91 protein-coding genes, 1 tRNA gene and 1 pseudogene (1 of these 93 running past the window's edge) are annotated in these 115,343 nt (G+C 72.9%); 32 read left to right on the forward strand and 61 right to left on the reverse strand.

The annotated features are described in order from the left end of the window. Positions 1-261: 261 nt before the first annotated feature. The 8 genes from K7G61_RS04105 to K7G61_RS04140 form a co-directional block, all read right to left on the reverse strand. Positions 262-885 carry a hypothetical protein gene (locus K7G61_RS04105; protein ID WP_225845209.1) on the reverse strand — a complete coding sequence of 208 codons (624 nt, stop codon included), beginning with the start codon at positions 883-885 and terminating at the stop codon, positions 262-264. 90 nt (positions 886-975) lie between these two features. After that, the gene (gene ahcY / locus K7G61_RS04110) at positions 976-2,427 is read right to left on the reverse strand and encodes an adenosylhomocysteinase (protein ID WP_225845210.1); all 1,452 of its coding nucleotides are present in this window, start codon (positions 2,425-2,427) and stop codon (positions 976-978) included. 235 nt (positions 2,428-2,662) lie between these two features. Beyond that, positions 2,663-3,622: a cation diffusion facilitator family transporter gene (locus K7G61_RS04115; RefSeq protein WP_225845211.1), complete on the reverse strand. Its 960-nt coding sequence runs from the start codon at positions 3,620-3,622 to the stop codon at positions 2,663-2,665. A gap of 97 nt (positions 3,623-3,719) precedes the next feature. After that, on the reverse strand, positions 3,720-4,940 hold the full coding sequence (gene manA, locus K7G61_RS04120) for a mannose-6-phosphate isomerase, class I (protein ID WP_225845548.1): 1,221 nt from the start codon (positions 4,938-4,940) through the stop codon (positions 3,720-3,722). A gap of 5 nt (positions 4,941-4,945) precedes the next feature. Continuing rightward, the gene (locus K7G61_RS04125) at positions 4,946-6,139 is read right to left on the reverse strand and encodes an SIS domain-containing protein (protein ID WP_225845549.1); all 1,194 of its coding nucleotides are present in this window, start codon (positions 6,137-6,139) and stop codon (positions 4,946-4,948) included. Between the two features lie 70 nt (positions 6,140-6,209). Further along, positions 6,210-6,389, reverse strand: coding sequence for a Trm112 family protein (locus tag K7G61_RS04130; RefSeq protein ID WP_225845212.1), 180 nt, complete (start codon positions 6,387-6,389; stop codon positions 6,210-6,212). A 370-nt stretch (positions 6,390-6,759) separates the two neighbouring features. Continuing rightward, positions 6,760-8,118, reverse strand: coding sequence for a phosphomannomutase/phosphoglucomutase (locus tag K7G61_RS04135; RefSeq protein ID WP_225845213.1), 1,359 nt, complete (start codon positions 8,116-8,118; stop codon positions 6,760-6,762). 89 nt (positions 8,119-8,207) lie between these two features. Continuing rightward, positions 8,208-8,624 (reverse strand): DUF3499 domain-containing protein, encoded by a 417-nt coding sequence (locus K7G61_RS04140; protein ID WP_225845550.1) that lies wholly within the window; start codon positions 8,622-8,624, stop codon positions 8,208-8,210. A gap of 302 nt (positions 8,625-8,926) precedes the next feature. On the opposite strand from K7G61_RS04140, the gene K7G61_RS04145 reads away from it, so the two are divergent. Next, positions 8,927-9,370, forward strand: a complete 444-nt coding sequence (locus K7G61_RS04145) for a metallopeptidase family protein (RefSeq protein ID WP_225845214.1) — start codon at positions 8,927-8,929, stop codon at positions 9,368-9,370. 104 nt (positions 9,371-9,474) lie between these two features. On the opposite strand, the gene K7G61_RS04150 is transcribed toward K7G61_RS04145, so the two are convergent. From K7G61_RS04150 to K7G61_RS04160, 3 genes are all read right to left on the reverse strand, one after another. Continuing rightward, positions 9,475-10,956 (reverse strand): DUF5719 family protein, encoded by a 1,482-nt coding sequence (locus K7G61_RS04150; protein ID WP_225845215.1) that lies wholly within the window; start codon positions 10,954-10,956, stop codon positions 9,475-9,477. Continuing rightward, positions 10,953-14,807 carry a glycosyltransferase family 2 protein gene (locus K7G61_RS04155; RefSeq protein WP_225845216.1) on the reverse strand — a complete coding sequence of 1,285 codons (3,855 nt, stop codon included), beginning with the start codon at positions 14,805-14,807 and terminating at the stop codon, positions 10,953-10,955. The genes K7G61_RS04150 and K7G61_RS04155 overlap by 4 nt, the downstream gene beginning before the upstream one ends. 325 nt (positions 14,808-15,132) lie before the next feature. Continuing rightward, positions 15,133-15,396, reverse strand: coding sequence for a WhiB family transcriptional regulator (locus K7G61_RS04160; protein WP_031519519.1), 264 nt, complete (start codon positions 15,394-15,396; stop codon positions 15,133-15,135). Positions 15,397-16,070: 674 nt separating this feature from the next. Here K7G61_RS04160 and K7G61_RS04165 point away from each other — a divergent pair. The 3 genes from K7G61_RS04165 to K7G61_RS04175 are packed head-to-tail and all read left to right on the forward strand — an operon-like array spanning position 16,071 to position 18,976. Then, positions 16,071-16,619 carry a cysteine dioxygenase family protein gene (locus K7G61_RS04165; protein ID WP_225845217.1) on the forward strand — a complete coding sequence of 183 codons (549 nt, stop codon included), beginning with the start codon at positions 16,071-16,073 and terminating at the stop codon, positions 16,617-16,619. Between the two features lie 39 nt (positions 16,620-16,658). Next, complete coding sequence (gene cofD / locus K7G61_RS04170) at positions 16,659-17,615, forward strand: 2-phospho-L-lactate transferase (protein WP_225845218.1); 957 nt, start codon at positions 16,659-16,661, stop codon at positions 17,613-17,615. Then, the gene (locus K7G61_RS04175; protein WP_225845219.1) at positions 17,612-18,976 is read left to right on the forward strand and encodes a coenzyme F420-0:L-glutamate ligase; all 1,365 of its coding nucleotides are present in this window, start codon (positions 17,612-17,614) and stop codon (positions 18,974-18,976) included. The genes cofD and K7G61_RS04175 overlap by 4 nt, the downstream gene beginning before the upstream one ends. Positions 18,977-19,006: 30 nt before the next feature. On the opposite strand, the gene K7G61_RS04180 is transcribed toward K7G61_RS04175, so the two are convergent. Together K7G61_RS04180 and K7G61_RS04185 are read right to left on the reverse strand one after the other, a co-directional pair. Beyond that, positions 19,007-19,954 (reverse strand): DNA-3-methyladenine glycosylase, encoded by a 948-nt coding sequence (locus tag K7G61_RS04180; RefSeq protein ID WP_225845220.1) that lies wholly within the window; start codon positions 19,952-19,954, stop codon positions 19,007-19,009. 58 nt (positions 19,955-20,012) lie between these two features. Beyond that, positions 20,013-21,248, reverse strand: a complete 1,236-nt coding sequence (locus tag K7G61_RS04185) for a sugar phosphate nucleotidyltransferase (protein ID WP_225845221.1) — start codon at positions 21,246-21,248, stop codon at positions 20,013-20,015. A gap of 216 nt (positions 21,249-21,464) precedes the next feature. On the opposite strand from K7G61_RS04185, the gene K7G61_RS04190 reads away from it, so the two are divergent. From K7G61_RS04190 to K7G61_RS04205, 4 genes are all read left to right on the forward strand, one after another. Then, the gene (locus K7G61_RS04190) at positions 21,465-22,214 is read left to right on the forward strand and encodes a TIGR03089 family protein (RefSeq protein WP_225845222.1); all 750 of its coding nucleotides are present in this window, start codon (positions 21,465-21,467) and stop codon (positions 22,212-22,214) included. A 326-nt stretch (positions 22,215-22,540) separates the two neighbouring features. Beyond that, a complete protein-coding gene (locus K7G61_RS04195; protein WP_225845223.1) occupies positions 22,541-23,827 on the forward strand; it encodes an LCP family protein in 1,287 nt (428 codons plus the stop codon). Positions 23,828-23,879: 52 nt separating this feature from the next. Then, positions 23,880-25,718: an LCP family protein gene (locus K7G61_RS04200; protein ID WP_225845224.1), complete on the forward strand. Its 1,839-nt coding sequence runs from the start codon at positions 23,880-23,882 to the stop codon at positions 25,716-25,718. A gap of 204 nt (positions 25,719-25,922) precedes the next feature. Then, a complete protein-coding gene (locus K7G61_RS04205) occupies positions 25,923-27,728 on the forward strand; it encodes an LCP family protein (protein WP_225845225.1) in 1,806 nt (601 codons plus the stop codon). Positions 27,729-27,799: 71 nt separating this feature from the next. Here K7G61_RS04205 and K7G61_RS04210 read toward each other — a convergent pair whose 3' ends face one another. Beyond that, positions 27,800-28,867 carry a glycosyltransferase family 2 protein gene (locus tag K7G61_RS04210; RefSeq protein ID WP_225845226.1) on the reverse strand — a complete coding sequence of 356 codons (1,068 nt, stop codon included), beginning with the start codon at positions 28,865-28,867 and terminating at the stop codon, positions 27,800-27,802. A gap of 272 nt (positions 28,868-29,139) precedes the next feature. On the opposite strand from K7G61_RS04210, the gene K7G61_RS04215 reads away from it, so the two are divergent. Continuing rightward, complete coding sequence (locus tag K7G61_RS04215; protein ID WP_225845227.1) at positions 29,140-30,915, forward strand: LCP family protein; 1,776 nt, start codon at positions 29,140-29,142, stop codon at positions 30,913-30,915. A gap of 141 nt (positions 30,916-31,056) precedes the next feature. On the opposite strand, the gene K7G61_RS04220 is transcribed toward K7G61_RS04215, so the two are convergent. Further along, positions 31,057-31,524 (reverse strand): acyl-CoA thioesterase, encoded by a 468-nt coding sequence (locus tag K7G61_RS04220; protein WP_225845551.1) that lies wholly within the window; start codon positions 31,522-31,524, stop codon positions 31,057-31,059. A gap of 240 nt (positions 31,525-31,764) precedes the next feature. Here K7G61_RS04220 and K7G61_RS04225 point away from each other — a divergent pair, with 240 nt between their 5' ends. Next, entirely contained in the window at positions 31,765-33,003 is a 1,239-nt protein-coding gene (locus K7G61_RS04225; protein WP_225845228.1) for an LCP family protein, read from the forward strand. A 213-nt stretch (positions 33,004-33,216) separates the two neighbouring features. On the opposite strand, the gene K7G61_RS04230 is transcribed toward K7G61_RS04225, so the two are convergent. The 3 genes from K7G61_RS04230 to K7G61_RS04240 all read right to left on the reverse strand — a co-directional run bounded on the left by K7G61_RS04230 (position 33,217) and on the right by K7G61_RS04240 (position 36,103). Then, a complete protein-coding gene (locus tag K7G61_RS04230) occupies positions 33,217-33,639 on the reverse strand; it encodes a hypothetical protein (protein WP_225845229.1) in 423 nt (140 codons plus the stop codon). Between the two features lie 172 nt (positions 33,640-33,811). Beyond that, a complete protein-coding gene (locus K7G61_RS04235; protein WP_308190586.1) occupies positions 33,812-34,510 on the reverse strand; it encodes an LAETG motif-containing sortase-dependent surface protein in 699 nt (232 codons plus the stop codon). Positions 34,511-34,705: 195 nt separating this feature from the next. Then, a complete protein-coding gene (locus K7G61_RS04240; RefSeq protein WP_225845231.1) occupies positions 34,706-36,103 on the reverse strand; it encodes an LCP family protein in 1,398 nt (465 codons plus the stop codon). 98 nt (positions 36,104-36,201) lie between these two features. On the opposite strand from K7G61_RS04240, the gene K7G61_RS04245 reads away from it, so the two are divergent. Then, complete coding sequence (locus K7G61_RS04245; RefSeq protein ID WP_225845232.1) at positions 36,202-37,542, forward strand: UDP-glucose/GDP-mannose dehydrogenase family protein; 1,341 nt, start codon at positions 36,202-36,204, stop codon at positions 37,540-37,542. A 300-nt stretch (positions 37,543-37,842) separates the two neighbouring features. Then, a complete protein-coding gene (locus K7G61_RS04250; protein WP_225845233.1) occupies positions 37,843-38,706 on the forward strand; it encodes a hypothetical protein in 864 nt (287 codons plus the stop codon). A 2-nt stretch (positions 38,707-38,708) separates the two neighbouring features. On the opposite strand, the gene K7G61_RS04255 is transcribed toward K7G61_RS04250, so the two are convergent. Beyond that, positions 38,709-39,284 (reverse strand): CGNR zinc finger domain-containing protein, encoded by a 576-nt coding sequence (locus K7G61_RS04255; RefSeq protein ID WP_225845234.1) that lies wholly within the window; start codon positions 39,282-39,284, stop codon positions 38,709-38,711. Positions 39,285-39,403: 119 nt separating this feature from the next. Here K7G61_RS04255 and K7G61_RS04260 point away from each other — a divergent pair, with 119 nt between their 5' ends. Further along, a complete protein-coding gene (locus K7G61_RS04260) occupies positions 39,404-39,769 on the forward strand; it encodes a VOC family protein (RefSeq protein WP_225845235.1) in 366 nt (121 codons plus the stop codon). 5 nt (positions 39,770-39,774) lie between these two features. Here the strand turns inward: K7G61_RS04260 and K7G61_RS04265 are convergent, their stop codons facing one another. The 3 genes from K7G61_RS04265 to K7G61_RS04275 all read right to left on the reverse strand — a co-directional run bounded on the left by K7G61_RS04265 (position 39,775) and on the right by K7G61_RS04275 (position 42,753). Beyond that, the gene (locus tag K7G61_RS04265; protein WP_225845236.1) at positions 39,775-40,968 is read right to left on the reverse strand and encodes a dipeptidase; all 1,194 of its coding nucleotides are present in this window, start codon (positions 40,966-40,968) and stop codon (positions 39,775-39,777) included. 119 nt (positions 40,969-41,087) lie between these two features. Beyond that, positions 41,088-41,621: a 5-(carboxyamino)imidazole ribonucleotide mutase gene (gene purE, locus K7G61_RS04270; RefSeq protein WP_225845237.1), complete on the reverse strand. Its 534-nt coding sequence runs from the start codon at positions 41,619-41,621 to the stop codon at positions 41,088-41,090. After that, on the reverse strand, positions 41,614-42,753 hold the full coding sequence (locus tag K7G61_RS04275) for a 5-(carboxyamino)imidazole ribonucleotide synthase (RefSeq protein WP_225845238.1): 1,140 nt from the start codon (positions 42,751-42,753) through the stop codon (positions 41,614-41,616). The genes purE and K7G61_RS04275 overlap by 8 nt, the downstream gene beginning before the upstream one ends. A gap of 238 nt (positions 42,754-42,991) precedes the next feature. Here K7G61_RS04275 and K7G61_RS04280 point away from each other — a divergent pair, with 238 nt between their 5' ends. After that, entirely contained in the window at positions 42,992-43,528 is a 537-nt protein-coding gene (locus tag K7G61_RS04280; RefSeq protein ID WP_225845239.1) for a GtrA family protein, read from the forward strand. A 23-nt stretch (positions 43,529-43,551) separates the two neighbouring features. Here the strand turns inward: K7G61_RS04280 and K7G61_RS04285 are convergent, their stop codons facing one another. Both K7G61_RS04285 and K7G61_RS04290 read right to left on the reverse strand, forming a co-directional pair. Continuing rightward, positions 43,552-44,820, reverse strand: coding sequence for an ATP-binding protein (locus K7G61_RS04285; protein ID WP_225845240.1), 1,269 nt, complete (start codon positions 44,818-44,820; stop codon positions 43,552-43,554). A 12-nt stretch (positions 44,821-44,832) separates the two neighbouring features. Further along, the gene (locus K7G61_RS04290) at positions 44,833-45,507 is read right to left on the reverse strand and encodes a response regulator transcription factor (RefSeq protein ID WP_225845241.1); all 675 of its coding nucleotides are present in this window, start codon (positions 45,505-45,507) and stop codon (positions 44,833-44,835) included. A gap of 178 nt (positions 45,508-45,685) precedes the next feature. On the opposite strand from K7G61_RS04290, the gene K7G61_RS04295 reads away from it, so the two are divergent. Continuing rightward, positions 45,686-47,218: a peptide MFS transporter gene (locus K7G61_RS04295; protein WP_225845242.1), complete on the forward strand. Its 1,533-nt coding sequence runs from the start codon at positions 45,686-45,688 to the stop codon at positions 47,216-47,218. A 60-nt stretch (positions 47,219-47,278) separates the two neighbouring features. On the opposite strand, the gene K7G61_RS04300 is transcribed toward K7G61_RS04295, so the two are convergent. Further along, positions 47,279-47,818 (reverse strand): carboxymuconolactone decarboxylase family protein, encoded by a 540-nt coding sequence (locus K7G61_RS04300; protein ID WP_263983888.1) that lies wholly within the window; start codon positions 47,816-47,818, stop codon positions 47,279-47,281. Between the two features lie 47 nt (positions 47,819-47,865). Here K7G61_RS04300 and K7G61_RS04305 point away from each other — a divergent pair, with 47 nt between their 5' ends. Beyond that, entirely contained in the window at positions 47,866-49,386 is a 1,521-nt protein-coding gene (locus K7G61_RS04305) for a PLP-dependent aminotransferase family protein (RefSeq protein ID WP_225845243.1), read from the forward strand. Between the two features lie 37 nt (positions 49,387-49,423). Here K7G61_RS04305 and K7G61_RS04310 read toward each other — a convergent pair whose 3' ends face one another. Next, complete coding sequence (locus K7G61_RS04310) at positions 49,424-49,921, reverse strand: ATP-binding protein (RefSeq protein ID WP_225845244.1); 498 nt, start codon at positions 49,919-49,921, stop codon at positions 49,424-49,426. A 185-nt stretch (positions 49,922-50,106) separates the two neighbouring features. Beyond that, positions 50,107-50,475: an STAS domain-containing protein gene (locus K7G61_RS04315; RefSeq protein ID WP_225845245.1), complete on the reverse strand. Its 369-nt coding sequence runs from the start codon at positions 50,473-50,475 to the stop codon at positions 50,107-50,109. Positions 50,476-50,643: 168 nt separating this feature from the next. Between K7G61_RS04315 and K7G61_RS04320 the strand changes: the two genes are divergently transcribed. After that, positions 50,644-51,495 (forward strand): RNA polymerase sigma factor SigF, encoded by an 852-nt coding sequence (locus K7G61_RS04320; RefSeq protein WP_225845246.1) that lies wholly within the window; start codon positions 50,644-50,646, stop codon positions 51,493-51,495. Between the two features lie 48 nt (positions 51,496-51,543). Here K7G61_RS04320 and hutI read toward each other — a convergent pair whose 3' ends face one another. From hutI to hutU, 4 genes are all read right to left on the reverse strand, one after another. After that, positions 51,544-52,755 (reverse strand): imidazolonepropionase, encoded by a 1,212-nt coding sequence (hutI, locus tag K7G61_RS04325; protein ID WP_225845247.1) that lies wholly within the window; start codon positions 52,753-52,755, stop codon positions 51,544-51,546. An 83-nt stretch (positions 52,756-52,838) separates the two neighbouring features. Beyond that, the gene (locus tag K7G61_RS04330; protein WP_225845248.1) at positions 52,839-54,182 is read right to left on the reverse strand and encodes a formimidoylglutamate deiminase; all 1,344 of its coding nucleotides are present in this window, start codon (positions 54,180-54,182) and stop codon (positions 52,839-52,841) included. After that, positions 54,173-55,369, reverse strand: coding sequence for an allantoate amidohydrolase (locus tag K7G61_RS04335; protein ID WP_225845249.1), 1,197 nt, complete (start codon positions 55,367-55,369; stop codon positions 54,173-54,175). Before K7G61_RS04335 ends, K7G61_RS04330 begins: the two co-directional genes overlap by 10 nt. 281 nt (positions 55,370-55,650) lie before the next feature. Then, a complete protein-coding gene (hutU, locus tag K7G61_RS04340) occupies positions 55,651-57,414 on the reverse strand; it encodes a urocanate hydratase (protein ID WP_225845250.1) in 1,764 nt (587 codons plus the stop codon). 162 nt (positions 57,415-57,576) lie between these two features. On the opposite strand from hutU, the gene K7G61_RS04345 reads away from it, so the two are divergent. Further along, positions 57,577-58,986, forward strand: a complete 1,410-nt coding sequence (locus K7G61_RS04345) for a diaminopimelate decarboxylase (RefSeq protein WP_225845251.1) — start codon at positions 57,577-57,579, stop codon at positions 58,984-58,986. Positions 58,987-59,085: 99 nt separating this feature from the next. On the opposite strand, the gene K7G61_RS04350 is transcribed toward K7G61_RS04345, so the two are convergent. Then, positions 59,086-60,306, reverse strand: coding sequence for an NAD(P)/FAD-dependent oxidoreductase (locus tag K7G61_RS04350; RefSeq protein WP_225845252.1), 1,221 nt, complete (start codon positions 60,304-60,306; stop codon positions 59,086-59,088). Positions 60,307-60,682: 376 nt separating this feature from the next. Between K7G61_RS04350 and K7G61_RS04355 the strand changes: the two genes are divergently transcribed. Continuing rightward, a complete protein-coding gene (locus K7G61_RS04355; RefSeq protein ID WP_225845253.1) occupies positions 60,683-61,228 on the forward strand; it encodes a hypothetical protein in 546 nt (181 codons plus the stop codon). A 202-nt stretch (positions 61,229-61,430) separates the two neighbouring features. Here K7G61_RS04355 and K7G61_RS04360 read toward each other — a convergent pair whose 3' ends face one another. From K7G61_RS04360 to K7G61_RS04370, 3 genes are all read right to left on the reverse strand, one after another. Further along, positions 61,431-62,348, reverse strand: a complete 918-nt coding sequence (locus K7G61_RS04360; RefSeq protein WP_225845554.1) for a MurR/RpiR family transcriptional regulator — start codon at positions 62,346-62,348, stop codon at positions 61,431-61,433. Between the two features lie 332 nt (positions 62,349-62,680). Further along, positions 62,681-64,864, reverse strand: coding sequence for an MMPL family transporter (locus K7G61_RS04365; protein WP_225845254.1), 2,184 nt, complete (start codon positions 64,862-64,864; stop codon positions 62,681-62,683). A gap of 185 nt (positions 64,865-65,049) precedes the next feature. Continuing rightward, on the reverse strand, positions 65,050-66,384 hold the full coding sequence (locus tag K7G61_RS04370; protein ID WP_225845255.1) for an acyl-CoA synthetase: 1,335 nt from the start codon (positions 66,382-66,384) through the stop codon (positions 65,050-65,052). A gap of 126 nt (positions 66,385-66,510) precedes the next feature. Between K7G61_RS04370 and K7G61_RS04375 the strand changes: the two genes are divergently transcribed. Further along, a complete protein-coding gene (locus tag K7G61_RS04375) occupies positions 66,511-66,936 on the forward strand; it encodes a hypothetical protein (protein ID WP_225845256.1) in 426 nt (141 codons plus the stop codon). 428 nt (positions 66,937-67,364) lie between these two features. On the opposite strand, the gene K7G61_RS04380 is transcribed toward K7G61_RS04375, so the two are convergent. Then, on the reverse strand, positions 67,365-68,753 hold the full coding sequence (locus K7G61_RS04380; RefSeq protein ID WP_225845257.1) for a cystathionine beta-synthase: 1,389 nt from the start codon (positions 68,751-68,753) through the stop codon (positions 67,365-67,367). Between the two features lie 370 nt (positions 68,754-69,123). Between K7G61_RS04380 and K7G61_RS04385 the strand changes: the two genes are divergently transcribed. The 3 genes from K7G61_RS04385 (at position 69,124) to K7G61_RS04395 (ending at position 72,727) form a co-directional block, all read left to right on the forward strand. Continuing rightward, entirely contained in the window at positions 69,124-70,170 is a 1,047-nt protein-coding gene (locus tag K7G61_RS04385; protein ID WP_225845258.1) for an SGNH/GDSL hydrolase family protein, read from the forward strand. A gap of 213 nt (positions 70,171-70,383) precedes the next feature. Then, the gene (locus K7G61_RS04390; RefSeq protein WP_225845259.1) at positions 70,384-71,604 is read left to right on the forward strand and encodes an acetyl-CoA C-acetyltransferase; all 1,221 of its coding nucleotides are present in this window, start codon (positions 70,384-70,386) and stop codon (positions 71,602-71,604) included. 337 nt (positions 71,605-71,941) lie between these two features. Further along, positions 71,942-72,727: a hypothetical protein gene (locus K7G61_RS04395; protein ID WP_225845260.1), complete on the forward strand. Its 786-nt coding sequence runs from the start codon at positions 71,942-71,944 to the stop codon at positions 72,725-72,727. Positions 72,728-72,773: 46 nt separating this feature from the next. Here K7G61_RS04395 and K7G61_RS04400 read toward each other — a convergent pair whose 3' ends face one another. Beyond that, positions 72,774-73,097, reverse strand: coding sequence for a hypothetical protein (locus tag K7G61_RS04400; RefSeq protein WP_225845261.1), 324 nt, complete (start codon positions 73,095-73,097; stop codon positions 72,774-72,776). A gap of 154 nt (positions 73,098-73,251) precedes the next feature. Between K7G61_RS04400 and K7G61_RS04405 the strand changes: the two genes are divergently transcribed. Further along, on the forward strand, positions 73,252-73,485 hold the full coding sequence (locus tag K7G61_RS04405; RefSeq protein ID WP_225845262.1) for a DUF4287 domain-containing protein: 234 nt from the start codon (positions 73,252-73,254) through the stop codon (positions 73,483-73,485). 236 nt (positions 73,486-73,721) lie between these two features. On the opposite strand, the gene K7G61_RS04410 is transcribed toward K7G61_RS04405, so the two are convergent. After that, positions 73,722-74,603: a Bax inhibitor-1/YccA family protein gene (locus K7G61_RS04410; RefSeq protein ID WP_225845263.1), complete on the reverse strand. Its 882-nt coding sequence runs from the start codon at positions 74,601-74,603 to the stop codon at positions 73,722-73,724. Positions 74,604-75,065: 462 nt separating this feature from the next. Here K7G61_RS04410 and K7G61_RS04415 point away from each other — a divergent pair, with 462 nt between their 5' ends. Further along, positions 75,066-75,932, forward strand: coding sequence for a bifunctional DNA primase/polymerase (locus tag K7G61_RS04415; RefSeq protein WP_225845556.1), 867 nt, complete (start codon positions 75,066-75,068; stop codon positions 75,930-75,932). Positions 75,933-75,935: 3 nt separating this feature from the next. On the opposite strand, the gene K7G61_RS04420 is transcribed toward K7G61_RS04415, so the two are convergent. From K7G61_RS04420 to K7G61_RS04505, 17 genes and pseudogenes are all read right to left on the reverse strand, one after another. Then, positions 75,936-76,018: transfer RNA gene (locus K7G61_RS04420), tRNA-Leu, on the reverse strand. A 413-nt stretch (positions 76,019-76,431) separates the two neighbouring features. After that, positions 76,432-77,748, reverse strand: a complete 1,317-nt coding sequence (locus tag K7G61_RS04425; protein ID WP_225845264.1) for a cyclopropane-fatty-acyl-phospholipid synthase family protein — start codon at positions 77,746-77,748, stop codon at positions 76,432-76,434. Between the two features lie 212 nt (positions 77,749-77,960). Beyond that, entirely contained in the window at positions 77,961-79,382 is a 1,422-nt protein-coding gene (locus K7G61_RS04430) for an NAD(P)/FAD-dependent oxidoreductase (protein ID WP_225845265.1), read from the reverse strand. Between the two features lie 454 nt (positions 79,383-79,836). Next, entirely contained in the window at positions 79,837-80,790 is a 954-nt protein-coding gene (locus K7G61_RS04435; protein WP_225845557.1) for a Ppx/GppA phosphatase family protein, read from the reverse strand. 2 nt (positions 80,791-80,792) lie between these two features. Continuing rightward, the gene (locus K7G61_RS04440; RefSeq protein ID WP_225845266.1) at positions 80,793-81,407 is read right to left on the reverse strand and encodes a DUF501 domain-containing protein; all 615 of its coding nucleotides are present in this window, start codon (positions 81,405-81,407) and stop codon (positions 80,793-80,795) included. Between the two features lie 136 nt (positions 81,408-81,543). Beyond that, a complete protein-coding gene (locus K7G61_RS04445) occupies positions 81,544-82,083 on the reverse strand; it encodes a septum formation initiator family protein (protein ID WP_225845267.1) in 540 nt (179 codons plus the stop codon). 197 nt (positions 82,084-82,280) lie between these two features. Beyond that, on the reverse strand, positions 82,281-83,561 hold the full coding sequence (gene eno, locus K7G61_RS04450; protein WP_225845268.1) for a phosphopyruvate hydratase: 1,281 nt from the start codon (positions 83,559-83,561) through the stop codon (positions 82,281-82,283). A gap of 210 nt (positions 83,562-83,771) precedes the next feature. Then, the gene (locus K7G61_RS04455) at positions 83,772-84,458 is read right to left on the reverse strand and encodes a transglycosylase family protein (RefSeq protein WP_225845269.1); all 687 of its coding nucleotides are present in this window, start codon (positions 84,456-84,458) and stop codon (positions 83,772-83,774) included. Positions 84,459-84,979: 521 nt separating this feature from the next. Further along, the gene (locus K7G61_RS36845; RefSeq protein ID WP_308190587.1) at positions 84,980-86,095 is read right to left on the reverse strand and encodes a transglycosylase family protein; all 1,116 of its coding nucleotides are present in this window, start codon (positions 86,093-86,095) and stop codon (positions 84,980-84,982) included. Positions 86,096-86,289: 194 nt separating this feature from the next. Further along, positions 86,290-87,756, reverse strand: coding sequence for a cytochrome P450 (locus K7G61_RS04470; RefSeq protein ID WP_225845270.1), 1,467 nt, complete (start codon positions 87,754-87,756; stop codon positions 86,290-86,292). Beyond that, positions 87,753-88,490, reverse strand: coding sequence for an endonuclease V (locus K7G61_RS04475; protein ID WP_225845271.1), 738 nt, complete (start codon positions 88,488-88,490; stop codon positions 87,753-87,755). Before K7G61_RS04475 ends, K7G61_RS04470 begins: the two co-directional genes overlap by 4 nt. Positions 88,491-88,708: 218 nt before the next feature. Then, positions 88,709-89,707: pseudogene (locus K7G61_RS04480) on the reverse strand (nucleoside triphosphate pyrophosphohydrolase); the annotation flags it as partial. A gap of 136 nt (positions 89,708-89,843) precedes the next feature. After that, a complete protein-coding gene (locus K7G61_RS04485; RefSeq protein ID WP_225845272.1) occupies positions 89,844-90,506 on the reverse strand; it encodes a SurA N-terminal domain-containing protein in 663 nt (220 codons plus the stop codon). A gap of 136 nt (positions 90,507-90,642) precedes the next feature. Further along, positions 90,643-91,431 (reverse strand): HNH endonuclease family protein, encoded by a 789-nt coding sequence (locus K7G61_RS04490; RefSeq protein WP_225845273.1) that lies wholly within the window; start codon positions 91,429-91,431, stop codon positions 90,643-90,645. Between the two features lie 178 nt (positions 91,432-91,609). Continuing rightward, positions 91,610-93,112 (reverse strand): protein kinase, encoded by a 1,503-nt coding sequence (locus tag K7G61_RS04495; protein WP_374204067.1) that lies wholly within the window; start codon positions 93,110-93,112, stop codon positions 91,610-91,612. Between the two features lie 56 nt (positions 93,113-93,168). Further along, positions 93,169-93,888, reverse strand: coding sequence for a hypothetical protein (locus K7G61_RS04500; RefSeq protein ID WP_225845275.1), 720 nt, complete (start codon positions 93,886-93,888; stop codon positions 93,169-93,171). A 97-nt stretch (positions 93,889-93,985) separates the two neighbouring features. After that, positions 93,986-96,034, reverse strand: a complete 2,049-nt coding sequence (locus tag K7G61_RS04505) for an N-6 DNA methylase (protein WP_225845276.1) — start codon at positions 96,032-96,034, stop codon at positions 93,986-93,988. A gap of 252 nt (positions 96,035-96,286) precedes the next feature. Here K7G61_RS04505 and K7G61_RS04510 point away from each other — a divergent pair, with 252 nt between their 5' ends. The 3 genes from K7G61_RS04510 (at position 96,287) to K7G61_RS04520 (ending at position 99,854) form a co-directional block, all read left to right on the forward strand. After that, positions 96,287-96,997 carry a hypothetical protein gene (locus K7G61_RS04510; RefSeq protein WP_225845277.1) on the forward strand — a complete coding sequence of 237 codons (711 nt, stop codon included), beginning with the start codon at positions 96,287-96,289 and terminating at the stop codon, positions 96,995-96,997. Between the two features lie 72 nt (positions 96,998-97,069). Beyond that, positions 97,070-97,891: a hypothetical protein gene (locus K7G61_RS04515; RefSeq protein WP_225845278.1), complete on the forward strand. Its 822-nt coding sequence runs from the start codon at positions 97,070-97,072 to the stop codon at positions 97,889-97,891. 352 nt (positions 97,892-98,243) lie between these two features. Next, positions 98,244-99,854 (forward strand): DUF2079 domain-containing protein, encoded by a 1,611-nt coding sequence (locus tag K7G61_RS04520; RefSeq protein ID WP_374204052.1) that lies wholly within the window; start codon positions 98,244-98,246, stop codon positions 99,852-99,854. A 27-nt stretch (positions 99,855-99,881) separates the two neighbouring features. On the opposite strand, the gene K7G61_RS04525 is transcribed toward K7G61_RS04520, so the two are convergent. The 6 genes from K7G61_RS04525 to K7G61_RS04550 all read right to left on the reverse strand — a co-directional run bounded on the left by K7G61_RS04525 (position 99,882) and on the right by K7G61_RS04550 (position 109,824). Then, a complete protein-coding gene (locus K7G61_RS04525; protein ID WP_225845279.1) occupies positions 99,882-100,970 on the reverse strand; it encodes a hypothetical protein in 1,089 nt (362 codons plus the stop codon). Positions 100,971-101,053: 83 nt separating this feature from the next. After that, positions 101,054-104,632, reverse strand: a complete 3,579-nt coding sequence (gene mfd / locus K7G61_RS04530) for a transcription-repair coupling factor (protein ID WP_225845280.1) — start codon at positions 104,630-104,632, stop codon at positions 101,054-101,056. A 381-nt stretch (positions 104,633-105,013) separates the two neighbouring features. Further along, entirely contained in the window at positions 105,014-107,590 is a 2,577-nt protein-coding gene (locus K7G61_RS04535; protein ID WP_225845281.1) for an ABC transporter permease, read from the reverse strand. Continuing rightward, entirely contained in the window at positions 107,587-108,357 is a 771-nt protein-coding gene (locus tag K7G61_RS04540) for an ABC transporter ATP-binding protein (protein ID WP_374204068.1), read from the reverse strand. The genes K7G61_RS04535 and K7G61_RS04540 overlap by 4 nt, the downstream gene beginning before the upstream one ends. A 457-nt stretch (positions 108,358-108,814) precedes the next feature. Further along, positions 108,815-109,315 (reverse strand): SUKH-3 domain-containing protein, encoded by a 501-nt coding sequence (locus K7G61_RS04545; RefSeq protein ID WP_225845283.1) that lies wholly within the window; start codon positions 109,313-109,315, stop codon positions 108,815-108,817. Then, the gene (locus K7G61_RS04550) at positions 109,312-109,824 is read right to left on the reverse strand and encodes a YwqJ-related putative deaminase (RefSeq protein WP_225845284.1); all 513 of its coding nucleotides are present in this window, start codon (positions 109,822-109,824) and stop codon (positions 109,312-109,314) included. Before K7G61_RS04550 ends, K7G61_RS04545 begins: the two co-directional genes overlap by 4 nt. 337 nt (positions 109,825-110,161) lie before the next feature. On the opposite strand from K7G61_RS04550, the gene K7G61_RS04555 reads away from it, so the two are divergent. The 4 genes from K7G61_RS04555 to K7G61_RS04570 form a co-directional block, all read left to right on the forward strand. Further along, a complete protein-coding gene (locus K7G61_RS04555) occupies positions 110,162-110,914 on the forward strand; it encodes a sensor domain-containing protein (protein ID WP_225845285.1) in 753 nt (250 codons plus the stop codon). A 207-nt stretch (positions 110,915-111,121) separates the two neighbouring features. Continuing rightward, positions 111,122-111,871, forward strand: a complete 750-nt coding sequence (locus K7G61_RS04560; RefSeq protein WP_225845286.1) for a hypothetical protein — start codon at positions 111,122-111,124, stop codon at positions 111,869-111,871. 281 nt (positions 111,872-112,152) lie between these two features. After that, a complete protein-coding gene (locus K7G61_RS04565) occupies positions 112,153-113,169 on the forward strand; it encodes an SMI1/KNR4 family protein (protein WP_225845287.1) in 1,017 nt (338 codons plus the stop codon). A gap of 7 nt (positions 113,170-113,176) precedes the next feature. Next, on the forward strand, positions 113,177-115,343 hold the 5' portion of the coding sequence (locus tag K7G61_RS04570; RefSeq protein ID WP_225845288.1) for an SUKH-4 family immunity protein. The gene runs 428 nt beyond the window's last position; only the first 2,167 of its 2,595 coding nucleotides appear in the window; it begins with the start codon at positions 113,177-113,179; the stop codon falls past the right edge of the window.

Below are 115,343 nucleotides of genomic sequence, written 5' to 3' on the forward strand. Positions count from 1 at the left end.
CTTAGCAGAAGCCAACCGGTCGGAATTACCACGTCGTGTTTCGGAGACACTGAAGCCCGCCTGAGATTTCTCTCGGCTGACTGGTATGCGCTCGGAAGACGATGTGGTGATTCGTATGGTTGCTCACGTCCAGGCACCGCCCGGTTCCGCGACAACCGTTTGAATCTACCTCCCCGCTCGTCCCGTGTCAACGGTCCTTGCGAAGCGACCTGAAGACTAGCAGGCGCTGGGTCCTGCGCGCACACCTGCCCGTCCGGCGTGTCAGGAGGGTGCCGGGAACGCGGACGGCGGGGTGTCCAGGTCTTCCAGTTCGATGCCCGGGGCGGACAGGACCACGTCCCCGGCGATGTGGATGTCGTGCTGTTCGCCGGTGGAGAGGTCGGCGATCCGGAAGTTATCCACAGGCAGCTCACCGCTGTCCGTGGAGTGTGCTGTTCTTGTGATCAAGGACCACGACTGGTCCATGGTCAGTGGAGCGAGCACGGGGGGCTGGAATGAGACGAGACGGACGCGGGTGGCCGGGCCGCCGGGGGCGAGGTGGAGGAGGCGTGCGGTGGCGATCAAGAAGGCCGGCGACGCTCCGCTGAACGTGTGTGCGCGGGCATTGCCTTCTTGGGCGTGTTCGCCGGTGGGGTCGGTGCGGACCCAGGTGAGGCCCTCCAGGGCCGCTGCGCGCACCCGCCAGGCGGCCGCGTGCAGTTCGAGGCGGATCGGCCGGCCGAGGTCGTCGATGGTGAGGTCGATCGATCCCGCGTGGTCACCGGCGGGAGTGGTGGTCTGCGCCGTGTAGCGCCAGCCGGAGGGTCCGGTGGCGCAGTGGAAGTGTTCTTCACCCAGGGGGGTGCGGTCATGAGTGTCGTGGAACGAGTAGCGACCGCGGGGCATTGCGGAGTCTCCGTGTCCGGCGGGGCCCCCGCCTCGCGGAGGAGACGGGGGCCGGTTCGCTCCGGTCGGTGGCGCCGGAGAGGCCGCGGGTCAGTAGCGGTAGTGGTCGGGCTTGTACGGGCCGTCCACCGTCACGCCGATGTAGGAGGCCTGTTCCGGACGCAGCGTGGTGAGTTTGACGCCGAGAGCGTCCAGGTGGAGGCGGGCTACCTTTTCGTCGAGGTGCTTGGGGAGCACGTAGACGCCGATCGGGTACTCCTCGGGCTTGGTGAACAGCTCGATCTGGGCCAGCGTCTGGTCCGTGAAGGAGTTGGACATCACGAAGGAGGGGTGTCCGGTCGCGTTGCCGAGGTTGAGCAGCCGGCCCTCGGACAGCACGATGATCGACTTGCCCTCGGGGAAGGTCCAGGTGTGGACCTGCGGCTTGACCTCGTCCTTGACGATGCCCGGGACCTTGGCGAGCCCGGCCATGTCGATCTCGTTGTCGAAGTGGCCGATGTTGCCGACGATCGCCTGGTGCTTCATCCGGGCCATGTCGGAAGCCATGATGATGTCGCGGTTGCCGGTGCAGGTGACGAAGATGTCGGCCGTCTCCACGACGTCGTCCAGGGTGACGACCTGGTAGCCGTCCATGGCGGCCTGCAGGGCGCAGATGGGGTCGATCTCGGTGATCACGACCCGGGCGCCCTGGCCGCGCAGGGACTCCGCGCAGCCCTTGCCGACGTCGCCGTAGCCGCAGATCACCGCGACCTTGCCGCCGATCAGGACGTCGGTGGCTCGGTTGATCCCGTCGACGAGGGAGTGCCGGCAACCGTATTTGTTGTCGAACTTGGACTTGGTGACCGCGTCGTTGACGTTGATCGCCGGGAACAGGAGGGTTCCCTCCTGCCGCATCTCGTAGAGGCGGTGGACACCGGTGGTGGTCTCCTCGGTGACACCGCGGATCTCCGAGGCGAGCTGGGTCCACTTGCGCGGGTTCTCGGCGAGGGTGCGGCCGAGCAGCCGGAGGATGTGGCCGTACTCCTCGCTGTCGGCGGTGGCCGGGTCCGGGACGGCTCCGGCTTTCTCGAACTCGACACCCTTGTGGACCAGGAGAGTGGCGTCGCCGCCGTCGTCCAGGATCATGTTCGGGCCGCCGGTGGTGGTGCCGGGCCAGGTCAGCGCCTGCTCGGTGCACCACCAGTACTCTTCGAGCGTCTCGCCCTTCCAGGCGAAGACGGGGACGCCCCGCGGGTCGTCCGGGGTGCCGTCGGGGCCGACGGCGATGGCCGCGGCGGCGTGGTCCTGGGTGGAGAAGATGTTGCAGGACGCCCAGCGGACCTGTGCGCCGAGGGCGACGAGGGTCTCGATGAGGACGGCGGTCTGCACGGTCATGTGCAGGGACCCGGTGATGCGCGCGCCGGCCAGCGGCTGGGCGGCGCCGTATTCCTTGCGGAGGGCCATCAGGCCGGGCATCTCGTGCTCGGCGAGGGTGATCTCCTTGCGGCCGAAGGCGGCCAGGGAGAGGTCCGCGACCTTGAAGTCGGTGGCGGTGGTGGTCATACGAGCTGCTCCTCGCGGTTGAGGTCGAGGTGGACGGGGACAGAGCGCGGCCGGGAGACGGCATGGGGTGCGACGTCGTACGGGCGCACCTGTCCCCTTGCGGCAGCGCAAACCGTCGGAGGCCCTCTCTCCCTCGGCCGGCCACCGTGCGGTGACCGCCCGACCGCCATCAGCAGCGACGTCTGGCTAAGGACGAATCTACACCGGAGGGCTCATCGGCCCCAGTGCGCCGAGCTCATCGGCCGCCGGGGGTCTGGGCGGGGTCGGGGCCCGCCGCGGCCGCTGCCGCGCTGTAGATGTCCGGTTCGAGGTAGATCACCCGGGCGAAGGGCTCGGCGGCCCGGATGCGTTCCTCGGCGGCGTCGATGGCGCGGGCGATCTCGGCCGCGGTGTCCTCGTGCCGGACCGAGATCTTGGCGGCCACGAGGAGTTCCTCGGGGCCGAGGTGGAGGGTGCGCATGTGGATGACGCCGGTGACCGTGTCCCCGTCGACGATGGCGGCGCGGATGCGGGCGAGCGGTTCGGGTCCGGCTCCCTCGCCGATGAGCAGGGATTTCGTCTCGGCGGCCAGGACGAGGGCGATGCAGATGAGGAGGGTGCCGATGCAGAGGGTGCCGATCCCGTCCCAGATGCCGTCACCGGTGGCCAGGGCGATGCCGACACCGGCCAGGGCGAGGGTGAGGCCGATCAAAGCTCCGAAGTCCTCCAGGAGGACGACGGGGAGTTCGGGCGCCTTGGCGCGGCGGATGTACTCGGTCCAGGACAGTGTGCCGCGGCTGTGGTTGGACTCCTTGATCGCGGTGCGGAAGGAGGAGCCCTCCGCAATGACGGCGAAGACGAGGACTCCGACGGGCCAGTACCAGTGCTCGACGGCGTGCGGGTGCCGGATCTTCTCGTAGCCCTCGTACAGGGCGAACATGCCGCCGACGGAGAACAGGACGATCGAGACGAGGAAGGCGTACACGTAGCGTTCTCGGCCGTAGCCGAAGGGGTGCTCCTCGTCGGCGGCCTGCTTGGCCTTCTTGCCGCCGATGAGGAGAAGGGCCTGGTTGCCGGAGTCGGCCAGGGAGTGGACGCCTTCGGCGAGCATCGACGAGGAGCCGCTGAAGGCGAAGGCCACGAACTTGGACGCTGCGATGGCGAGGTTGGCGCTCAAGGCCGCGATGATCGCCCTGGTTCCGCCTGACGCGCTCATGAGTGCTGGGTGTCCCTTCCGTCGGCCCCGGTTTTGCCCCGCCTTTACGGGTGTCGCGGACGGTCATTCTTGCAGCCGTGCCGGCGAGCGGGCCGGTTCAGGCGGCGACGGTGGCCCGGAAGACGGTTCCTTCGCCGGTGAGTTCGGTGCGCTCCCCCGCCGGGATGTACGCGGATTCGCCACGGACCAGGGTGAGGGCGGGTTCGGTGGCGGTGGCGGCTGGGCCGAGGGTGCGCAGCTGGGCCCGGCCGGCGGTGCACAGAAGGATCTGCGGGGTGCCCTGGTCGAGTGTGCGCGGGCCCGAGCCCGGGGCGAGCACGTACCGGGAGAGGCGGAACTCCTCGATGGGGGCGGCGTAGACCTCTTCGCCGTCGGGGCCGGCCTCGGGGCGGAGCACTCCGGGGTCGCCGGCCTCGAAGCGGACGATGCGCAGGAGTTCGGGGATGTCGATGTGTTTGGGGGTGAGGCCGCAGCGGAGGACGTTGTCGGAGTTGGCCATGATCTCGACGCCGAGGCCGTCGAGATATGCGTGGGGTACACCCGCGCCGAGATAGAGGGCCTCGCCGGGCTGGAGCCGCACGTAGTTGAGCAGCATGGCGGCGATGAGGCCGCGGTCGCCGGGGAAGTCGCGGGCGGCCTTGGCGTAGGCGGCGTAGTCGGCGGCATGGGGGGCGCCCGGGGTGGCCGCGAGGCGGGTGGCGGCCTCGGTGGCGGCGTGCACGGTGCCGGCCGTCTCCTCGGGGTCCGCGCCGAGGACGGCGGCGAGGACTTCGCGCAGCGCCCGGTCCTCGGGGTGGGCGCGAAGGATGTCGGCGTAAGGGGCCAGGGCGCCGACGCCTAGGGCGTCGAGCAGGTCGGCGGCCTCCGTGGGGCGCCGGAATCCGCACAGGCCGTCGAACTCGGACAGGGCCACGAGCATCTCGGGCTTGTGGTTGGCGTCCTTGTAGTTGCGGTGGGGGGCGTCCAGCGGGATGCCGCGCGTCTCCTCGTCGGCGAAGCCGGCCCTGGCCTGGGCGAGGTCGGGGTGGACCTGGAGGGACAGCGGGGTGGCGGCGGCGAGCACTTTGAACAGGAAGGGCAGGCGGGGCCCGAAGCGTTTGACGGTGGCCTCGCCCAGTTCGGCGACGGGGTCCGCCTCGATGACGGCGTCGAGCGGGACCAGGCCCGAGCCGCGGTCGACGCGCGAGGGTGCGCCGGGGTGGGCACCCATCCACAGTTCCGCCTGGGGCTCGCCGGTCGGCCGGGTGCCGAGGAGGTCGGGGATGGCCGTGGTGGAGCCCCAGGCGTAGGGGCGGACGGTGTTGGTGAGGCGGTTCATGCCGGTCATGGTCTCTCGTTCGAGGCAACGGCCAGGTACGTGGCGGTGAAATCAGTGAGGGCGAGGAGTTCGGCCGCGACCTCCAAGGGGGACCCGCCAGGTGCGGTGATCTCGCTGAGCGGGGTGCCGTGGGCGTAGGCCTGTTCGCGGGCGGCGGGTGCGGCGGAGTCCGGCTGGTCGGGTGCCTCGCGTATGAGGACGACGCGCAGCCTCGGCGGGCCGGGGTCCTCGACCCGGTCGCGGAAGAAGTCCTCGGGGTCGGCGGCCCGGGCGGCGGCGCCGGCCTGGAGGGCGCCGTGGACGGTCAGGGCGGCCGGGAGTTCGGCGGTCAGCGCCGCGCGGCCGGCCCGGGTGGCGAGGACGGTCGCGAAGCGTCGGGCGCCGGCGGCGGCGACGCGCCCCTGACTCCACAGCAGCGGCACGGAGTCGTCGAGTTCGGCGGCGAGGGTCTTGGCCGGGTTGGTGTACGTGGGGACGGCGGGGCCGCAGCGCGTGGCGAGGACGTCCAGGCGGTCGGCGACGCCCTGGAGGGCGCCCTGCGGGGCGTTCAGCAGGCCGATCCGGTCCGCGAAAGCGAGAACGGGGGTGAGCAGGGCCCAGAAGGCGCCCGTGTCGGCGTCGGGGCCGGCCGCGACACCGGCACGGGCGTTGCCGGCGTCGTGCTCCCCGTACGTCCCGTAATCGCGGTCGCCGCCATGGCCGCCATGGCCGCCGGGGGACGCGAAAGGCAGCGTCATACCGCGTACCTGCTCGACGGCTTCGGCCAGGGGGGCCTTCGCCTGGGTGACGGCCACGGCGGTGCAGCCGCGGCGGTAGGCCTGCTCGACGAGCTCGGTCAGGCCCTGCTCGGTGCCGTGGGCGCTGAGCAGCAGGAGCAGGTCCAGCGGCCCGGTCCAGCCGGGAAGGGTCCACCGGGAACGCTGGGCGGTGGGCCCGGTCGACGTCAGGACCTGGACGGGGCAGGCGCCGCCGCACAGCGCGGCCAGCAGGTCCGCGACGGCCGCCGCCTCCGTACCGGCGCCGGCCACCAGGACGGTACGGGGACGCCCGTCCGGGCGCAGGGCGGTGAGGCCGGCCTCCTCCGCGAGCCGGAGCGCGTTGCGCACCCGCGCCCCGGCGGCCGCGACGCCCAGCAGCAGTCCCTGGGCGTCGGCACGCGCCAGCGCCTCCGGGTCGTCCAGCAGCGACTCGTCGAACAACACGACCTCCCGGTCGGACGTGGCTCAGGTGCGGCCTGGTCTGGGCGTACCGCTGCGGCCGGACGGCCGGTCAGGAGGGGCGGCGGGCCTCGTCGACGAGCAGGACGGGGATCTCGTCCCGTACCGGGTAGGCCAGTCCGCACGTGTCGGAAGTGCACACGAGTTCACTCGCCTCGGTGTCCTCACGCAGCGGCGCGTGACAGGCCGGGCAGGCGAGGATCTCCAGCAGGCTGGGTTCGACGAGCGGCATGACGTGTCCTCCGGACGAGGTCTGGTGGGGCGCCGACGGTGGCGCTGCGGAGCTGCGGCCCGGGCCGGGGGCGGCCGACGGGCGGCCGGTGACCGGAAGGCGTGAGCCGGCGTCCGCCGGGACCGGTGGCTGGCTGTGCGTGCCCTCAGCCTATCTCCGCGCCGCGCCGCCGCACGATCGGGCGGCGGCGCGACCGCTCGGCCGGTCGCCGCCGACTGAGGACCCGCCGCGGCCGCCGCCCGTCCTCGGCGCCCGTGCCCGGCGTCGGCCCGGGCTCGGCACAGGCTCCCGCCTCCCCGGATCCGTCCCCCGGATCCGTCCCCCGACGGCCCCCGTGTTCCACGGCCCGGCCCCCCCGCTCGCCGCCCGCCTACTTCCGTACGATCGCCAGCACCTCGTCGCGCAGGCGCGCCACGGTGGCGGCGTCGCGGGCCTCGACGTTGAGCCGCAGCAGCGGTTCGGTGTTGGAGGCGCGCAGGTTGAACCACCAGTCGGCGGTGCTGACGGTGAGGCCGTCCAGTTCGTCGAAGCCGACGCCCTCGCGGTCGGCGAACGCGACCCGTACGGCGGCCGTACGGGCCGCCTGGTCGGCCACCGTGCTGTTGATCTCGCCGGAGGATGCGTAGCGGTCGTAGGAGGCCACCAGCGCGGACAGCGGGCCGTCCTGGGTGCCCAGGGCGGCCAGGAGGTGGAGGGCGGCCAGCATCCCGGTGTCGGCGTTCCAGAAGTCGCGGAAGTAGTAGTGCGCGGAGTGCTCACCGCCGAACACAGCGCCCGAGGCGGCCATCTCCTGCTTGATGAAGGAATGCCCGACGCGGGTGCGCACCGGGGTGCCGCCGTGCTCGGCGATCACCTCGGGGACCGAACGCGACGTGATCAGGTTGTGGATGATCACCGCGCCCGGGTGCCGGGCCAGTTCGCGGGCGGCGACCAGGGCGGTCACCGCCGAGGGCGGGACGGGCTCGCCCCGCTCGTCCACGGCGAAGCAGCGGTCGGCGTCGCCGTCGAAGGCGAGGCCGAGGTCGGCGCCGGTCTCGCGGACCCTGGCCTGGAGGTCGACGAGGTTCTTCGGGTCGAGCGGGTTGGCCTCGTGGTTGGGGAAGGTGCCGTCCAGTTCGAAATACATCGGCACCAGGTCGACGGGCAGGCCGTCCAGGACGGTCGGCACGGTGTGGCCGCCCATCCCGTTGCCCGCGTCCACCACGACCTTCAGCGGCCGGATGCCCGACAGGTCGACCAGGGAACGCAGGTAGTCGGCGTAGTCGCCGAGTACGTCCCGGGCGGTGACGGTGCCGGGAGCGACGGCTGAGACGGGGACGGCGGTCTCGGACCACTTCTCGGCGAGCGCCCGGATGTCCGCGAGACCGGTGTCCTGGCCGATGGGCGCGGCGCCGGCCCGGCACATCTTGATGCCGTTGTAGCGGGCCGGGTTGTGGCTGGCGGTGAACATCGCGCCCGGCAGCCCGAGCCGGCCGCTGGCGAAGTACAGCTCGTCGGTGGAGCACAGGCCGATCTCGGTGACGTCGGCGCCGCGCGAGGCCGCCCCGCGCCCGAATGCCCGGGCCAGGCCCGGTGACGAGGGCCGCATGTCGTGGCCGACGACGACCGCCGTGGCATCGGTGACGGTCGCGAAGGCCGCGCCGAAGACCTCGGCAAGCGGCTCGTCCCACTGATCGGGTACGACGCCGCGCACGTCGTACGCCTTGACGATCTGCGACAAATCGGACACTGCACACCTCTGGTGAACGGGGTTCGGACGGTTCCGCGCGGGTCGGCACGGCTCCGGCCGGGGTCCCGCACAACCTATCCGACCGCGGGTTACGGCTCCGGGGACCTGAGGACCCGCAGATGTCCGCGCCGGGCGACCTCCATGGGGTCGATGTCGCGGGCGCCGCCGCGGTTGCGGTCCTGCGGCCGGGCCGCTTCCCGGACGGCGTTGGCCAGCGCCTCCAGGTCGTCGCCACTGGGGCGTACGGGGCCGGTGTCCGTCGCGAGGCGGACGACCTCCCAGCCGCGGGGGGCCGTGAGCCGCTCGGAGTGCTCCGAGCACAGGTCGTAGCAGTGCGGCTCGGCATAGGTGGCGAGCGGGCCGAGGACGGCGGTGGAGTCCGCGTAGACGTACGTCAGTGTCGCGACGGCGGGGCGGCCGCAAGCGGTGCGCGAACAGCGACGTACAGGGCTCACGAGGTTGGACGGTACCGCACTCTTGAGCGGGCCGCGACGACTCTCCGCCAGGTCACCCTCTCGTGTCGTACGTCACGGACCGGAACCGATCACTCCGTTCATGTCGCGCTGACCTGCGGGGACGGGGACGGAGCGGTTCGGGTGCGACCATGGCGGCGGGACGAGGGCGGGTCGGGTGCGGCCTGCGAGGCGACCGCCCGCGCCGGCGGCTGGCGGATATCCGTCCCTTTGGTGGCCAGATGCGATCCAAACCGCGACGGCGGGCGGAATCGGCCGTGCGGCCTTCGTTCTTTCGGCGCCAAGCGGTGGTGGCCCTGCTGTGGCGGCTGCGCGCGAGGACTAGGCTCACGCTGATGGACAGTTCGCTTCCGACCCCACCCGCGCCCCGTCCGCGCCACAGGGACCGCCATGGGCGCGGCATGCGCGGACCGATCGCGCCGCCGCAGGTGCCGCTGGCACTCAGCCGCGCGGACGCCTTCGACGACCTGGTGCGCGACGCGGCCGACCGGTTGGAGAGGCGCTGGCCGCAACTGGCGGACGTGGAGTTCGCGGTGCAGGAGGTGCCCTGGCCGCAGGACGGTCAGGCCGTCGACGGCGAGCCGGTGCCGCTGGGGCGGCTGATCGGGGCCGCCAAGGACCGCCCGAGCCGGATCGTGATCTACCGGCGGCCGGTCGAGATCCGCGCCAAGAGCCGGGACGAGCGGGCGCTGCTCGTCCACGAGGTCGTGGTCGAGCAGGTCGCCGAGCTGCTGGGGCTCTCACCGGAGAACGTGGACCCGAAGTACGGCGAGGACTGACGGGCGCGGGCCCCGATCGGGGCCCGCGCCCGGCACGGCTTTCACCAGCCACCGGATCACCGGATCACCGGATCACCGGATCACCGGATCACCGGATCACCGGATCACCGATTGAGTATCCGCAGGTCGGGGGCCGCCTGGGGCACGTCGACCAGCCCGTGGTCGTCCGGCATCGGCTGGATGGTGAACATCGGGACGCCGTTCTGCGTCAGTGCCAGGGTCCGCGAGGCGTAGACCGGGCCCCCGGAGACCGGCTCGACGGTGACGGCATAAGTGCCGCGGAGCCCTGCCGGCTGGGGCGGCGGCACGACCAGCGTGGTGCCGGCCTTGACGGTGACCGTCTTGGACGCCGCGGTGCCGCCGGTGGAGCCCGCCGACGAGGTGATCCGCACACTCGCGTCCTTGGCGGTGGCGATCAGGGACAGCAGCGAGCCGCGGGCACGGTTGTCGGCCACCGTCGCCCGGGTTTCGATCTGCTCGGTGGCGGGCAGGAACGCCATCTCCTGCTTGCTTCCCTTGCCTCGGGTGACGCGCAGCGCCGCGACGACCGGCACCGGCGAGTGCGAGGTGGCGGCACCGATGAGCAGCGAGCCCGGGTCGCCCTTGGTGACGTCACCCAAGTCGACGGCGGTGGTCATTCCCGCCTTCACGTGCAGCGTCTCGTGACCGGCCGGGGTGATCGCGCCGGTCGGGGTGGCCAGCTTGAGCGTCAGGTCCGCGTCGTCGGTCCCGGTCGCGTACGCGATCAGGCGCACGTCGGTGGCGTCGCCGGGGATGCCGGGCAGCACAAGGGCGGTGGCCGGTTCGGCGGCGGGCGGCAGCCAGTCCACGCCGAGCTTGGCGTCGGTGGCCTGGACCGCGGCGCCGACCCGGCCGGTGCGGGCGACGACGTGCACGGTCAGATCGGTGGCCTTGTCCGCGACCAGGGTGGACAGCAGCACTGGTTTCGAGGAGCGCCCCGGCACCGTCAGGCCGTCGCCGGTCGAGGCCTTGAGCTGCCCGTCCTTGCCGTACAGCTCCACGTCGACGACCGCGGGGGTGTCGTCCGGGTTGACCAGGTGCAGGTAGTCCTGGCGTCCGGTGTCGGTGCTGGCCCCCGGGAACCAGAACTCCGTGTCGGGGGTCACGCAGGAGATGCCCAGCAGCCCGCGCTCGGTGCCGCTGCTGATCACCGTGGTCTGTTCCGCGGTCCAGCCGGGCGCCATGGTGCCGTCCGCGGTACCGATGAGCGCGGGCGCGTCCGACTTGTCCGTCGCATAGGTGGCGGGTTTACCGGGCTGTCCCAGGGACGCGAGCGGCTTGCCCTTGGTTGCGGCCGGGACCAACTGCGCCGAGCCCGCCGCCGAGGAGCCGCCGGCGCCGGCGGAACCCGCCGCCCCTTGCGGCGTGTACGAGGTGTACGTCGTGTCGGCGAACTCCGACGACGAGGGCGCCGGGCACAGCAGCGTGGTGCGCTGCACGGGCATGCGCCGGGGGGCCGCCGCGGAGGCCGCCTTGTGGTCGCTGCCGCCCGTGAGCGAGGCCATGCCGGTCAGGACGACGAGCACGGCGACCGCGCCTGCCAGGGAGATGGTGCTGCGGTTCACTGGTAGTCGCTCCCGTCGCGGCGCTGCTGGTCGCCTTCTGCGTAGTACGAGGCGTGGTCGGGATAACCGGCCGGGTCGGCGTACCCCTGCTCCGCGTACGGCCCGCCGTCCTCGTCCCGCTCCCCGTAGCCCTGCTCTCCGTACGGGGCGCCTTGCCGGCCGCTGTCGTAGCCGGGCCCGCCGCCGTAGCCCTGGCCGCCCTGGGGGTCCGCGCCATAGGGGTCGTAGCCCGGCCGGGGCGGCACGAAGCCGTAGTCGTCGCCGTACGGCTGCTGCTGATCGTAGGTGCCCGGCTCCGAGGCGTACTGGGAGCCGTAGCCGGGCTGTCCGGCGGCGTAGGCCGGGTCCTGGTAGCCGTAGCCGCCCTCCGCCCCGGCCGGGACGGTGTACGGGTCGTAGCCGCCCTCCGCCGGGTCGTAAGCCGCCGGCTGCTCGTAGGGATCGGCGTCCGGTTGCGGTACGGGCGCCGCGGGGGGCTCGGGGGAGCCGGTGGGCGGGACGGCGCTCTGCGGTTCCGCTGTCTTGGTCGCTTTGGCGGCCTCCGCCGCTTCCGCGGCCTCCGCGGCGGCCTGGAGGCGACGGGCGCGGCGGCCCTCGCCGGTGGCCTGGGCGGGGATCTCCACCGCGCCGTCGGCCTCCGGCAGGTCGTCGTCGATTTCCTGGCGGCGGCCCGGCAGCGCCAGGACGACGGCCACGAGCAGCAGGAAGGCCTGCGTGCCGAGCCAGGCGACGTGGGCGACGGGTTCGGAGTAGGTGACGTCCAGGTGTCCGCCGGAGGCCGGGAGGCGGAAGCCCTGGGCCCAGCCGTCGACGGTGGTGGGGTCCAGCGACTTGCCGTCCAAGGTGGCGTGCCAGCCGGGGGCGGTGGAGTCGGCGAGCCGCAGGATCCGCCCGTCGGGGCCGGCCGGTACGGTGGCGTGCGCCTCGACCTTGCCCGAGGGCACGGTCACCGGCTGGGCGCCCTTGGCGGTGATGGTGATCCGGGAGACCGGGGTGTCCACCCGCCACAGTTCGCTGCCGTCGGCCTGGCTGACCCGGGAGAGGCCGGGCGTGCTGTCCAGGACGCGGCCGAAGGAGCGGGGCGCGCCCTTTTGGGCGAGGACGTAACGGACCGCGTATCCGGCGAGCCTGCCGCCCTGGTCGGCGCCGGAGCCCGCGACGAGGTCGGCGACCATGGTGTCCAGGTCGGTGTCGCGGCCGGCCTCGGCGGCCAGTTCGCCGTCGCCGATTCGTACCCCGGAACCGCGGACCAGGGAGTACACGACGTTGCCGGGTGTTCCGCTGAGCACAAGGGTGCGCGGCTGGTCGGCGGTCGTGGCCTCCTCGGCGACGAACGCGGGCACCTGCTGCGGGTTGCCGCGCCGGATGGGGCCATTGGCGCCGTCGGCGACCCAGGTGAAAGCGGCCAGCAGCGGGGCGGCGACCGCGGCGGCGGCGACGAGGGCGGCGACCGGCTGGCGCCAGCCGAAGCCTGAGGCGGCGATGCGCTCGTTGGCGCCCTCGGCGCCGATCGTGGCCGCGGCCAGCAGGGCGAGGCCGTAGACGAGGGACGCCGGTCCCGCCCAGTTGTCGTGGTTCTCGATGACGGCGAACAGCAGTCCGGTGGCGGCCGCCGCCCAGGCGGCGAGGATGGCGGTGCGCCGGGTGCCGCGCATGAGGGCGGCAAGGGCGGCAAGGACGACGCCGATGAGCAGCAGCCCGCCGGACGCCTTGGGACCGCCGGGGCTGAGCAGCAGCAGGTGAAGGGCGGAGGCGCTCTTGGTCGTGTACGGCAGTCCGGCCTCGTGCAGCAGCCGACCGGGGTGGCCGAGCAGCGTCAGCGACCAGGGTGCGAGGAGCACCATGGGGGTGATCAGAAGAGCCGCGAACCGGAGCAGGTGCGGTACGAGCAGTTGCCGCTGGCCGCGCGCCACCCGCATCCCGAGGACGGCCGCGGCCAGCACCAGGGCGACGAGCCAGGTCACCGGGGTGAACGCCGTGGTGAAGGTGAGCATCAGCGCCAGTGCCCAGGCGGCGCGCCATCCGGGGCGCGTCCCACGCTCGACGGCCGCGTCGCCGAGCTGAAGGCCCGCCATGGCGACGGCCGCGCGCGCCATCAGCGGCAGCAGGATGGCGAGTACGGCGGTGCCCAGCCGCCCGGTGGCCAAGGCGCCTGTGGCGGCGGGCAGGAAGGCGTAGGCGACCGACGCCCAGGCGCGCAGCAGCCGGGACTCGACCAGCGGCCGGGAGGCGAAGTAGGCGGCGACACCGGCCAGCGGCACCGAGGCGACCAGGAACAGCGTGAGGGTCAGTCCGGTGGAACCGAACAGCGCTGTCGCGAACAGGGCGAGCACGGCGAGGTAGGGCGGCGCGGCCTGGGTGCCGCCGGTGCCCAGGGCGTGCCAGGAGCCCGCGTACGTCCGCCACAGGTCGGAGGCGCCGGGGTCGGCGGGCAGCAGGGCGCCGCCGGACAGGGTGCCGCCGGACAGCAGGGAGCGGCAGGCGGCCAGGGAGACGACCAGCAGGACGGCGAACAGGACGGGGCCGGGTTTGCGGGCCATCCGTTTGAGCCGGGCGAACTGCTCGACCTCCAGGAAGTCGCCGTCCTCGTCGCCCGGGCCGGTCTCCACGGCGCCGCCATGGCGGCCGACGGCGGCGGTGGAGGCGTCGGCGCGCCCGGCGATGTTGCTGACGACCTGGTCGACGGTGGCGCGCACCGTGGCGCCGGGCGGCGGGAACAACGGCCGCAGTTCCTTGGGCGGCACCGTGGCGTGGCGGCGGGCCCGGCGGGCGCCCAGCACCCTGCCCGGGCGGAGCAGGACGCCCAGGAGGCCGACGATCTCGTCCACGGCCTGCCCGGGTGCCTTGCCGACGAGGTAGGCCAGGGTGCGCAGCACGGTGCCGACGACGATGCGCAGCATCACGTACGGCAGCAGCGGGCCGCGGGTATTGGCGAGCAGGGTGTAGACGGCGCCGGCCTTGTCGACGCGGTGCGGATTGACGGCGGAGCGGCCGGCGCAGTCGACCGGGCGGCGTTCGCGAGAGGCCGCCTCGGCGTGCCGCAGGACGGCGTCCGGGGCGATGAGGACGGTGTGGCCTGCGGCCTGTGCGCGCCAGCAGAAGTCGACGTCGTCCCGCATCAGGGGCAGCCGGCGGTCGAAGCCGCCGAGCTCCTCCCAGACGTCGCGCCGCACGAGCATCCCGGCGGAGGACACCGACAGCACGGGACGCACCTGGTCGTGCTGGCCCTGGTCCTGCTCCCGGCGTTCGAGGCCGGTCCAGCGGCGGCCGCTGCGGGCGATGCTGACGCCGACTTCGAGCAACTGCCTGCGGTCGTACCAACTGCGCAGCTTGGGGCCGATGACGGCGGCGGACGGGGAGCTGTCGGCGAGGCGCAGCAAGGCGGCCAGGGCCCCGGGTTCGGGTTCGCAGTCGTCGTGCAGCAGCCACAGCCACTGCACGGGCTCGCCCTGCGGCCGCTCCGCTTCCTCGTACTCCCCGTCGCGCCACGAGCGGGTGGCGGGGTCCCAGCCGCTGGTACGGGCGCGCAGGTAGGAAAGGTGCTCGGCGGTCAGGGGGGCTGCGGCGCGCACCGCCTCGTCGACAGCGGCGCCGAAGCCCGTGCGACGGGCGAGGTGGAGCACCCGCTGGTCGCCGAGGGATTCCGCGAGCAGGCGCGCGGAATCGTCCGCGCTCCCGGTGTCGGCGGCGATGACGTCCTGGACCGGGCGGTCCTGGGAGAGCAGCCCCGCGAGGGCCTTGGGCAGCCAGCGCGCGCCGTCGTGCGCGACCAGCACGGCGGTTACGACGTGGCGCGGGTACTCAGGGGTGCCGGCCGGATACGCGGCCGGTGCTGGGCTGTTCACGGACATCGAGGATCGGGCCCCGGTTCGCTGGTCTGCGGTACGACGCTCGCTCCCGCTGTCCGCGGGTTCCTGCGTCTCGGACGGCCCCCCACACTAACGGCTCATGCCGCCACAGCCGTCCGGGTCCTGTGGACAACCACGGACAATCAACCGCAACACGGAAGAACCGCGACCCCTGCGGCCGGCCGGGCGCGGTCGCCCGCCCGCCGGCCACCGGGCCGCCTCCTCGCGTTCCTCGCGTTCTTCGCTTCCGGCGTCCGGCGTCCGGCGTCCGGCGTCCGGCGTCCGGCGTCCGGCGTCCGGCGTCCGGCGTCCGGCGTCCGGCGAAGCGTCAGACCACACCCTTCTTCAGGCGGCGGCGCTCCCTTTCGGACAGACCGCCCCAGATGCCGAAACGCTCGTCGTTGGCCAGGGCGTACTCCAGGCAGTCGGAACGGACTTCACAGGCGAGGCAGACCTTCTTCGCCTCACGCGTGGATCCGCCCTTTTCGGGGAAGAACGACTCGGGGTCGGTCTGCGCACACAGCGCGCGCTCCTGCCAGCCGAGTTCCTCGTCGGCCTCTTCGGCCAGCAGCAATTGGAACTGCTCGGTCATGCGCGCCCCTCGTCTGTCGTACTTCCCCGTGATGCAGCCGTCACCATGTGCGGCTGAACGACACGAGTGAAATTACAAGTGTGCCGATCCGGGCCAGTCAAGCCGAGATCTGCTATTGGGCCCGTTATTCACTCCGCTGAACCAAGGGGTGACAGAAAGTGTTGATATCGGCTTGAAAGCCCACATCCGTCAACCGTGGTCCGCCGCCCACCGCTCACGTACCGTCAGACGCCCCGGCTCGGCGTGCCGTTCCGCCTCTCGGAACGAAGCGTTGTGGATCACAGTTCGATCACGGAAGAGCAACGTCACACGGATGCCGCGCACTCCCTGTCCGGGCGTGGATCCGGCGTTCTCCACCGGATCCGCACGGATGCCGCACCATCTATCCGCACGACCCGAGCCCAAACCTTTCAGTGTCGAACCTTGCCGGAACAGGTGAAGGCCGCACGGCAAATCGGGCACCGAGTTGACAGGGTCCCTCCGCAACCGATCTCCTTGTCCCATGACCGTCGAGTGCCACGCGCCGCACAGGACCCGCCGCCGCGGGCTCCGTCGCGTTGTGCTCGCGCAGAGCTGCTGTTGTTCCTGTTGTTGCCGCTGAGCTCATGACCGGGTCCGGGCCACCGTCCCGGCGCCGCCCGCTCCCCGCCGCGTCACAAAGGAACAGACCCTCGATGTACTCCGACGTTTCGATCGCCGGTGACCCTCTCGCCCTGCCCCACCTGCTCCCCCCGGTGCCGCGGCACCCCGGCACGGTCGCGGAGTTCGCCGGCCTCGCCCGTGCCATCGCCGCCGACGGAGCGCGCTGGCGACCCCTGGTGCGCTACGACGCCACGACCCGCTGGTACGCCCGCCTGGACACCGGACCGGGCTACGAGGTGTGGCTGCTGAGCTGGCTGCCCGGCCAGGGCAGCGGCCTGCACGACCACGGCCGCTCCTCGGGGGTACTGACCGTTCTGGACGGCGAGTTGCGCGAACGCGCCCTGACCGCCCGCGGAGAGGCCGCCCGCGCCCTCGGTCCGCAGGCACAGCGCGTCTTCCCGCCGGGCTACGTCCACGAGGTCGTCAACGACTCGCTGGAACCGGCCGTCAGCCTTCACGTCTACTTCCCCGGCCTCACGCGGATGACGCCGTACGCCCGGGGGCCGCGTGCGGCCCGGATCCCGGCCCGAACGGTCCGCGACGGGTACCGGGACGCCCCCGGGCTTCCCGCCGCAGGGTAAGCGCCCGGCCGGGACGGGCGGGCTGACAGACTGGGCCCCATGCGAATCGTGGTTCTGGCCGGAGGCATCGGCGGGGCGCGCTTTCTGCGCGGCCTGAAGGCAGCGGAGCCGGAGGCGGACGTCACCGTCGTCGGCAACACCGGAGACGACATCCATCTGTTCGGGCTGAAGGTCTGCCCCGACCTCGACACCGTCATGTACACCCTGGGCGGCGGCATCCACGAGGAGCAGGGCTGGGGCCGGGCCGACGAGACGTTCGCCGTCAAGGAGGAACTCGCCGCCTATGGCGTCGGACCGGAGTGGTTCGGCCTGGGCGACCGCGACTTCGCCACCCACATCGTCCGCACCCAGATGCTGGGCGCCGGCTATCCGCTCAGCGCCGTCACCGAGGCGCTCTGCGCCCGCTGGCGCCCCGGGGTGCGGCTCATCCCCATGTCGGACGACCGGGTCGAGACGCACGTGCTGATCGAGGTGGACGGCGAGCGCAAGGCCGTGCACTTCCAGGAGTACTGGGTCAAGCTGCGCGCCTCCGTGCCCGCCCAGGCCGTCGTCCCGGTCGGCGCCGAGGGCGCCAAGCCCGCCCCCGGCGTACTGGAGGCCATCGGCGAGGCCGACGTCATCCTCTTCCCGCCGTCCAACCCGGTGGTCAGCATCGGCACCATCCTGGCGGTGCCCGGCATCAGGGAGGCCATCGCGGAGGCCGGGGTCCCCGTGGTGGGCCTGTCCCCCATCATCGGCGGCGCGCCCGTGCGAGGCATGGCCGACAAGGTGCTCGCCGCGGTGGGCGTGGAGTCGACGGCCGCCGCCGTGGCCGCGCACTACGGCTCCGGGCTCCTGGACGGCTGGCTGGTCGACACCGCGGACGCGGACGCGGTCGCGGAGGTGGAAGCGGCCGGCATCCGGTGCCGGGCCGTACCGCTGCTGATGGAGGACGTGGAGGCGAGCGCCCGCATGGCCCGCGAGGCGCTGGCACTGGCGCGGGAGGTGGGGGCGTGAGCGCGGTGCCGCGTTACGAGGTCTTCGGGGTGCCCGGCATAGGCGAGGTGCAGCCCGGGGCGGACATCGCCAAGCTGATCGCCGCCACTGGTGTCGAGCTCGCCGACGGGGACGTGCTGCTGGTCACCTCCAAGATCGTCAGCAAGGCGGAGGGCCGGCTGACGCGCGCGGACGACCGCGAAGCCGCGATCGACGCGGAGGCGGTGCGCCTGGTCGCCCGCCGCGGCCCCACCCGGATCGTGGAGACCCGCCACGGCTTCGTGATGGCCGCGGCGGGGGTGGACGCCTCCAACACCCCGGCCGGCACCGTTCTGCTGCTCCCGGAGGACCCCGACGCCTCGGCCCGGCGGATCCGCGAGGGCCTGCGCGAGGCTCTCGGGGTGCGGGTCGGCGTCCTGGTCACCGACACCTTCGGGCGGCCGTGGCGCGAGGGCCTCACCGACGTGGCGATCGGCGCCGCGGGAGTGCGCGTGCTCGAAGACCTGAGAGGCGGTCAGGACGCCCACGGCAATCCCCTGAACGCGACCGTGACGGCCACCGCCGACGAACTCGCGGCCGCCGGCGACCTGGTCAAGGGCAAGGCGTCCGGCATCCCGGTCGCCGTGGTACGGGGGCTCGGCGCACTTGTGCTCGCCGGGGACACGGCCGACGACCAGGTGCCCGACGGCTCGGCCGCCTCCATTGCCGCGTCCCTTGCCGAGGACCGAGGGGCGCGCCCCTTGGTGCGGGCGGCAACCGACGACATGTTCCGGCTCGGCACCTCGGAAGCGGTGCGTGAGGCCGTGTCGCTGCGCCGCACCGTACGGGAGTTCACCGCGGAAAGCGTCGACCCGGCGGCCGTGCGCAGGGCCGTCGCGCTCGCCGTGACCGCACCCGCGCCGCACCACACCACGCCCTGGCGGTTCGTGCTCGTCGAGTCGGCCGACGTGAAGGAGCAGCTCCTGGACGCCATGCGCGACGCCTGGACGGCGGACCTGCGGGGCGACGGGTTCTCCGAGGAGAGCATCGCCAAGCGGCTGCGCCGCGGCGACGTGCTGCGCAAGGCGCCGTACCTGATCGTGCCCTGCCTGGTGACGGAGGGCGCACACGCCTACCCCGACCACAGGAGGGGCGCGGCGGAACGCGAGATGTTCGTCGTCGCCATGGGCGCGGGCGTGCAGAACCTCCTGGTCGCCCTGGCCGGCGAGCAACTGGGCTCGGCATGGGTGTCGTCGACCATGTTCTGCCGGGACGTGGTGCGCGAGGTGCTGGACCTGCCCGCGGACTGGGACCCGATGGGCACGGTCGCCGTCGGCCGCCCCGCCGCGCCGCCGACACCCCGGCCGGCCCGCGACGCCTCGGCGTTCACAGCCGTGCGCTGAGCCGCCCGCCGCCAGGACGCGGATCCGGAGTCAGGCGTACCGGGTCGGCGGGTTCGGCGCCAGGCGCGGTGCCCTGCGCGGGGGCGCCGGGGACCGCAGGCATATCAGACGGGTGGCCCGGTGGCGCTGGCCCGCATAGGGCGCCAGCAGTTCGAGCATGGTGGCGTCGTCGCTGCGGTGGGCGCCGGTCAGCGCGTAACCGATCAGGTGGGGCAGGTGCAGGTCGCCGACGGTGACCGCGTCGGGGGCGCCATGGCTGCGCTGGAGGGTCTCGGCGGCCGTCCAGGGCCCGATGCCCGGCACGGTCTGCAGGCGGCGGGCGGCCTCGGCCGCCTCCAGCGCCGCCAATGTGTCGAGCCTGCCGCCGAGCCGTACCGCGCGCATCACCGTGGACGCCCGCTTGTCGTCGACGCCCGCGCAGTGCCAGTCCCACGAGGGGATGCGGGCCCAGCCGCGCGCGTCGGGCATGACCCGCATCCTGGGCGCCGGACCGGGCGCCGGCTCACCGTGCTGGAAGAGCAGCAGCCGCCAGGCGCGGTACGCCTCCTCGGTGGTCACCTTCTGTTCCAGGATCGACGGGATCAGCGACTCCAGGACCAGCCCCGTGCGGGTCAGCCGCAGCCCCGCGTGGCGCCGATGCGCGGCGTGCACCAGGCGGTGCCGGGGGACGAAGGCGGAGGGGTCGTCGTACGCCCCCAGGAGCCCCGGCAGGGCATCCAGCATCCAGGCGGCGCCCGGTCCCCAGGCCTGGCCCTCCAACGCCGCCGGGCTGCCGGTGATCCGGAGCGTGGCCGGCCCCTCGGGTGTGCGGCTGGCCCGCCAGACCGCCCCGTCGGGCGTGATGCGGAAGGCGGGGTCGCCGCCTCCGCGGCGCAGCGGCATCAGCGTCAGGCGTACGTCCAGCGGGCCGGTGGGCACCCAGGCGCGGGACACCGCGGGGGCCGTACCGCCGACGCGGCCGGCTGGAATGGGACGCATCCGGCGAGACTACCCGGGCCGGGGGATGCCGGGGCCGCGGCCCCGGCATCCCCCGGCCTCACCGGTCCGAGGAGAACCTGATCGCCCCGGACTCGATCCGCGCCCCGCACCACACCCTGGCGCCCGCCGTGAGCTCGTTGTCCGGCCCCACCACGGCGCCGTCGCCGACCACCACGCCGTCCAGGACGGTACGGGCGCCGATCCGCGCTCCCACCCCCACCAGCGAGTTCTTGACCACCGCTCCCGGTTCGACCTCGGCTCCCGCCAGCACGGCGCTGCCCTCGACGCGGGCGCCCGAGCCCACCCGGGCGCCCGCGGAGACCGCCGAGCCCCCGGAGAGCTTGGCGTCCTCGGCGACGGCGGCGCCGTCCAGCACCAGGTACTCCCCGCACCGCCCGGGCACCGCGGGAGAGGGCGCGCGGCCCAGGACGAGGTCCGCCGAGCCCCGGACGAACGCCTGCGGGGTCCCCAGATCGAGCCAGTACGTGGAGTCGACCATGCCCTGCAGGTGGGCCCCGGCCGCCAGCAGGTCGGGGAACGTCTCGCGCTCCACCGACACCGGCCGCCCCCCGGGGATCGTGTCGATGACCGAACGCGTGAAGACGTAGGCGCCCGCGTTGATCTGGTCGGTGACGATCTCCTCCGGCGTCTGGGGCTTCTCCAGGAAGGCGGTGACGCGGCCGGTGGGGTCGGTGGGCACCAGGCCGTAGGCACGCGGGTCGAGGACCCGGGTCAGGTGCAGCGAGACGTCGGCGCCGGTGCGTCCGTGGGTCGCGACAAGGGCGCGGATGTCGAGCCCGGTGAGGATGTCGCCGTTGAAGACGAGCACGGGGTCGCCGGGCGCGGAGTACAGCCTGTGGGCGACATTGCGGATGGCGCCGCCGGTGCCGAGCGGATCGGTCTCGGTGACGTACTCCAGGTGGAGGCCGAGCGCGGAGCCGTCGCCGAAGTACGGCTCGAAGACCTCCGCCAGATAGGAAGTGGCCATGACGATGTGCCGGATCCCGGCGGCACGGGCGCGCGCGAGCTGGTGGGTGAGGAAGGGCACCCCCGCGGCGGGGACCATGGGCTTGGGGGTGTGTACCGTGAGCGGTCGCAGCCTGGTGCCCTTGCCGCCGACGAGCAGGATCGCCTCGGTGGCGGGCCGGTGCTCCGGCCGTGCGGGGGCCGCGGGGCGGCCCTCCGCCAAGACGCCGTCCTCGTGACGGCCGTCCGCGGGCCGCTGGTCCCGGGCCTCGCGGGCGGGGAGGCTCTGGGCCGGGAAGCTCAGTGTCGGCAGGCTCTGTGCGCGCATGGGGAAGATAGTGGCATAAGCCGTAAAGCGCGCAGAATCCGCGCCTGACGGGCCGTCGGTCCGCGCGAGCGGCCGCCGCCGTACGCGCGGCGGCCCACGCCCCCGCGCGGAACGGCAGGCGTCCCCGTACGAGGGACGCCTGCCGGCGGCCGTACGGGGGACGGCCGGTGGTCCCCGTACGAGGGACGGCCCTGCGCCGCCCGGTAGCCTTTGCGCGTGACCTCCACCGCCCGGACTCCCGCGGAACTGCTCGCCGAGGCACTGCGCGGCGACTTCGCCCGCCCGCTGATCACTTTCTACGACGACGCGACCGGCGAGCGCGTCGAGTTGTCGGTGGCGACGTTCGCCAACTGGGTCGCCAAGACGGCGAATCTGCTGCAGGACGAACTGGGGGCGCAGCCCGGCGACCGGGTGGCGCTGCTGCTGCCCGCGCACTGGCAGACCGCGGTATGGCTGCTGGCCGCCTTCTCCACCGGGGCGGTCGCGGTGCCCGGCGGCGATCCGGAGGGCGCCGACCTGGTGGTGAGCGGCCCGGACACCCTGGAGCGGGCACGGGCCTGCGGCGGGGAGCGGGTGGCGCTGGCGCTGCGCCCGCTGGGCGGGCGGTTCCCGCAGCCGCCGGCCGGGTTCGCCGACTACGCGGTGGAAGTGCCGTCGCAGGGCGACCGGTTCGTCCCTTACGCGCCCGTGGGGCCGCAGGCGCCCGCTCTGGAGCTGTCCGGCGAGGTCCTGGACGGCGCCGAAGTGGTGGCGCGCGCCCGGCGGTCGGCCGCCGCCCTGGGCCTGGAGCGCGGGTCGCGGCTGCTGTCCGGGCTGACGTACGACGGGTGGGACGGCCTGGCGGCGGGTCTGCTCGCGCCCCTTGCCGCGGACGCCTCCGTCGTCCTGTGCCGCCATCTGGACCGGCTGCCGCCGGAACGGCTGGCCGAGCGGGTCGAGGCGGAGCGCGTCACGCACCGGGCCTGACCCGCGCCGAAGCCCCGCCTGCCCCGCACCTTTCGCCGACGCCTCCCACCGGCGCCTCCTCACCCGGCAACCGCCGCCCGGGCGGCCGCTCCCCGGCGCCCGCACCGTTCCCGCGGCCCGCCTCCGTCCTGTCGCGCCCCGCCTCGGTTCCGTCGCGCCCCGCCTCGGTCCTGCGCCCCGCCCGCACCAATAGCGCCGTGCCGCGGCGAACACCCGTGTTTCCTCGCAGTGTTCAGGCAACCACTTGGCGGATTCGACTGTCTGATCGAGTGCCGGTCGGGCATTCGGGCCCGGCCGCGCCGGTTACCTCCAGGACGGGCAGCGACGTGACGACGCCAGCAGAGCCTCCGCAGGACGACTCCGCCTCCGAAGCCGCGCCCGCCCCGGACGAACAGGCGCCGGAACGGCCGCGGCGCCGCTTGCGCTGGCTGCGCGTCCTGGCGCTGTGCACCGCGGTTCTCGTCCTCGTCCTCGCGGGCGGCACCTGGTACGTCTACCAGAAGCTCAACGGCAACATCACCACCGACACCGCGACCGAGACCGAACTCAAGGCGCATGAGGCGGACCGCCCCACCGAGGGCCCGACGAGCGCCGAGAACATCCTGCTCATAGGCTCGGACAACCGCGGCTCCGGCAACGAGGAGTACGGCCCCGACTCGGGTACCCAGCGTTCGGACACCACGATCCTGCTGCACCTGGCGGCCGACCGCGGCAGCGCCACCGCGGTGAGCATCCCCCGCGACCTGATGGCGCACGTACCCAGTTGCAGGCGGTCCGACGGCTCGACCGCCCCGGCCCGCTTCGAGCAGTTCAACTGGGCCTTCGAGCAGGCGGGCCCGGCCTGCACGATCCGGACGGTCGAGAACATGACGGGCGTGCGGATCGACCATCACCTGATCGTGGACTTCAAGGGCTTCAAGAACATGGTGAACGCCGTCGACGGCGTGGAGGTCTGCCTCGCCCGCCCGGTGCACGACACCAAGGCGCACCTCGACCTGCCCGCCGGCCGGCAGAAGCTCGACGGGGAACAGGCGCTGGGCTTCGTCCGCGCCCGCTACAGCATCGGCGACGGCAGCGACACCGGGCGCATGGACCGCCAGCAGGACTTCCTCGCGTCGCTGCTGAAGAAGGTGCACAGCAACGGGGTGCTGCTCAACCCGCTGAAGCTGTACCCGCTGCTGAACGCGGCCACCTCCTCGCTGACCGCCGACCCGGGCCTGGACTCCCTGAACGAGCTCTACGGCCTGGCGCACAGCCTCCAGCGCATACCCACCGGCGCGGTGCGCTTCCTGACCCTGCCGCAGGAGCCGTACACCGCCGACCACAACCGCGACCAACTCCTCCAGCCCGCCGCCGACGAGCTGTTCGCGGCGCTGCGCGACGACCGGCCGGTGACCGTGTCGGCGCAGGTGACGCCGGAAGGCACCACCACGCCCTCGGCCACACCGACCGGCACCACCAGTAGTACCGGTACTACCGGTGCCACTCCTTCCGGTACTCCCACCGGTGCTCCTTCCGGGCCCGCCGCGAACAGCCCTTCGGACACCCCCTCGGCAACACCCACCTATCGCGGTACAACCGCCAACCGCGACATCTGCGGCAAAGACAGATGAGCTAGTGTGTGCGTCCGGCCGATCCCGGATCGGATGGAGGACCCCAGGGACCGTGGACGCGCAAGGCCGTAGCGACATCGACCCGGCGGACCAGTGGGTGTACGACCCCGCCACGGGCGCCTACCAGTTGCGGCTGGACGGCGGGCAGCCGCCGGCGGCGAGCGTGCCGGCCCCGTCGGAACCGCGTGACGGCGCCGGAGCGGTGCCACGCGTCCCGGGCAGCCGTACCGCGGAGCCCGGCGGCCCCGGCGGCGGCGCGGGGGAACGGGACGGCCGTACCGCGACGCCCGGCAGCCGCGTCGGCGCGCGCGCCCAGGCACGCAACCAGCTGCGCGGCGCCCCCGCGCGCTCGCACGGCCGGCGAGCGGCCCGCGCGAACGCCGCCCGGGCCTCGTCGCCCGCAGGACTGTCCGGGCCGCCGCCCACCAGCCGCCGCAAGGCCAAGCCCAGGATGTCCCGCAAGAAGCGGATCCTGGCCTGGACGGCGGGCGCGCTGGGCTTCGCGGTGGTCGTGACGGCCGTGGCCGGCTACCTCGTCTACCAGCATTTCAACAACAACATCACCACGGTCGACGTGGGCGACGCCGGCAGCAAGGGAGTCACCCACGACGGTCCGATGAACATACTGATCATCGGCACCGACAGCAGGCAGGGCCTGGGCAACAAGTACGGTGACGCGGGCAGCGTCGGCCACGCGGACACCACGATCCTCCTGCACATCTCGGCCGACCGGACCAACGCGACCGCGCTGAGCATCCCCCGGGACATCGTCACCGCGATCCCCGACTGCCCGACCAGGCAGAAGAACGGCGGCATCAAGGTCGTCCCGGGTTCGCCCAAGCACCTGACGTACCCCAAGTTCAACGAGAGCCTCGGCCAGGACGGGCGCGACCCCGGCTGCACGATGCGGACGGTCAAGCAGCTCACCGGCATCCCGGTGGACCACTTCATGATGGTCGACTTCGAGGCGGTCAAGACCCTGTCCACGGCCGTCGGCGGCGTCGACGTCTGCCTCACCCGTCCGCTCGTCGACCCCAAGTCGCACCTGAACCTGACGGCGGGTCCGCACAAGATCGAGGGCGAGCAGGCGCTGGAGTTCGTACGGACCCGGCACGCGCTGCGCAACCAGAGCGACCTGGATCGGATCAAGCTCCAGCAGGAATTCCTGAGCTCGATGGTCCGGCAGATGAAGGCCGGCGGCAGCCTGACCAACCCCAAGAAGCTGTGGACGCTGGCGGACGCCGCCACCAAGGCGCTGACCGTGGACACCGCCATCGGCAGCGTCAACAAGCTGATCAGCCTGGCGAAGGACCTCAGCGCCGTTGACACCCGGCACATCACCTTCGCCACGCTTCCGGTGATCGACAACCCGAACGAGACGAGGCACGTCACCGTCGTGCCCGATCCCACGCGGGCGCCGCAGGTGCTGGCGCTGATCAAGAACGACGTCTCGCTCGCCCAGGCCAGGAAGGCGGCCGCCAAGCCCGATCCGAGGCTCACCGGGCCGAAGGCCACCCCGCACAACACACGGGTCACCGTGCTCAACGGCAGCGGCGTCTTCGGGGCCGCCCAGGACATGGTCAACTGGCTGCAGAACGACAAGGGCGTCAACCGCTCGGCGAACGGCGGCAACGCACCGGCGGGCGTGGTGGCGCACACCGTGCTGGACTACGCGCCCAACCAGGCGGACCAGGCCCGTTCGCTGGCCGCCATGATGGGGCTGCCCGCCTCCGCCCTCCACGAGGGCCGGGTGAAGGCCAAGCCGCTGCAGTACATGACCCTCACCCTGGGCAAGGACTACACGAGGCCGGGCGCTCCCATCGCCGACCCGACCACCCTTCCCAAGGACGTGCAGACCCGGCAGGCCGACAACACCGCGTGCGCCGGATAGCGCTCCCGCCTGCTCCCCCCGCCCGCCCGTTCGGGCCGGTGCCCCGCGCGGCCGGCCGAACGCGGTGATCCCGCGCGGTCAAGTCGTGATCGAAGAGGTGCAACTCTGTACGCCCGATGACCGTCTTGCACATGGACGGCAATGGACGGCTCCCAGGGACCCGGCCACGACCGACACGGGGAACCGACACGGGGAGGGGTACGGGTGCGCGACGGGACCATGGGGGGAAGCGGTTACGGGGGCCCGTCCGATCCCGGTGGCACGGACTGGCAGCAGGGCCTCTTCCGTGACGACTTCCCCGACGGCGCGCACGCGCACACCCCGCGCACGTACGACATCCCCGGGCAGCGGCACCCCGACGACGCCGTCGAGCGCTCACCGACGCCCGGGAGCGGGGCCGGTGCGGGGGGCGGGGACGAGTCCGGGGCCGGCGGCGAGGCCACGCCCGGCGGGGGGCACAGACGCGGCGGGCCGCGCAGAAAGCCCAGGAGCCGCAGACGCAGGATCCTGAAGTGGACGGCGATCACGGCCGCGGTGGGCGTGCTGGGGACGGCGGGCGCCGCGTACGGCTACTACGAGTACCTGTCCAGCAAGATCCGCAAGGGCCAGCGGATCAGTGGCGTGACGAACGTCGCCAAGCCGAAGGCGAACGCCAACGGCGACACCCCGATGAACATCCTGATCCTCGGCTCGGACACCCGCAACAGCGCCGCGGACGCCAAGCTCGGCGGCGCGGCGGACTCCAGCGGGGCCAGGGCGGACGTGATCATGATCGCTCACCTGTCCGCGGACCGCAGCAACATGTCGGTGGTCAGCATCCCGCGCGACACCCGGGTGGACATCCCCCCGTGCACGGACCCCAAGACGAAGCAGACGTACCCGGCCGCCAACGACATCATCAACGCGTCGCTGGGCCGCGGCGGTCCCGGCTGCACCCTGGCGACGGTGCAGAACCTCACCGGCGTCTACATCGACCACTGGCTGATGATCGACTTCTCCGGCGTGGTGAAGATGGCCGACGTGGTCGGCGGTGTCGAGGTGTGTCTCAAGCACAGCGTGTGGGACCGGCCGACGAAGTACATCAAGCACGGCGGCTCCGGGCTGAAGCTTCCCGCCGGCAGGCAGACCATCTACGGGAAGCAGGCGCTGCAATGGCTGCGCACCCGTGACGCCTTCGGCAGCGATGCGGGACGGGCCAAGGCGCAGCACATGTACATGAGTTCGCTGATCCGCCAACTGCGCGGCCAGAACCTGTTCACCAACCCCACCCGGCTCAACAAGATCGCCACGACGGCCATGGAGGCGTTCGAGGTCTCCTCGGAGATCGGCACCCCGAAGAAACTGTACGACCTGGGCATGCAGCTCAAGACGGTGCCCTCGAACCGCATCACGATGCTCACCATGCCGCACATCGCCGACTACAAGGACCCGGGCGCGCACTATCTGCCGGACCCCGCCGCCGCGCCCCAGGTGTGGTCGCTGCTGCGCAACGACGTGGCCATGGACGCCAACGGCAAGGCGAGAACCGGCGCCAAGGGCGCGCCCAAGCCGTCGGCCACCCCGGCGGGACCGGCGGCCCGCCCCTCGTCCGCGATCCCCGTCACGGTGGTCAACGGCACGGCCGGCACCGGCACAGGGGTGGCGACCCCGGGCCGCGCCGGGGACATCAAGAGGGCACTGCGTGCGGCGGGCTTCACACAGGCGGCCGCCAGCCTGCAGGCGCACCCGAGCCCGGGCACCACCCTGGTCTACCCGACCGCGAGCGGCGCCCAGGGCAAGGCCGACGCGACAGCCGTCGCCAAGGCGCTCAAGATCCCGGCGGGCAACGTGAAGTCGTCAACCACCGCCCAGGCCATCACCCTCACCATAGGCGCGGACTGGAAGACGGGCACCGACTTCGGCGCGACGCTGCCGAAGGCCGGTTCGGTGCCGGACAACTCCGACGCCATCAACGGCGCCGACACCTCGAAGTGCATGGACGTCGAGCCGATCTACCGCTGGGAAGGGTGAGCCCGGCCCCAAGGGGGGCGAGGGCCGCCGACGACGGCCGGCCGCTCCGGGCGCCGGCTGAGACCGGCTCTCTAGGCGTCGGCCGTCGTCGGGGTGCTCTTGACCGCCGGGCGGCGGCTGGCGATCACCTTGCGGGCCAGTGAGCGGGGGCTGGTGAGGAACCCGTAGCCCCAGCACATGTGCATGGTGGCCAGGGCGAGAGGGATGCGCAGCCTGGCGCCGGGCGGCAGGCCGCGGCCCGCGGGGAGGGAGCCCACCGTGATGCCCGCGACATAGGCGGCGGGGACCAGGAGCGCCCATGGGGTGAGGGCGGCGCCCAGCACGATGCCGACGGCGTTGGCCAGCAGCGCCGCGGGGGCGGCGAGGTAGCGGAGGTTCACCGAGCCGCGGTGGTAGCGGGTGACGACGCGGCGCCAGCGGCCGTAGTCCTTGTACTGCTTGGCCAGCGTGCGCACGGAGGGCCGCGGCCGGTAGGAGACCCGCAACTGCGGGGAGAACCAGATGAGGTGGCCGGCCTCGCGGATGCGGTAGTTCAGCTCCCAGTCCTGGGCGCGGATGAACTCCTCGTTGTAGCCGCCCTGCTGCTCCAGAACTTCGCGGCGGAAGACGCCGAGGTAGACGGTGTCGGCGGCGGCCGCGGCGCCGCCGGTGTGGAAGGCCGCGTTGCCGACGCCTATCTTCGAGGTCATCGCGGCGGCGACGGCCCGCTCCCAGTCGTTCTCGCCCTCGGCGTGCATGATGCCGCCGACGTTGGCCGCGCCGGTCTCCGCCAGCAGCCGCACGGCGGTGGCGATGTAGTCGGGCGAGAGCATGCCGTGCCCGTCGACACGTACCACGACCGGGTGGCGCGACGCCTTGATCGCGGCGTTGAGCGCGGCCGGGGTGCGGCCGGTTGGATTGGGCACCGTGTGGACACGCGGGTCCTCGGCGACCAGTTCGGCGGCGATCGCGTCGGTGCGGTCCTTGGACGGGCCGAGCGCGATGACGACTTCGAGCTCGCCCGGGTAGTCCTGGTCGAGGATGTGCCGGACGGCGTTGCGCAGATGGCGCTCCTCGTTGAGCACCGGCATGATCACGGAGACGGCCGGGTGCGCGGAAGCGTCGATGGCGCTGTTCTCGGGGCGGGATGCGGCGTTCATCGCGGCAAACGTTACCGCCATCGAGGGACACCGGCGCGTGGGGTCGGCTTCATGGTCCCGTTTCTCCCTAGCCTGAACGGATCCGCTCCCTGTCCGCGTCCGGAGGTCGCCGAGTGCCGCCCACCCGAGGACGTCCGACGGCCGCCCGCCCGCCGCGCCCTGAGCAGCGCGCCGCGGCACAGCACCCGCGGCGCGCCCCGGCCGGCCGGCGTCCGCGCCCCAGGCGGCCGGTCCGCAGGGGCCGCCGGATCGCGGGCGCCCTGGCCCTCCTGGTGATCACGACCAGCGGCCTGGGCCACGCGGTGGTGAACGGCGTGAACGACACGATCGGCCGGGTCGACGCCTTCGGCGGCATGCAGGGGCGCCCCAACGGTTCCAAGGGCACCAACTACCTGCTCGTCGGCACCGACGGCCGCGACGGCATCCCCCCGGCCGAGAAGCGGCACTACCACCTGGGCGGCGTTCCCTGCCACTGCACGGACACGATCATGCTGGTCCACGTGTCGGAGGACCGGCGCCGCGCGACCGTCGTGAGCATCCCGCGCGACACCTACGTACGCCTGCCGGGCAGGAGCCGAAGGGCAGCGGCGGCCGGGGGCGGACCGCTGTGGAACCGGTCGGCGCGGAAGCCGGGGAACCCTGCGACGCCGGGGACTGCGGGCACTCCGGGGACTCCGGGGACTCCGCCGCCGGGGAGGCCGTCGCGGGGAAGCCCTCCGCCGGATCCGGCCTCCGCGGGCTCGACGGTGTACGCCACGCATCCCGCCAAGCTCAACGAGGCGTACGCGGACGGAGGCCCCAAGCTGACCGTCCGCACCGTGGAGCAGATGACCGGGGTCCACATCGACCATTACATCGAGGTCGACTTCGTCAGCTTCATGAAGACCGTCGACGTGCTCGGCGGCGTGCCCGTGTGCACGCCGAAGCCGCTGAAGGACTCGTACAGCGGGCTCGACCTGCCGGCCGGCACCACGACACTCGACGGCGGCCGGGCGCTGCAGTACGTGCGCTCCCGGCATCTGGACGGCGCCGCCGACCTCGGGCGCATGCAGCGCCAGCAGGGTTTCCTGGCGCAGGTGGTCCGCCGGATCACCAGCGGGGACACGCTGCGCGACCCGGCCGTGCTCGGCGGTGTCGTGAGGACGGTGCTCGGTTCGGTCCGCACCGACCAAGGGCTGCGGCCGACCGACCTGATCGGGCTCGCCGAGGGCATGCGGGACTTCTCGCCGCGGTCGTCGCAGTTCGTCCAGGTGCCGCTCAGCGCCGTCGGCTACCACGTGCGCGGCATCGGCTCCACCGTGAAGTGGGACGAGCGCGGGGCGGGCCGGCTGTGGGCGGCCATCCGGGCCGACCGGCCGCTCACCGACCCGGACGCGGCCGGCAAGGACGCGGGGCCCGGCGCGGGCCGGACTCCCGGCTCCGGCCCCTCCTCCGCCGCGCCCGCCGCGGGCGCGGCTACGGACTCCGGCCCGGTGTCCCGCTCCGGCTCGGCTGCCGGCTCCGCCCCGGGTTCGGCTCCCGGCTCACCGCCCGGCTCCGCTCCCCCGTCCCGCCCGTCCACCGCCCCCGGTCCGTCCGCCTCCTCGGCCGCGGGCCGGGCCCGCGGCAAGGACACGGCGCACCCCGTCCCCACGGCCACCGCGGACGTCGACCCGCGCCAGATCCGGGTCACCGTGGAGAACGGCACCACCACCAACGGCCTCGCCGCCACCGCCCAGCGGGAACTGGCCGCCACCGGCTTCGTCACCCCGGTCCCGCCGCGCACCGCCCCCGTGCGCACCCAGCAGACCGTGATCCGCTACGACCCCCGCTGGAACCGCTCGGCGAAGTCGCTCGCCGCGGCTCTGCCCGGCGCCCAGCTCCTGCCCGTCCCCGGCCAGGGACCGGTGATGCGGGTCGTCCTGGGCACCGACTTCTCCAAGGTCACTCCGGTGACGGCGGCGCCGCCCGCTTCCCCGGCGCCGGGTGCGCCCGCCGGAACCTCGGGCGGCGCCGGGACGCCGGCCGGCGGAGTCCCGGTCAGAGGCGACCAGGTGACCTGCGCGTGAGGGACACGGGACACCGGGCACAGGACACCGGGCACGCGGCACCGGGCACGGTCCCGTCGCCGCACCCCGCTCCCGTAAGCCCCCTGGGGGGTCCGCCCGTGCACCCGCCGCGCCCCGTAACTCCCGGGGCCCACGGAGCTGTCAGTCGTCCAGGCCCTCGGCCGCCCGCTGCCTGCGCAGCTCGACGATCGCGCGACGGCGGGCCAGCCGGTGGGTGCGGCGGATCTGCGCCTCCTGCCACCTGCGGCGGTCCCGGTCGGTCTCCGGTACGACCTGCGGCACGGGCCGCGGCTTGCCCTCGGCGTCGACCGCCACGAAGACCAGGTACGCGCTGGCCACCTGCTGGGCGGGCCCGGACTCGTTCCAGCGCTCGGCCACGACCCGGACGCCTATCTCCATGGAGGTCGTACCGGTCCAGTTGACCTGCGCCTTGACGTGAAGGAGGTCACCGACCCGTACCGGTTCGAGGAACGCCATCTCGTCCATCGCGCCCGTGACCGCCGGACCCTCCGAGTGCCGTCCCGCGACCGCCCCCGCCGCGTCGTCCACCAGCTTCATGACCACGCCGCCGTGCACGGTCCCCAGCAGGTTGGTGTCGTGCGCGGACATGATGTGGGAAAGGGTGATGCGGGACGCGGAGGTCGGCTTGTCCGGCACGACGGGTACGGGCGGGGGCGCCGGCGGGTCGTGGGGTCCGGAGGCGGCGGATGACTCGATCACGCCATCCACTGTATGTCCGTCCACAGGTCCGTCACGAAACCGCCGCGAGCTCCCGCGGTGTGCATCGGCTCTGCTACAGAACGGCCTCGGATTGCAGGTCGGCCGCCTGGTGCGGGCACACTGGCGGGCATGAACGGTTGGAGCGATGACACCGAGCGACGCCGTATGGCGGAGCCGCCGCTGCCCCCAGAACTGTCGCCGCGCCGGGCCGCCGCAGCCCACGGCGGAGTCCCGCCGCAGCCCACCCGGCACCCGGGCGCCGGCCAGGTCCCGGGACAGGTACCGATCCCCGGGCAGGCGCCGGCCCCCGGCGGCGGTCCGGGCGACGGCTACGGCCCGCCCACCACCGGCGGCCCCGGTGACGGGCCGCGGCGCAGGCGCTGGAGCACCCGCAAGAAGATCGGGTACGCCGCGCTCGGTCTGGTCGTGGTGCTGCTCGTGGTGTCCGTCTCCACGTACTTCTGGGCCGACTCCAAGGTCCGCCGCGAGGTCGATCTGAGCAAGGTCGAGGACCGGCCGCCGGACGGCAAGGGCACCAATTACCTGATCGTCGGTTCGGACAGCCGCGAGGGCCTGACCGCCGCCGACGAGAAGAAGCTGCACACCGGCGCCGCCGAGGGCCAGCGCACCGACTCGATGATGATCCTGCACACCGGCAGCAACGGCACCACGATGATGAGCCTGCCGCGCGACTCGTACGTCACCATCCCGGCCTTCACCGGCCAGCGGACGCACAAGCGGTACGCGGCCTCGCGGCACAAGCTGAACCGCGCCTACGCCGACGGCGGGCCCGAGCTGCTCACCCGCACCATCGAGTACAACACCGGCATCCACATCGACCACTACGCGGAGATCGGCTTCGCCGGCTTCGTGAACCTGGTCAACTCGCTGGGCGGTGTGAACATGTGCCTGGACAAGGCGGTGCACGACAAGGCGTCCGGCGCCGACTTCAAGGCGGGCTGCCAGAAGCTCAACGGCCAGCAGTCCCTCGCCTTCGTCCGCCAGCGCCACCAGGAGGCCGACCAGGACCTCGGCCGGATGCGCAACCAGCAGAAGTTCCTGTCCACCCTGGCCCACCAGGCCGCCTCGCCGTCGACCGTGCTCAACCCGTTCAAGCTCTACCCGGTCATCGGCTCCGGTCTTGACACCCTCATTGTCGACAAGAAGATGAGCCTGCTGGACCTGGTGCACATGTTCTGGGCGATGAAGGGCGTGACCGGCGGCGGCCACTCCATCACCGTTCCGATAGGCAACGCCAACTACATGACCGCCAGCGACGGAGACGCCGTCAAGTGGGACATGACGAAGGCGAAGACGCTGTTCGACGAGCTGCAGAACGACCAGAAGGTCACGGTGAGCGGCAAGTAGCACGTGCGGCCCGTACCGTTTCCGGCACGCCGGGGTACGGGCCCCGGAGGCACAGGCACCCGGAGATACGGGCACCCGGAGGCACGGGCACCCGGAGGCACGGGCACCCGGAGATACGGCAACGGCCCCGGTCCCGCGGAGAGTTCCTCCGCGGGACCGGGGCCGTACGGCGTGGGGCCGGGCCGGTCCGGCCCCGGCCCTGCTCCGCTTCGTTCAGGCGGCGATCGCCTGGCCGGTCACGGCCGGCACCCACTGGTCGAGCTCGGCGCGCCAGTAGCGGGCGACGTTCAGCCGGGTCGGCTTGGGCTCTCCGGGAAGCTGGAAGCGCAGCGAGCTCCACAGGACGTTGCGGCGCACGTCGCTGACCAGGCCGGCGGCCTCCTGCCGCGGGATCGCGGCCACCAGTTCCTTGGGGCGGGCGGTCATCCGGCCGGCCTTGTGGAACACCACGGCCTGTTCGGTGACGGTGACGAAGTAGTACTTCACGAATGCCTGAGCGATGACGCCGATGGCGTTGGTCAGCCACGGGCTCGGCCCGGTGATCGTGTGGAAGGTGACGATCGGGCGGTCCGAGGGGTTGATCTGGGCGATGGCCTGGGCCACCTGCTCCTGCATCGTGGACTTGCGTATGGCCATGGTTCGGTCGTGCCCCCATTGTCTGCGGTACGTGGAACTGCGACGCCGCCGTCGATTCCGACGGCGGCGTCGCAGCGTATCGCTCCTTGGTGTCAGGGACACGACCGCAAGAGCGGGGGTTACGAACCCGTGACGTGCGCCGGGCGGCCATGACGCCCGGCGGACCGGTGCCTCAGTGGCGGGCGGCCGGCTTGCGGCGCCGCAGCATGAACACCGCGCCACCACCGGCGACGACGAAGGCCGCCGCGACGCCCGCGATCATCCCGGTGTTGCTGCCGCCACCGGTCTCGGCCAGGTTCTGGCTGCCGCCGGCCGCCGGCGAGGGCGCGTTGGTGTCGGCGACCGCCGGAGCGGACGACGAGGCGGTGCTGCTCGGGGTGGCGGCGGGCGCACTGGCCGTCGTCGTCGGCGTAGCGGATGTGCTGGGCGTGGTGGTCGACGGCGTGGGCGACGCGGGGCTGGTCGGCGGGGCCGGAGTCGTGGTCGGGGTCTCGCAGGGGGTGGCCGGGGTGGTCACGCTTGTGGTGCCGACGTCCCCCCCACTGTCCTTGACGACCTTCACGGTGTACGTCGTGTTCGGCTGCCAGGCCACCGGGAACGTGACGGTGACACCGGCCTGCGAGCCGATCACACCGGACTGCTCGCCGATGTCTTTCTGGCCCTGGGTGACGGTGATGGTCACCGGCGTGTGGGAGTAGTCCTTGTCGATGACCTGGATGGAGCCCTTGCCGTTGTCACACGCGGCAGAGGCCGAGAACTCGCTGATTTTGCAAGCGAACGCGTTGCCTGCAACGCCCACCGCTATAGCGGTCGCGGCGGAGGCAACGCCGATGGAACGCACCGCGATTGCGGTGCGGCGGTTTATGGACACGTCTTCCCTTCACGGGATCGGAGCAGAAGCGTGGAAGTGCCGCACGGTGGTGACCCCCGTCGCCCACCTGTGGGCCCTCACACCTCTACAAGCTGGCCCGTGCGCTTGTCAATTGATCTCAAAACGTCACCTAAACGGGCGGCTGCTGACACTCTGCACGAGCTGACGCCCCCTCAACAGTCCTGCTCAGCGCGGTCAGGAGACGCGCGACCCCAGCTTGTCCAGCGTGTTCGTGGCCACGTACCGCGCCATGTCGTCATTGCGCATGGCCTCCCACATGGCGGAGGTGCCGTTGGGGTCGAGGAGTACGACCGACTGCTTGCGGATCATGTCGAAGCCGGCGACGGGCGCGTTCATGAAGACCATGTCGGAGGAGCGCACATGGCGCATGTTCCAGACGAGGTCGCGCAGATCGCCGTTGGACAGCCGGTCGTCCACGCTCACCACCGACGTGACCTGGTCAAGGGTGCGCTTGAGCTTGAGCGGGTTGGTGAAGGTGCTCGTGGTGAGCGTCTTGGACAGCACGGCACGCAGGAAATTCTGCTGGCGGTGGGTCCGGTCGAGGTCGCCGCGCGGCAGGCCGTAGCGCTCGCGCACGTAGTCGAGGGCCTCGGAGCCGTTCATGTGGTGGGTGCCCGCGGTCCAGACGCCGCCGGGGCCGTTGCGCCGGGGGACGGTCTTGTCGACGGTGAGGTCCACGCCGCCGATCGCGTCGGTCAGCTTCTTGAAGCCGCTCCAGTCGATGACCGCGAGGTGGTCGACGCGGACCCGGGTCAGCCGCTGGACCGTGTCGATGAGCAGCGGCGGGCCGCCCCAGGAGAAGGCGGCGTTGAGCTTGGCCATGCCGTGGCCGGGAACGTCGACCCACGAGTCGCGCGGCAACGAGACGACGTAGGCGTGCTGGTGATCGGCCGGCAGGTGGACCAGCATCATCGTGTCGCTGCGCTGGGCACCCGGCTTCCATTCCGGGGCCGCGGCGTCCTTTCCGGTGGTCGGCAGGTCCGAACGGGAGTCGAGTCCCACCAGCAGAAACGTCTCGCCCCCCTTCGCCGGCGGCGGCAGCGCGCTCTGGGGCACGCCGGTCGGGAAGGCGTCGGGGATGCGCTGGACCCGGCCGGTGTAGTGCTCGAACGCCCAATAGGCGGTGCCGACGACGAGCAGCACTCCGGTACAGAGCAGGACGAGCGCGGCGTACAGCACCCGGCGGGCGCGGCGCCGCCGCCGCGCCGCCCGATCGGGCACCCGCGGCTTCCCGGGTCCGGCCGGTACACCGTCGCCCCCGTCGCCCCGGCCGTCTCTGTCGCTGCCGTCCCCGTCGCCCTGACCGTCCCCGTCCCCGTCTCCGTCCCCGTCGCTGCCGCGTCCGCCGCCTTGGCCGCCTCCGAGCTCGTCGTCGGCACGCTCGTCGTCGGCACGCTCGTCGTCCGCGTGTCCGTCGTCGCCGCGTACGCTCTCGGGCGCGCCGCCCGCCAGCAGGTCGTCGAGGTGATCGGACTCCTGCGCGGGTACGGGGGCGTCCGCCGCCCCGGGTGCCGCGCCGTCCTCGGGGCGTACGGCGTCCGCGTCCGTCCGTCTACCGGCCTCGCCCGTCATGTACGACCCCCCACCCTCAGATCTCTGCAGGCATTGTGGACCCGCCACTCGATCGCCACCCCTGATTCGGGGCACACGGCACGGACTATGCTCGGCGCATGCCTCTGAAGCTCACCGTCATCGGCACCGGCTACCTCGGTGCCACCCACGCTGCCGCCATGGCGGAGCTGGGGTTCGAGGTGCTCGGCCTGGACATCGACCCGGCCAAGATCGATGCGCTGTCGCGGGGCGAGGTCCCGATCTACGAGCCGGGCCTGGAGGAGTTGCTGGCCCGCCACGTCTCCGGGGTCGCCGGGTCCAGTGGGCGGCTGCGCTTCACGACGTCCTGGGAAGAGGTGGCCGAGTTCGGCGACGTGCACTTCGTGTGCGTCAACACGCCGCAGAAGCAGGGTGAGTACGCCTGCGACATGAGCCATGTGGACAGCGCCTTCGCCCGGCTCGCCCCGCACCTGCGGCGGCCCGCCCTGGTGGTCGGCAAGTCCACCGTGCCGGTGGGCAGCGCGGCCCGGCTCGCCGCCTTGCTGCGGGAACTGGCCCCCGCGGGCGAGGACGCGGAACTCGCCTGGAACCCGGAGTTCCTGCGCGAGGGCTTCGCGGTGGAGGACACGCTGCGCCCGGACCGGATCGTGGTCGGTGTCCGGAGCGAGCGGGCGGAATCGCTCCTCCGGGAGGTCTACGCGGCGCCCCTCGCGGAGGGCACGCCGTTCGTGGTGACCGACTACCCGACGGCCGAGCTGGTCAAGACGGCCGCCAACGCCTTCCTGGCCACCAAGATCTCCTTCATCAACGCCATGGCCGAGGTCTGCGAGGCGGCCGACGGCGACGTGGCCAAGCTCGCCGAGGCAATCGGCCACGACGACCGCATCGGCCGCAAGTTCCTGCGCGCCGGGATCGGCTTCGGCGGCGGCTGTCTGCCCAAGGACATCAGGGCCTTCATGGCGCGGGCCGGCGAACTGGGTGCCGACCAGGCGCTGACCTTCCTGCGCGAGGTCGATTCGGTCAACATGCGGCGCCGCACCCACATGGTCGAGATGGCGCGCGAGGCGGTGGGCGGCGGGTTCCTGGGGCAGCGCATCGCCGTCCTGGGCGCGACCTTCAAGCCGGACTCCGACGACGTACGCGACTCCCCCGCCCTCAACGTGGCCGGCCAGATCCAGCTCCAGGGCGGCCAGGTCACCGTCTACGACCCCAAGGGCATGGACAACGCCAGGCGTCTGTTCCCGACCCTCGGATACGCGCCGTCCGCCCTTGAGGCGGTCCGCGGTGCCGACATAGTCCTCCACCTGACCGAGTGGCGCGAGTTCCGCGACCTCGACCCGGCGGCCCTGGCCGAGGTCGCCCGCAGGCAGAGCATCCTGGACGGGCGCAACGCGCTCGATCCCGCCCTGTGGCGCAAAGCGGGCTGGACCTACCGCGCGATGGGCCGCCCCACCGCCTGACCCGCCCCCGCGCTCCGCGCCCCGATCCCCCGTCTCGCGGTCACCGGTACCGGTGACCGGCACCGGTGCGGGTGCTGGTGCCGCCGTGGGGCGACCGGTGCCGCCGAGACGGTGCCGACTCCGGGGCCAGGACCGGCCCGCGGCCGGGACCGGGGCTCGGGTAAACGCCGCGACCACACCTCGCAAAGCTCTGGTCATGCGGGGCCTTCGCGTCGAACGCCACCCCTCCGCTCCGTCTACAGTCCTGTAGTCAATGTGGTGAGGCGGCGCCCCGCGCGCCGGAAGGGGCGGCACGACACGATGGAGCAGACCGGATACGGGAGCACGACCGATCCAGCACCGCGGCCGGCGACCGGGGACCCGAGCGCCCCCACCGCGCCGCCCGGGACGCCCGCGCCGACCCGTCACCGGCGCGCCTCGGCCGCCGGCCAGGCGCTGTCCAAAGTGCCGGTACGGATCACCGTCGGCTTCTGGGTGACCAAGGTGCTCACCACCGGCATGGGCGAGACCACCTCGGACTTCCTCGGCCACACCGTCAACCCCGCCGTAGCCGGACTCGTCGGCCTCATCGGCCTCGTCCTGGCCCTGCGGTGGCAGTTGCGTTCCGACCGCCACTCGCCTTGGATCTACTGGCTCGCGGTCGTCATGGTCAGCGTCTTCGGCACCATGGCGGCCGACGTCATCCACGTGATCGCGGGGGTCCCGTACGCCGTCTCCACCGCCTTCTTCTTCCTCCTCCTCATCGCCGTCCTGGCCGTCTGGCGGCGCAGCGAGGGAACCTTGTCGATCCATACCATCGGCACGCCGCGCCGCGAGCGGTTCTACTGGGCAACCGTGCTCACCACCTTCGCCCTGGGCACCGCGGCCGGCGACCTGACCGCGACCACCCTCCACCTCGGCTACTTCTCCTCCGGCATGCTGTTCGCCGCCCTCATCGCCGTGCCCGCCCTGGCCCGCCTGCTCGGCCTCGACCCCGTGACCTCCTTCTGGTGGGCGTACGTCCTGACCCGTCCCCTCGGTGCCTCGTTCGCCGACTGGATGGGCGTCGACCGCTCCCGTGGCGGCCTCGGCTGGGGCACCGGACCGGTCAGCCTGGCTCTGGCCGCGCTGATCGCCCTCGCGGTGGGACGGCTCGCCGCGGAGAGCCGCAGGGCCGGCGCCTGACGTCAGTCCGGGACCCGCGCCGTCTTGTTCTTCCGGTACGTGCGCATCTTGGCCCGGCTGCCGCAGATCGCCATCGTGCACCAACGGCCGCGACCGGCCGGGCTGCGGTCGTAGTACACCCAGCGGCAGGTGTCCGAGGCGCACGCCTTCAGACGCGGCCAGGTGCCTTCCACGGTTGCCTGCGCCACCGCGGCCGCCGTCGCCGCGATGAGCGCGGGCACGCCGGTCAGCCCCTGCCCCGGGCGGATCCGGGCAACGCCCTCGGCGTCGATGTCCAGCCGCAGCGGACCGCGCGCCAGCAGGCCGCTGAGCCGCTCCAGCGTCGCCGTCGGCATATCCACCCCGGAGTGCGCCAGGCACACCTCCCGCAGCGCCTCGCGCAGCGCCAGCGCCTCCGCCAAGTCGGCCGGACCCAGTTCCCCGCGACCCACCTCCAGGCCGCGCCCGCTCATCCAGCGGCTCAAGCCGGCAGGTGACCGCAGCTCGTCGCTGCCGCCCTCCAGGTCCACGGTGTTGACCAGGTCCTGCACCAGCCGCAGCTCTTCCGGTGCGGGATCGCGAATTCCGGGCTGCTCCACCCTTGCTACGTTACCCAAATCCCCCCATCATGAAGTAACCGTTACCGCTTGACGCAAAGCACCGGTAACTGATGACCACCTCCTGCTGCATCGCCTCGACTCCGACGAAAGGAATCGACATGATCGGCACACTCGGCGCCGTCGTCCTGGACTGTCCCGACCCGCGGGCCCTGGCCTCCTTCTACGCGGAACTCGTCGGAGGCACCATCGAGGCCGAGGACGACACCTGGATCGACCTCAACCGCGACGGCCAGCGGCTCTCCTTCCAGCTCGCGTCCGACCACCGCGCCCCCGCCTGGCCGAACCCGGAGCGGCCCCAGCAGTTCCACCTCGACATCGCCGTGCCCCGCGCCGAGATGGACGCCGCCGAGAAGCGCGTCCTCGAACTCGGCGCCACCCTGCTGGAAGGGGATCTCGACGGCGCCCGCAACTGGCGCGTCTACGCCGACCCGGCCGGCCACCCCTTCTGCCTCTGCGCCTGCTGACCCGGCTAAGCGGGCGGGGCGTCGAGGTCCGCGATCCGCGCCGTGGACGGCCCTCGGCGTGCCCGTATGCGTATCGCCGCTTGCTCGGCGTCCCGCAGCACTCGCACCGCGTTCTGCCAGGTCAGCTTGGCCAGGTCGGCGTCCGACCAGCCACGGGTGATGAGCTCGGCCACGAGGTTGGGATAGCCGGCGACATCGGACAGGCCGTCCGGGGTGAACGCGGTCCCGTCGAAGTCACCGCCTATCCCGACGTGGTCGATCCCGGCGACCTCCCGCATGTGGTCCAGATGGTCGGCCACCGTGCTCACCGTCGCGCGCGGGCGCGGCTCGCGGGCCTCGAAGTCGCGCTGCACCGCCATGCCCTCCGGCGTGGTGTCAAGCGGGTGCAGACCGTGGGCGCGCATGTTGTCGTCGGCCCGCAGCGTCCACTCGATGGCCGCCGGGAGGATGAACTTCGGCACGAAGGTGGCCATGGCCACCCCGCCGTTGCCGGGCAGCGACGCGAGTACGTCGTCCGGGACGTTGCGCGGGTGGTCGCAGACCGCGCGCGCGGAGGAATGGGAGAAGAGCACCGGGGCCTCGGCCACCCGCAGCGCGTCGCGCATGGTGTCCGGCGAGACGTGCGAGAGGTCGACCAGCATGCCGAGACGGTTCATCTCGCGGACCACCTCCTCGCCGAACGCGGTCAGCCCGCCGGCCGCGGGGGTGTCGGTAGCGGAGTCCGCCCACGGGGTGTTGTCGTTGTGCGTGAGCGTCATGTACCGCACCCCGAGGTCGTACAGACCGCGCAGCACGCCCAGTGAGCAGTCGATGGAGTGGCCGCCCTCCGCACCCATGAGCGAGGCGATCCGTCCCTGCTCCCGGGCCGTCTCCATCTCGTCGGCGGTGACCGCCGGCATGAGGTCCCGGGAGTAACGCTCGGTCATCCGATGGACGACGTCGACCTGTTCGAGGGTGGCGGCGACGGCCGCCGGCCCGGCCAACTCGGTGGACACGTACACCGACCAGAACTGCGCTCCCACACCGCCCGCGCGCAGCCGCGGGATATCGGTGTGCGTGCGAACGCGCTGGTCGGTGGCGATGTCGAGCCGGTCGAGGTCGTAGTCGACCTGTTTGCGCAGGGCCCACGGCAGGTCGTTGTGCCCGTCCACGACCGGGTGGGCGGCGAGCAGCTCGCGAGCGCGGTTCAGCGGTTCCATGTCGAACACTCTATGGAGTCGGCGCCGACTCGCGATTAGGGCCTGTGGAAAACCCCGGTCACCGATCCTGCCGGTACCGGTCCTGTGGATAACTTCCGCGGCCGTGTCCCCGCCGGATGCTACTTTCCGAATCCGAAGCCCGCGGTCCCGGCGACCTTGGACCGCAGCCGCTTCCCCTTCTCCGTGGCCTGCTCGTTGAGCGACTGCTGGAACTCCCGCATGCGTGCCCGCAGTTCGGGGTCGTGCGCGGCCAGCATCCGCACGGCCAGCAGCCCGGCATTGCGGGCGCCGGCCACGGAGACGGTCGCCACCGGCACTCCCGCCGGCATCTGCACGATCGAAAGGAGCGAGTCCATGCCGTCCAGATACTTCAAGGGCACCGGCACCCCGATGACCGGCAGCGGGGTCACCGAGGCCAGCATCCCCGGCAGGTGCGCGGCCCCTCCCGCGCCCGCGATCAGCACCCGCAGGCCCCGCTCGTCCGCCTGCTCCCCGTACTCGATCATCTCGCGGGGCATGCGGTGGGCCGAGACGACGTCGACCTCGTACGGAACGGAGAACTCCGCCAGGGCCCCGGCCGCGGCTTCCATCACGGGCCAGTCGGAGTCGGACCCCATGACGATGCCGACCAGGGGCTGGGGGGCGTTACTCATCGATCGTTCCTCGCAGGTAGTCGGCCGCGTGGCGCGCGCGCTCGCGCACGTCCGCCAGGTCGTCGCCGTAGGTGTTGACATGGCCGACCTTGCGGCCCGGCTTCACGTCCTTGCCGTACATGTGGATCTTCAGGCCGGGATCGCGCGCCATGCAGTGCAGGTAGCCCGCGTACATGTCGGGGTAGTCGCCGCCGAGTACGTTGGCCATCACGGTCCAGCGGGCGCGCGGGCGCGGGTCGCCCAGCGGCAGGTTCAGCACCGCCCGCAGGTGGTTGGCGAACTGCGAGGTGACCGCGCCGTCCATGGTCCAGTGGCCGCTGTTGTGGGGGCGCATCGCCAGTTCGTTGACCAGGATCCGCCCGTCCGCGGTCTCGAACAGCTCCACCGCGAGGTGTCCCACCACGCCAAGCTCGCCGGCGATGGTCAGGGCGAGCCCCTGGGCCTGCGCGGACAACTGGTCGGACAGCCCGGGCGCCGGCGCGACCACGGTGTCGCACACGCCGTCCACCTGAAGCGATTCCACCACTGGGTAGGCCACGGCCTGCCCGTGCGGGGAGCGCACGACGTTCGCGGCCAGCTCCCGCACGAAATCGACCTTCTCCTCGGCCAGCACCGGCACCCCGGCGCGGAACGGCTCCTCGGCGTCCGCCGCCGAGCGGGCGATCCACACGCCCTTGCCGTCGTAACCGCCGCGCACGGTCTTCAGCACCACCGGGAAGCCGCCGGTCTCCGCGGCGAAGGCGGCGACGTCGGCGGGCGAGGCCACGATCCGGTTGCGCGGGCAGGGCGCCCCGATCTCGGCCAGCCGGGCGCGCATGACGCCCTTGTCCTGGGCGTGCACCAGAGCGTCCGGTCCGGGCCGTACGGTGATCCCGTCCGCCTCCAGGGCGCGCAGATGTTCGGTCGGCACGTGCTCGTGATCGAAGGTGATCACGTCGCAGCCGGCGGCGAAGGACCGCAGCGTCTCCAGGTCGCGGTAGTCGCCGACGGTGACGTCGGACACGACCTGGGCTGCGGAGTCCTGCGGGGTGTCGCTGAGAACCTTGAACCGGATGCCGAGCGGAATGCCCGCCTCATGGGTCATTCGGGCGAGCTGGCCGCCGCCGACGATGCCGACTACGGGAAATGTCACGTCGAGTTCCTGCCGGTGGTACAGGGGGTTCGCGGGGACGGGTCCCCGGGGAAATGGCCCTACCAGGGTATCCGTCGCACAGGCAGCCGTACGACCACCCGAACGACGCGCTCGGTGACGGCTTGTTCCGCCCGCATGGTTAGCATGAGGTGGAACACACCGAGCCGGCAGGCGGGACACCGGGCCACCGGACTCCACTCGGCGCCCGATCCCCTACAGACAGGGCCGAACGACCACCATGAGCGGACTGCGCACCCTGCGTTCCCAGCTGAGCCTGATGTATCGGGAACTCGCCAAGTTCGGCGCGGTGGGCGGCGCGGGTGTCGTGGTGAACATCGGTGTGTTCAACCTGCTGCGCCAGCACACCGGCCTGCAGACCGTGCGCGCCAGCATCCTGGCCACCTTGGTGTCCATCGCCTTCAACTACGTGGGCTTCCGCTACTTCACCTACCGGGACCGGGACAAGGCGCGCCGGGCGAAGGAGCTGAGCCTCTTCCTGCTCTTCAGCGCGGTCGGCCTGGTGATCGAGAACGGCGTCCTCTACGCGGCCACCTACGGCTTCCACTGGGACAGCCGGCTGCAGAGCAACGTCTTCAAGTTCGTCGGCATCGGGGTGGCCACCCTGTTCCGCTTCTGGTCCTACCGGACCTGGGTCTTCCGGGCACTGCCCGCGAGGTCAGCGGTCGAGCAGGCGGAGGCCTTCCTGGCCGGAGGCAAGGAAGGCCGCGAGGTGGAGACGAGGAAGGGCAAGCGCGCCGGCGTCCACCGGAGCTGAGGCCCGCCGGTCCGGCGCGGCGGTCAACTGATGACCTTCTCCCGGGGCGGCTGTGGCGGAATCTCCTGGGCGAGGAAGAGCGCGAAGACCGGCGGCCGGTGCTGGAGGAGCTCCAGTCGCCCTCCGTCGGCCTCGGCGAGGTCGCGAGCCACCGCGAGGCCGAGCCCGGTGGAGTTGCGTCCGCTGACGGTGCGCTCGAACACCCGCGGCCCGAGGTCCGGCGGCACCCCCGGCCCGTTGTCGGTGACCTCGACCACCGCCTGGTTGCCGGTGACACGGGTGTGGAGGGTGACGGTGCCGGCGCCGTGCATCAGGGAATTCTCGATGAGGGTGGCCAGCACCTGGGCCACCGCCCCTGGAGTGCCCACCGCCCGCAGCCGCCGGGCGCCGGACAGCACCACGGAGCGGCCTTCCGCCTGGTAGGCGGGCCGCCACTCCTCCACCTGCTGCTTGATCACTTCATCGAGGTCGAAGTCGACGGCGGACCCCGTCCGGGGGTCGCGGGAGTTGGTCAGCAGCCGCTGGACGACGTCGGTCAGCCGCTCGACCTGCCCGAGCGCGATGGTGGCCTCCTCCTTGACGGCGTCCTGATCCTCGGCCGTGGCCACGATCTCCTCAAGCCGCATCGAGAGCGCGGTCAGCGGGGTGCGCAGTTGGTGGGAGGCGTCCGCGGCGAGCCGCCGCTCGGCGGTCAGCATCCGGCCGATCCGCTCGGCGCTGGCGTCGAGGACGTCGGCGATGCGGTCGAGCTCCGGCACGCCGTAGCGGCGGTGCCGGGGCCGGGGGTCGCCGGAGCCGAGGCGTTCGGCGGTCTCGGCGAGATCCGTGAGCGGGCTGGCCAGCCGCCGGGCCTGGCGTACGGCCAGGGCGACCGCCGCCAGGACGGCGAGCAGCGCCACCGCGAGGATCACCAGCAGGGTCCGGCCGATCTCCCCGCTGACGGTGGAGCGCGCCTCCTCCACGGTGACCGACTCCCCGTGGTCACCGTTCTGCGTCGCGGAGATGACCCCGCCGTGCGGCCGTGCCCCGAGGTTCACCACGGGGCGGCCGGGGACGTGGACCACCGCGTAGCGGTTCTCGGCGACCTGCCGGTCCAGCCCTTTGGCGTCCACCGGCTCACCGGCCCGGATGCGGTTCTCCACGATGCCGACCAGCCGGACCGCCTCGGACTGCACGCCGTCGCGCGCGCTGCTCTGGATGGTCCTGGTCTCCACGACCACCAGCGAGAGCCCGAAGACCGCGATGACCACGAGGACCACGGCCAGCGTGGAGGAGATCAGGCGGCGGCGCATGGAGGGGGCGGGTCAGTTCTTCTCGAACCGGAAGCCGACGCCGCGGACGGTCGAGATGAAACGGGGGTTCGCGGCATCGTCGCCAAGTTTCTTGCGCAACCAGGAGATGTGCATGTCCAGGGTCTTGGTGGACGACCACCAGGTGGTGTCCCAGACCTCGCGCATCAGCTGCTCGCGGGTGACCACCCGGCCGGCGTCGCGTACCAGCACCCGCAGCAGGTCGAACTCCTTCGCGGTGAGCTGGAGTTCGTCGTCACCCATCCACGCGCGGTGCGACTCGACGTCGATCCGCACGCCGTGAGTGGAGGGCTGGGCGGGTTCGGTGGTGCCGCGCCGCAGCAGGGCGCGGACCCGCGCGAGAAGTTCGGCGAGACGGAACGGCTTGGTGACGTAGTCGTCCGCGCCGGCGTCCAGACCGACGACCGTGTCGACCTCGTCGGCGCGGGCGGTCAGCACCAGCACCGGGAAGGTGTGGCCCTCGGTGCGGATCCGGCGGCACACGTCGAGGCCGTCCATGCCGGGCAGGCCCAGATCCAGCACCACCAGGTCGACCGCGGCCAGGAGCGCGGCCTCCAAAGCGGTGGGTCCGTCCTCGCGCACCTCGACCTCGTAACCCTCACGGCGCAAGGCGCGCGCGAGTGGTTCCGAGATGGATGCGTCGTCCTCGGCGAGAAGTACGCGGGTCATGGGCTTGATGGTAGTCCGCGCCGACCGACCCCGACGGGGTGGTGCGGGCAGGTGCGGATGCGTCAGGGGCGCACGGGTGTGAGCGGGATCCTAAATGGGTCTATACCACATCTCAAACTGCCATAAAGTATGAAACGCCCGATCCCGGACTCCGGGACCTCCTGCGCAAGGACCATCCATGGCGACCAGCCTGACGGCGAAAGACGTCGGCGCGCGCACCTTCGGCCGCGCGTCCGGCGGCACCTTCCTCGGCCACCCCCGCGGACTGGCCACACTGTTCATGACCGAGATGTGGGAGCGCTTCAGCTTCTACGGCATGCGGGCCCTGCTCCCGCTGTACCTCATCGCCGGCGGCCCCGCGGCCGGCAAGGGCGCGCAAAGCGGCGGCCTGGCGATGACCGCGGCCACCGCGACGGCCATCTACTCCATCTACATGGCCATGGTCTACCTGCTGACGATGCCCGGCGGCTGGTTCGGCGACCGGGTCTGGGGCCCGCGCAGGACGGTCACGGCAGCGGCGCTGGTCATCATGACCGGCCACCTGACGCTGGCGCTGCCCGGCGAGGGTCCGTTCTTCGCCGGCCTGGGGCTGGTCGCTCTGGGCTCCGGGCTGCTCAAGGCCAACATCTCCACGATGGTCGGCCACCTCTACGAAGGCCCGGACGACCCGAGGCGCGACGGCGGCTTCACCGTCTTCTACATGGGCATCAACATCGGCGCCTTCGCCGCGCCGCTGGTGATCGGTACCGTCGGCCAGAACTACAGCTGGCACCTGGGGTTCGCTCTGGCCGCGATCGGCATGGGACTGGGCCTGATCCAGTTCCTGCTGGGCACGCGGCACCTGAGCCCGCGCAGCGACCTGGTGCCCGAGCCCCTGACCCGGCAGGAGCGCGCCGGCGCCCTGCGCAAGGGCCTGCTCTGGCTGGCCGCCGCCACCGCCTTCTACGCGGTCGTGGTGCTGAGCGGGGCGTACACCCTGAACTGGGCGCTGGTGCCGATCACCGTGGTCGGGCTGGTCATCCCCGTGGGTGTGCTGGTGCGCATCAAGAGCGACAAGGAGCTGAGCGCCGCCGAGCAGTCGAAGATCAGCGGATACATCTGGTTCTTCGTCGCGGCCGCCGTCTTCTGGATGATCTACGACCAGGGCGGCTCGACGATGTCGATATTCGGCGACGCGAAGGCCTCCGGGACGCTGTTCGGCATCGGGTTTCCCTCGTCGTGGTACCAGTCGGTGAACCCGCTGTGGGTGATGGCGCTGGCCCCGGTCATGGCATGGATCTGGCTGTGGCTGTCCCGGCGCGGCAAGGAGCCGAGCACCACCGTGAAGTTCGCGATGGGCCTGTTCCTTGTCGGCGCGTCCTTCTTCCTGTTCGTGGTGCCGATGGCCATGGCCTCCGGCGGCACCAGGGTGAGTCCGATGTGGCTGGTGGGCGTGTACCTGGTGCAGACGGTCGGTGAGCTGTGCCTGTCGCCGGTGGGTCTGTCGGTCACCACGAAGATGGCGCCCGCCAAGTACGGCAGCCAGATGATGGGCGTCTGGTTCCTGGCGGTGACCGCCGGGGACTGCACCACCAGCCTGCTGTCCCTGGCGGGCGTGGACCTCAACGTCACGGGTGTGGTCGCCGTGGAGGCGGCGCTGGCCTGCCTGGCCGGCTGTGCCGTGTGGATGTACCGCAGGCGGGTCATAGCCCTGATGGGCGAGGTGCGCTGACCGGCGCGGGGGGGCGGCCGTCGGGCCCGCGCCCGGCGGCGGCGCCCCGAGCGGGACCGCTCAGGCGAGCGGCCACGGGCGGGCCACGGCGCCGAGCCGGTTCCACGCGTTGATCACGGTGATCGTCCAGATCAGCTCGGCCAGTTCCCGGTCGTCGAACTCGGCGGCCGCGCGGGCGAACACCTCGTCGTCCACGTGGCCGTCGGTCAGCCTGGTGGCCGCTTCCGTCAGCTCCAGCGCGGCACGCTCGCGGCCGGTGAAGAACGGCGTCTCGCGCCACACCGGCAGCGCGTACAGCCGCCGCTCGGTCTCGCCCGCCGCCCGCGCGTCGGCGGTGTGGGAGTCCACGCAGTAGGCGCAGCCGTTGAGCTGGGAGGCGCGGGCGCGGACCAGTTCCAGCAGCGAGCCTTCCAGGACCGTCTCGCGGGAAGCGGCGTCCAGTGCGTTCATGGCCCGGTTGATGTGCGGGGCCAGCTTGTCCACGGCCAAGCGAACCGGCGGTACGACGGGCGCTGCGGCACGGGCGGGAGCGGAGGCGGAGGCGTGTTCGGAGGCGGAGGCGCTGTTCTCGGCGGGGTTCTGGGCTGTCTCAGTGCTCATGACGGCCAACCTACGGCCGGAGTGGATCGCGGATAAGATCCAGTTCCATGCACGATTCCTGGCCCACTTCTCCCGACGACGCCCCCGGGAACGCGGGCGGCCGACCGCGTCAGGACGGCCCCTCTCGGAGGGGCGGCCCCGAACGGGCGCCGACCGGAAGCCGAGCCGCGTCCGGCGCCGGCGATGTCGACCTGCACCTCGATCTGCGGGTCGGGCCGGGATCAGGCGGCCGGCGGGCCGCCCTGGAGCGGGCCCTGCGGGACGCCGTCCGCAGCGGTCGGCTCGCGCCGGGCAGCCGCCTGCCCTCCAGCCGCCGGCTGGCCGTCGAGACCGGCCTGTCCCGTGGCACCGTGAAGGCGGCGTACGACCAGCTCACCGCGGAGGGCTACCTCGCCGCCCGCCGGGGCTCGGGCACCGTGGTCGCCGCGCGCTCGGCAGCACCCGCCGGCCGCGAGACAGCAGCCGGACCCGCGCCGGCGTCGGGTGCCGCCGCGCCGCCGCGGTTCGACCTGCGGCCCGGCAGCCCGGACGTCACGTCCTTCCCCACCTCGGCCTGGCTGCGCGCGACCCGCCGGGCGCTGGGCTCGGTGCCGTCCGCCGCGTACGACTACGGCGACCCGCGCGGCCGGATCGAGCTGCGCCGGGTTCTCGCGGAGTACCTGGGCCGTACCCGGGGCGTCTTCGCCGAGCCCGAGCGGATCGTGGTGACGACCGGCTACGTCCAGGGGCTCGCCCTGCTGGTGCGGGTCGCAGCGGGCGTGGTGGCCATGGAGGATCCCGGCCTGCCCTTCCACCGCGAGGTGGTGCGCAGGAATGGCGGCGAGGTGGTACCGCTGCCCACCGACGGCTTGGGGGCGCGCACCGATCTGCTCGGCACGTTCCCGCAGGCCGACGCGGTCGTGGTGACCCCGGCCCATCAGTACCCGACCGGCGTGACCCTGCACCCGGCCCGCCGTCAGGCGCTCACCGCGTGGGCCAGGGCGAGCGGCGGTCTGGTGATCGAGGACGACTACGACGGCGAGTTCCGTTACGACCGCCAGCCGGTCGGCGCCCTCCAGGGCATGGCGCCGGACCACGTGGCCTACCTGGGCACCGCTTCCAAGACCCTGGGCCCCGCCCTGCGGCTGGGCTGGATGGTGCTGCCCCCGCGCCTGGTCGAACCCGTCGCCGAGGCGAAGCTGTACAGCGACTTCCACACCGGCGCGGTGGCGCAGCTCGCCCTCGCGGAGCTGATCGCCGGCCACGGCTACGACCGTCATGTCCGGACCTCCCGGCTGCGCTACCGGCGCCGCCGCGACCTGCTGGTCTCGCGGCTGACCGGTCCGTACCGGGCCGGCGGCATCGCGGCAGGCCTGCACGCCCTCGTCGGCCTGCCGCCCGGTGTGCGGGAGGAGGATGTCCGGCGCCGTGCCGCGGGGCTGGGCCTGGCGCTCGGCACGCTCGCCGACCACTGGCACGAGCCGTCGCCCCACCACCCCCAAGGTCTGATCATCGGCTACGGCACCCCCGGCGAGGGCTCGTACCCCGCCGCCCTCGACGCCCTGGTGCGCACGCTCGGACACGGATGAGCCGTGGAGCGGCGCGGCCGCGGGCGGATCGGCGTCCTCAGGAGGGGGCCGCCATTTCGGCCCAGACCGTCTTGCCGGGGCGGTCGCCGTTGCGGATGACGCCCCAGTCCAGGCAGAGCCGCTGGACGATGAACATGCCGTGGCCGCCGGGGCGGCCGGCCCGGTGCGGGGTACGGGGCGCCGGATCGCCGGAGCCGCCGTCCACGACCTCCATCCGCAGTGCCCTGGGCTCCCGCCGCAGCCGCAGCTCCTCGGGGCCGCCCGCGTGGAGGCAGGCGTTGGTGACGAGCTCGGAGACCACCAGCAGCACGTCCTCCGCGGCCGCGCGCCGGTCCGCGGTGGAGGCCGGCAGCCAGCCCCAGTCCCGCAGCGCCTGCCGGGTGAAGTCGCGGGCGCGCGGCACGATCCCGCTCTCGCCGGAGAGCAGCAGTCGGCGCACCATGTCGTTCTCCCGCGCGTCCACGCCTGATCCGCCGTCCGCGTCGCCCGAGTCCGGGCCACGGTCGTCCGCGGCGAAGGGCCGGGTGGTGCTCATCAGGGCCTCACCTCACGGATCTCACACTTCTCCGGCTGGGGCCCGGTGGCCTGCGGCCCTACCAGCTGGGGTCCGACTGTCTCCTGCCCGGTCGATCTCCGGGAACACGTCCCGATTCCCACGAAACATCGCGGAGCCGGGTCCACTTCACTCACCGCACGTACCCCCGTCCCCCCGTGGCCGGACTATTCGTGAAGCGCCCGGTCGAGTGTGTCGTGAACAGTGAACACCGCGTTGGCCCCGGTGATCTCGAAGACCCGCGCGACGGACGGCCGCATGGCGGCCAGATGCACACCGCCGCCGAGCTCCTCCACCCGCAGCCTGGCGCTGAGCAGCACGTTGAGACCGGTGGAGTCGCAGAACTCCAGCCCCGCGCAGTCGATCACCAGTCGGGTCACACCGGCGTCCACCGCCTCGTTCAGCGGTTGCGCCAGTACGTCGGCCGTGTGGTGGTCCAGCTCCCCGGTCGGGGTGAACACCGCGGAGCGGCCGTGCCGACTGACCTCGACGCGCAGCCGTCCCAGGTCGGCCGCGCCCACCGCTTCGCGGTCCATAGCACTCCTTTTAAGATCGCAGGTCACGCGGACCTGACCTTACGCCGAATCGGTGCCCCGACGGTAGCCGCTGCCGAATATGCCACGACTTGCGGCGGCGGCTCCGGAAGGGGTAGGGGTGGAGTGACGGCATCGGCACAGCCAACCGCCGCAGAGAGGGATGAGCACATGACACCCCGGCTCGGGCTGGATCATGAGCGGGAACGACTTGAGGGTCTTGAGGGGCTCCCGGAAATCCCCCCGTACGACGAGATCGGACCCGTGGACGCGCGAGCGCTCTCCAAGACGCTCTTCGCCCGCCTGGGGACGCTGGAGGAAGGCACCGCCGAATACAGCTACGTCCGCAACACGCTGGTCGAGCTGAACCTGGCGCTGGTGAAGTTCGCGGCCTCCCGGTTCCGCTCCCGCAGCGAGCCGATGGAGGACATCATCCAGGTCGGCACGATCGGCCTGATCAAGGCGATCGACCGGTTCGAGCTGAGCCGCGAGGTGGAGTTCCCGACCTTCGCGATGCCCACGATCGTGGGTGAGATCAAACGATTCTTCCGGGACACCTCGTGGTCGGTGCGGGTGCCGCGCCGTCTGCAGGAGCTGCGCCTGGACCTGGCGAAGGCCGGTGACGAGCTGGCCCAGCGGCTGGACCGTACGCCGACCGTGCGCGAGCTGGCCGAACGGCTGAACCTTCCCGAGGAGGAGGTCGTCGAGGGCATGGCGGCGAGCAATGCCTACACCGCCAGCTCACTGGACGCCCAGCCCGCCGAGGACGATCCGGAGGGCGCGCTGGCCGACCGGATCGGGTACGAGGACCACGATCTGGAAGGCGTCGAGTACGTCGAGTCACTGAAACCGCTGATCGCCGAGCTGCCGGCGCGCGACCGGCAGATCCTGTCGCTGCGCTTCGTGGGGAATCTCACCCAGTCGGAGATCGGCGAGGAGCTGGGGATCTCCCAGATGCACGTGTCGCGGCTGCTCAGCCGCACCCTGTCGCGGCTGCGCCGGGGGCTGCTGGTCGAGGAGTGACGTCGCGCCCGTCCGGGGGCCCGGCGACCCCCGTGGGCCCGGCGGTGGTCAGTGGGTCACGAGCCGTCCCGCCTTCCACACCGCGGCCGTGAGGGGCACACCGGGACGGTAGGCGAGGTGGACGTGGCTCGGGGCGTCCAGGAGCAGCAGGTCGGCGCGCGCGCCCGGGGTGATCGTACCGATGTCGGTACGGCGCAGGGCGCGCGCGCCGCCGTATGTCGCGGCGTGGACGGCCTCGTCCGGGGTCATCCCCATCTCGCGGACGGCGACGGCGATGCAGAAGGGCATCGCGGTGGTGAACGACGAGCCCGGGTTGCAGTCGGTGGACAGCGCGACGGTGGCGCCGGCGTCGAGCAGGCGGCGGGCGTCGGGATAGGCGGCGCGGGTGGAGAACTCCGCGCCCGGCAGCAGGGTGGCGACCGTGTCGGGGGCGTTCGCCAGCGCGTCCACGTCCTGATCGCTGAGGTGGGTGCAGTGGTCGGCGGAGGCCGCGCCGAGCTCGACGGCCAGTTGGACGCCGGGGCCGAAGGTGAGCTGATTGGCGTGGACACGCGGGGTCAGGCCGCGCGCGAGCCCGGCGCCGAGCACGGCACGGGCCTGGTCGCCGTCGAAGGCCCCCCGTTCGCAGAAGACGTCGATCCAGCGGGCGTACGGGGCGCAGGCGTCCAGCATCTCCCCGGTGACCAGGTCCACGTAGCCCGCCGCGTCGTCGGTGTCGGCGAACTCGGGGGCGACGACGTGGGCTCCCAGATAGGTGACCTCGTCGGTGTGCTCGGCGGCGATCCGCACGGCGCGGGCCTCGTCATGGGTCGTCAGGCCGTAGCCGGACTTGGTCTCAAGAGTGGTGGTGCCCTGCCGGAGCGCCTCGGCGGTGAACCGGGCGACGTTCGCGGACAGTTCCGCGTCGGTGGCGGCGCGGGTGGCGGCGACCGTCGTGCGGATGCCGCCGGCGCTGTAGGCCCGGCCGGCCATGCGGGCGGCGAACTCGGCGGTGCGGTCACCGGCGAAGACCAGGTGGGAGTGGGAGTCCACGAAGCCCGGCAGCATGGCCCGGCCCGCCGCGTCGACGCGATTGTCAGTGGGGGGTGCTTTGCTGGAGACACCGACCCAGGCGATGCGGTGGCCGTCGACGACGACAGCCGCGTCCTGGATCAGGCCGAGTCGATCGCGGGGGTCACCGGGGCCGCCGCCGGAGCCGGAGAGGGAGGGATCGTTGGTGACCAGACTGCTGATGTTGGTGATGAGCGTGCTGGCCGTCATGGCCGGGTCTCTCCTGCCTGTGGTCGCTGGGGTCGCCCGGCCGGCCGGCCGGCGGGCCGTCAGGGGGCCGCGTCCGGCCGGGATCAGCCGCGGGTCGCGGCGATCGCCCTGGCCAGGGCGGCGGGCACGTCGTCGACCAGCAGGTGCTGTCCGTCCCGGACGATCTGCCGGCCGCCGACCACGGTGTGCCGGACGTCCGCCGCTGTCGCGGCGAATACGGCGGTCTCGGCGCCCAGCCGCGGCACGGGGCCCGCGGTGCGCACCGAGTCCAGCGCGATCGTGGTGAAGTCGGCGAGCGCGCCCGTCTCCAGCCGGCCCGCGTCGGGCCAGCCGAGGCAGGCGTGGCCGTCCTCGGAAGCGGCCCGCAGCAGTTGGGACGCCGTCCAGTGGCCGCGCACGCGGCTGCGCAGCCGCTCGTCGAGTTCCAGGGCGCGCGCCTCCTCCAGCAGGTCGATCACCGCGTGGCTGTCGCTGCCCAGGCTCAACGGCGATCCGGCCCGGCGCAGTTGGGGCGCAGGACCGATGCCGTCGGCGAGGTCCCGCTCGGTGGTGGGACACACGCAGACGGTGGCTCCCGCGCCGCCGAGCAGCGCGATGTCCTCCCCGGTGAGGTGCGTGGCGTGCACGGCGGTGGTGCCGCGGCCCCAGAAGCCGGAGTCGGCGAGCAGGCGGGCGGGGGTGCGGCCGTGCACCGCGACGCAGGCCTCGTTCTCGGCGGGCTGCTCGGACAGGTGGACGTGGGTGGGCACGTCCTGGGTGCGGTGCCGGAAGGTGGCGTAGCTGTCCCGGTCGGAGAAGGCCCGCACCGAGTGCAGGGCGGCGCCGATCCTGACCGTCTCACCGCCTTTGAGCCGGGACCACCGGTCGTACCAGCGGTCGGCGGTGCCGTCGCCGAACCGCACCTGGGCGCCCTCCAGCGGCCGGTAGCCGCCGCGGATCAGGCCGCCGTGCAGGTAGGCGGTGTCGAGCAGGGTGATGCGGATGCCCGCCTCGCCCGCGGCGGCGATCAGCGCCTCGCCCATGGCGTTGGGGTTCTCGTACGGGGTGCCGTCGATCTGGTGGTGCAGGTAGTGGAACTCGCCGACGCAGGTGATGCCGGCCAGTGCCATCTCGGCGTAGACGGCTCGGGCGAGGTCGAAATACGAATCGGGGGTGAGGTGGAAGGCGACGGAGTACATGATGTCGCGCCAGGTCCAGAAGGTGCCGGAGCCGACCTGGACGGTGCCGCGCAGCGCCCGGTGGAAGGCGTGGCTGTGGGCGTTGGCCAGGCCCGGCAGGGTGAGGCCGCGCAGCGCGGTCGCGCCCGGGGGCGGGCCGGCGGCGCCGGTGCGGACCGCGGTGATCCGGCCGTCGGCGACGGTCAGGACGACGTCCGGCTCGACGTGGGTGCCGAGCCAGGCGTGCTCCAGCCAGTAGGTCAACTGCACGCGAGACCTTCCAGTACGTCGGCGAGCGCGGTCACCCCGGCGAGGCAGTCGTCCTCGGCCGCCGATTCCGCCGGGGAGTGCGAGACGCCGGTGGGATTGCGTACGAACAGCATGGCGGTCGGCACGGCCGCGGACAGGATTCCGGCGTCGTGTCCCGCTCCCGTGGGCAGGACCGGCACCGGGCGGTCCGCGCCGGCCAGGGCGGCGATCCGGTCGCGCAGGTCGTGCGCGAACTCGACCACCGGGGTGAAGGACTCCCTGGTGACGGTGACGTCGACGCCGTCGCGGGCGCCGCGTTCCCGGGCGGCCTGTTTGATGGCGGCGACGACTTCGGTGAGGACGGCCTCGTCGGCGGCGCGCGAGTCGAGCCAGCCGCGGACCACGGAGGCGATGGCGTTGACGCCGTTGGGTTCGACGCGGACCTTGCCGAAGGTGGCCAGCGCACCGGCCAGCCGGGCCTTCTTGCGCGCGGCGAGCACGGTGGTGGCGTAGGTGAGCATGGGGTCGCGGCGGTCCTCCAGGCGGGTGGTGCCCGCGTGGTTGGCCTCGCCCCGGAAGTCGAAGCGCCAGCGGCCGTGCGGCCAGATGGCGGAGGCCACCCCGACCGGGCGGCCGGCCAGGTCGAGGGCGCGGCCCTGTTCCACGTGCAGTTCGACGAAGGCGCCGATCCGGGCGAGGCGTTCGGGGTCGGCACCGATGGCCTCGGGGTCGTGGCCGGCGTGCTCCATGGCCCGGGCGAGGGTCACGCCGTCGGCGTCGCGAAGGGCGCGGGCGCGGTCGGGGTCGAGTTGGCCCGCCGTCAGCCGGGAGCCGGCGCAGGCGAGTCCGAACCTGGCGCCCTCCTCGTCGCCGAAGTTCACCACGGCCAGCGGCTTGCGCGGGGCGGCACCCCGGGCCCGCAGTTCGTCGAGCGCGGCGAAGGAGGAGACGACGCCGAGCGGACCGTCGAAGGCGCCGCCGTCGGGCACCGAGTCCAGATGCGACCCGGTGACCACGGCGTCCCGCCCCGAGGGATCGCCGAGCCAGGCCCACTGGTTGCCGTTGCGGTCCACCTCGTAGGCCAGCCCGCGGGCCCCGGCCTCGGCCCGGAACCATTCGCGGCACTCGGCGTCGGCCCCGGTCCAGGCGTAACGGCGGTAGCCACCGGTCGCGGAGTGCCGGCCGAGCGGGAGGAAATCGCGCCACATGCGCTGGAAAGCGGCGTGGCCGCCCTCGGCGCGCGCGGGACCGGAAGCCGATTCGGACGCCGCCGATACGGACGCCGCCGATACGGACGCCCCCGCCGGACCGGGCTCTCCCGGGCCGGACGCCCCCACGCGCGATCCGAGGCCCGACTCCCCCGCCGGGCCGGACTCCCCCACTCCGGACGCCGCCCGGCCGGGTTCTCCTGCCGCGTCCGACGCTCCCGCCGCCCGGCCGGACTCGGGGGCCCCGGAAAGGGGCTGGCCGGACGCGGCCGGGTGGGCGGTCACCGGGAGCCCTCGGCAGCCGGACCGCCGGCGGCACTGCCCCTGTCGGAGTGCGCGGTGGAATCGCCGCCGGCAGTCCCGGCTGAGTCGCCACCGGAATTCCCGGCGGAGCCCTCCCGCATCGGAACCCGGACCCCGCGGTCGGCGGCGACCTCCTCCGCGCGGTCGTAGCCGGCGTCGACGTGGCGGATGACGCCCATGCCCGGGTCGTTGGTGAGGACCCGCCGGATCTTCTCGGCGGCGAGCGGGGTGCCGTCGGCCACCGTGACCTGGCCGGCGTGGATGGAACGGCCGATTCCGACGCCGCCGCCGTGGTGGATGGACACCCAGGACGCGCCGGAGGCGACGTTGACCATGGCGTTGAGCAGCGGCCAGTCGGCGATCGCGTCGGAGCCGTCGAGCATCCCCTCCGTCTCGCGGTACGGGGAGGCGACCGAGCCGCAGTCCAGGTGGTCGCGGCCGATCACGACGGGCGCCTTGAGGGTGCCGTCGGCGACCATCTCGTTGAAGCGCTCGCCCGCGCGGTCGCGTTCGCCGTAGCCGAGCCAGCAGATGCGGGCCGGCAGCCCCTGGAAGTGGACCCGCTCACCGGCCAGCCGGATCCAGCGGGCCAGCGACTCGTTCTCCGGGAAGAGGTCGAGGATCGCGCGGTCGGTCGCGGCGATGTCGGCGGGGTCGCCGGACAGGGCGGCCCAGCGGAAGGGGCCCTTGCCCTCGCAGAACAGCGGGCGGATGTAGGCGGGGACGAAGCCGGGGAAGGCGAACGCCCGCTCGTAGCCGGCCAGCCGGGCCTCGCCGCGGATGGAGTTGCCGTAGTCGAAGACCTCGGCGCCGGCGTCCTGGAAGCCGACCATCGCCTCGACGTGCCGGGCCATGGACTGCCGGGCGCGCTCGGTGAACTCGGCGGGCTTGTCCGCCGCGTACGCGGCCATGTCGGCGAAGTCGACGCCGAGCGGCAGGTAGGCCAGCGGGTCGTGGGCCGAGGTCTGGTCGGTGACGATGTCGATGGGCGCGTCCATGGCCAGCAGCCGCGGGACGAGGTCGGCCGCGTTGCCCAGGACGCCGATCGACAGCGGGCGGCGGGCGTCGCGGGCCTCGGTCGCCAGTCGCAGGGCGTGGTCGAGGGAATCGGCCCGCACGTCGAGGTAGCGGTGCTCGATGCGCCGTTCGATGGCCCGCGGGTCGCAGTCGACGCACAGGGCCACGCCGCCGTTCATGGTGACGGCGAGGGGCTGGGCGCCGCCCATGCCGCCGAGTCCCGCGGTGAGGGTGATCGTTCCGGCCAGCGAGCCGCCGAACCTCTTGGCGGCGACCGCGGCGAAGGTCTCGTACGTGCCCTGAAGGATGCCCTGGGTGCCGATGTAGATCCACGACCCGGCGGTCATCTGCCCGTACATGGTCAGGCCGAGCGCCTCAAGGCGGCGGAACTCCTCCCAGGTGGCCCAGTCGCCGACCAGGTTGGAGTTGGCGATGAGCACGCGGGGCGCCCACTCGTGGGTGCGCATCACGCCGACCGGGCGGCCGGACTGGACCAGCATCGTCTCGTCCTGCCGCAGTCCGCGCAGGGTGCGCACCATGGCGTCGAAGGACGTCCAGTCGCGGGCGGCCTTGCCGGTGCCGCCGTACACCACGAGCTTGTCGGGGTGCTCGGCCACCTCCGGGTCGAGGTTGTTCTGCAGCATGCGCAGCGCGGCTTCCTGCTGCCACCCCTGAGCGCTCAGTTCCGTACCGCGCGGCGCGCGTACGGGCCTGGGTCCCGTCATCGGTCGGGCCTCCTCGTCGACTGCGGGTGTAGTGCGTTTCATTCATACCCTGTCTATCTGAATAAACCTAGTCAACAAGTGGACGCGGGGGCGCGCTGCGGCCGCCGGGTTGTCCTTTGTGCGAGTGGCAGGCCCCGGCGGCCCGGTGATGGGATGGCCGTCATGACGCATGAGCTGGGGATACGGCGGAGCCACGCGCTGCGTGCGGCGGTCGGGCAGGAGCTGGTCTCACCGGGCCGACCGGTCGTCGGGCTGCTGGACATCGAGGGCGTCACCCGGTCCGTGGCCGCCCTGAAGGCCGCTTTCGCCACGCCGGGCGTCGCCGTGACCCACACCTTCGCGGTGAAGGCCGCCTCGCTCGTCCCCGTGCTGGCGCTGCTCGGCGAGTACGGTCTGGGCGCGGAGGTGGCCAGCCCCGGTGAGCTGGCCCTGGCGCTGGCGGCCGGCATCCCCGCCGACCGCATCGTGCTGGACTCGCCGGCCAAGACCACCGCCGAGCTGCGCGAGGCGCTGGCCCTCGGCATCGCCGTCAACGCCGACAACCCGCAGGAGCTGGCCCGTATCGACGCCTTGCGCGCCGAGCGCCCCTCGTCCGCCGCGCCCGTGGGCCTGCGGGTCAACCCGCAGGTCGGCGCGGGCAGTATCGGCGCCATGAGCACGGCCACGGCGACGTCCAAGTTCGGCGTGGCGCTGCGCGACCCGGGCGCCGAGGAGTGGGTGCTGCGCGCCTACCGGGAGCGGCCGTGGATGGACCGCCTGCACACCCACACGGGCTCCCAGGGCGTGCCGACGAAGCTGATGGCGGCCGGCGTCCGGGCCGCGTACGAGCTGGCCGAGCGGGTGAACGCCGCCGCCGGCCGCCGCCAGATCACCGTGCTCGACATAGGCGGCGGCCTGCCGGTCAACTTCGACTCCGACGAGACCAGCCCCTCCTTCGCCGAGTACGCGGACCTGCTGCGCGCCGAGGTCCCAGGGCTGTTCGACGGCCGCTACGGGCTGGTCACCGAGTTCGGCCGCTCCCTGCTGGCCAAGAACGGCACCGTGCTCGCCCGCGTGGAGTACGCCAAGTCGGCGGGCGGCCGGCCCATCGCGGTCACCCACGCCGGCGCCCAGGTGGCCACCCGTACCGTGTTCGTGCCCGACGCCTGGCCGCTGCGGGTCCTCGCACTGGACGCCGAGGGCCGCGAGAAGGACGGCGAGCCCGTCGTCCAGGACGTGGCGGGGCCCTGCTGCTTCGCCGGCGACCTGGTCGCGCGGGCCCGCCCGCTGCCCCTGCTCGCCCCCGGCGACCACGTCGCCCTCCTCGACACCGGCGCGTACTACTTCTCCACGCACTTCGCCTACAACTCGCTGCCCCGCCCGGCCGTCCACGGCTACACCGTCGGCCCGGGCGGCGAGGTCGCCTTCTCCCCGGTCCGCGCCGCCCAGACCCAGGCCGAACTGCTCGCCGAGAGCGGCGCCGGCCTGCCCCCGCTGACGGCGCCGCCACTACCCGCGCCGCCGCAGGGCCAGGGCCGCGGGCAGGAGGCCGACCGGCATTCCGGCCAGGAGTTCGACCACGATCGCCGCTGAGGCGGCGGGCGCCGCCAAGGACGCGGGCCGTCGTAAAGGCAGCGGGCCGCCGTAAAGGCGTCGACAGCCGCTGTCCGCCGCCAAGGAGGCGATCCGCCGCTAAGGACGCGGGCCGTTCGCCGGGTTGCCGGCTGTGGCGTCGGCAGGCGCATCGGCGGCGGGTGCCAGGGGCCGGCGCCGGGCGAGGAAGGGGCCGCTGTGCCGGAGCAACAGCCGGGCGCCGCCCAGGGTTGCGTTCTGAAAGACGACGGCCTTGCGTCCGGTCAGGACGCGGCCCGTGGGCCTCTCGTCGGCGTCGAGGAATTGGACGAAGCCGCGCCTGCGCCCGACGCTGACGCACTCGTGGACGCGGCGGGGCCGGAAGGGCCTGGGCTCCCGTCCGGCCAGGCGGGCGGCGATGATGTCCGCGACCTGCGGACCGGCGGAGCCGCCGGCCGGGCGGCCCGTCGGGAGTTCGGGGCCCCGCCGGCCGGGGACGGCGGCGGCGTCGCCTATGACGTAGACGCCCGGATGCGACACCGACTGGAGTGTGGCGTCCACCAGCGCCCGGCCCCGGTCGTCAACCGCGAGGCCGCTTGCGCGCGCAAGCGCGGGGACGCGGTACCCGCCGGCCCACAGGCACAGGTCGAACGGCACGCGCTCGCCCGTGTCCAGCACCAGCCCGCCGGCCTCGACCCGCCGCACCAGGGCGCCGGTCCGGACGGCGACGCCAAGGTCGCCTAAGGCGCGCTGCACGTACGACCGCGCCTTCGGCGACATCCGCCCGTCCAGCCGCGAGCCGCCGACGAGGGCGACGCCGAGGGCGGGGAAGCGTTCCGCCACCTCGCCCGCGATCTCGATCCCGGTCGGCCCGGCGCCGCAGACGACGACCCGCCCGCCCCCACCGGCGACGGTCATCTCGCGCAGCACCGCGCCCACCCGCGCGGCCTCGCCGGGGTCGGTCAGGCTCCACGCGCACTCGGCCGCGCCCGGCACGCCCTCGTCGTCGACGGTGCTCCCCTGCGCGTGGACGAGGGTGTCGTACGACAGCGAGCGCGCCTGGCCGCCACGCGCGACCACGACCTTCCGCACCGCCGGGTCGAGTCCGGTGACCGAGCCGATCACCAGCCGGACCCCGCTTCCCCCGAGGTACTCCTCCACCGGCGTGACCGGTATTCGCTGCCCGGTCGCGATCCGGGGCAGCCGCGGACGCTCCACGAAGTCCGGGGAGGCCAGCACCAGCGTGACCGTGACCTCCTCCCGCCGCACCTGACGGGCGAGCCGCTTGGCCGCGGGCAGTCCCGCGCCACCACCGCCCAGCACCACCACATGGTGTGTCATGACCGACTCCGATTCCCCGTGACGATGTCCGGTGACGATTTCACGGGACGATGTCCCGTGGTCCGATGCCTCTGCTCTCTCGAACGCCCCCTCGGGGAGGTCCGGAGGGCGGACGCATGGCAGGAATCCTCGGGGACGGCGCGTCCCGGCCGACACCCGGGTGACCATCGCCGACGTACCCCTGGTTGCCGATTCGCCCGAGTACGCCCGGTACGGGGGTCGCCGGCGCCTCGCGAAGCACGGCGCCGGACGCCGCGAGTGCTCCGGATGCCCATTCCGTCCGGAGTTCTTAACGAAAATCTGAGAAAGCCGCAGTAGCCTCCCTCCCGACTTCGGCGGTGTCGCACACGGCGACGACAGGAGGAGGGAGCGGGACGTGGCGCGCGAGGCCTACACACTGGCACGGGTGGCGGTGACGGTACGGACGGCGGCCTGCTGGCTGTGGTGGCTGGGAGTCGTCGCCGCGGCCGGCGGGACCGCCGTCACCTTCAGCCCGCTCGGGCGCAGGATCGGCGCCATGGCGGGTGCGGCGCTGTTCGTGGTCGCGGCGGTCGCGGCGTTCCTGGCCGGTCGGCGCAAGTACGACCAGCGTGCCCAGGCCGCCTCCCGGGCCGCGAAGACCGTGTTCCTGCAGGACCGGAAGGTCACCGCCCGGGCCTGGGTACGCGCCCGGCGGTGGTGGCTGGTACTGGCCTTCGTGCTGGCCGCCGGGTCCTCGGCGGGCCTGCCCTGCGCCGGCGGCATGCTCCTGGCGGGCGCCGGAGCGGGGCTGTGGGCGAAGTCGCGCCGCCTGGCCCGCATCGAGCGCGCCCACGAGGCCCTGCTGTGGGTCCGCCCGGACAGCGACAGGTCCACCTACCAGCTCACCGGCATCGCGGCGGGCGACGCGGCACCTGGCGGCGGCCCGCGCAGGCGCTGGTAACCGACGCCAAGTGCCGCGAGCGCGGGCGAGCTCCCGGGCGGGCGGACGGCAGACGGCAGACGGCAGACGGCGGCACACGGTCCGGCAACGGCACAAGGCGTCCGGCCGCGCACGGACCGGCAACCGCACCAGGCGCGCCCAGCACCCAGCGCCCCGCGCCACCCGACTGCCCGCCTGCCCGCCGGGCCCGCCCGCCCGCGCGTCACTCCGCGAACAGCCCGCGCGCCGCCGCCTGGGCGTCGAAGTCCTCCAGTCGCGCCTGGGCGTCCGGCAGGGCGTCGCACATCGACTCCAGCAGGACGCGGCCGAGCAGCATGGGAGCGCAGGCGGTGTCGAACGCGAGGCCGGTGCCCACGGCCGCGGGCAGCAGGATGTCGCTGTGCGCGGCCACCGGGGCGAAGGCGCTGTCGGCGACGGTGACGACCGTCAGGCCCGCCTGCCGGGCGTACGCAAGGGCGTCCACCACCTCGCGGGGGTGCCGGGGCAGGGCGAAGCACAGCAGTGCCCGGGCCCCGGCGCGGGCCGCGGCGTCGACCCGGTCGACGAGCATCGAGCCGCCCTCGTCGAGAAGGCGCACGTCCGGGTGGACCTTCGCCGCGAAGTACGCGAACCCGCGGGCCTGCGCCCCGGCCGCGCGAAGCCCCAGCACCGGCAGCGGACGCGACCCGGCCAGTACCAGCCCCGCCCTGACCACCGGCTCGGGGTCGGCCAGCAGGGCGGCCAGGTGCCGCAGGTTCCCGATCTCGGCGTGGACGGCCTGCTGGTACTCGTTGTACGCGGCCTCGTCCGGCACGGCCCGCTCGGGCGCGACCTCGCGCAGGTGCCTGCGCAGCGCCGGGTAACCGTCGAACCCGAGGGCCACCGCGAACCGTGTCACCGACGGCTGGCTGACCCCCGCGAGGTCCGCCACCTCCACGCTGGACAGGAACGGCGCCTCGGCCGCCCTGCGGACCAGGCAGTGCGCGATCCGCCGCTGGGTCGGCGTCAGCCGGTGCGCCTCGAACAGCTTCAGCAGCCGCGCCGCCGCTGCCGCCTCCCCCACCGCCGCGGCACCCGCCGCGACGCCGCCCCCGGCCCCCGTACCTCCGCCCGCGGCCACCGTGCGCTGCCCGGCCGCCATCTCGCCGGCCGCCATCTCGCCGCTCCCCGCTGCCGCCCCGTGCCCGGCGGCGGCGCCCCGCTCGCCTTCCACGTCCGCGCTCGTCATCGCCGCCATCCCCGTTCCCGTACTCCCTTACTCCCGTGCTCCGTGCTCCCGCGGCCGCGTGTCCCATGTGGCCCACGTGTTCCCGGGTACTCCCGGCCGGCCGGGGTCGCGCCCCCTCGGCTATTCAGTCGGACATGACTCTGCATGACCGTATGCAGAGCCGCAACCCGGGAAGGCCAAGGGCCGGGCGGGTGGTCGCCCACCCGCCCGGCCCGCGGCCGCGGGGGCCGGGCACGAACGCTCGCTCAGCGGCGCCGGATCCTGTCGCCCGCTTCCGGCCCCAGCGCCCCCTCGCCGCCCGTCGCGGCCGAGCCCGCCACGACGCGCGAGTGCGCCGCCCGGTCGGCGTGGCCCGGCCACCAGGCCGCGTGGCCGATGAGCGCGGTGAGGCTCGGCGTGAAGAACATCGCCATCACGAAGGCGGCGATCACGATGCCGAACGCGACGGTGAAGCCCATCTGCAGCAGGAAGGAGTTGCCGGACAGCATCAGGGTGCCGAAGGTCGCCGCCAGGATGAAGCCGGCCGCGCCGATCGTCGGTCCGGCGTGGCGCAGCGCCTCGGCCGCCGCCTCACGCGGCTCGCGGCCCTCGCGGGCCTCCTCCCGCAGCCGGGCGATCATCAGGATGTTGTAGTCCGTGCCGATGGCGACGACGAACAGGTACATGATGATCGGCAGCAGGAAGATCAGGCCGTCGCCGCGTCCGAACAGCAGCACGGTGGTGCCCAGGGTCGCGCCGAAGCCGAGGCCGACGGACGCGATGAGGTACCAGGGCGCGACCACGCTGCGCAGCAGCAGCCCCAGAATGATCATGATGAGGACCGCGGCGACCGGGAACACCGTGCGGTAGTCGTGGTCCACGGCCGCGTTGATGTCCTTGTAGACCGACGAGGTGCCGCCGACCAGGGCCTGCGTGCCGGGCGGCGCGCTGTCGTGGGCGAGGGTGCGGATACCGCCCACGGCCGAGATGGCCTTGTCGCTGGACGCCTCGTACTTCAGCGTCACCGTGTAGTTCGCGGTGGTGCGCGCCTTGTTGAGGTCCTTGGCCGGATCGAAGGCGACGTCGGACACGCCGTCGGCCTTGCGCAGCGTGTCTGCGTACCCGCTGAGGTCGACACCGGTCAGCGGCTTGCCGTCCTTGCTGCTGAGGTAGACGTCGGTCGGCTCGGCCGCGCCCGCGGAGTACGCCTTCTGCATGGTGTCCTGGACGACCATCGACTCCTTGGTCTTGGGGATGGAGCCCGAGGCCAGGTCGTAGGACGCCTTGTAGCCGAAGGTGCCGAGGGCCAGCAGCAGCATGACCAGGCCGGAGACGATCGCGACCAGCGCGGGCTTGCGGCCCAGCAGCCGGCCGACGGCCGCGTACCGGGTGCCCGGGGGCTCCTCGCGCCACTTCTTGCCCGGCCAGAACAAGGCGCGCGGCGGGATCAGCGAGCACAGCGCCGGGAACAGGGTGAGGCCGGCGACCAGGGTGACCGCGACCAGGATCGCCAGGGCGGGGCCGAGCTGGGTCAGGAAGCCCAGGGTGGACAGCGCCAGCGCGCAGAAGGCGATGATGACCGCGCCGGCCGCCGAGGCGATGGCCTCGCCGACCCTGGCGACGCTGTTGATCATGGCCTGTTTCGGTTCGTCACCGGCCCGCAGCCGTTCCCGGTAGCGGAACATCAGGAACAGGAAGTAGTCGGTTCCGACGCCGAGCACGACCACGATCAGCAGCGCCTGGATCGAGCTGTTGGCCTGCAGCCCGAAGATCTTGGTGGCGTCGGCGATCAGGGCGTTGGCGACGGTGAAGACCACGCCGATCAGCAGCACCAGCGGCATGATCGCGACCAGTGGCGAGCGGAAGATGATCGACAGGGTGACGATGATGATCAGCAGGGAGCCGAACAGCGCCACCGCGTCGGAGGTCTTGCCCGCGTCCTGCTGGTCGAGGTTCTGCGCGGCCTGACCGCCGACCTGGACCTTCAGGTGGGTCCCCTTGGCCAGGTCGGCGGAGTCGGCGCGCAGCGCCTTGGCCGCGTCGGCCTGCTTCGGCTGACCCTGCGTCTTCTTGTTCATCTGGACCAGGGCGGTGAGGTACCTGTGGTCCTTGGACTCCGAGCCCGGCACGACCCGCTGCACCTGGTCGATGCCCTTCGTGCCCAGCGCGGTGGTGATCCGGCCGATGTCGGCCTTGTCCTGGCCGGTCAGCACGGCGTGGTCGGCGCGCTGGTAGAGCACGATCGCGGCCGGGGTGAAGGCCTGGGGAAAGGCCTTCTCCTGCAGGTTCATCGCCTTGATCGACTCGTAGCTGGACGGCAGGAAGCTGCTCTCGTCGCTGTTGGACGGCAGTCCCGGGGCGGTGGCGACGATCGCGACGGCGGCGATCAGCCATGCCACGAGGGTCCAGACGGGATGGCGGACGACGGTGCGTCCTATGTGGTGGAACATGCGGTGCTGCCTCCGTGGCAGGTGGTATCACCGCCACCCTCTGGAGCGGTCACAGGGCATCGGCGACCCGGGCGGGACGGTCCGCCCGGTGATTACGGTGTGGGAGGTGTCAGCCAGGTAGCTTACTTGCCGCCCGACAAGCAGCAAGCTCACGGGGGACCCCTGGCCCCATACGTGTACCGATGTCACACCGGGGGCAGCAACCTCTTTTGCGGCTTGCCCATCGCGTTGCGCGGCAGCTCGGCCAGGAACCGCACGGTCCGCGGCCGCTTGTGGACCGACAGCCGCGCGGCCACGAAGTCGGTCAGATCCTGCCCGCTCACCCCGTCGGCGACGACATAGGCGACGATCCGCTGCCCGAGGTCGGGGTCCGCCGCCCCCACGACGGCCGCCTCGCGCACCGCGGGGTGGGCCAGGAGCGCGTTCTCCACCTCGCCGGCGCCGATCCGGTAGCCGCCGGACTTGATCAGGTCGGTCGAGGCCCGGCCGACGATCCGGTGGGTGCCGTCCGCGTCCATGGCCGCGATGTCGCCGGTACGGAACCAGCCGTCGTCGGTGTACGAGGCCGCGGTCGCCTCGGGCCGGCCCAGGTAGCCGTCGAAGAGAGTGGGCCCCTGGACCTGCAGCTCGCCGATGCCGTCGGCGGACTCGGCGACGCGCGTGGTGACGCCGTGCAGCGCGGTGCCCACGGCGCCGGGCGCGCGCGGCCCGTCGGCGCGTGCGCTGACGGTGATCAGCGTCTCGGTCATGCCGTACCGCTCCACCGGCTGGTGCCCGGACAGGTCGCGCAGGCCCTCGAAGACCGGCGCCGGCAGCGGGGCGGAGCCGGAGACCAGCAGCCGTGCGCCGGACAGCGCCCGCGCGGCGGCCTCGTCGCGCACCACCCGGTGCCACACCGTCGGCACGCCGAAGTACAGGGTGCCGCCGGCCGCCGCGTACGCCTCGGGTGTCGGCCGGCCGGTGTGCACCAGACGGCTGCCGGTGCGCAGCGCGCCCAGCACGCCCAGCACCAGGCCGTGCACGTGGAACAGCGGCAGGCCGTGCACCAAGGTGTCCTCGGCGGTCCACTGCCAGGCGTCGGCCAGCGCGTCCAGGTCGGCCGCCATGGCCTCGCGAGTGATCACCACGCCCTTGGGCGCCCCCGTGGTGCCGGAGGTGTAGAGCACCAGTGCCGCGCCCCCGGCCGGGGCCCCGGCGAAGTCCGCCCGCTCGGCGAAGTCGACCGGCACCACCTCGGCGCCGGAGTCCTTCAGCACGTGCTCACGCTCGGCCGGCCCCGCGTCGGGCGGCAGCGGTACGACGGGTACGCCCGCGAGCAGCCCGCCCACGACGCCGGCCACCGTCTCCAGGGACGCCGTCGCCTCCACCGCGAAGGCCGCGAGCCCCGACACCCGCCTGGCGACCGCGCCCGCCGCGCCCAGCAGTTCCTCGTACGAACAGGTGCGCCCGGCCACCGTCAGCGCGTCGGCCCGGTCCTCCGTGCCCCTGGACAGAGCGGTGAGCACAGGTACCTCGGGCATGCGATCCTCCGTGGGTGCGCGGTCGTCCGGTCGCCGGAAGCCGGTCGGGCGAACGGCGGAACCCCCGGGGGAAATCGGGGGCTATCCCCAGTGTCGCGTACGGGTTCCACTGCCTACGGTGGCGTCATGGACGCCCGCGACCCTGAGATGAAAAAAGAACTGTCCGCCACCTTGCAGGCGCGCAAGGACCTGGGGGCGGAGTACGAGTCGGAACTGGTCGACTCGTTCATGGACAAGATGGCGGAACGCGTGGACAGCCGCGTCGAGCAGCGGGTGCGCCGTGAGCTCGCGCAGCAGCAGACGTCGTTCGCCCGCGCCGACCGCAGGCCCTCGATCGGCCCGCCGCAGCCCAACGCCCGCTTCGCCCGCTACGGCTTCGCCGGCTTCACCATGATCGCCGCGATCCCGCTGTCCGCGATCGGCGCGGTCAACGCGGGCGCCGGCGGCCTGTTCATCACGTGGGCCGGCATCGTCGGGGTCAACGTGGCCCAGAGCCTGGGGCAGATCTTCCGGCCCGCGTCCCGGCAGCAGGAAAAGGACGACTGGTCGTAGCCGCGGCGCCGCCGCGCGCCGAAGGGCGGGGCGGGGACGGCGTCGGGATCGGGATCGAACGTGGGGTTGGGCGGGAACCGCCGCACCCCCGGGTCAGCGCCCGGGGGGCGGGACGACGGCGGTTCCCGCCGGGACGCGGGCCGGGCCGGGGCCGGGCCGTGCGCGTCCGGGCCACCACGGATCCGGGAGCCGCTCCGGAAACCCTGGTGCCACATCCACTCGCCGCCCCGGCCCGTGCGCTCGGCCGGTGCGACACCACCCAAGGTGCCGGAGCCGTGTTAAGCCCGTGCTGCGGGTGCGTGTCGCGGATGTACCGTTTCCGCGAATCCGGCGGGCGCGCACCGACCGGCGGGCGCGCGCCGACGAGCGGGCGCGCGCCAACCGTCCCGGGCCGCCCGCCTCAAGGCGCGTTGTCCCGGCCGCCCGTCTCAGCCGCCCGTGTGCCCGGCCAGGAAGGCCAGCAGGTCCTGCCTGCTCACCACGCCCGTCGGCTTGCCCTCCACCAGCACGATCGCCGCGTCCGCGTTCTCCAGTACGGCCATCAGATCGCCCACCCGCTCCCCGGAGCCGACCTGCGGCAGCGGCGCCGACATGTGCTTGTCCAGCGGGTCCCGCAGGTCGGCGCGCTTGGTGAACAGCGCGTGCAGCAGCTCCCGCTCCACCACGGACCCCACCACCTCGGCGGCCATCACGTCCGGGTGGCCGGCGCCCGGCTTGACCACCGGCATCTGCGAGACGCCGTACTCGCGCAGCACCTCGATGGCCTGGCCGACGGTCTCGTCCGGGTGCATGTGCACGAGGTTGGGGATGTCGCCCTGCTTGTGGGCGATGACGTCGGCGACCCGCGCCTCCCCCTCGCCCTCGTCGAGGAAGCCGTGCGAGCTCATCCACTCGTCGCTGAAGATCTTCGACAGGTAGCCGCGGCCGCTGTCCGGGAGGAGGACGACCACCACGTCGTCGGGACCGAGCCGCCGGGCGACCTCCAGTGCCGCGACCACGGCCATTCCGCAGGAGCCGCCGACCAGCAGCGCCTCCTCCCGGGCCAGCCGCCGGGTCATCTGGAAGGAGTCCTTGTCGGACACGGCCACGATCTCGTCGGCGACGCCGCGGTCGTAGGCGGCCGGCCAGAAGTCCTCGCCGACCCCTTCGACCAGGTACGGCCGGCCCGAGCCGCCGCTGTAGACCGAGCCCTCGGGGTCGGCGCCGATCACCTGGACCCGGCCGCCGCTGACCTCCTTGAGGTACCGCCCGGTGCCGGTGATGGTGCCGCCGGTGCCCACGCCCGCCACGAAATGGGTGATCCGGCCGCCGGTCTGCTCCCACAGCTCGGGCCCGGTGGAGCGGTAGTGCGCCAGCGGGTTGTTCGGGTTGCTGTACTGGTCGGGCTTCCAGGCGCCCGGCGTCTCGCGCACCAGCCGGTCGGAGACGTTGTAGTACGAGTCGGGGTGCTCGGGCGCCACCGCCGTCGGGCAGACGACGACCTCGGCGCCGTAGGCCCGCAGCACGTTGATCTTGTCCGTGGAGACCTTGTCGGGGCAGACGAAGACGCAGCGGTACCCCTTGCGCTGGGCGACCATGGCCAGGCCCACGCCGGTGTTGCCCGAGGTGGGTTCCACGATGGTGCCGCCCGGCTTCAACTCGCCCGACGCCTCGGCGGCCTCGATCATGGGCAGCGCGATGCGGTCCTTGACCGACCCGCCCGGGTTGAAGTACTCGACCTTGGCCAGGACCGTAGCCTGGATGCCCTCGGTCACGCTGTTGAGCCTCACCAGCGGGGTGTTGCCGACGAGGCCGATCATCGAGTCGTGAAACTGCACCGTGTGTCTCCGGGTTCTCCGTGATGGTGGGGCCAGCCTAGGCCGTGCCCGACTCATCCCGCCTGTCCCGCGGCGCCCCTGCCGCGGCCTCGGGGCCGGGGCGCGGGGCCGGGGCGAGGGCGCGGGGCCGGGGCGAGGGCGCGGGGCCGGGGCGAGGGCGCGGGGCCGGGGCGAGGGCGCGGGGCCGGGGCGAGGGCGCGGGGCCGGGGCGAGGGCGCGGGGCCGGGGCGAGGGGGCCGACGCGGGCGCGGGCGCGAAACACGGACGCCGCGGACAACGTTGACGTTGCTGAAACGGTCCGGCGGGGCACAGGTTCCCTACCGGGCCGCTCCGGGACGGTCCCGGGTACCCGAAGGAGGTGACCTGCTCGATGTCGAGGGCGAGGGTGGCACGGCGGATCGCGGCCGCGGCGGCGTTCGGCGGCGGCGGGATCAGCCTGCTCGGCGGGGCGGCGATCGGGGTGCTGCTGACGGAGGCCCGGCTGGCCAAGCGGAGCGTGGGCGGCTCGGCGGACGCGCCGCCGCGGGCCGACGGGCGGTACGGATCGGCCTTCGCGCACCACACCGAGGAGCCGGAGCTGGTCCTGGCGATGGTGGGCGACTCCACGGCGGCGGGACAGGGCGTGCGCCGGGCCCGCGAGACCCCGGGCGCGCTGCTGGCCTCGGGCCTGGCCGCGGTCGCCGAGCGCCCGGTGCGGCTGATCAACGTGGCACTGCCCGGCGCCCGATCGAGTGACCTGGCCCGGCAGGTCGACCTGCTCCTCGACCCCGCCGCGACGCCCCCCGACGTCGCCGTCATCATGATCGGAGCCAATGACGTCACCCGCCGCATGCCGCTGGCCACCTCCGTGCGCCTGCTCTCCGACGCGGTACGCGCGCTGCGCGCGGCCGGCACCGAGGTGGTCGTCGGCACCTGCCCCGACCTGGGCACGATCGAGCCGGTCTACCAGCCGCTGCGGTGGCTGGCCCGCCGGGCGAGCCGCCAGCTGGCGGCCGCGCAGACGATAGGCGTGGTGGGCCTCGGCGGGCGGACGGTCTCGCTGGGCGACCTGCTGGGACCGGAGTTCGAGGCGCGGCCGAGGGAGCTGTTCGGCCCGGACAACTACCACCCCTCGGCGGAGGGCTACGCGACGGCGGCGATGGCGGTGCTGCCCACGCTGTGCGCGGCGCTGGGGCTGTGGCCGGAGGCCGACGAGCGGCCGGACGCGCGGCGCGGCGAGGGCTTCCTGCCGGTCGCCGAGGCGGCCGTGGAGGCGGCGGCCGAGGGCGGTACGGAGGTCACGCCGGCCCAGCCGGCCGCCGGCCCGCGCGGCCGTTGGGCGCTGCTCAAGCGGCGCAGGCGCCGCCCGCTGGACCGGGAGGCCGCGGCGGCCGACACCGAGGCGGCGATCGAGGACACGGCGCACGAGTCGGCGTGAGCACCGTTCGGGCTCACGCCGCGAGCGCGTCCGCGCGAGAGGCCGACCCGCGCCGCGCCGGAGGCCGGCCCGGCGGCGCGGTGGCACACTGGGGTAAGCAAGCGCTCAGAAAGTAGCCCGCATCACAGTGTGCGTCTGCTGACGCCCTCCGCTACGTGCGGGTAACTTCCCAGAGAGTCCCGAACGCCCCGCAGCCCGCCGAGGAGTGCCGCGATGCCCGAAGCAGTCATCGTCTCCGCCGCCCGTTCGCCCATCGGGCGCGCCTTCAAGGGCTCGCTGAAGGAACTGCGCGCCGACGACCTGGCCGCCACCATCATCCGCACGGCGCTGGACAAGGTGCCGCAGCTCGACCCGCACGACATCGACGACCTGATGCTCGGCTGCGGTCTGCCCGGCGGCGAGCAGGGCTACAACCTGGCCCGTATCGTCGCCGTCCGGATGGGCATGGGCCACCTGCCCGGGTGCACGGTCACCCGCTACTGCTCCTCCTCGCTGCAGACCACGCGGATGGCGCTGCACGCGATCAAGGCCGGCGAGGGCGACGTGTTCGTCTCGGCCGGCGTCGAGATGGTCTCGCGGTTCACCAAGGGCAACTCCGACAGCCTGCCGGACACGATGAACCCGCTGTTCGCCGACGCGATCGCGCGCACCCGGAAGCGCGCCGACGAGGGCGCCGCGGATTGGCACGACCCGCGCGAGGACGGTCTGCTGCCCGACCCGTACATCGCCATGGGCCAGACCGCCGAGAACCTGGCGGCGTACAAGGGCGTCACCCGGCAGGAGCAGGACGAGTTCGGGGTGCGGTCGCAGAACCTGGCCGAGGAGGCGCTCAAGAAGGGCTTCTGGGAGCGCGAGATCACCCCGGTGACGCTCCCGGACGGCACGGTGGTGGCGAAGGACGACGGCCCGCGCCCCGGCGTCACCATGGAGGGCGTGGCGGGCCTGAAGCCGGTCTTCCGCCCCGACGGCACGGTCACCGCGGGCAACTGCTGCCCGCTCAACGACGGCGCCGCGGCGCTGGTCGTGATGTCGGACACCAAGGCGCGCGAGCTCGGCATCACCCCGCTGGCCCGGGTGGTCTCCACCGGGGTGTCCGCCCTGTCCCCGGAGATCATGGGTTACGGCCCGGTCGAGGCCTCCCGGCAGGCGCTGAAGCGGGCCGGCATGGCGATCGGCGACATCGACCTGGTGGAGATCAACGAGGCCTTCGCCGCCCAGGTCATCCCGTCCTACCGGGACCTGGGCGTCGACCTGGACCGGCTCAACGTCAACGGCGGCGCGATCGCCGTCGGCCACCCCTTCGGCATGACCGGCGCCCGCATCACCGGCACGCTCATCAACAGCCTGCAGTTCCACGACAAGCAGTTCGGCCTGGAGACCATGTGCGTCGGCGGCGGGCAGGGCATGGCGATGGTGATCGAGCGGCTGAGCTGACGGATGAGCCGACGGCTGAAGTGACGGCTGAGCGGAGGGAGCCGACGGCCCGAGCGACGGACAGGTCCGTGGCCGGGCCGGCGCCGCCCACCGCGCGCCGGGCAGTGTGACGCAAGTCGCAACGAAATCGCCCCCGGGTTGTGATCTGACCCGGGGGCGCGTTGTTTGCGCAGCTCAGCGCGGGCGTGCCGGGACGCGTCAAGAGCCTTGAAGCGGACAGTTCATGACTTTCCGCACTGCGGGGGTCGGGGGTTTACCGGCAGAGTGAGGGGAGGGACAAGTTTGGCTCGCCCTCCGGGTGGGCATCGCACGGGTCGCGTCAGTCGGGAGTACGTCAGTGAGTGCCAACTTCACCGTCCTGCTGGTCGCCGCTGGGATCGCGGTGGCCGCGGGCACGGCCGCCCTGGTCAGCGCCCGGGGTGTGCGCCGGGAGCTGACCGCGCTGTGCCAGGAGCTGGCGGGGCTGCGCGGCGGTGTGCCGGGCCCGCGAGGCGCGTCCGCCGGGGAGATCCGGGCGGCGGTGGCCGAGGCGCTCGCCGACGAGCGGGAGCGCGAACTCGCCGAGGCGCGCGCCTTCTGGGCCGAGCAGGAGGCCCGGGACAGCGCGGGTGAGGGCACGTTCTTCCGCGGCGGCCTGTACGGCTCGTCCGGCGATCCGGCCGCGGACGCCACGGCCGGCTACGAGGTCCCGCCGGTCCTGCCCTATCTGCCCCGCCAGGCCGACTTCGCCGGGCTTGAGCCGGAGCCGCCGGAGGCGACCGTCCCGGCCCCCGGCTCGATCCCGCACCCGGTGGGCCCCGACTTCGTCCCGGCCCCGGTCGTCGCCTCCCAGGACCAGACCGCGGACCGCCTCGCCGACCTGGCCGACGCCCGGATCCCGCTCTCCGACGTCCGCCCCGGCCCGCTGGGCACCCTCGACGTCTACGTCTTCGCCGACGGCACCACCTTGTGCATGACCCCGGGCCACCGCGAGACCGCTCTTCGGCTGTCCGCCGCCCTCGACCGGGGCGAGGTCCCGGTGCTGCGCGGCGGGTCCGCGATAGCCGGGGCGTACGCGCTGACCTTCGCGTACGGCGAGGAGAGCGTCTACGTGCTGGCCGACCGCGTGGTCGCCTCGCTCTAGCGGCCCGCCGCCCGCCGCCCCGTCGGCCGGCCGCTCGGCCGGACCCTCAGCCGACTTCCCTGGCCGTCCGCGCCAGCCGCTCCAGCGCCTCGGGGAGGACCTCGGGAGCGCGGTCGGGTACGGCACGCAGGGCCTCGGCCAGGTCGTGGCCCGCCACGGCGAGCTGGTCGCCGACCACGAAGACACCGTCGTCCGGGATCTCGTACGGCTCGCGGCCGGGAAACTCCAGTCGCTGGGCCCGATGGGAGAGCCAGCGGGCCAGTTCCAGCCCCTGCGCGGCGGCTCCGGCCTGCAGCCGGCGTTGCGGGAGTGACCGCAGTCGCCCCGCGAGGCGGTTCACGGCGGTGTGCAGCGCTGCGGTGTCGGGCATGGCAGCGACCCTACCGGGAAGCGTCCGCGCCCCTCGCGGACCCGCGAGCACGGCGGTACCACCCCTCGCACCGATATCCGCACGTCCGGGATGGTTGCCAATACCCCACGACTCGGGCACGGTGGGGTAACCGGACCACATACCGGAGGCGCCGATGTCCCAAACGCACTTCTCCGACGAAACCCACCGGAACCTGCTCGACCGTATCCCCTCCTGCACGGGCCGCGAGATCAGTGACTGGCTGCGCGCCGTCGCCGACGGCCCCTCGTTCCTCCGCTTCGACGAGAAGGTGAGCTGGCTGCGCAGCGAGCACTCCCTCTCCTACGGCCACGCCAAGGCCCTCGTCCACGAGTACGACCTGCGCCGGGCCGCGCGGAACCTGCAGTAGCCCGGCCCCGGCCCCACCACGGGCCCGTAACCCGATCCCGGAACCGATCCCGATCCCGACCACGGAACGCGGACGCCGGAACCCGACCCGGAACGCCAAGTCCGCGACGCGGAGCCCGTGACCCGGATCCCCCTCCCTCCTTCATCCTTCGCACACACGCCGCGGGCCGCCCGGGAAGCGCGAGCTTCGGGGGCGGCCCGTTCGGCGGCGGCCGGGAATGCCGGCACTACACGGAATCAGGAATCGCGCAGGATGGCGATCAGCCGCAGGAGTTCGAGGTAGATCCACACCAGCGACAGGGTCAGGCCGAACGCGGCCAGCCAGGACTCGTCGCGCGGTGCCGCGTGGCGGACACCGTCCTCGATCTGGCGGAAGTCCAGGGAGAGGAAGAACGCGCCCAGGCCGATGCCGACGAGGCAGAAGACGATGCCGAGGCCGCCGGTGCGCAGCCCGAGGCCGTCGGCGTTGCCGAACGCGGCGAACACCAGGTTGACCAGCATGGCCAGGACGAAGCCGACGGCGATGGCCAGACCGACCCGCTGGTAACGCGCGGTGACCCTGATGAGCCTGGTGCGGTACGCCACGAGCATGCCGGCGAAGACCGCCACCGTGCCGAGCACCGCCTGCACGGGCGCGCCCTGCCACGCCTCGTTGTAGAAGCGGCTCAGCACGCCGAGGAAGACGCCCTCGAAGACCGCGTAGCCGAGGATCAGGGCGGGCACGGCGGTGCGCTTGAAGGACTGCACCATGGCCAGCACGAAGGCGATCAGCGCCGCGCCGTACGCGAAGCCGACGCGGTCGTGCAGCGCCGTCCAGCCGATCACGACGCCCACCACGACCGTGCCGAGCGTCATCGCGGTCCGCACGACGACGTCGTCCATCGTCATCCGGCCGGTCCGGTCCGGGCCGGCGGCCGGGGCCGCGTAGAGCTCCTCCATCTGCTCGGGGGTGAGCGAGTGCGGTTGCTCGTACGGGTTGCGCGGCGGCTGGGCGTACGGATTGCCGCTGGGTCCCGCGTACGGGTCGCCGCCCCGCGCGGCGCCGGGCGCGCCGAAGCCCGCGTAGGCGTCCCCGCGGGTGAAGCCCCGCCGGGAGAAGACCGGGTTGCTGCTCCTCATCTCACTCCTCCAAGGCCGCGTCGCGCGGCCGGTGCTCAAGAGTCGCCTCAAGAGTAATGGCCCGGCAAAGTGGCCGGTCCGCGCCCCAGGGAGGGTTTTCCCCCGTCGGGAGCGGTCAGTCACGCCTGCGGCGGAACGGTCCGCGCCGGGGCCTGCCCCCAGCGGCCCGCGCCGGCCCGCGTCACGTCCCGTGAACGCTCCTCGGCGTCCTCCGGTTCCGGGGCCGCCCGGCCCGCTGCGGCCGGCCCGCCTCGCCCGCCTCGCCCGTCTCGGCGGTCCCGGCGATCCCGGCGGCCCCGGCGGGCTCGGCCCGTCGGCGCCGGGGGGCGGACGCGCGCCGGCAGTGCGCTGCCCGCGCGCCAATACGCGGTGGACGCCGGCACCGCGGCGCGGTATCACTGGAGAGTGCAGACGAACACGCGTTCGAACATCAGGGAGCAGGCGACCCCCAGGGAGCAGGCCATGCCACGCCCCGACCACACCCGAGCGCTGCACGCGGCCCTGCTCACCGCCGCGCGCGGGCTGCCGGTCATCCCGCTGTCCCGCACGAAGCTGCCCGCCGTCCGCTCACCGCACCGCGACGAGCCGCGGACCACCACCTGCCGGGGCGAGTGCGGCCTGCCCGGCCACGGGGTGCACGACGCGACCACCGACCCCGCCCGGATACGCGCCCTGTTCGCCGTCGCGCCGTGGGCGACCGGTTACGGCGTCGCGTGCGGCCTCGACCCGTACCACCTCATAGGCCTGGACCTCGACGTCAAGCACGGCTACGACGGGGTCGCCGCGCTCCGCCTGCTGGCCGGGACGCAAGGGTTCGCACTGCCGCCGACGGTCACCGTGCTCACCCCCAGCGGCGGGCGCCACCTGTGGTTCACCGCCCCGGGACCGGTGCCCAACTCGGTGGGGCGGCTCGGCCCCGGCATCGACGTGCGCGGCGCCGGCGGCTACGTCGTCGGACCCGGCTCGCGCACGGTGGCCGGCCGCTACCTGCTCGCGCCCGGATCCGGGCACCGCACCCTCGCCGAGGCCCCTGCCGCGCTGCTGCGGCTGGCCACCCCGCCGCCGCCACCGCGCCCCCCGGCAGCGGCGGCCCCGCGCCACCCGGCCGAAAAGCGCGCGGCCGCGCTCGTCCGGTTCGTCCTGGATTCCCACGAGGGCGAGCGCAACGGGCGGCTGTTCTGGGCGGCCTGCCGCGCGTACGACGCAGGACTGGGCGACGCGCTGGCGCCGGCTCTGGTGACGGCCGCGGTGCACACCGGGCTGAGCGAGCGGGAGGCGGCCGCCACGGTTGCTTCCGCCGGGCGGCTGAGGGCCTCCGCTGAGCCCTGATTGTGCCCGGAGCCGGACTCGAACCGGCACGCCCCCTCGGGGCAGCGAGGTTTAAGCTCGCCGTGTCTGCGTTCCACCATCCGGGCCGGCGGGGCGCAGTGAAAGCGTATCCGTGTTGGGCATCGCCAACAGGGCCGCCAAGTAGCCATGTTGTCTTATTTTAGGGGTTACTGACGCTCCATCAGGAGGTCCCCCACCGGCCTCGGTGCACGGCAGACGCCTATGACAGCAGCATCGGCCCTCACGGTCCCCTCACTCACAAGTGACGTGAAATCGCTCTCCGCAATCGATGGTTTCCAGCCGTCCGGGCGCCGGACACGTCCCATTACGTGCATAAATCCAAGCGCGCGGACGGCCGGAAAGCGGATGGCACCCGTCCGGAATGCGCCGGGAAACCGGGCCTGGGGCCTTCGGCGGACTCAGGAAACCCAGAAAACCCAGAAAACCCAGAAAGCTCAGAAAAACCGGGAAGCACAGGAAACCCGGGAAACCCGGAAACTCAGGAGAGCCACGCGCCGCGGGTGCGCGGCATCCCTGACGTCCCGTCAGCGTCGGTGGCCACCGCCAGCACCTGGTTGACGCCGATCCGGTTGCGCTCGAAGGACACCGCGGAGGCCGCCATGTAGAGCCGCCAGACCCGCGCCCTTCCCTCGCTGGTCGCCGCGGCGGCCCGGGCCCAGTGGGACTCCAGGTTCCGCACCCAGGCCCGCAGGGTCAGCGCGTAGTGCTCGCGCAGCGCCTCCACGTCGCGCACCTCGAAGCCCGCGTCCTCCAGCCAGGAGACGGTGGCGCCGACCGGCGCGAGCTCGCCGTCCGGGAAGACGTAGCGGTCGATGAACTCGTCGATCCGGTACGCCTCCTCGTCCGCCAGCGGGCGCCGGCCGATCTGGTGGTTGAGCAGGCGTCCGCCCGGCCGGAGCAGGGAGTGCAGCGTGCGGGCGTACTCCAGGTAGCGCCGCGATCCGACGTGTTCGGCCATGCCGATGGACGAGATCGCGTCGTACGGGCCGTCCCTGACGTCGCGGTAGTCCTGGACCCTGATCTCCACCCGGTCGGCCAGGCCCGCGTCGGCGACCCGCTTGCGGGCGTAGGCGGCCTGCTCGCCGGACAGCGTGACCCCCGTGGCGCGCACCCCGTAGTGCTCGGCGGCGTGCAGCACCATCGAGCCCCAGCCGCAGCCCACGTCCAGGAGCCGCTGCCCCTCGCGCAGGCCGAGCTTGCGGCACACCAGGTCGAGTTTGGCGTACTGGGCCTCCTCCAGCGTGGTGTCCTCCTCGCGCCACAGCGCGCAGGAGTACACCATCGACGGGCCGAGCAGGAGCGCGTAGAAGTCGTTGCCCACGTCGTAGTGGTGGGCGATGGCCGCCTTGTCGCGCCGCTTGGTGTGCGCGATGCCGGTGCGCCGGCGCACCTCCTCGGGCGGCGGCGCGGGCGGCAGGCCGGGCCGCCCGAGGGCGAGCAGGGTGCGCAGGGACCGGTAGGTGGCGGGGTCGCGCAGCGTTCCGGCCAGGCGGCGCGCGGTCTCGGCGGTGGTGGCGGTCGGCTCCTCGCGCTCCCAGACCAGGCCGGACAGCATGTCGAGGGCCGTGTAGAGGTCGCCTTCGATCTCCAGGTCACCGGCGACCCAGGCGCGCACCAGGCCGAGTTCGCCGGGCCGCCACATCATCCGGCGCAGGGCCCGGCGCCGGCGCAGGACGAGCACGGGTGCGCCGGGGGGCCCGGCCTCACTGCCGTCCCAGGCGCGCACCCGCAGCGGGAACGGTGTCGAGAGGGCGTGTTCGGCGAGTTCACGGAGTCGGAAAGCCGCGTCAGCCATGGTCCGAGCGTACGACTCCCCGCGCGCGCCGCCACGTGAATCCACCGAGCGGGTACACGTACTCACCCCGGAAGGACGCGCACGTCACGCCTCGCCACACGGGTTTCGCGGGAATCCGCCCGAAAGCGCGAAGGGCGCCCGCACCACGGATGGCGGGCGCCCTTCGGGCGGAGCGTCACAAGGGACGCGGTGCCGGACGGCGGGCGCCGCCGTCAGGACGCCGCGGCCTTCTCGGCAGCCGGCTGGTTGTCGCCGGCCTTACGCGGGGACGGGGCCGACACGGCAGCGGCCGCCACGGCGGTCGCCGGAGCCGGGCGGGCGGCCTCGTAGAACTCCTCGCGGGGGTTCTCGATGGCGCCGAGCGAGACGACCTCGCGCTTGAGGAACATGCCCAGCGTCCAGTCGGCGAGCACCCGGATCTTGCGGTTCCAGGTCGGCACGGCCAGGCCGTGGTAGCCGCGGTGCATGTACCAGGCGAGGCGGCCCTTGAGCCGGATCTTGGTCTTCTTGCCGAGCACGATCATCGCGACGCCCTTGTGCAGGCCGAGCCCGGCGACCGCGCCCTTGTTGGCGTGCCGGTAGTCGTGCTGCGGGAAGCCGCGCATCCCCGAGATCACGTTGTCGCCGAGCACCTTGGCCTGGCGCAGCGCGTGCTGCGCGTTCGGCGGGCACCAGGCGCCCTCGCCGGAGGCCAGGTCCGGGATCTGGGCGTTGTCGCCGGCCGCCCAGATGTAGTCGGTGCCCTTGACCTGGAGGGTGGCCGCGGTGTCCACGTGACCGCGCGGGCCGAGCGGCAGGCCGAACTTCGCCAGCGCCGGGTTGGGCTTCACGCCCGCCGTCCAGACGATGGTGGAGGCGTCGACCTCAAGACCGTTGGCGAGCACCACGTGCTTGTCGACGCAACTCTTCAGGGAGGTGCCCAGGTAGACCTCGATGCCGCGCTCGCGCAGGTGCTCCAGGCCCCAGGCGCCGAGCTGCGGACCGACCTCGGGCAGGATCCGGTCGGCGGCGTCGACCAGGATGAAGCGCATGTCCTCGCGCTTGACGTTCGGGTAGTACTTGGCCGCGTCGCGTGCCATGTCCTCGACCTCGCCCACGGTCTCCGCGCCGGCGAAGCCGCCGCCGACGAAGACGAAGGTGAGCGCCTTGCGCCGGACGTCCTCGTCCGTGGTGGAGTCGGCCTTGTCGAGCTGCTCCAGGACGTGGTTGCGCAGCGCCATGGCCTCCTCGACGCCCTTCATCCCGATGCCGTTCTCGGCCAGGCCCGGGATGGGGAAGGTGCGGGAGACCGCGCCCAGCGCGATCACCAGGTAGTCGAAGGGCAGCTCGTAGGACTCGCCGACGAGCGGCTCGACCAGCGCGACCTTGCGGTCCTGGTCGATGGTGGTGACCCGGCCGGTGAGCACCTCGGCCCCGGGGAGCACGCGTCGCAGCGGGACGACGACATGCCGCGGGGAGATGCTGCCTGCTGCGGTTTCGGGGAGGAAGGGCTGGTACGTCATGTACGAGCGCGGGTCGACGACCGTGACGGTCGCCTCGCCGTACCGCATCTTCTTCAGGATGCGGCGCGCCGCGTACAGGCCGACGTAACCGCCGCCTACAACGAGGATCCGTGGACGCTCCGTGGTGCTCATGCTTCGAGTATCCAGCACGGGCGAGGGCCCACCTCGTGAGGGGCTTCACAAGGTACTGGACACCCTGTGCTATGCTGCGCCCCCACATGACCAGGGGGTACGCCCCCGGCCGGGGCCGCGGGAGCGCTCACGTCGTTACACCCCGCCCTGAGCAGCACCGTTGATTCGGAGCCGGATCGGCGATGGCCGGTACGGGAGGCCGCGGGGCCACCGACCGCCTGCAGATTCCAGGGGAATTGGCGCGGCAAGCCTTCGAAACAGCAGCGTCCGGCCGGGAACTTCATGTGAAGAGTTTCACAAAGGTTTTCGGCGGCTCGCCATTCGGACATCCGCCGACCGCGGCGAACCCGCTCACCAGGAACGAACCGACCTCGGACGAGCACCGCGCAGGCGGACCCGGCAGGGTCCACGCGTGCGGCGCGGGCGATCCCGCCGGGGTCCGCCCGCGCCCCGTTCACGCGCCTCGCGCCGCGTAGTACGCGATCCCGTCGAGGATGTCGTGCTCGCTCACCACGACCTCCGTGGCCCCGGTCCGCTCCATGACGCGCAGCAGCACCAGGGCGCCGGCGGCGATCACGTCGACCCGGCCCTCGTGGATGGCGCCCATCGCCGCCTTCTGCGCGTGGGTGGCCGTCAGAAGCCGTCCGCTGATCTCCCGGACCTTCTCCAGCGGCACCCGCGAATGGTGGATCGCGGAGGAGTCGTACTCGGCCAGGCCCAGCGCGAGCGCGGCGACGGTGGTGACCGAGCCGGCCAGGCCGACGAGGGTGCCGGCCCGGTCCAGCGCGACCGTGCGGGCCGCCTCGTCCAGCGCCGCGTCGATGTCCGCGGTCATGGCGGCGACCTGCTCCTTCGTGGGCGGATCGGCCAGGACGCCACCGTGCACCAGGTGCCGCTCGGTCATCCGCACGCAGCCGACGTCCACGGAGCGGGCGGCCGTCACGCCGTCCTCCCCCAGCACGAACTCGGTGGAGCCGCCGCCGATGTCGACCACCAGGTACGGGGGCCGCAGGCCGTGCCCGCCGGTCAGTTCGCGGGTGGCGCCGGTGAACGAGAACTCCGCCTCCTGGGCGCCGGTGATCACCTCCGGCTCGACGCCCAGGATCTCCACGACACCGCGCACGAACTCGTCCCGGTTGTCCGCGTCACGGGAGGCGGAGGTGGCCACGAACCGGGTACGGGCGGCCGGCACGCCGTACTCCCGTATGACGCCCGCGTACTCCCGGCAGGCCGCGAAGGTGCGCTCCAGCGCCTCGGGCGCCAAGCGGCCGGTGCGGTCGACGCCTTGGCCGAGCCGGACGATCCGCATCCGGCGGTCGAGGTCCTTCAGCTCCCCGGTGTCCGGGTCGAGGTCCGCCACCAGGAGGCGGATCGAGTTCGTGCCGCAGTCGACGGCGGCGACGCGCATGGTCACGCCCTGTCCCCCTTCTCCGGCCGGGTCCCGGCCCGGTCCTGCGGTCGGCTGTGCTGAGGCTGCTCGTCCCGCGGCTGGTCGTCGTGCGGCTCGGCGTCGCGGGGAACGCAGGGGCCCTTCGCCCACCAGTCCGGCAGCATGGCGACCGTCTCGTCGCCGAGCGGGTTGACGCCGGGGCCGGCCGCCAGGGAGTGGGCGGCCAGGACGTGCAGGCACTTGACCCGGTCGGGCATGCCGCCCGCGCTCGGGAAGCCCTCCAGCACCTCGATGGCGTCGCGGCGGGCGATGTAGTCCTCGTGGGCGGCCCGGTAGGCGGTTGCCAGCGGCGGGTCCTCGGCCAGCCGGGCCGTCATCCGCTTCATCACGCCGTCCGCCTCCAGGGTGCCGATGGCGGAGGCGGCACGCGGGCAGGTGAGGTAGTACAGCGTCGGGAAGGGCGTACCGTCCTCCAGCCGGGGCTGGGTCTCCACCACGTCCGGGTTGCCGCACGGGCAGCGGTGGGCGACCGCGCGCAGGCCGCGCGGGGGGCGGCCGAGCTGGGCGTGCACCGCGGCGATGTCCGCGGCGGAGGCGGGTTCGGCGTGCGGGGTGGGATGCGCTTGGTTGTCCATGGGCCGTTCTGCGTGAGGTCGGGGGGCGGGCCGCCGGGGCGCCTTGCGGGGTCCTGGCGGGTCCTGACGGGGTCCTGGCGGAGGGCGCGGCCTACGTTGCGGTCGGGCGCGGCGGCCGGGCGCGGCGGTTGCCGGGTCAGCGGGCGCGGGCCGCGCTCGGAGCGCCGGCCGCGTCGGCGCGGTCGACACCGTCCCACAGATTGTCGTACCACGGGCGGCCGGCTGCGGCCTGGTCGCCCTTGCCGGGGGTGGCGGTGTCCGAGCTCGGGGCGGGACCGCCGGCCATCGAGTAGCCCGTCTCGCCGGGCAGGACGTAGTGGAGGTGCTCGCGGGCCTGGGCCCTTACGAAGTCGGGGTCCTGCCAGCGGGCCTTCTCCTGGCGCAGCTGCTCCACCCGCTCCTTGGCGCGCTGGGCGGCCTTGCGCTGGTCGGCGATGTCGGAGCGCTGGGCCACGTACTGGCGCATCGGGTACGCGAGGGCGACCACCAACGCGCAGACGACGAGGGCGAGCAGGGCGGCGCGGCCGGTGAGCTTGTTGCGCCGGACCGCGCCGGGAGCCGGGGGCCGGCCCGGTCCCTGCCGGGGCAGGCCCGCGGCACGGTAGACCCGCGCCTGCGCCTCCTGGCCGATCGCCCTCAGCCTGGCCGCGGTGGAGAACCGGTCCGCCGCCCCCATGCCGTGCCTCCCCTCGCCGTGGGCGAGTCCTGCGTCGTGTCCGTGCGTCGTGTCCCCGCGCGGTGCGCGTGCGCCGTGCTCGTACGTCGTGCCCGTACGTCGTGCCCGTACGTCCCCGCTCACGGTACGGGACCGCGCGCGGGGACGTACGGAGGCGGGGTGGTTCAGCCCTGGGGCGGTTGAGCCCTGGGGCTGGTTCAGCCCTTGAAGCGGGGGAACGCCGAGCGGCCGGCGTACACCGCCGCGTCGTCCAGGATCTCCTCGATGCGCAGGAGCTGGTTGTACTTCGCCACTCGCTCGGAACGGGCCGGGGCGCCGGTCTTGATCTGGCCGCAGTTGGTGGCGACGGCCAGGTCGGCGATGGTGACGTCCTCGGTCTCGCCGGAGCGGTGCGACATCATGCACTTGTAGCCGTTGCGCTGGGCCAGCTCGACCGCGTCGAGAGTCTCGGTGAGCGAGCCGATCTGGTTGACCTTGACCAGCAGCGCGTTGGCGGTGCCGTTGTCGATGCCCTTCTGCAGGCGCTCGGGGTTGGTGACGAACAGGTCGTCGCCGACGAGCTGCACCTTGGTGCCCAGCTTGTCGGTGATGGTCTTCCAGCCGTCCCAGTCGTCCTCGAACAGCGGGTCCTCGATGGAGACCAGCGGGTACGAGGCCACGAGCTCCTCGTAGTAGTCGGTCATCTCGGCGGCGGTCCTGCTCTGGCCCTCGAACTGGTAGGCGCCGTCCTTGTAGAACTCGGAGGCGGCGACGTCCAGGGCGAGCGCGATGTCCTGGCCCGGGGTGTAGCCGGCCTGCTTGACCGCCTCGATGATCAGGTCCAGCGCCTCGCGGTTGGAGCCCAGGTTCGGCGCGAATCCGCCCTCGTCGCCGAGGCCGGTGGACAGGCCGCGGGACTTCAGCACGGCCTTGAGGGTGTGGTAGACCTCGGCACCCCAGCGCAGGGCCTCGGAGAAGGACTCCGCGCCGATGGGGGCAATCATGAACTCCTGGATGTCGACGTTGGAGTCCGCGTGCGAGCCGCCGTTGAGGATGTTCATCATCGGCACCGGCAGGACGTGCGCGTTCGGGCCGCCGAGGTAGCGGAACAGCGGCAGGTCGGAGGCCTCGGAGGCGGCGTGGGCGACGGCCAGGGAGACGCCGAGGATGGCGTTGGCGCCCAGGCTCGACTTGTCGGGAGTGGCGTCCAGGTCGAACATCGCCTGGTCGATCAGCCGCTGCTCGGTGGCGTCGTAACCGACGAGCTCCGGACCGATCTGCTCGATCACGGCGAGGACAGCCTTTTCGACGCCCTTGCCCTGGTAGCGGTTCTTGTCGCCGTCGCGGAGTTCGAGGGCCTCGAAGGCGCCGGTGGACGCACCGGACGGGACGGCCGCACGGCCCGTGCTGCCGTCATCGAGGCCGACCTCGACCTCGACGGTGGGGTTGCCTCGCGAGTCGAGGATTTCCCGGGCTACGACGACGTCGATGGACGGCACGTTGTCTCCTTCTGAGATGTCTTCTCTGCTTTATCGGGACGAGCCTAACCGTCCGCGGCTCCGGGACAGGCCGTCGGCCCGGCCCCTGAGACGGAAGTACCCCGGCCGGGCACGCTCGGGGGAGTGGCGTGCCGGCCGGGGTGGCGCCGGACCTCGGTGAAGGCGCTGGACCTCAGTGAAGGCGCTGGACCTCGATGAAGGCGCGGGACCTCAGTGAAGGCGCAGGTGCTGGCCCGGGTAGATCAGGTTCGCGTCCTTGACCGTGTCCTTGTTGAGCTCGAAGAGCTTGTGCCAGCCGCCGGCGACGTGGTGCGCCGCGGCGATCCTGGACAGCGTGTCACCGGAGCGGACGACGTAGCTGCCGTGGCCCTTGGCGTAGTGCGTCCAGGTCCGGGTGCCGTTGGCGGCCGCCGTGCTCTTGGCCGCGGTGCTCTTCGTGGACGCGGTGCTCTTCGTGGACGACGAGCTGGAGCCGCTGCTCGCGGCGGTGGAGCTCGACGAACCGCCGGTGTTGATGGCGGGGGCGGGGCCGCCCGCGGTCAGGCCGCCCGCGGCGGCGCAGCTCCAGGCGCCGGGACCCTGCATGGCGAGCAGCTTCTCGGCGACGGCTATCTGCTGGTCCTTGGTGGCGAGGTCGGCGCGCGGCGCGTACTGCAGGCCGCCGGCCGCTTCCCAGCTCGACTGCGAGAACTGCAGTCCGCCGTAGTAGCCGTTGCCGGTGTTGATGTGCCAGTTGCCGCCGGACTCGCACTGGGCGACCGCGTCCCAGGTGGCCACGGAGGCGGCGGAGGCGGTGCCGGCGCCGATCAGCGGAACGGCGATGGCGGTGCCGGCGATCCCGGCGACGGAGGCAAGACGGACAAGCGTCTTCCTGGAGGCACGACGGTGCTTGGCCATGGTTGTGTGTGTCCCTCACCGACGCCTGCGAGGTGAGCTGTCGGGTTCGGACGTGAGCTGCCCGGCCGGTGCCGCGTCCCGCGGCGCTTCGGCTTCACCCCGAGCCGGACCGGGGGTTCGTACGTCCCGCAGCGGCGTGTGCTGTCCGTTGCTGCTGCTCGGCGTACGGACCCGGACGGTCCGGCGGAAGACTTTGGGTCCCCCGCTCCTGCCTGCGGCGCTCTCGCGTCGACTGTTCCCGTCGGCCGGCGGCAGGACTCGGCGTTCCGGCCTCGACGGGGCTCGCTGTGGCGAGCGAGACGACGGTAAGCACAGGACGCCGAGGAGAACAAACACTCGCGTTTTGGGCGCCAACTCCGGCCGGTCGGCCATCGGGTGGGCATCACCGCAGGTCGGAGGGGTCGGTTTCAGCGCTCCGCGAGCGGACGGTCACGCGCTCCGACGAGAGCCTTGTCACATCTTCGCAACGGCGGCGCGGGCGGTACGTCCGGTTTGTCTCCTCGGCGTCAACGAGCCGCGCGTCAGCCGAGATTGAGGATCTGTCCCGGTTTGATGAGATTCGGATCGTCGCCGATGGCGCCATGGTTGGCGTCGTACAGGTGCCGCCAGCCACCCTCGACGTGATGCGTCGCCGCGATCCCGGACAGCGAGTCGCCGTGGTCCACGGTGTACGAGTCCGTGCCGGATGACGACGAAGTGTCCGCTTCACCGCCATTGTTGGCGTTCGCGCCGCTACCTGGCACGCCGGCCGAATCGTCCACTGCGGCCACCGAGTAGATGTGGGTACGGGTCGCCTGGTCGGCCGCGGCAAGTTGCTCGATGGTGGGGCTGTAGGGCTTGGCGTGCCTGCCAGTGCTCGGGGTGGCCGAGGGGTCGGTGGGGTCCTGGGTGGTGGGAGTGCCCGAGGTGTCCGAGGTGCCCGGGGCGGCCGTGCCGCCGGGACTGCCGGCCGTGCCGGTCGCCGCCGGCGATCCGGGCGTGTCGCCGGCCGGAGCCGTCGGCCCGCCGGGCGCGGCGGAGCCCGTGGCGGGAGGGGTGGCGGACGGGGAACTCGGGGTCGCCGTCGGAGTGCTCCCGGTCGGCGCGGTGGGGCTCACGGGAGTCGTCGCCGGCGGTGCGGTGTGCTCCGCGCCGGGGACGGTGACCGTGGGGGCGCCCGGCACGGCCGGCGGGGTGTACGTCGGAGCCGGGGGGACGGGCGTGCTCGGCGCCGGGCTCGGCGTCGCCGTGTCACCGGGGTCGACGCTGGGCGGCGCGGTGTCCTTGAACAGTCCGGTCTTCTTCTCGCAGCCCGGCCAGGCGTCGGGGCCGATGTCGGCGAGGATCTTCTGCGCGACGGCTATCTGCTGCGACCGGGAGGCGAGGTCGGGGCGCGTGGCGTACACGTCGCCGCCGTACTCGTCCCACGTGTCCTGCGTGATGGCCAGGCCGCCGAAGAAGCCGTTGCCGGTGTTGGCACTCCACAGGCCGCCGGTCTCACAGGCAGCGACCTTGTCCCAGGTGCTGTTGTCCGCGGCGTGCGCGCCGGCGGCGCCCAGCAGCGGCAGCGCGATTCCGGCGCCGGTGGCGGCCACGGTGACCACCGCGGCGGGTGCCTGGCGGGGCCGTCGGTGCCGGCCGTTCCCGGACGTGAGCATGAAGTCGCCTTCCGTCAAAGCCGTACGCGCCCGTGCGGGCCGCATCTTGTGCGCGGCCCTCGCCCGCCGTTGCGGCGCGGCGCGTCCCGCGAGCCCTGGTTCCTCGCGTTGACCGCAGAACGTAGCGGGATTGCCCGGCGGATCACAAGCCGATGTAGCGATCATCACGTCACGGTCACGGAGCCGACGACGCGTCACTTTCTGTGCTGGGCCTCGGGGGTGAACTCCACAGGCAGTGTCCGCAGACCCCGCATGATCAGGCCGCCGCGCCACCGCAGTTGGTCCGGATCCACGGCGAGCCGCAGATCCGGCAACCGTGTCAGCAGCGTCGCCAGCGCGGTCCTTGCCTCCAGCCGGGCCAGCGGCGCCCCCAGGCAGTAGTGGATGCCGTGGCCGTACCCCAGGTGCGGGTTGTCCCGCCGGCCCAGGTCGAGCGTGTCGGGTTGCGCGAACCGCTCCGGATCGCGGTCCGCCGCCGCCAGCACCACCAGTACCGGATCCCCCGCCGCGATCTCCTGCCCGCCGATGGACATCGCGACGGTGGCGTACCGCCATGTGGCCAGCTCCACCGGGCCGTCGTACCGCAGCAGTTCCTCCACCGCCGTACCGAGCAGCCCGCTCTCGCCGCGGGCCAGCGACTCCTGGAGCTCGGCCCGCCGGCGCGGGTGGCGCAGCAGCGCGTGCATCCCGTTGCCGATCAGGTTGACGGTGGTCTCGAACCCGGCGAACAGCAGGATGAACGCCATCGCCGCCGCCTCGTTCTCCGTCAGGTGCTCGCCGTGGTCACTGGCCCGGATCAGGCCCGAGATCAGATCGTCCCCGAGGTCGCCGCGCTTACGGTGGATCAGCTCGACCAGGTACGCCCGCATCCGCTTCACCGACCGCGCCACGCCGCCCCGGGGCCCGCCGCCCTGCCCCGGTTTCCGGTGGCGCATCATCATCCCGGCCCAGTCCCGGAAGTCGTCCTGGTCCTCGGCCGGCACCCCCAGCAGGTCGCAGATCGCGTAGATCGGCAACGGGAACGCGAACTCATGGATCAGGTCCGCCTCTCCACGCCGTGCGAACCCGTCCACCAGCCGGTCCGTCAGCTCCTGTACCCGCGGCCCGAACTCGGCCACGCGCCTCGGCGTGAACGCCTTCGACACCAGCCGCCGCAGTCTCGTGTGGTCCGGCGGATCGATGTTCAGCAGATGCGTCATCAGGTCCGCGCTGCGCTCCCCCGGGATCCCCGTCTTCCTCCTGGCGCTCCCCTCCTCCGCGTGATGCACCGGATTCTTGCTCAGCCTGGCGTCCGCCAGCGCCTGCCGCGCGTCGCCGTAGCGGGTGACCAGCCATGCCCCCACCCCGCTGGGCAGCACCGTCCACCGCACCCCCGCGTGCTCCCTCAGCCAGGCGTACGCCGGGTACGGGTCGGTGGCGTGCTCCCACGTGAACAGCTCCGGCCCGGCCCCGCCGCCGGATCCGTGGCTGTCGGGCGAGCGGCCGGCCGTGCTGCTGCCCGCCGCCGGTACGGAGTCGGTGCCGGCCGGCCCGGGATCGGTGCCGGCCGCCCCCGGGCGAGGGCCGACCGGAGTGGGATCGGCGCCAACCGGAGTGGGATCGGCGCCGTCCGGGCCGGAGCGGCCGGCCGGCGGGTGAGAACGGGCGTGGGGGTGGTTCATCCCCCGACCGTATCCGCAGGCCGGCCGGCTCCTTCCGCGGCCACCGCCGCCGCCAGGGCGTCCCGGGAGAGGCGGTCGGCCTGCCTGGTGGTCTCCGGCAGCCGGTAGCGGGCCATGGACAGGACATGCGCCGTGACGGTCGGCAGATCCACCAGGTGACCGGTGGAAACGTAGACCGGCTTGACGCCGTCCTGGGTGCGCAGGGCGCGGCCCACTGTTTCGCCCCCGTCGGTGAGGTCGGCGTACGCGCCCCGGTGCGACCCGAGCGCCGCAGGGCCGTAGCCGCCCGTGAACGGGGTCTTGGCGACACCCGCCGTTGGCAGCCCGGTGAGCACCCCGAGGTGGCAGGCCAAACCGAACCGGCGCGGGTGAGCCAGCCCGTGGCCGTCGCAGAGCAGCAGGTCCGGCGTGACCCGCAGCGCCCGCAGCGCCTCCACCAGCACCGGCACCTCCCGGAAGGCGAACAGTCCGGGTATGTAGGGGAACGTGGTCCTGGCGGTGGCAGTCGCCCGCTCCACCACCTCCAGGGTCGCGGTGTCGACGACGACCACGGCGGCCGCGACCAGGTCCCCGGTACCCCGGCCGTCCCCCGCGTAGGCGACGTCCAGCCCGGCGACGTGCCGTGGCCTCGAAGGGCCGGGCCCCCGGTGGTCGGCCAGCGGCCGCAGCCTGTCCTGCAACGCCAGCGCCTCCTCCCGCCCCGTGGGCCAGGCGTACGGAACGTCGATGCGCACGACGCCCCCTACCAGGGCCCGGGATCGTCCGCCGCGAACCCGTCCGGCCCGCGGTCCGCGACGCCCCCGTCGGCCACCCCCGCCCCGGCGGAGCTCGTACGGCCCGGTCCCGGCTCGTCCGCGGCTATGTCCTCCCAGGCCGTCGCCACCGCCTCCCCGGGGACACCGGACACGTCCTCGGCTCCTCCGCCGATCGCGCTGCCGCCGGCGTGCGCGGCCTCCGCGGCCCGTATCGCCTCGCGGTAGCGGCGCGCGGCGTGCCGCAGGGCCGCTTCGGGGTCGATGCCGGCGGACTGCGCGGCGGCCGCCTCGGCCAGCAGGTGTTCGCCCAGAGCGGTCTCGTCGTCGTAACGGGGCACGGACGGTGCGGGCGGGAGGGGCAGACCCGCTCCTCGGGCGCGCGCGGCGAGCTTGGCGCCCAGTGCGAGGGCGGGTGAGGCGAGCGGGATGCCGTCGGTCACGGATTCGCGGGCCTTCTCGACGCCCTTGAGCCGTATCCAGTTCGCCTGCACCTGCTCCGGTGTCTCGGCGACCTCGTCCCCGTAGATGTGCGGGTGCCGGTGGACGAGCTTTTCGACGAGCCCGGCCGCCACGTCGTCGATCCCGAACGGTGCCTCCGGGTCGCCCTGCGCGATCGCTGCGTGGAAGACGACCTGGAGCAGGACGTCGCCCAGCTCCTCCCGCATGGCCGCGCGGTCGCCCTCCTCGATCGCCTCGACCAGCTCGTACATCTCCTCGATGCCGTACTTCGCCAGCTCCCCGTGGGTGCGCAGGCTGCTCCACGGGCACTCCGCCCTGATCCGGTCCATCACCTGCACCAGGTCGAGCAGCCGGGCGCCCGGCAGGTCGTAGGAGCCGGGCAGCAGCTCCAGGTCGGGCATGGCGACACGGCCGGAGCCGCCGAGCCGTGCCAGTTCGTCCGTGACCGCCTGATCGGCACCGCCGGAGGGCGCGACGTAGACGACCGTGCGCCGGCCCGCGGTCGCCTCAGCCAGCTCGCGCCCGCCCGGTGCGGCGACCTCGACCCGTATCCCGGCTTCCCTCAGGTAGGGCAACTGGGGATGGTCCGGATCCGGGCACACCACGAGGTCGGCGTCCCTCAAGGTCTGCCAAGCGGGCCAGGAGAGCTGGCCGGGCGCGACCCGGTGGCTGGTGGTGAGCAGTACCAGCCGTCCGGGGGCCACCGCGCCCGTTCCGTCGTCGTCCGTCTCTTTCATGTCTCGAACGTACCCCGGACCGCCGACGCCCCGCGGCCCCGGAACCTCCAGCCTGTGGATAACTTCCGGCGTCGCGGGAATTGCCTGGTCGGGCGGGGTGCGAGGATCCCTCGGCGCGCTCGGTGACGCTTCGGGATCAGGCCGACCCGTCGGCCGCGGTGACCGCCGGCGTCCGGTCCACGACCCACGGGTCCGTGGCGTTGCCGATGATCGCCTTCTTCGAGTCCCAGGCCCCGTACCGCGGGTTGATCCGCACGCCCAGCGACTTGGCGGTCCTGGAGATCGCGGCCACCACCGCGGCGTTCCCGTTGTCGCTGCCGGGCTGGTACCCGAGTTGCGTGATGAGCTTGTTGACCTCGACGTTCGTGCGGAAGAAGTCGTCGATCCCCGAGGGCACGACGCCGTACTGAGCGAGGAGCTGCTGGTCCAGTTGCGCCTCGTTGCCACCGAACTGCTGCAGGGCCAGGGCGTGGTCCTGCTGCGTCTCGCCGGCGCTGACGGTGACGCCGGCGTCCCGGGCCGCCTTGCCGATGACCTCGTTCTGAACGAGCATGCTCAGCATCTGCGAGGGCAGCTTGCCGCTGTTGTCGACCAGCTGGGCGCCCTGTGGGATCTTCTGTTCGGCCGTCCGTACCTCGTCGACCCGCGACTGCAGCGCGGACACCGTGATCCGGTGGTCACCGACCACGGCGGCGGCGCCGGCGTGGGTCGGGCCCGATCCGCACGCGGTCAGGGCCGGCGAGGCGAGCAGCAGCCCGGCTGCGGCGATCGAGACGGCGGCGGTACGGCGGCGGACCATGGTGCCTCCCGGTAGGGGAACGCTGGAATACGAGCCTCACGATGCGTGCAGATGATCGAGCACGAGGATATTGAGGCCGGGCCGCCGATATCCAGCACTCCGTGCAACGCGATCGCGCCAGGCGCCGCGCCGCCGCTCAGTCCGCGCACTGCGCGAGCATCGCCTGCTTGTCCGCGGCCGTGACCGGCAACTGGTATTTCAGCGAGACCTGTGCGATCCGCACCGCGTAGGAACAGCGGATCTGCTTGTTCGGCGGCAGCCAGGACGCCGCCCCCGAGTCGCCCTTGGCCTCGTTGGACGGGCCGTCGACCGGGATGAGGTTCAGCGGGTCGTTGGCTATCTGCTCGCGCTTGGTCTTCGCCCAGTGCGCGGCGCCCATCTGCCAGTCGTAGGACAGGGGCATCACGTGGTCGATCTGGACCGTGGTCGCCTTGGCCTTGGTCCAGTGGATGACCCGGCCCGTGTACGGGTCGTCGAGCGTCATCGACGTCACCACGCAGTTCGACCCGGAGCGGTACGCCAGACCCTGCCCGTCGCGTTTGAGGACGTCGTCACGGGTGTCGCAGCCGTTGTGGGCGAAGGGGACGCCGGGCACGCCGTCCATCCAGGCGTATCCGAACTGGTCGCGGCTGTAGCCGGTCTTGGGCCCGCGTCCCTTCGTCGCGACCTTGCCGATGAGCGTCCGCGCCTTGGCACGGTCGGCGGACGCTATGGGCGCCAGGCCCGGCTTGGTCCCGTCCGGATTGTCGAGCGGGCTGACCGCGTGGCCGTCGCCGGCCACCGGGCCGCTCGACGCCGTCCCGGTCCCGCTGCCCGGGTCGGCGCCCTTGCCCGTTCCCACCGTGGTGTCCTTGCATCCCGCCACGCCGAGCGCCGCGGCCAGCATCGCGGCGCACGCGATCGCGCGGGTCGTCCGAGTGTCCATGAACCCACCCCGCTTCCTCGTCATTTGATGTGTTCCTGCCCACCCTCGCGGCCCTTACGACGCGTTCGCGCACGCGGTACCCCCATCGGGGGCCCGGGTGCGGACAAGCGCGCGAGTGTGTCGGACAAAAGTACGGGGTCTTCCGCCGGCCCGCGTCCGGCTGACGGCGCCCCGGCGGCTACCCCTGGACCTGGCCGAGCCAGGCAAGGGTGCGGCGGATCTCCGCCGCGAAGGGGTGGTTGGGTCCGTGAACGCGCTCCGCGTCGTACAGCAGCCGGGTGAGCACGTCACGGGCGCCGGGCCGGTCGCCCATGGACAGCAACAGGTGAGCGATACGGCGGCGGATGTCCAGCGGAAGCGCGGGGTCACCGGCCGCCCACTGCTCGAAGTACGGCAGCAGCACCCGGTACTCGGACAACGCGGCGACGGTGTCGCCGAGTTGTTCCAGGCATTGGGCCGCCTCGTAACGGAACCGCAGCGCCTGCCGGTCCGCTCCCCCGTACTGGAGCGCGAACTCCTCCGACAGCCGCCGCAGTTCCGGCAGCGCCCTGCGGTACTGGCCGTCCTCCATCAGCGTCGCCGCGTACTGCTTGCGCAGCGTCCGCAGCACGGGTGAGTGCTCGCCGTGCCTCTCCGCGGCGGCCGGGATGATGCCGCCGAGCAGGTCGACGGCCTGGGTGATCCGGCCGGCGTCGAGCAACCGCTTGACCTCGTCGACCGCGCCGGCCAGGTCGGGACCCGAGGGGGCGGGAGTCGAGGCGGCGGGAGCCGGCGGGGCAACCACCTGTGCGGGTACGGCGGACGGCTCTGCCACGGGCGCGGTGGCGCGGTCGGGCCAGGGCGCATGCGGGCGCAGGAACGGGCGGGTCGGGTCCATCGGACCGAGCGGCGGGTGGTGGGCGCTGGGAACGGGCAGCAGCGCGGCCAGTTCCCGGTGGACGTCCTGCGCCCCGGCCGGACGGTGCTGCGGGTCCTTGGCCAGCAACCGCAGCACCAGCGCCTCCAACGGCTGCGGCACCTCGGGCCGTACCTGCCGCACCGGCAGCGGCGCCTCGTACAGGTGCCGGTGCAGCACACCCAGAGCGGTCGCCCCTGCGAACGGCACGTGCCCGCTGAGCAGTTCGTGCAGCAGCACCCCGAGGGCGTACAGGTCCGTACGCGGCCCCACGGTGCCGCCCATCGCCTGCTCGGGGGCCATGTAAGCGGGGCTGCCGATCGGCGAACCGGTGTGGGTCAGGCGGGTGGTGTCGGTGTCCATGACGGCCGCGACGCCGAGGTCCAGCACGGTGACCGTGCCGTCGGGGCGGACGATCACGTTGCGCGGCTTCAGGTCGCGGTGCACGATCGGCACGGCGTGCACCGCGGTCAGCACCGCGCACAACTGCGCCGCAACCGCGACCGCCCACGGCCACGGGTACGGGTCGTGCTCGGCGAGGTGGTCACCGAGGTCGGCGCCCTCCACGTACTGCATCACCAGGTACAGGTCGTCGCCGTCGGCACCCGCGTCGTGCACGGTGACCAGCCCCGGGTGATCGACCTGGGCGGTGACACGGCATTCGCGGTCGAAGCGGCGGCGCAACTCCTCGGCCTCGTCGCCGGCCGCCACCTTGTCGGGGCGCAGCAGCTTGACGGCGACCCTGCGGTCCAGCCTCCGGTCGTACGCGGTCCACACCTGGCCCATGCCGCCCTGACCGATGATCGTGGCGAGTTCGTACCTCCCGGCGATGATCCGGCCGATCACCTGCCCTCCTCCTTGCGGAGGAAGTGGCTCAACTCGTCCAGTTCCGCCCGGACCTGGTCGATCCGGGGCCCGGTGGGAGGCAGCGGCGGGGCGGGTTCCCGCCGATCGTGGCCGAAGGGGGTCGGGCCGGGTATGGAGGTCCCGGCGTGCCCCGGCCCGGTCGCAGGCGGCGCCGCCCCGGGTATCAGCCCCGGCTCGTATCCGTACGGGTGCGTGTACGGCCGCGGCGCAAGGGCCGCGGTGGCCGGCCCGCGCTCCGGTCGCGTGCGGCGGATGTCCATGATCAGGAAGTACGTGGGGGTGACCGCCATACACACCAGCAGGCAGGCGGTACCGACGTTGGTCTGCCAGCTGTTGTCGTCCCGCCCGGTTCCGACGAGCATGAAGCCGCCCGTCCCGACCACGCCCGCCAGGGGCACCAGTGCCCAGTCCAGGGGGCGCCGCAGCAGGAGCGCCAGTCGCAGGAAGGAGCCCCAGGCGCCCACCCCGAGGGTCACCACGGGCAGCACCGCGAAGAGCACGCGCAGCCCGATGACCGTGCCGCGACCCGCGGGTCTGGGCTGTGGCGGCGCGATGCCGGGGCCGTACATCCTGTGCTCCTGGACCTCGATGCTGATGGGGTGGCGGAACGTGATCGTCCCGATGGTGCCGCGGTGCTTCCCGGGGCGGCCCTGGCGCCGGGGGCGCCGGGAGGGCGCGCCGGTCCGCGGCGGCACGGGCCGCGCGCCCGCCCCTCGGCGGACGCAGTGCGAGACTAGCGGCCCGCGGTGACGGACGCCGCCCCGCTCGTGGACCGGACCGGACCGGGGACAACTACTCCGGCCGCACGGTCCCGTCGGTCAGTCCGTCGTAGAGTCCCTGAACGAGTCGCTCCCCGAGGCGGGACGCCTGGCGCAGTGCTTCCTCGAACCGGGCGAGGGTCCGGAAGCGTTCGCCGTAGCGCCGCTGGTCGGCCAGGGGCAGGCGTGGCACCTGGAGGCGGCGGACGTCGAGCCGGGTGGCGGTCGAGGCATAGCTGCTGGCCTGCCGGTTGTTGGCCGTACCCCGCAGGAACCCGGCCAGGAACCAGGGGTCGAGAGCAGCGCTGTCGGCGCGCAGCAGATACAGGTTGCGGCCCAGTGCCGCCCCCGCCTCCGCTTCGTCGACGACCCGGGCTATGGCGCCACCGCCGAGCACCGGCACCACCACGTCACCCGGCTCCGTGAGCACCGGCTCCTCCACCGGGCTCTCCGGCCGGCCGGCCGGGAGTATGCCGCTGGGCGCGGTGCCCGCCATGACGTCGTGCTCGGTCAGGACCGGTGGGGCGGCACCGCTCGGTGGAGCTGTGCCGGAGCCGCCCGCCCGCATCAGGAGGGTGCCGGCGCGGGCGAGTTCGCCGATGCTGGTGGTGGGCCAGCGGGCGGGTTCGCCGGGGGTGGCCGCGGGTGGGGCCAGCTCCGTGGTGCGGCGCAGGGTAGCGGCCAGCCGGTCCCGTACCGAGGCGAGTTCGGCGGCTCCGCCGGCGACGGGCAGAGGCAGATGACGGGCGGGGGCCAGGTCGACGTCGTCGTCGAGGAGCTCGATGACGGGCAGCACCCGGCTGATCCCGGGGCGCTCGCGCAGGGCACCCGTGCGGTCGAAGGACTGCCATGCCTCGAGCGCCGCTGCCCTGACGGCCTGCCAGGGGGCGCGCTCCGCGCCCTGGCCCGGTACCGCCCCGGCGTCGACCAGCAGCAGGTGATGTCCGGGGCGGGACTCGGCGCCGGGCCGGCGCAGCACCCACAGGTGGAGAGGGATGCCGTAGGGCGGGGCAGCGCCGGCAGGCAGCGCTATCACCGCGCGAAGGGCGCCGCGGCGCAGCAGGTCGGCCCGGATCCGGCGGCCGGATCTACGGGACGCGGCGGCCGGCGGCATCAGCATGACTACTGTCCCGCCGTCGCGGACATGGGCCAGGGCGTGCTGGAGCCAGGCCAGCTCCGACTCGGTTCTGGCCGGGAAGCCGTACTCCCAGCGGGAGTCGTAACCGAGTTCGTCATGGCCCCAGTTGCGGTCGTTGAAGGGCGGGTGGCACAGCACCGCGTCGGCGGCGAGGCCCGGGAAGGCGTCCGAACGGAGGCTGTCGCCGGTCTCGACCCGGATCCGGACGGCCGGGTCGGTCGCGAACGCGAGGCGCAGCGCGGTGAGAGCGGCCAGGTCGGCATCGGACTCCTGGGCGTGGACCGCCTCCGTGGCGGCGGATGCCCGCAGCAGGGAACCGGTGCCGCACGCCGGGTCGAACACGCTGCGCGGGGCACCGCCGACCAGTGCCGCCATGAGTTCGGCCGGCTCGGAAGGGGTGAGAGTGAACTGACGCGGGTTGGCGTCGAGGTAACGGCCGAGCAGGAACTCGTAGGCCTGACCCGGGCCCATCTCCAGGGCGAGGTCCCCGGTGGCGCGCAGCAAGCCGATCTCACCATCGAGGGACTCGGGTAGCTCGATGGGGTGATCCGGCCCGAATCTGCTGGTCAGGGCCTGCGCCATGGCACCGGGTAGCGGCGCGGCCAGAGGGGTGCCGGGGTCGGCGGTGTACGTCACCACCATGCTTGGTCGTTCACGAACCGTCAGCAGGAACGACCCGGCGATGCGCAGTGCGACGGGCGCCCCCTCCGGGTGGCGTTCGGTCTGCTGCCACGCTCTTTCCCGCAGCGGGAATTCCGCCAGTTTGCCCTGGTCCCGCAACCATCGCTCGATCGCGCTGAGCTCGAAGGTCGGGCTGGTCTCGGTGCCTCCCACGGGCTTGGGGAAGTTGTCGTGGCGCCGCCGCCAGTTGCTGACAGCGGCGCGCCCGACGCCCGCCAGCCTGGCGATCGCCGCCGAGTTCACCTCGCTTGCCTTCTCCGACATCGCCCCGCTCCCCTTCCCCCTCGGTCCCTCGCGCCCGGCCAGCACTGGACCCCTCTTCCACTCGCACCTGGCGCGTGTGAGATCGAGCATACCCAGCAAATCGACGCTACTCGCTTCACGGAGTGAACTTCACTCTTTCGTGAACTCATGTTGACTCGGTTCACAGCGCATGCTCTCATTGACACGTTGGTTCACAGGGCCGGAGGGGCCCGCCGATCCATAGGGGGGATATTCATGTCCAGGTTCATGTCCGTGACCACGTCCAGGTCCGCACTCAACTCGCTCGCGGCGGCTGGTGCGCTGGCCGTCCTGCTCGCCGCTGGAGCGGTCGCGTGCGGTCCCGCGAAGGATTCCGCCACAAGCTCGGACAGCGGCGGCACGGCCAAGCCGGCGGCCTCGGCGCCGGCCAAGCAGGAGAAGAACGAGAAGAACGAGAAGAACAAGGCCGCGACCGAGCCCACGGCCAAGCCGGCCTTCAAGGGGGACGGGACGTACCGGGTGGGCACGGACATCCGACCCGGTACCTATCTGACCAGCGGCAACAAGGACGACATGTGCTACTGGGAGCGCGCGAAGGACGCGAAGGGGGACGCGGACTCGATCCTGGCCAACGACAACGTCACGGGCAGCAGTTACGTCACGATCACCAAGACCGATCGGATCTTCAAGACGACGGGCTGCAGTGACTGGTACGCGGTGACGGCCAATAAGGCCGGCGCACCGAAGTCCTCGATGTCCGGCGACGGCATGTACAAGGTCGGCAAGGACATCCTCCCCGGCACCTACCGGAGCGCAGGTAGCACCGACGGGAACTGCTACTGGGAGCGCAGCAAGGACGCCTTGCACGGCGTCGACTCGATAACGGCGAACGATAACGCCACCGGTTCCGCCGTCGTGACGATCGCGGGCTCCGACGCCTATTTCAAGACCAGCGGCTGCGCCGACTGGCACAAGACCGGCTGACCGGCCCGGTCAACCGCACCATCACCCGAGGCGCGGCGGCGATCCGCCGCGCCTCCCGGGAGGGAACACACCATGCACCTCAGCACCATCCGCCGCGGCATGGCGATCGTCGCACTCTGCGCGACGGCCGCGATGGGCCTCACCGCGTGCCGGAGCGGCGATGGAAAGCCGGCCGCGGACCCCTCATCCACACGTTCGGCGGGCGGGGACGGCACCGCCACCCCTGACCCGTCGTCGTCAAAGGCGGCTGCACCGGCTCCACCGCAGTCCGCCCTGGCGCAGCTTCCGGCCTCGGAGATAGTCCGCCGGGCCACCCGCGCCATGACGGCCGTCCATTCGCTCACGGCCGACGCCAAGGGGAGCGCGGACGGCAAGCCGCTGGCGTTCGACGTGGCGATCAACACGCGCAATGAGTGCACGGGACACATCTCCGAGGGCCGGGCAACGGCGAAACTCATCTCCACCGGAACCCATGTGTACCTGGCGGGCGACGACGCCTTCTTGCGCCAGATGGGCGGCGCTCCGATGGTGCGGTTGCTGCACGGGAAGTGGATGAAGGCGGCCGCCACGAGCTCCGGCGGCAAGGACCTGGCGGGGATCTGCGACCTCAAGAACCTGCTGTCCGGTTTCCAGGAGAAGCCTCACAAGCCGCGCAAGGGTGCTCCGACGACGGTCGATGGGAAGCAGGCGATACCGGTCACCGACAGCGACCCGAAGGACGGCTCCACGAGCACCGCGTACATAGCGGCTGACGGGACGCCCTACGTCCTGAAGGTCGTGACGGTCGGCGGCACCGGTCCGGGCACCGTCGTCTTCAGCGGGTTCGACGCTCCGGTCCACGTCGGGACGCTGCCCGCCGACCGGATAGTCGACATCGACACGTTGGGTTCCTGACCCGGTGTTTCCGGACGGACCGGGCGTCGATCACGCTTCTGCCGCGGGTGACCGAGCGCGGCCTGGTGTCCCTCCGGTGCATGCGCCGGAGAGACGACCGCGATGAGGTCTGCCGTGATGCGGGTGGTGACGCCCCGGCCTGCCCGGGGAGTGCCGCGCCCGGCGTGGAGGGGGCGCCGGGCGCGGGCAAGCAGGTGCGGATTGTCCGGCTCCGGCGGAGCGCGGTGACCGGTCGGTGACGGGTCGGTTACGGCCATGGGGGCGACTGGACCGCCTCATGGGTCCCGTGGACACAGCCTCGTCCCGTATCTTTTCCGGCAGACCCCGACCCAGCTTCCACGGGAGGACGACGATGGACAGGGCCGAGGCCGTCATACCGGCGCAGGGCGTCAAAGCGGCCGAGGACGCCGGGGCGGAGCAAGCGCCCGGGGTGGAGCGGGCGTCGGTCACGGGTGAGCCGGGCACGGACGAGTCCGGTCCGACCAGGGCGGGCGCGGGAGGCACACGGGGCCGGCGGCCGTGGATGCCGGGAGCGCGGCTGGACCCCTACCTCCTGGCGGCGGCGTTCTTCGTCCTGTACACGGCGCTGTCGGTCACCCGCTACCGGCGGATGCTCACCATGTCCTGGGACCTGGGCATCTTCGAGCAGGCCGTCAAGTCGTACGCCCACCTGCACGCACCCGTCGCCGACCTGAAAGGGCCGGGCTTCGACATCCTGGGCGACCACTTCAGCCCCGTCACCGCCCTGATCGCCCCCTTCTACCGGATCTTTCCCACTCCCGTCACCCTTCTGGTCGTCCAAGCCCTCCTGTTCGCGGTGTCCGTCATCCCCGTCACACGCGTCGCCGCCGAACTCCTGGGCCGCCCCCGCGGCCTTGCCGTCGGAACCGCCTACGCGCTGTCCTGGGGGGTTCAGAAGGCAGTCGAGTTCGATTTCCACGAGATCGCGTTCGCCATGCCCTTGCTCGCCTTCTCCCTCGAAGCCGTGCTCCGCAAGCGATGGGCCGCCGCCATGTGGTGGGCCGTTCCCCTGGCCCTCGTCAAAGAGGACATGGGCATCACGGCGGCGATGATCGGCGTGATCGTTTGGTGGCGGACCCGGCAGGAACAGGACCCGGGACCCGGCGCGGACGTTTCCGGGGAAACGGGGGGCCCGCAGGAGGGCGAGGACTCGGGGAGGCTCGGGGACGCGCTGCGGTACGGACCGTGGGCGATCGGGCTGATCGCGCTCGGGATCGCGGCGTCGGCGCTGGAGTTCGGAGTGATCATCCCGGCGTTCAACAGCGGTGGCGCGTACGACTACTGGAACAAGCTGAACGGGCACGGTGCGCCGATGCCGGGGCACATACCGTTCGGCACGGCGGTGCACACACTGTTGTGGATCCTGCTGCCGACCAGCGGGTTGCTGGCACTGCGCTCGCCTCTGCTGCTAGCGGCGCTGCCGACGATCGGATGGCGCTTCGTCTCGCACGACGACCACTACTGGGGCACCGACTGGCACTACAGCGCGGTGCTGATGCCGGTGGTCGCGCTGGCGCTGGTGGACGCGGCCGCGCGGGCGCGGGAGAGCCGGCGGCCGTGGCTGCGGTCGTACGCCTCCGGGGCACCGGCCGCCGTGGCGGGCGCGGCGATCGCGCTCACGGTCCACCTGCCGCTGGCGCAGCTCACGCACACGGACGCTTACGAGGTGGACGCCCGGACCAAGATCGTGGAGGGGTTGCTCGACCGGATCCCGGACGGCGCGACCGTGGAGGCGAACGTCGGCCCGATCAGCCGGCTGGTGCACCGCACGACGGTGTACTGGGTGGGCGACACGCCCGGGGTGATCCCGGACTACATCGCGCTGGACGACTCATCGGGGTGGGTGCCGGACCCGGCGACGTACGCGAAGCAGTTGCATCCGACGGCGACGTACACACAGATCGCGAACGACCAGGGGTATGTGATCCTGCGCCGGAACTGAGGTGCGCCGAGGGGGGGGAGGACGGGGTCAGGGCGTGGCCAAGGAGTGGACGGGGTAGTCGACGTAGGCGAAGCGGCGGCTGTCGGGGGCCCAGCTGTTGACGTTGAGGGTGCCTTGGCCACCGAAGAGGGTGAGGACGTCCCTCGGGGTGCCGCCGTCCGGTTCGATGCGGCGCAGGATCACCTCGCGGTCGGCGGGATGGCCCTGCGTGCCCGGCGGGAAGCTGACGTAGAGGATGTGGCGGCCGTCGGGTGAGGGGTGCGGGAACCAGTTGACGCGCTCGTCGGAGGTGAGCCGGGTCAGGCCGGAGCCGTCGGGGCGCATCCGGAAGAGCTGCGCGTGGCCGGGGGCGGCCGCGCCGTGCTCGGAGTTGAAGTAGATCCAGTCCCCGTCCGGGCCGAATTCGGGTCCGTCGGCCGGGGCGGGGCTGTCGGTGAGGCGGGTGTCGGGGCCGCCGGCGGCCGGGATGGTGAAGATGTTGCGGTAGCCCCAGTCGTCGCCGCCGTACGGTTCGACGCCCACGTAGGCCAGGGTGCGGCCGTCGGGCGAGATGCCGTGCAGGAAGTGACGGAAGGGGCCGGGCGCGTGGTCGTTGGTGACCCGGCGGGCCGGACCGCCCTCGAACGGTACGGCGTGGATGTGGCCGTCACCCGCCGAAAGGTAGAGAGTGCGGCCGTCCGGCGACAGGAGGTGGTCGTTGTTGGCGTCGGTGATCCCGCCCGAATCAATGACCTCCGGCCCGCGGTCGATGACCTCCGGCCCGTAGCCTGCCCGCCCGGCCCCGGCCCCGGCCCCGGCCTCCGGTGCGGCCGCCGCGCGAGCCCTGGCCTCCCCCGCTGCTTCGGCCCCCGCCTCCCGCCCGGCCCCCGCCTCCGGTCCGGCCGCTCCCTCCGGTCCGGCCGCCTCCCCTGCCGGGGCCGGGACCCGCAGCAGCAGCCCGTCCTGGTTGAACACCAGCCAGCGCCCGTCGGGCGACCAGTTGGGCGCTTCCAGGGCGCTGTCCCTCGTCTCGTACACCAACCGCGGCCGCCCGCCGTCGATGTCGGCCACCATCAGCCGGGCGCACCGGCCGGGAGCGAGCGGCCGGACGTTGGTGCCCTTGCCCGTGATCGTCACGGCCGCACCCTATGCGCCGGCGTGCCCCGTCCACGAGGGCCGGGGCGCGCCGACCGCCGGCCGGCCGGGAACCTCCCGGGCCGTCAACCGCCCAGCACCGCCGTCAGGAACTCCGCCGTCCACTGGAGCAGTTCCCGTCCCACCACCGGCTTCCCGCCGACCCGGGCGGTGGTCGGCCGCGGCACCAGCACCTGCTTGGTCGCGTGCTTGATCACCGAGCGCGGGTAGAGGCGGCCCAGCCGCAGCTCCTGCGACTCACGCAGCTCGACCGGGCCGAAGCGGATGTTCGCGCCCTGCAGGGTGATGTCGCTGACGCCCACCTTGCGGGCCAGCAGCCGCAGCCCCGCCACGAGGAGCAGGTTCTCCACCGGTTCGGGCAGCTTGCCGTACCGGTCGGTCAGCTCCTCGCGGACGGCGGCGACGTCCTCCTCACTGGCCACGGCCGCGATGGAGCGGTACGCCTGCAGGCGCAGCCGCTCACCGGGCGCGTAGTCGTGCGGCACGTGCGCGTCGACCGGGAGCTCGATCTTGACTTCGAGCGGCGCCTGCTCCGGCTCCCCGCCCCCCGCCTCCAGCGCGGAGCGGTAGTCGGCGACGGCCTCGCCCACCATCCGTACGTACAGGTCGAAGCCGACGCCCGCGATGTGGCCGGACTGCTCGCCGCCCAGCAGGTTGCCCGCGCCGCGGATCTCCAGGTCCTTCATGGCCACGTACATGCCCGCGCCCATCTCGGTGTGCTGGGCGATGGTGGCCAGCCGCTCGTGCGCGGTCTCGGTCAGCGGCTTCTCCGGCGGGTAGAGGAAGTAGGCGTAGCCCCGCTCCCGCGAGCGGCCGACCCGGCCGCGCAACTGGTGGAGCTGGGACAGGCCGAACGTGTCGCCGCGCTCCACGATCAGGGTGTTGGCGTTGGAGATGTCGATTCCGGACTCCACGATCGTGGTCGACACCAGCACGTCGAACTTCTTCTCCCAGAAGTCCACGACCACCTGTTCGAGCTGGGACTCGCCCATCTGCCCGTGCGCGGTGGCGATCCGCGCCTCGGGCACGATCTCGCGCAGCCGCGCCGCCGCGCGGTCGATGGACTCCACCCGGTTGTGGATGTAGAAGGCCTGCCCCTCGCGCAGCAGTTCGCGGCGGATCGCGGCGCCGATCTGCTTCTCCTCGTACGGGCCGACGAAGGTCAGCACCGGGTGCCGCTCCTCCGGCGGGGTGGTGATGGTCGACATCTCGCGGATGCCGGTGACGGCCATCTCCAGGGTGCGCGGGATCGGGGTCGCCGACATGGTGAGCACGTCCACGTTGGCCCGCAGCTTCTTCAGCTGCTCCTTGTGCTCGACGCCGAACCGCTGCTCCTCATCCACGATGACCAGGCCCAGGTCGCGGAACCGGGTCTCGGAGGCGAACAGCCGGTGGGTGCCGATGACCACGTCCACCGAGCCGTCCCGCAGCCCTTCGAGCACCGCCTTCGCCTCGGTGTCGGTCTGGAACCGCGACAGCGCCCGCACGTTGACCGGGAACTGGGCGTACCGCTCGGAGAAGGTGCCGAAGTGCTGCTGCACCAGCAGCGTGGTCGGCACGAGCACGGCCACCTGCTTGCCGTCCTGGACCGCCTTGAAGGCCGCGCGCACCGCGATCTCCGTCTTGCCGTAGCCCACGTCGCCGCAGATCAGCCGGTCCATGGGCACGGACTTCTCCATGTCCTCCTTGACCTCGGCGATGGTGGTGAGCTGGTCGGGCGTCTCCGCGTACGGGAAGGCGTCCTCCAGTTCGCGCTGCCAGGGCGTGTCGGGCCCGAAGGAGTGGCCGGGGGCGGCCATCCGCGCCGAGTACAACCGGATGAGGTCGGCCGCGATCTCCTTGACGGCCTTCTTCGCCCGCGCCTTGGTCTTGGTCCAGTCTGCGCCGCCGAGCCGGTGCAGCGAGGGCGCCTCGCCACCCACGTACTTGGTGATCTGTTCGAGCTGGTCGGTGGGGACGAACAGCCGGTCGCCGGGCTGGCCGCGCTTGGCCGGTGCGTACTCGACCACCAGGTACTCGCGGGTGGCGCCCTGCACCGTGCGCTGGACCATCTCCACGTAGCGGCCGACGCCGTGCTGCTCGTGCACGATGTAGTCGCCGCTGACCAGGGTGAGCGGGTCGATGGTCTTGCGCCGCCGGGACGGCATGCGGCCCATGTCCTTGGTCGAGGACTTCTGGCCGGACAGGTCGGTCTCGGTCAGGACGGCGAGCTTCAGGGAGGGGTCGACGAAGCCGTGCTCCAGCGAGCCGGTCGCCACGTGGACCACGGAGGGCGCGAGGTCGCCGAGGTCCGCGCCGGCGCGGGCCGCGATGCCCTCGCCGCCGAGTACCTCGATCATACGGGCGGCCGGTCCGTGCCCCTCGGTGACGAAGACCGCCCGCCACCCCTCGGCCAGCCACCCCTTGGTGTCGGCCAGTGCCCGGGCGGTGTCGCCGCGGTACAGCTCGGGCGCGCGCATGCCCAGCCGCAGGGTGTCGCCGAACTCCAGCTCGGGCCCGATCAGCCGCCCCTCGTACGTCGCCTCGTGGCCCTCGTCGGCCGCGAACGGGCTCACCGACCACCACGGGACGCCCAGCTCGCGGGCGTGGTCGCGGATGTCCGCGATCGAGCGCAGCGAGGCGGCGCCCAGGTCGATCGGCGCCTTGCCGCCGCCCGCGGAGGCCGCCCACGACGCCTCCAGGAACTCCCGCGAGGTCGCCACCAGGTCGGCGGCCCTGGTACGCACCCGTTCCGGGTCGCACACGACGGTCATCGACCCGGCCGGCAGGACGTCCAGCAGCAGCTCCATGTCGTCGACCAGGACCGGGGCGAGCGACTCCATGCCCTCGACCGCGATGCCCTCGGCGATCTTGTCGAGGAGCTCGGCCAGTTCGGGGTGCTCGCCCGCGAGAACGGCGGCGCGGGCCCGCACCTCGTCGGTGAGCAGCAGCTCGCGGCACGGCGGTGCCCACAGGCCGTGCTCGGCCACCTCCAGGGAGCGCTGGTCGGCGACCTTGAAGTAGCGGATCTCCTCAACGTCGTCGCCCCAGAACTCCACCCGCAGCGGGTGCTCCTCGGTGGGCGGGAAGACGTCCAGGATGCCGCCGCGCACCGCGAACTCGCCGCGCTTCTCGACCAGCTCCACCCGGGAGTACGCGGCCGCGGCCAGGGCGTCGACCACCTCCTGCAGGTCGGCGCTCCGCCCGGTGGCCAGGGCCACGGGCTCCAGGTCGCCGAGCCCCTTGACCTGCGGCTGGAGCACCGAGCGGATGGGGGCGACGACGACCTGCACGGGTCCCGCCGCCGGGTCGTCGGCTCGCGGATGGGCCAGCCGGCGCAGCACGGCCAGCCGCCGGCCGACGGTGTCACTGCGCGGGGACAGCCGCTCGTGCGGCAACGTCTCCCACGCCGGGAACTCCACCACCGCGTCCGGCGGCAGCATCGAGCGCAGGCTCGCCGCGAGGTCCTCGGTCTCCCGGCCGGTCGCGGTGACCGCGAGTACGGTACGGCGGGCACGCGCGGCCAGGGCCGCGACGACCAGGGGCCGGGCGGCGGGCGGGCCGACCAGGTCCACCTGCGGCCGGGCGCCGGAGGCGGCGGCTTCCACCGCTTCGGCGAGGGCGGCGTCCTCGGCGACGACGTCGACCAGACCGTTCAGACTCATGTGGGTATTCCGTCCCGGAGGATTCGCGTACGCGGCCGCCCGGGGGCGCGCGTACGGGGGCGTACGGGGCTGCACCGGCCCGCGCCGCCCCGCGGGCAACGCGAACCGCCCGACACGTGTCACGGGCCGGGGTCCACCAGCCTACGACGTGCCGCGGACATCCGGCGGACGAGGATGGCCGACGATGGCAGAGGAGGGGCCGAGGAGTACGCACGGCGGCCCCGGAGCGCGGGGTTCCGCGCTCCGGGGCCGCCGTGGCCGCCATCGATCCGTCGGGGTCGGTCCGTCCCGGCAATCCGTTCCGGTCAGCCCGTCGCGATCAATCCGTCGGCATCACACTCCATCGGTATCGGTCAATCCGTCGGCATCAATCCGTCGGCATCAATCCGTCGCGATCGCGTTCAGCACGTTCATCCGCCCCGCCCGGAAGGCCGGCAGCAGCGCGGCCAGCAGACCGACGACGGCCGAGCCGACGAAGACGGTGATGATCGTCGGCCACGGGATGCGCAGGATGCCCAGCCCCTGGGTGGCCAGCACCTGCTGGGCGGTGGAGCCCCAGCCCAGGCCCAGGCCCAGGCCGACCAGCGCGCCGAACAGGGCGATGACCACCGACTCCAGCCGGATCATCCGGCGAAGCTGCCGCCGCGACATCCCGATCGCCCGCACCAGGCCGATCTCCCGGGTCCGCTCGACGACCGACAGCGCGAGGGTGTTGACCACGCCGAGGATGGCCACGATGATCGCCAGGCCCAGCAGCCCGTAGATCATGTAGAGCAGCTGGTTGACCTGCTTGTGGATGAGGTCCTTGTAGTCGGCCTGGTCGCGGACCTTGATCTGCGGGTAGTCCTTGACCGCGGCCTTGAGCGCCGCGTACGCCTGGTCCTGCTTGCCGCTCGCCGCCTTGGCGAAGAGCATGAAGTCGCCGGGCATCTTGTTCGGTGGCAGGTACTGCCGGGCGGTGGCGGTGCTGATGAACATCGAGCCGTGCTCGATGGACGTGTCGTCGCTGGTGATCGCGGCGATCCTCAGGTGGGCGGTGCGGCCCGAGGTCGGCGTCACCGCGAGGGTGTCGCCCACCTTCAGGTGGTTGTCCTTGGCGAAGCCCTCGGGCACCGACATGGCGTCGGCCTTGTAGGCGTCGGTCAGCTTGCCGGCGGTGGTCTTCAGCCGCAGGTCCTGCGGGTACGTGGGGTCCGCCGCGCTCAGCGACTTGACCACCGACTTCCCCGAGGGCAGCACCAGCCTGGCGTTGATCATCGTGTAGTTGGTGTACCGCTCGACGAGGCCGCCGGCCTGCACGGACTTCAGCGCGCTGACGGCCGCCGGGGTGATCGGCATGTCGCCCATGCCGGACTGCATGATGAAGTCCGCGCCGACGGAGGTGTCGAGCTGGTCGTCGGCGGAGGCCACCATCGAGGAGCCGACCACCGACATGCCGGCCACCAGAGCCAGGCCGATCATCAGGGCGGAGGCGGTCGCTCCGGTACGGCGCGGGTTGCGCAGCGCGTTGCGCTCGGCGAGCCGTCCGACGGGTCCGAAGAAGCGCAGCACCACCGCGCTGACCACCCGTACGATCGCGCCGGCCAGCAGCGGGCCGACGATCACGAAGCCGATCAGGGACAGCAGCACGCCCAGGCCCAGCAGTCCGCCGCCCGAGGACGCCTTGTCCGCCTTCGCGGCGCCGACCAGGGCGAGCACGCCGGCGGCGCTCACCAGGACGCCGACCGCGGCGCGGATCCGGCCGGCCCTGCCGTCGGCGGGGGTGCCGGCGTCCCTCAGCGCGGCCATCGGGGAGATCTTCCCGGCCCGTCGGGCGGGGATGTAGGCGGACAGCAGGGTGACGACGACGCCGATGGCCAGGCCCACGATCGGGGTGGTCGCCTTGACCGTCAGCTCGGAGGTGTCCAGCTTCATGCCGGCCTTGCCCATCAGCTTCATCAGCCCGATGGCCAGCCCGATGCCGCCGCCTATGCCGAGCAGCGAGCCGGTGACGCCGAGCAGCACCGCCTCGAACAGCACCGACCGGTTGATCTGCCGGCGGCTGGAGCCGAGCGCCCGCATCAGCCCGATCTCGCGGGTGCGCTGGGCGACGAGCATCGAGAAGGTGTTGACGATGAGGAAGACGCCGACCAGGACGGAGATGCCGGCGAAGCCGAGCATCGCGTACTTCATGAAGTTCAGGAAGCCGCCGACGTCGTCCTTGTCCTTCTTCTTGGTCTCGGCGGCCGTGTCGATCGTGTAGTGGCTGCCGATGGCCGCCTTGACGTCGGCCTTGAGCTGGTCGTCCGTGACGCCCTTGGCCGCCGTGAGGCCGAAGCCGGTGTAGGCGTGGGTGTTGCCGAGCAGCCGGGCCTGGGCGGTGGCGGTGTCGATGTAGACGACGGCCGCGCCCGGGTTGGTGGTCTTGAAGGTGGCGATGCCGGAGATGGTGACGTCGAAGTCGCCGGGCTCGGCGATGATCCGCAGCCGGTCGCCGATCTTCAGGTGGTGCTTGTCGGCGGTGTCCTTGTCCAGGACGGCCTGGGTGCCGTTCGACGGGACGTGGCCGGAGGTGATGTCGACGGCCCGGGTCTCGGTCGGGTCCCAGTTGCTGACGATGGTGGGGGCGCCGGACGAGGGGCTGATGCTGTCGTTCTTCGTGTCCGCGACCGTGACGTCCTGACTGGTGACGTCGGGGTCGGACTGGGCGACGCCCCGGACGTGGACGAGCGTGCGCTGCAGGGAGGCCGGCACGGTGTCCGGGATGCCGGTCCTCTGGGCGTCGTCCACCTTCTTGGCGCTGATGGTGACGTCGGAGGCGGTGGAGCCGAAGAGCTTGTCGAAGGTGGCGGTCATGGTGTCGGTGAACACCAGGGTGCCGCAGACGAACGCCACCGACAGCAGGACGGCGATCATGGACAGGACCATCCTGCCCTTGTGCGCGAGGAAGTTGCGCACCGAGGTCTTCAGGACGGTCACGACGCCCTCCCGCGGCCGTCGCTGTCACCGGGGGTACGGGGGTCGCCGCCCGGCTGGAAGCGCAGCATGCGCTCCAGCACGGACTCGGCGGTGGGACTGAGCATCTCGTCCACGATCCGGCCGTCCGCCAGGTAGAGCACACGGTCGGCGTACGAGGCCGCGACCGGGTCGTGGGTGACCATGACGATGGTCTGGCCGAGTTCGTCCACCGAGCGGCGCAGGAAGCCGAGGATCTCGGCGCCGGCCCGGGAGTCAAGGTTTCCGGTCGGCTCGTCGCCGAAGATGATCTCGGGGCGGGCGGCGAGCGCCCTGGCCACCGCCACGCGCTGCTGCTGGCCGCCGGAGAGCTGGTTGGGGCGGTGCTTGAGCCGGCCGGCCAGGCCGACGGTCTCCACCACGCGGTCCAGCCAGTCGCGGTCCACCCGGCGGCCGGCGATGTCCATCGGAAGGGTGATGTTCTCCGCCGCGTTGAGGGTCGGCAGCAGGTTGAAGGACTGGAAGATGAAGCCGATCTTGTCCCGGCGCAGCTGGGTGAGCTTCTTGTCCTTCAGGCCGGTGATCTCGGTGTCGCCGATCCAGATCCGGCCCTCGCTGACCGTGTCGAGCCCGGCCAGGCAGTGCATGAGGGTCGACTTGCCGGAGCCCGAGGGGCCCATGATCGCGGTGAACCGGCCGCGGGCGATGTCCACGTCCACCGCGTCCAGGGCCAGCACCCGCGTCTCGCCGCTGCCGTACGCCTTCGTCACCGCCCGACCGGCCGCGGCAATCGCCGAGCGCTCTCCGCTGCCCCCGGCCTTGGGAACCCTCACTGGCGTTGTCACTGCTGTCTCCCGTTTGTCTTCGGTCATCGGTCGGTCGGTCCGTCGGTCGGTCGGTCCGTCGGTCGGCCGGTCGTCGGTTCGTTCGGTTCGTTCGGTTCTCGTGGGGCGTGGTCGGACGTCGCGGTCGGCCGCCTGTCGCGGTCACCGGTCGTCGGCGCCCGTACAAGAGCCTGCTGGAAGTCGCGGCACGCCGCGATGGGGAAGGTCTCCGTTCGGGGGGTGGGGGTAGCACCACCCTTCGCCGGGGTGGGGCCGCCACCCCTCCCTACGAAACTACGGGCCGCACGGGCCGCCATCGTCATCCGCCGGTACGAACCGCGGGACCCCCAAAGTAGGTCGTCACCCCTAGGGGATCGCTACTTCAGGCTCATACGGAAGTACGGGGGCCGGGCACGGGAGGGCCTCAGCCCGTGGTCAGGCGCACCGGCCGAAGCCCGCCGAGCAGGGCGGTCAGGGCGCGGTCGATGTCGGGGCCGGCGTACCAGTCGCCGGTGTGGTCGACCGCGTAGACCCTGCCCTCGGCGTCGATGGCGAGCAGGGCGCCGGAGTCGGGCTCCTCGCCGAGCGGGCCGACCTCGGTCTCCAAGGCGCGGCCGAGGTCGCCGAAGGTGCGGGCGAGGTGCAGCCCGCGCATCGGGTCGATCACGACTCCGGAAGGGGCGACCTGCCGGCCGGGACCTGCGGTCGCGGGGATCGCCAGGCCGCCGAACTCCGCCCACGCCTCGACCGCGGCCGGGAAGACGGCGTGGCGGTGGCCGCCGGGGGAAACGTGGGCGCGCAGCCGGTCGGCCCACTGCTCGGCGCGCACCATGTCCCAGCGGCCGGGCCGCCAGCCCGCGGCGCGCAGGGCGGCGTCCACGCCGACCGGGAAGCGCGTGGCGTCCGGCACCGAGGGGCCCGTCATGCGCGTTCCGCGCCCGGGTCGACCGCCCGCACCCCGAAGTGGGCGAGCAGGGGCGCGCAGGAGCGGCACGGCGGCGCGTAGGTGCCGTGCGCGGGGTCGCCGTCCTCCCGTATCCGGCGGGCCGTCAGCTTCGCGCCGCGCAGCGCCTTGCGGGCCTCGCTCTGCGTGAGCGGTCTGCGGGCGGCGCGCTTGCTCCGGTTCGCCTCGACGGCGGACAGGTGGCGGGAAATGAGCACCGGTTCGGGGCACCGGCCGGTGAAGCGCTCACGCTGGGCGACCGGCAGCGCGTCCAGGAAGTCCCGCACGATCGGGTGGAGTTCGGGCGCCTGTTCCCCCTTGGCACCCGTGCACGACAGCACGTCGTCGCGGACCGACAGGGCGGCCGCGACCGCGGGCAGGATGCCGTCCCTGCGGTGCCGCAGGACCGGCGGCCCCGCGGGGTCGCGGACGGTGCTCCAGGTCAGCCTGGGATCGGCGGGCGCGGCCGCCCGCGGGTGCGTCGTCGTCATGGTGTCGTAGCGTCCCTCCGTCCACCCGCCCCCGGCGGGCACCCCCCTATGGCGATCAGACTGCCAAACCCGCCGTCGAATGGGGAAGCCGAACGCGCGGCCCCGCCCATCCTGTGTGGGGTATGTCACCGTGATGTGACGGTCCGTCGGCAACGCGGACACAGGATGTGCACACATCGGAGCGGTGACACAGGGTGCGCGCGCCGGGGCCGGGGAGGCATGCGGCGTTGCCGTCCGGCGGGGCGAACCGGGAGGATCGGCTCCGGCCCGCACCCGCGGGCCCTTCGGCCCGTTAGACCACGGGATCCCCCCACCCGTAGACCAAGGACGTACGACGATGCGCTCGATCCGCACCCCGGCCGCCGGCCGGACCGCCGCCCTCCTCCCCCTGCTGCTGCCCGCCCTGCTGCTCGCGTCCGGCTGCTCCTCCGGGTCCGGTGGCGGCACCGACGGCAGCGGCGGCACTCCCTCGGCGAGGTCGGTCCTCACCGGCAAGGCCCCGCTGAGCAAGGCCCAGTTGGCCAAGGCCCTGGTCACCGACCAGGACCTGCCCGGCTGGATCGTCCAGCCGTCGCAGACCGACCGGCCGGCCGAGACCGCCACGCTCACCGCGGACCGCCCGCAGTGCCAGCCGCTGGCCGACGTCACCAGCAGCGACCCGAAGATCCACCGCATGGCGTACGTCGGCGCCGCCTTCGCCCGCAGCACGACCAAGAGCAGGCCGGACGCCATCAACCAGATGCTGGTCGCCAGCCACGCGCCGGGCGACGCGCACAAGGTCATCGACGCGGTCCGGACGGCACTGGGCCAATGCACCTCGTTCACCGCGATCGACAACACCGGCACCAAGACGCCGTTCCGGGTCGCCAAGGGGCCGGCGGTGCCCACCGGGGACGCGGCCGTGTCCTATGTGATGACGGACGCGGCCGACAAGAAGACCGGGGCCGCCCTCGTCACCGTCGTCCAGACCGGTGACACGGTGACCGCCTACCTGTCGGTCAAGGCGTCCGGCGGGGCGGGCGAGGTACCCGTCGACGTGGCCCGCAAGCAGGACGCCAAGCTGCGGGCGGTGCTGGCCAAGCAGCGTTGACGGGAGCGCCCGCTCACCCGATCGGGTGAGATCGGCGCCCGGCACCGGACCCGCGCCCTTGTCGCGCGACCGCGCGAATCATGGGCTGTGAGCAGCCGCACAGGGGGAAGCGCGGGCCCGGTGCCGTAAAGTCGCGCGGCAGCGAGCCGTCACCCGCCAGGCCCGGGGGCGGACGCCACCGCGAACACGACCATGGGGAACACACCGATGCCGATACGCGCACGCAGTCGTCTACTCACCAGTAGCCGCACGGTCCTGGTGGCCGCCGCCCTGCTGCCCGCCCTCGCCCTGACCGCCGCCTGCGGCGGGGGCTCGTCGGCATCGGACCCGTCGAGGAAAGAGAACAAGGACTCGTCCCCCACGGCGAAGTTCAGCCGCGCGCTGCTGGCGAACTCCGACGTCCCCGACGTCACGGTGGTGCCGGCCGCCGACAAGGCCCAGTTGCTGGGCGCCGAGGTGACGGCCGAGCCCCGGGCCTGCCAGCCGATCGCCGACCAGTGGAGCGAGAAGGCCAAGCACGCCAGGCAGGTCTACTCCGGCGGCATGGTCACCGACACCGCGACCAAGGTGAAGGCGTCCAAGACCATCTCGCTGGAGGTGATCGCCTCCTATGCGCCCGGCGAGGCCAAGGCGGTCCTGGACGAGCTGACCGCCGCATTGGCCGCGTGCCACAACTACACAGTCACCCGCAACAAGGTGGCGAGCACCTTCAGTGTGCAGCCTGCCCCTTCCTCTGGCGCGCCCATGGGCGACCAGCAGGTCACGTACACCGTCGCGGACACCTCGCGGGGCGCCGCCGGCATCGTCCTGGTGACGGTGGTGCGCGTCGGCGACACCACCGCCGCGTACGAGACGGTCCGCCAGGACCACCAGCCGGCCGTCCTGCGGGCGGCGATCCCGCTGAAGCAGGTGGCGAAACTGCGGGCCGCGGCAAAGGGCGCGGCGAAGGCGAAGTAGCGCCTGGGGAAGCCGCAGGGGCGACGCCCGAGAGGCCTAGGGGACGCAGCCGCCGCCCAGGACGCGGGCCGCCACCCGGGACGCGAGCCGCCGCGGGTGCGGGGCGGCGCCCCGGAGGACGAGGTGGTACGGAACGCGCGGGCGCGGCGCACGCCCCCCCGCCACCCCCTGCACGCCGGCCCGCCACGGGCGGACGCCCGGCCGCCCCCGGGGCGGACACCTGGGTCGCCGGACCCCCTAGGCTTACGTTCATCAGCCGGACGCAGCAGGGGGCAACAGCCATGACGACAGGTCCGCAAGGGCTGGGAGCGCCTCCCGGTCCCGGGGCCGGGGGACGACCCGCGCCGCCCAACGCGGCCTACGCCGGGCAGGTCGTGCACTTCCCGGATCCGGTCCGGGCCGCACGCCATCCGCGCGGCGTGTGGATGGACGAGCGGGGCCTGCCCGATTTCTCGGCCTACGCCCGCGCCGCCGCCGAGATCGCCGAACCGCCCGAGGGCTTCGGCGTGGACGAACTGCGCCTGACCGACTACGTCTCGGCCAACGCCGCGCTGCACGCCGCCGGCCACGAACTGTGGGCGAGCCTGCCCTCGGTGGCCACCCCGCACGGCTGGACCTGGCACCACGTGCCCGGCACGCGCCGCCTGGAGCTGATACCCGTCGAGGTCAAGGCGCTGCTGCGGCACCACGGGGGGCTGGCGACATCAACCGCGGACCACGGCAAGCGCGGCACCCGTCCGCTGCAGGAGACCCGCCCGGTGCACTTCGGCCTGCCCAAGGACCCGCTGGCGGTGACCGAGGCGCGGGTGCGCGAGGTCGAGGAGGAGCTGGGCTACCGGCTGCCGGGCGCGTACCGCACGTTCCTCAAGGCGGCCGGCGGCTGCGCGCCCAAGGGCGTCGCGCTCGACCCGGAGCTGGGGCTGCTGATCGACCAGCCGTTCTTCACCGTCCGCGAGGACGCGGCCGTGAACGACCTCGTCTACGTCAACAAGTGCCTGCGCGACCACCTCACCAAGGACTATCTGGCGATCGCCTACGTCCAGGGCGGACTGCTGGCGGTCAAGGTGAAGGGCGAGCGGACCGGCTCGGTGTGGTTCTGCGCCTACGACGACCTGCGCGACGGCGACCGCTGGGCCGACCCCGCAGACCGGGTCGCCGAACTGCTGCTGAACTGCGGCGACACGCTGGACGACTTCCTGCTGCGGCTGGCGGGCAACCCGCCGGAGCTGGAGACGGTGGCCAATTTGATGGTCGACGGCGGCTTCGCCGTGGCCGTACCCGTGGCCGAGGAGGGGTGAGCCGGGCATGGTGACATTCGCACAGGCGCAGGAACGCGCGGAGCGCTGGGTCAACGGCGACGTGTCCGGCTACGAGAGCCGCGAGATCCGGGTCCGCGAGTTCGAGTCGGGTTTCGTGGTCTGGTCCGAGGCGCGTGAGGGCGGCCCGTCCTCCGACGACGGGACGGTCCGCGTCATCATCGCCCGCGACAGCGGCGAGGCCACCTTGTGGCCCGGCCTGCCCATCGGCGAGCTGATCCGCCGTTACGAGGAGGAGTACGGCCCCGCTCCCAGCGACGCGCCCCCCGCGCCGCCCCAGCGCATCGACCTGGAAGCCACCTCCTTCCTGCTCAGTCCGCCGCAATGGCTGCAGGACGCGGCGGACCGGATGGGCATCCCGGATCGCCGCACACCGGCACCGGACGCGTCCTCCCCCGAGCCGTCCGGCGCCCCGCAACCCGGTGCTTCGCAGCCTGGCGCCCCGCAGCCCGCTGCCTCGCACCTTGGCGCCCCGCACCCCGGTGCCCCGCAACCTGGTGGCGGCTCACCGTCCGGCGGCTCGCCCGCCTCCTCCCCCGTGCCGTCGCCGGACACCCCGTCCGGCCCCTCCGCCGCGCCCGTCCCCAGCGGCACGGAGAGCGGCAGGGAAAGCGGTACGGACACGGGCGGCGGCGTGCCGCGGCCGGCCGCCGGGCAGGCCGGGGAGGCCCCCGGCGGGGGCTGGGCGGGCAAGACGGTCGACTCCGGGCAGGGGCCGTCCGTGGCCGTGCCGGCCACCGTGTTCGCGCCCCCGCTGTCGGGCGCGGACGTGCCGGACGAGCCGCCGCAGGGCGCCGAGGCGAAGACCGAGCTGATGCCGGGCGGCAGTTCGCTGCCCAAGACGGTGATCGCCCCACCGGAGGAAGCGTCCGACGCGCCCCGGCCGGGGGTGCCGCACACGATCGGCGGGTCGCCCTACCCGCCGCCGAACGGCCCGGCCGTGCCGTTGCCACCGCCGGGCACCCCGGCGGGTGCCGCGGACATCGCCGGGCTGGAGACCGCCAAGGCCCCGCCCAGGGGCGGTGTGCCGGCGCCCGCGGCCCAGCAGCCGTCGCACGGCCGGACGCCGCCGCCTGGGCCCGGAACCGGCACCCCGTCGCCCGGCGCCCCCGTACCGCCCCCGCCGGGGCCGGGAGTGGGCGCTCCGCCGCCGCAAGGGCCCGGCGCGGGCAACCCGCACTACGCGGCCACCATGCTCGCCACCCCGGCCGGCCCCCAGCCGCCGGGAACGGGCGCGACCCCGCCCGGCGCCCCCGTACCACCACCACCGCCACCGCCCGGGCCCGGAGCCGGCACCCCGCCGCCGCAAGGACCCGGCGCGGGCAACCCGCACTACGCCGCCACCATGCTCGCCGGACCCGGCACACCACCCCCCGCCATGGGCGCCACCCCGCCCGGCGCCCCCGTACCACCACCACCGCCACCGCCCGGGCCCGGAGCCGGCACCCCGCCGCCCCAGGGACCCGGCGCGGGCAACCCGCACTACGCCGCCACCATGCTCGCCGGACCCGGCACACCACCCCCCGCCATGGGCGCCACCCCGCCCGGAGCCCCCGTACCACCACCGCCCGCGTACGGCTATCCGCAACCGGGCGGTGTGCCGACCGTCGGGCCCGGCTACATGGCGGTGCTGCGCTACCGGGGGCAGGACGGCAGCGAGCAGCAGCTCATCCGCCGGTCGGCGCCCGGGACCCCGCATCCGGAGTGGCAGATCCTGCACGAGCTGCGGTCGATGAACGTGCGCCCGGAGCAGGTGCTCGAACTGCACACCGAGCTGGAGTCGTGCGACCTGCCCGGCGGGTACTGCGCGCGGATGATCCGCGAGACCTGGCCTCAGGTGCGGGTCAGCCACACCGCGCCCTACGGCAGGGACCACGCGGGCCGCCGCCAGGGCGTGCAGCACCTGCTCACCCACCAGGGCGAGTTGCACCAGGTCGCGGGCGCGCCCGCGCGTCCGCAGCCGCAGCGTGTGCCGATGCCGGATCCGCACACTGTGATGCGGGTGCCGCCGGTGGGGCTGGACGTGATCGGGCAGGAGCTGGCGGGCGCGTTCGGCCCGCAGGGCGTCTTCCGGTTCGACCAGCGGGCGGTGTCCCGGCAGGGCGTGCCGGACATCGTGGCGCAGACGCTGGTGTGGGCCGGGCTGCCGGTGGACT

Source organism: Streptomyces sp. HPF1205 (assembly GCF_020400825.1).
GTDB lineage: Bacteria > Actinomycetota > Actinomycetes > Streptomycetales > Streptomycetaceae > Actinacidiphila.

Coding starts and splice junctions, on each gene's coding strand:
- K7G61_RS04225 (WP_225845228.1), top strand. CDS start 31,765: ATGAACGGTTGGAGCGATGACACCGAGCGACGCCGTATGGCGGAGCCG.
- K7G61_RS04360 (WP_225845554.1), bottom strand. CDS start 62,348: ATGGCGGCCGGGCAGCGCACGGTGGCCGCGGGCGGAGGTACGGGGGCC.
- K7G61_RS04375 (WP_225845256.1), top strand. CDS start 66,511: ATGGACGCCCGCGACCCTGAGATGAAAAAAGAACTGTCCGCCACCTTG.
- K7G61_RS04180 (WP_225845220.1), bottom strand. CDS start 19,954: ATGCGTCCCATTCCAGCCGGCCGCGTCGGCGGTACGGCCCCCGCGGTG.
- hutU (WP_225845250.1), bottom strand. CDS start 57,414: ATGACGGGACCCAGGCCCGTACGCGCGCCGCGCGGTACGGAACTGAGC.
- K7G61_RS04565 (WP_225845287.1), top strand. CDS start 112,153: ATGACGACAGGTCCGCAAGGGCTGGGAGCGCCTCCCGGTCCCGGGGCC.
- K7G61_RS04550 (WP_225845284.1), bottom strand. CDS start 109,824: ATGACGACGACGCACCCGCGGGCGGCCGCGCCCGCCGATCCCAGGCTG.
- purE (WP_225845237.1), bottom strand. CDS start 41,621: ATGAGTAACGCCCCCCAGCCCCTGGTCGGCATCGTCATGGGGTCCGAC.
- K7G61_RS04555 (WP_225845285.1), top strand. CDS start 110,162: ATGCGCTCGATCCGCACCCCGGCCGCCGGCCGGACCGCCGCCCTCCTC.
- ahcY (WP_225845210.1), bottom strand. CDS start 2,427: ATGACCACCACCGCCACCGACTTCAAGGTCGCGGACCTCTCCCTGGCC.
- manA (WP_225845548.1), bottom strand. CDS start 4,940: ATGAACCGCCTCACCAACACCGTCCGCCCCTACGCCTGGGGCTCCACC.
- K7G61_RS04400 (WP_225845261.1), bottom strand. CDS start 73,097: ATGCCCGACACCGCAGCGCTGCACACCGCCGTGAACCGCCTCGCGGGG.
- K7G61_RS04415 (WP_225845556.1), top strand. CDS start 75,066: ATGCCACGCCCCGACCACACCCGAGCGCTGCACGCGGCCCTGCTCACC.
- K7G61_RS04520 (WP_374204052.1), top strand. CDS start 98,244: ATGGACAGGGCCGAGGCCGTCATACCGGCGCAGGGCGTCAAAGCGGCC.
- cofD (WP_225845218.1), top strand. CDS start 16,659: ATGCGAATCGTGGTTCTGGCCGGAGGCATCGGCGGGGCGCGCTTTCTG.
- K7G61_RS04240 (WP_225845231.1), bottom strand. CDS start 36,103: ATGACGGGCGAGGCCGGTAGACGGACGGACGCGGACGCCGTACGCCCC.
- K7G61_RS04165 (WP_225845217.1), top strand. CDS start 16,071: ATGTACTCCGACGTTTCGATCGCCGGTGACCCTCTCGCCCTGCCCCAC.
- K7G61_RS04300 (WP_263983888.1), bottom strand. CDS start 47,818: ATGAGCACTGAGACAGCCCAGAACCCCGCCGAGAACAGCGCCTCCGCC.
- K7G61_RS04245 (WP_225845232.1), top strand. CDS start 36,202: ATGCCTCTGAAGCTCACCGTCATCGGCACCGGCTACCTCGGTGCCACC.
- K7G61_RS04145 (WP_225845214.1), top strand. CDS start 8,927: ATGGACAGTTCGCTTCCGACCCCACCCGCGCCCCGTCCGCGCCACAGG.
- hutI (WP_225845247.1), bottom strand. CDS start 52,755: ATGACGGCCAGCACGCTCATCACCAACATCAGCAGTCTGGTCACCAAC.
- K7G61_RS04390 (WP_225845259.1), top strand. CDS start 70,384: ATGCCCGAAGCAGTCATCGTCTCCGCCGCCCGTTCGCCCATCGGGCGC.
- K7G61_RS04365 (WP_225845254.1), bottom strand. CDS start 64,864: ATGTTCCACCACATAGGACGCACCGTCGTCCGCCATCCCGTCTGGACC.
- K7G61_RS04310 (WP_225845244.1), bottom strand. CDS start 49,921: ATGAGCACCACCCGGCCCTTCGCCGCGGACGACCGTGGCCCGGACTCG.
- K7G61_RS04440 (WP_225845266.1), bottom strand. CDS start 81,407: ATGGACAACCAAGCGCATCCCACCCCGCACGCCGAACCCGCCTCCGCC.
- mfd (WP_225845280.1), bottom strand. CDS start 104,632: ATGAGTCTGAACGGTCTGGTCGACGTCGTCGCCGAGGACGCCGCCCTC.
- K7G61_RS04505 (WP_225845276.1), bottom strand. CDS start 96,034: ATGTCGGAGAAGGCAAGCGAGGTGAACTCGGCGGCGATCGCCAGGCTG.
- K7G61_RS04455 (WP_225845269.1), bottom strand. CDS start 84,458: ATGGCCAAGCACCGTCGTGCCTCCAGGAAGACGCTTGTCCGTCTTGCC.
- K7G61_RS04485 (WP_225845272.1), bottom strand. CDS start 90,506: ATGGTCCGCCGCCGTACCGCCGCCGTCTCGATCGCCGCAGCCGGGCTG.
- K7G61_RS04490 (WP_225845273.1), bottom strand. CDS start 91,431: ATGGACACTCGGACGACCCGCGCGATCGCGTGCGCCGCGATGCTGGCC.
- K7G61_RS36845 (WP_308190587.1), bottom strand. CDS start 86,095: ATGCTCACGTCCGGGAACGGCCGGCACCGACGGCCCCGCCAGGCACCC.
- K7G61_RS04230 (WP_225845229.1), bottom strand. CDS start 33,639: ATGGCCATACGCAAGTCCACGATGCAGGAGCAGGTGGCCCAGGCCATC.
- K7G61_RS04220 (WP_225845551.1), bottom strand. CDS start 31,524: ATGTCCGCGCACGACACCAACCTGCTGGGGACCGTGCACGGCGGCGTG.
- K7G61_RS04155 (WP_225845216.1), bottom strand. CDS start 14,807: ATGTCCGTGAACAGCCCAGCACCGGCCGCGTATCCGGCCGGCACCCCT.
- K7G61_RS04335 (WP_225845249.1), bottom strand. CDS start 55,369: ATGTGGCGCGATTTCCTCCCGCTCGGCCGGCACTCCGCGACCGGTGGC.
- K7G61_RS04250 (WP_225845233.1), top strand. CDS start 37,843: ATGGAGCAGACCGGATACGGGAGCACGACCGATCCAGCACCGCGGCCG.
- K7G61_RS04350 (WP_225845252.1), bottom strand. CDS start 60,306: ATGACACACCATGTGGTGGTGCTGGGCGGTGGTGGCGCGGGACTGCCC.
- K7G61_RS04285 (WP_225845240.1), bottom strand. CDS start 44,820: ATGCGCCGCCGCCTGATCTCCTCCACGCTGGCCGTGGTCCTCGTGGTC.
- K7G61_RS04405 (WP_225845262.1), top strand. CDS start 73,252: ATGTCCCAAACGCACTTCTCCGACGAAACCCACCGGAACCTGCTCGAC.
- K7G61_RS04445 (WP_225845267.1), bottom strand. CDS start 82,083: ATGGGGGCGGCGGACCGGTTCTCCACCGCGGCCAGGCTGAGGGCGATC.
- K7G61_RS04435 (WP_225845557.1), bottom strand. CDS start 80,790: ATGCGCGTCGCCGCCGTCGACTGCGGCACGAACTCGATCCGCCTCCTG.
- K7G61_RS04315 (WP_225845245.1), bottom strand. CDS start 50,475: ATGGACCGCGAAGCGGTGGGCGCGGCCGACCTGGGACGGCTGCGCGTC.
- K7G61_RS04210 (WP_225845226.1), bottom strand. CDS start 28,867: ATGAACGCCGCATCCCGCCCCGAGAACAGCGCCATCGACGCTTCCGCG.
- K7G61_RS04345 (WP_225845251.1), top strand. CDS start 57,577: ATGACGCATGAGCTGGGGATACGGCGGAGCCACGCGCTGCGTGCGGCG.
- K7G61_RS04515 (WP_225845278.1), top strand. CDS start 97,070: ATGCACCTCAGCACCATCCGCCGCGGCATGGCGATCGTCGCACTCTGC.
- K7G61_RS04115 (WP_225845211.1), bottom strand. CDS start 3,622: ATGAGCGCGTCAGGCGGAACCAGGGCGATCATCGCGGCCTTGAGCGCC.
- K7G61_RS04545 (WP_225845283.1), bottom strand. CDS start 109,315: ATGACGGGCCCCTCGGTGCCGGACGCCACGCGCTTCCCGGTCGGCGTG.
- K7G61_RS04320 (WP_225845246.1), top strand. CDS start 50,644: ATGACACCCCGGCTCGGGCTGGATCATGAGCGGGAACGACTTGAGGGT.
- K7G61_RS04105 (WP_225845209.1), bottom strand. CDS start 885: ATGCCCCGCGGTCGCTACTCGTTCCACGACACTCATGACCGCACCCCC.
- K7G61_RS04160 (WP_031519519.1), bottom strand. CDS start 15,396: ATGACCGAGCAGTTCCAATTGCTGCTGGCCGAAGAGGCCGACGAGGAA.
- K7G61_RS04430 (WP_225845265.1), bottom strand. CDS start 79,382: ATGAGCACCACGGAGCGTCCACGGATCCTCGTTGTAGGCGGCGGTTAC.
- K7G61_RS04385 (WP_225845258.1), top strand. CDS start 69,124: ATGTCGAGGGCGAGGGTGGCACGGCGGATCGCGGCCGCGGCGGCGTTC.
- K7G61_RS04305 (WP_225845243.1), top strand. CDS start 47,866: ATGCACGATTCCTGGCCCACTTCTCCCGACGACGCCCCCGGGAACGCG.
- K7G61_RS04265 (WP_225845236.1), bottom strand. CDS start 40,968: ATGGAACCGCTGAACCGCGCTCGCGAGCTGCTCGCCGCCCACCCGGTC.
- K7G61_RS04185 (WP_225845221.1), bottom strand. CDS start 21,248: ATGCGCGCACAGAGCCTGCCGACACTGAGCTTCCCGGCCCAGAGCCTC.
- K7G61_RS04280 (WP_225845239.1), top strand. CDS start 42,992: ATGAGCGGACTGCGCACCCTGCGTTCCCAGCTGAGCCTGATGTATCGG.
- K7G61_RS04295 (WP_225845242.1), top strand. CDS start 45,686: ATGGCGACCAGCCTGACGGCGAAAGACGTCGGCGCGCGCACCTTCGGC.
- K7G61_RS04425 (WP_225845264.1), bottom strand. CDS start 77,748: ATGGCTGACGCGGCTTTCCGACTCCGTGAACTCGCCGAACACGCCCTC.
- K7G61_RS04470 (WP_225845270.1), bottom strand. CDS start 87,756: ATGAACCACCCCCACGCCCGTTCTCACCCGCCGGCCGGCCGCTCCGGC.
- K7G61_RS04130 (WP_225845212.1), bottom strand. CDS start 6,389: ATGCCGCTCGTCGAACCCAGCCTGCTGGAGATCCTCGCCTGCCCGGCC.
- K7G61_RS04410 (WP_225845263.1), bottom strand. CDS start 74,603: ATGAGGAGCAGCAACCCGGTCTTCTCCCGGCGGGGCTTCACCCGCGGG.
- K7G61_RS04260 (WP_225845235.1), top strand. CDS start 39,404: ATGATCGGCACACTCGGCGCCGTCGTCCTGGACTGTCCCGACCCGCGG.
- K7G61_RS04495 (WP_374204067.1), bottom strand. CDS start 93,112: ATGGGCCAGGTGTGGACCGCGTACGACCGGAGGCTGGACCGCAGGGTC.
- K7G61_RS04370 (WP_225845255.1), bottom strand. CDS start 66,384: ATGCCCGAGGTACCTGTGCTCACCGCTCTGTCCAGGGGCACGGAGGAC.
- K7G61_RS04290 (WP_225845241.1), bottom strand. CDS start 45,507: ATGACCCGCGTACTTCTCGCCGAGGACGACGCATCCATCTCGGAACCA.
- K7G61_RS04560 (WP_225845286.1), top strand. CDS start 111,122: ATGCCGATACGCGCACGCAGTCGTCTACTCACCAGTAGCCGCACGGTC.